We start from the raw sequence: 100,109 nt of genomic DNA on the forward strand, positions 1-100,109 counted from the left end.
GTGGCGTCAACAACTGTGGCGCCAACTCCGACTCCGACATCTCCAAGTCTCTTCCAGTTCGCCCAACCGAATTACACGGTGGCTGAAGGCGGCGTGGCGACGATTAACGTTACTCGCACCGGTGGCACGGCGGCTGCATCGATTAACTACCAGACTCTTGACGGTTCGGCAAGTTCAGCAGGCACAGCAGCAGATTACACTTCGGCGACGGGGCTGTTGAATTTTGCAGCGGGGCAAACAACCGCTAGTTTCACCGTGCCGACTTTGACTGATGCGATTTCGGAATCGGCGGAAACGCTGAATTTGGTGCTTTTCGGTGGCAATGTCAGTAATCCGTCAATTTTGACGATTAATGATGTGGTGTCAACTGGGACAACGGTAACTCCGACGCCAACTGGGACAACGGTAACTCCGACGCCAACTGGGACAACGGTAACTCCGACGCCAACTGGGACGACGCCTACGGCGGCAACGACCGTTCCAAACTATTTCTTCGGTGCGGCTAATTACAGCGTCACCGAGGGCAGCAGTGCGCCGATTACCATCTTTCGCGGTGGCAACGTTTCGGCACCGAGTGCGATTACGTTCAGCACGGGTGGCGGTAGTGCTAAGTCTACGGGTTCTCAAGTGGATTACTCCAGTGTGTTTCTAACGGTCAATTTTGCAGCCGGACAAACTAGCGCACAAGTTCCGGTTCTAACTGCAAATGACCCTCTCACGGAGCCTACTGAAACGGTGGGTTTGTTCTTGAGTGGTGGCAGTGTGGCTAGTCCGTCAGTGGCAGTTTTGAGCATTATTGATAATACTCCTGTGCCTCCGCCTTCCTTCTCTTACGGTCAGTCTACTGTTTCTATTCTTGATAATACTTCGGGAACTGTGACAATTAATCGGACTGGCAATACTTCGGTTTCGGCTTCGGTCGACTATTTCATTCTTCCTGATCCTATTGGACCTGCATACAGCACAGACTACACCATTATCAGTCCAGTTGGTGGGACTCCTAGTGGAGGGACGGTTAGCTTTATTCCCGGTCAAACTAGCGTTAGTCTGACGATTAACAATAATCTAGGTTTGATGGGTGGAAACGTGAGTTTTGGCTTTGGCCCAGGTGCGAATATCGGCACTCAGCCAGGTGTTGACATTACTCTGATTTAAGGCTGTTAGTAGGGCGAGGAATCCTTGCTCTACTAATATCTCCCGCAAGTAGTTAAATGCTTTTTATCAGTCTGATTCCTCACTACAGCTTTTTTCAAGAAAGCGAGGTACGCGGGTAAAATCTTCCCTAGCTTAACAGCAGCGAGCATTGTCACCCAATTACTGACTTTCGTTCGGGTAGTGCGCGAGACAACAACAAAGTTAGCAATGTCAGGCAAGACAGGATTCCCTTGCAAGGAGGCCATACCAATTTAATGTGAAGTTGCACATATCTCGATCCCCCTAAATCCCCCTTAATACGGGGGACGAAAGATCGGAATCTTGTCCCCCCCGGACGCCGGGGGCTAGGGGGGATCGGATTGTACGGGGCCTCATAAAAAATTGGTATTAATCCTTAATTTGTTGATAAGCTTGCTGACACTGTTCAAAGGTTGAGGCGTCAGCTTCCGCATTCCCAAAATATAGTTGCTCGTGTATTCTTATCAAAGTTTCGTAAGGCACCGGCTGGGGTAATTGCTGGATTAATTGCAAATATTCGCCATCAGTGCGGCTGGGTTGGTCAACCGCGGTTCCCGCATTATTTAACCGCTGCAACATCGCCATGTAAAGACAGCGGCAAGCTTGGCGGTATTTGCCTTGTTGCTGCAATTTTTGCGATCGCAACAACCACTCTGCTACGGACAAATCTTTAATTGTTTGTTTCGCACTTCCATCAGTTGTTTGATTCTTCTTTTTGAAATTATGAATATAAAAACGTAACAGTTGCTAAATCTGCCAACTCGCCCAGACGGCGAGCAATGCTAAAATTAACCAAAAGGTGGCTTTAGCGATCGCCCCCAAGATGGGGGAATCAAACCAAGATGGCAATTTCACATTCGGTATATTTGGGGCAGTTTTTAGTTGCCGCCACTCCTGCAATCGCTGTTGCCCGTGTCCTAATTGCCAACCCAAATTAGTTTTATCAAAGGAACTTTCAGACATAACTTTACATCAATTCGTAGATTTTTGACTACGGAGTGGAATTTTTTTATTATATCATTATCCCCAAATCTCCGACTTCTTAAAGAAATCTGGGATAATAGAGCGCGATCGCATTTTACGTTTGATTCGGTTGACTTAAATGCCGAGTTATTGTCCCTAATCCAAATCGTCGCGCGATCGAAAATCGCATTTGAGTGATATTCTTCTAAAGCAGCGATCGTCCAACCGCTTGAACTCAGTTTTATTACCACAGAGATAAGTTTATTGTCAACTGTTTATAGATCCCAAATTGATTTTATTGAATTTTCCTTATTCCTCAAATCCGTTAAATCCCGATTCAGTGCGCGTTGCCGAACTGCCTTATGCCATAACTTTTGGGATACTTAACAGCCTCATAAGAAAATTTATAAAGATTTACAAAAAAAACGTGTCAGAATGAAGACAATAAGGTAATGGGTAACAGACAAGGAGGCACTGATGGTAGCGCTGACTGAACGAGTCCAACGCAGATTGACGGTGGAAAAAGTCGAAATTGCCTCTGATACAACGGCAATTCGATGCCTGGACTGGGATAGAGACCGCTTTGACATCGAATTCGGACTCAAAAACGGTACAACTTACAACTCATTCATCATTCGCGGTGAAAAAACAGCCCTCGTCGATACCTCGCACGAGAAGTTTCGCCAGCAATACATGGAAATTCTGACGGGGGAAATTGACCCGAAAGAGATTGACTATCTAATTATCAGCCACACCGAACCAGACCACAGCGGTTTAGTCAAAGACGTGCTGGCGCTGGCACCCCAAGCAATTGTCGTGGGGGCGAAAGTAGCAATTCAATTTTTAGAAAACCTTGTACACCAACCATTTGAGCGATTGGTGGTCAAAAACGGGGACAAACTAGATTTAGGAAACGGTCACATTATCGAATTTGTATCGGCCCCAAACTTGCACTGGCCCGATACTATTTTCAGCTACGACAGCAAAACTCAAGTGCTGTTCACCTGCGACGCTTTCGGGATGCACTACTGTACCGACAGCACCTTCGATGACGATTTAGCAGCAGTTGAGGAAGATTACCACTTTTATTATGAGTGTTTGATGGCTCCCAATGCTCGATCGGTACTCGCTGCGATGAAGCGGATGGCAGAGTTGGGAGAAATCGGTACAATTGCGACCGGTCACGGCCCGCTGCTGCGGCACAATGTGGTGGAACTTACCGGACGCTACAAAAAGTGGAGCCAAGCGCAAGCTAAGGCAGAAACCACTGTAGCGGTATTTTACACTTCCGACTACGGATTTAGCGATCGACTCAGCCAAGCGATCGCCCACGGTATCACCAAAACTGGTGTTGCTGTGGAAATGATGGATTTGAGAATCGCCGACTTGCAAGAAGCCCGCGAACTTGTCGGTAATGCTGCCGGCATCGTAATTTGTTCGCCGCCGAGTAGTGGTACTGCTGCTGCGAATGCCGAAGCTGCCATTAACACAATTTTAGTTGCGGCTAACAACAAACAATCTTTCGGTTTGTGCGAATCCGGCGGTGGCGATGACGTATCTATTTACCCGCTGCGAAACAAGTTCAAAGAGTTGGGTTTAAAAGAAGCATTTCCCAACATTTTAATTAAAGAAACGCCGACAGAAGCGAGTTATCAACTTTGCGACGAAGCCGGCACCGACTTGGGACAGTGGCTGACGCGGGACAAAGCTGTCAAACAGATGAAATCCCTCGACAGCGACCTCGATAAAGCCTTGGGACGAATCAGCGGCGGACTGTACATCATCACCGCCCAAAAAGGCGATGTTAGCGGTGCGATGCTGGCTTCTTGGGTAACTCAAGCTAGCTTTAAACCGCTGGGTTTAACAATAGCAGTTGCGAAGGATCGGGCGATTGAATCGATGATGCACGCGGGAGATAAATTTGTTCTCAACGTGCTCGAAGAAGGCAATTATCAAACTTTGATGAGGCACTTCTTAAAGCGTTTTGCTCCTGGTGCCGATCGATTTGCGGGAGTTAAAACTCAACCAGCAACGAACGGTTCTCCCATTCTGACAGATGCTTTGGCTTACATGGAATGCGAAGTAGTGAGCCGGATGGAACTTTCGGATCATCATATCGTATATGCGATCGTCGATAGCGGCCGCGTATCCAATCCCGATGCACTGCCGGCAGTTCACCACCGCAAAGTGGGAAATCACTATTAGGAAGTCAGTTGACGGTTGACCCTTCGACTACGCTCAGGGTGACGCAGTTGACGGTTGACTGTTGACTGTTGGCAGTTGTCAGGTGCAAAGGGGAAATTCAACGATATATTGATTGACTGTCTGAGTCAACACACCCCAAACGTATTAGTAAGGTGCGTCAGCCGATGTTTTATTCGACTTCATCATCGACTATCTACTGACGCACCCTACAATTACAGTCCAAGACACAATTGGCTACGCAAAAACTCTCAACTTTGGGTGCTTGTGGCGCACCTTACCCGGTTCTGGGTGTTGGGTGCGCCACAAGCAGCAAACCGGGCAAACAGTTGTCATTTAGACTCCATTTTAACTAGGGGAATTGCCAATGCCTGCCAATCTTTTAGAAGACCGAGATTACACAATTATTATTGCCAGAAGTGATGCCAGCAGAAACCCTCAACATCCTTGGTACGAGGAGTGGGTAGAAGCACAGGCATCTCTGATCGACTTAGCAAAAAAATGTCAGGAATTTGACAGCGACGGCATCACCCTTTACGAAGCTTCTACTCCTATGTGGAAGTATAAAAATTCAAATGTTGCCCGGTTAGCTGAAATTTTGCAGCGACAAAATACGGAACCGGATTCAGAAAACCCGACTGCCAATAATTTGGAAGAAGCTCTGAAAGCAACTTTTAACGATTATTTCGCAAGCAAACCAAATCCCACAGGGAAGAACGGAGCAATAATTGTTGCAGTCCTAGATCAAAAACCAGAAAATACCGCTGCTGTCGCTGAAATTATTGTAAGTGCGGCCAATAAAATAGAGCAAGATGAAGAAATTGGAGTGAGCTTTATCCAAATTGGGGATGATTTGAAAACCAGGGAATTTCTGACTGACCTGGATACCAATTTACAGGGTCGAGGCGCAAGGTTTGACATTGTAGATACCAAGTTTTGGCACGAAATCAAAAGAAGTTCAGTAGTTCAGTTTCTCATAGGTGCAATAAATGACTAACACTTTGACTCCTAGACTCGCATCTGATGCCAAACCCCGCGACGTGCAGTTTATCCCGATCGCACTCGATACTTTTATTCTGCGATCGCGCACTTGGGACAGACTCAAATTTGAAGTCGAGTATTCCCTGCAAAAGGGTACGACAGCCAATAGCTATATTATTCAAGCCGACAAAACTGCTTTGTTCGACCCGCCCGGGGAATCTTTTACTCAAAACTACCTGGAATTTTTGCAGCAACGGGTGGACTTGACCAAGCTGGATTACGTGATTTTGGGGCATTTCAACGCTAACAGGTCAGTAACAATTAAAGCTCTGTTAGAACTAGCTCCAGAAGTAGCTTTTGTTTGCACTAATCCCGCCGCAATTAGTTTACGAGCCGCTTTTCCCGATCAAGAATTAAACATTATGATCGTTCGGGGAGAAGAAACTCTCAACTTAGGAAAAGGTCACGCCTTAAAATTCATCGCGACTCCAACTCCTCGCTGGCCAGATCAACTTTGCACCTACGATCCGCACACTCGAATCGTGTTCACGGACAAACTATTTGGAGCTCACGTTTGCGGCGACCAAGTATTCGATGAAGGGTGGAGCGTTTACAGCGAAGACCGGCGCTATTATTACGATTCCCTGCACGCATCTCAGGCAAAACAAGTGCTGACCGCAATGGATAAATTCGCCGATTTACCAGCAGCATTTTATGCTCCCGGTCACGGCCCGATCGTCCGTTACGGTCTTAATGAACTCAGCAATTTGTATCGCGAATGGAGCCAGCAACAAAATTCCAAAGACTTGACAGTTGCTTTGATTTATGCTTCTGCTTACGGAAATACGGCTACTTTAGCGCAGGCGATCGCCAAAGGAATTACGAAAGCCGGCGTTGGGGTGGAAAGTATCAACTGCGAATTTGCCGAACCGGGAGAAATTAAAGAGGCGATAGAGAAATGCGCGGGATTTATCATCGGAACTCCCACGCTAGCAGGACACGCTCCGACGCAAATTCAAACAGCTTTGGGAATTGTTTTATCTACAGCAACTAAGAGCAAATTAGCGGGGGTTTTCGGTTCTTTTGGCTGGAGTGGAGAGGCGATCGACTTAGTGGAAAACAAACTGAAAGATGCTGGCTATCGAATTGGATTTGAGCCGATTCGAGCAAAATTTACGCCGACGGCGGCGACGATTCACGAGTGCAAAGAAGCGGGAACGGATTTTGCTCAAGCTTTGATTCGATCGCAAAAATTGCGGGCACCGAAACCGCAGTTAGCAGCGGGTAGCGATCGCACTGAACAAGCCGTAGGGAGACTCGTTGGTTCGCTGTGCGTACTCTCGGCGAAGCGGGGGGACGTTAGCAGTGCGATGCTGGCTTCCTGGGTGTCGCAAGCAACGTTTAATCCGCCCGGTGTGACGATTGCGGTGGCCAAAGATCGATCGATCGAAGCTTTGATGTATGCCGGAGATAAGTTTGTGCTCAACATCTTAGCCGAAGGGCGACAGTTGCGGAAGTATTTCATGAAAAACTTTGCTCCCGGAGAAGACAGATTTGCGGGAGTCGAAACAATGGAAGCTAGCAACGGCTGTCCGGTTTTGACTGATGCTTTAGCTTATCTGGAATGCGAAGTGATAAGTCGGATGGAATGTGGCGATCACTGGATAGTTTATGCAGCGGTTGAAAACGGTCATTTGCTGAAAAATGACGGGGTGACAGCGGTGCATTACCGGAAATCTGGGAGTCATTATTAAGGCAGAAGGCATTCGTCAGAAGGCAGAACTTTTCAATCTGACTTCTGACTGCTAACTGCTGAGTAAAGTTTGCTCTCCAGCTCAGAAATATGCAATCATAAAATAACTGATAACTTGGATAGAGCGTGAGTCAACCAGACAAACTGCTAGCTAAAATCTTACTTGGTAATACCGACGCCAATATACCCTTTGCTCAACTTTGCCAACTTTTACGCAGACTCGGCTTTGAGGAACGGATTCGCGGCAGTCACCACATATTTATTTGCTAAAGATGGTGTTGAAGAAATCCTAAATCTTCAACCCAAAGGCTCGCAAGCCAAAGCCTATCAAGTCAGGCAAATTCGTGAGGTAATTCTCAAACACCAACGAGGAGGTGAAAACGATGCTTCGCTATGAAATTATCCTCTACTGGAGTCAAGAAGACCAAGCATTTATTGCCGAAGTGCCGGAATTACCCAGATGCGCTGCGGATGGCGAAACTTATCAAGAAGCACTACAAAATATCCAGATTGTTATGCAGGAGTGGATTGAAACGGCTGAGGAATTGGGGCCTTATATTCCTCAACCGAAAGCTCGCTTAATTTCGGCTTAGTTTAATAGGAATTTAACTCGTTACCAGGAATAGCTTGGGGACGAGTAATCAAGAAGGTAGCTTACTTTTCGTCACCAGTCTTTTCCGGCCACAAATAAATAGCGCCAGAAATCAAAGTTAAAGCCACAGAAATCCAAAAAGCAATTAATGCGGGAAAATTCCACGCTTCAGACAGAGGAGCAATTAAAAGTGCGATCGCCACAATCTGACTCACCGTCTTCAATTTGCCCCAAATATTAGCTCCCGAAATCGTAGTTTTATTAACACGCCACCCCGCAATCGTCAACTCCCTGCCCAAAATCAAAAATACTCCCCAAGCCGGGACTCGACCCAACTCAATCAACACTAAAAGTGGCGCGAGAACCAACAATTTATCCACCAAAGGATCGAGAAACTTACCCAAATCGGTAATTTGATTCAGCTTCCTAGCCAAATAGCCGTCCAGCCAATCAGTAGCCGCAGCTACTACAAAAATTGCGGTGCAAATCCAGCGGCTTTGCGCGCTTGGGTCGTACAAACCGTAGAGCAGGAAAGGTACTCCCAGCAAGCGAGAAAAAGTAATCAAATTAGGCAAATTCATAATAGATAGGACTAAGGCCAACTGGAAAATTACACAAAGGTATGTAGCTGCGCTTTAGCGCTCTTAGCTTAGGAAAGAGCGCCCAAGTGCAACTACATACCTAAAATTTAACCCTATTTGTGACAGTTGGCCTTAGTCCTAATAGAAAGAAGTTCGGCAACGAAACAGTTTAAGGGATTTAATGAATTTAACCTATCTCAGGAAGAAGTCAGAAGTCGATCTCGCAATTCATTAACTGTCGATCCAGTTCTATGATATAATCTCGACCGTAAGATTGATTTTCTAATCCTTGTACCAGATTTTCTGGCAGGTCTTGGGCAATTTCACTGCTACAGGAACCAGCAGCTAAAGCAATAGTTGCTACTGTATCCACATCTCCCGAAAATGCAATGCAATCTTGAAGCAGTTTGCTCATAGTATCATTTCGCATGACAGCAGTAATAGCTGCTCTGACACAGACCAAACCTTTAGCGCTGACTTCTCCTTGCCAAGGTATCGACCATTCACCAGCGACGTGCCTTTCTAGAAAATTCCCCAAATTTTTCTTTAAACCTAGCTGATAAATAAAGTAATGGGACATCAAAGCTGCGGCTATAGCTGCTTTAATGCCATCGGGAGTGTTGTGAGTAATTGCAGCTTGAATGGTAGCATTTTCGATGACTTTTTCAACAGTCGGAAAAATGCCAATTGGGCCGGCTCGCATCGCCGATCCGCTTTTATCGCTAGCGGAGTGAATTTTTTCTAAAAATTCTTTTCCGTCTTGAACTTGCAGCAAAAAAGTGTAAAATTTGCCAGCATAACCAAATCGCCGATCGCGGTGAAAAGCTGCAACAAACTTGGTGGCTAAAAGTTCCGGTGTCCAAGGTTCTCGGCTGACGATAGCTTCTGCGACGGCTAAACTCATCTGCGTATCGTCGGTATAACATCCAGGCTGGATGTCGTGACGGGGATGCTTGATGTACCCGTTGAGATTGTTGTACAATGCGATCGTCTGCTGGTCAACAAATTCAAAACCAGCACCATAAGCGTCACCAATCGCTAATTCTATTAACATATATTTAATCCGTTTCCTACTATTTCATCCCCTGTTTTTTCCTCAAATTTAAAATCCCAAAACACCCCAAAACAGCAAGTCTATTAACACGCGCCGTTTTTCCTCAACACCACCCAAATTGTTTTGCAAATCAGAGTGATGTCGTAGACAACAGACCATTTGCGCTGATAGTCGAGATCCATGAGTACAATCTCGTCAAAGTCTTTAACTCCAGACCGTCCGTTGACTTGCCACTCCCCAGTCATACCGGGTTTGACATTCAAACGCTGCCAGTGGAACTCGTCATAGGCAGCAACTTCATCAGGAGTTGGCGGCCGAGTTCCCACCAAACTCATGTCGCCGACTAACACGTTCCAGAATTGAGGCAACTCGTCCAAACTCGTGCACCGCAAGAAGCGGCCGACGCGCGTAATTCGCGGGTCATTTTCATTCTTAAAAATGTGACCCTTGGCTTGGTTCCTAACTAAATGTTTGAGGTTTTCTGCACCGACAACCATCGATCGAAATTTCCACATTCTGAAAAGCCGCCCTTTGCAGCCGCAGCGGACTTGACTGTAGAGCAGCGGGCCCGGATTGTCCCACAGCATCGCCACGGCCACCGGCACCGCCACCACTGCAGCAATTGCCAGTCCCAGCAGCGAGCCCAAAATATCGATCGCCCGCTTGACCTTGCTCCTTACGGATCGGTGAACCGAATTTTTTGATACACAATCTTTGTAAGTAGATTCTTGAAAAAATAAGAATCGCATTTCGGATAATACTGATGATTTCGACGAGGCACCCATGGGAAATTTCATTTGATTTGTCTCAACTTTAACGAGATCCCACGTCCATCTTATTAGCCATCCCAAATCTGCAGAACCTGAAATGCTGAGCTTTGCACAATCTTTAAAAAGCAACAACACTTTTATAAAGTTTCTGTGTATTTTTTATAAAAACGTATAAACTTTAGGTAAACTTAAGTACATTTACATAAAAAACTAAGTCCTAGACGCAAAAAAATCGGTTTCTGCTAGGAATCTTCTGGGAAGATAGGAAGGATTCAACTGAGAAACCGATTTTTTGCCGTTTAGCGATAAATATCGGTGCGAACATCCCAAGCCAGTGTTAGCGGCTCTAACAATTTTTGCTGGCTGCTAGAAGCGAGTTTGCCTAAATATTCGCGAACAACAGAGGCCTGTTCGAGATTCAAACGATAACCCCGTGAGACATCTTCAAAGAAAAGCGGCTCGGCCAAAATTGCTTCCCAATCGGGATTTTGTCTCGACTCCTCGGCCAACAGCATGAAATCCTCCTCCGTAGGCACAACTCCCGCCGGCAAATTTCCTTCCAAAATCCGCAAAATGCGGGGTTCGCAGGTGCGGGTATTCACGCCCTGGCGTTCCAACAACTGCAAAATTTCCTGAAAGCTCAGAGTTTCCTCACCCAAAACCTGCATTAATTCCCACAGCAGAAAAAAGTCGCTGTACTGCTGCTGCGACACACCCAAAATTTGAGGGTAGAGAGCCAAACTCGCCAACCCGCAGGCAACGCGACCAATTTTTTGGGAAAAATTGGTACTTTGAGATACAGAATTTAATGTAGAATTTTGAATCTCAAAAATATCTCGATCAACCTGCAATTCCTGGTCTTGAACGACGATCGCATTGGGCAGCTTCTGCCGCAACCAGCGGGTGATCGCAGGCCAAGCACCCATACCTCCTGCACAAATCGCCTGATTAATCCCCACCGGCGACATTCCGGCGCGGCTGAGCAAAGCATTCAATTCGCGGTTCAACTGCTGCACAAAAGGCACTAAAACTAGACTTTCAAAATCTTTGCGCTTCACATCCCAATGGTGCTCGTCAATATCCAAAACAAAACTTTTTTGATGTTGCAAAATAACTTTTATTTGCCTTGCCGCCTCTAACAATTGCAGGCCAAAAGCAGAACCTTGTAACCGCTGCTGCAATTGATAGCGGCTCGGCAAATCTGGATGCCCCGGACGTGGCAAATCGATCGACATTCCCCAAGTTTCATTTTTAGCCAACAACTGACAGATAATATCCTGATCAAAAGCATCGCCAGCAAAAGCAAAACTGTGGCAAGTAAAATTAGCACGAGTTAAATCTTGAAGATTGGATGGCAACTCAACTAAAGCTAATTCCACCGTCGCCGCCCCCGCATTCAAAATCAAAGTTCCCCCGCTAAAAGATGAAGCATTCACACTCAGCGGTGCAGCTTCTTCAGCGTCCTTAGCAGAATCCGCGGCTGAGGACTCGACTTCCATACCATTTTTCACAGGAGTTACAGCAGCAAGCAAAGTGGCGATCGCATCTTCCACCACAAAAATTTGCGAACTCGAAGCCACCAGAGACGCGCCCAAAACAGCCTCCCGCAGATTAAACCGATAAACATCCGACCAACCGGCCGGAGTCCCCAAAATTACACCCCGCAAGTCTAAAAGCGCCGCATCGAGAGTTTCTGGCGTCAGTCCCAAAGCCCTACAGATTAAATTAGAAACTGGCAATCCTGCAACATTCGCCCTTGGTGCAGAATCCAAACTTTCCCCTGATTCGGCAAATTTTTGCCCCTGCTTCCTCGGATTCAAAGTTGCCAGCAGTGCCCGCACACCTTGCAGGGGCAAGGCGATCGAAAAAGCCTGCAAGGGCGACCACTGCAACAGCGGTTCGTACATCCCAGCAGCCTCCCGCTGATAAGGAATGCCCACCTTTAAAGGCAATTTAAAATTTTCCAATAAAAATTCTCCTGCAGCCAAAGCCTGGGGTCGGAGTCCCACCGACTTGACTGTCACCTCTGATTCTCGGCTTCCTGGGGCTGTTTCCGTCAGCACCGCAGCCGAGGGAATCCGAAAGCTGGCGTCTGCTGGCCAAGGCCAAGCCTCAGCCTGCGATGCTTCCCAGTAAATCGGGTGCAACTGGCCGCTGGTGCGATCGAGCAAAGCAGCAGACAGGCCGCTGGAACCGAAATCAATGCCCAAATACCAGCTATAATTCCGGCGTTCTGGGGATGGGGCGATCGCACCTGCTGCAGAATGCCCAGCCCAGTCTTGCTGCTGTGTCCCGGCAAACTCGCTAAACTCGGTTTTTCCCTCAACAATTCCTGCTTTACTCTCTGTCGAAATTAGGTTTTTTTTTTACTTTCTGGAGGACTCGATCGCAGTTCGTTAGTTTCGACAGTTTCTGGAGGGGGAGAATCAGTCAAAGATCGATCGGTCTCGGTCAAACTAGCCAAAATCTCGTCTAGCGTCAAATTCGAGCCGTCTTCCTCCGCAAACAAATCATCCTCAAGTTCGTTTTCCAAAACAAAGGGTTCATCATCAGACGAGAGTTCCAACACATCGGAGAACAAATCCTCCAGCGTGCCGAGTTCTTCCTCTGCCACCTCCGCAAAGGGATTTTTTGCACCGCCCTCATCGGGGGAACTCGCGGATAAATCGAAGCTGTTAGCGGCTGAGAAATTCGATCGCCGGGAGCTAGTATTTTCCAATCCCTCCAGATTGTAGAGGTCTGCCTCCAACAGTTCCAGAGTATTGTTGTCCAAATTAAGAGCTCGATCGAGGTCATCTTCTAATGCCTCAACCGGCAGCAAATCCTCGTCCGGCGAAGCTTGGATATACCCATCATCAAGGCGCTGCGAGGATGAGTCGAACTCACCAGTTTGAACATCGCCGACACTTGGCACATGGGGCGTGGCAGTGGGGCGGTGAGGGCTAATTTCTACAGGCGTTCTCAACGGCAAAGCTGCTGATTGAGGCACTGTAGCGCCGAACTGCTCGCTGAGGTTTTGACCCGTTTCTAGATTTTCTCGATCGTCCGCGTCAATTTGCACCTCAGCAGTTGAGGGTGATGCTTCTGAAACTTGAGGTCCTGTTACCACTGGCGGTTCAAATAAATCGGCCATATCTAAAGTGAGAGAGTCTACAGAATTACCCATTACAAATTCTGAATCTTCATCTACTAAAATCTCTTCCCGAGATTCGCCTTCATCCAGCAGATTTACAAACAAACTTTCGGTCATTTTTAGCGATTCGGCAGTTCCCTTATCCGTCGCTGCTGGATATTCTACACCTTCACTTTTTTTCTCAACAGTATCGTCTACCGGAAAACTTTCGGCTTGTAATTCTACTTCAGGAACCGATTCTCCGGCGAACAAACTTGCATACAAATCCTCAATTTCTTCGTCTGTTTCTGTTAACCTATTGTCCGACTCGCCGCCCGTAAACCGAGTTGCATTTCGAGATATTTCTGGGGTAGAACCCAACAAATTATCTTCCAACTTTGGGAGCAAAATTGGGGCTTGAATGCGGTCGCGGTCGCGCCTCAACTGTCTGAATTGTGGAGAAATTTCTGTACCCGCGTAGGGCAATCTGTCTTGTTCTCCGAATTCGCCCGTGCGAATTTCCTGCACCGAGTCTCCCGTCAGAGTCTCAGCAGTATTTGAAAGGGCGGGAGCGACAGGAGATTGATCGGCTGCTGTTGGGGTGACGGTTTCGAGATTATTTGCTAAATCGATCGGCTGTTGAACGTAGGAAGACGCTTCTCGCCCCAACTGTGAGGCCAAGTGGTTGACCAAAGCGGCGAACATCGCCTCGCTCTGCTGGCTCAAACCGTACATATTTTCGAGTTCTTGTCTCAAGGAAGCTTGATAGCTTTGCACATTTGCTTGCAAAGCCTCGAACACGATAGCCATCCTAGAATCGAGACTCATCAGCAGACTGTCAGCATGAGATTGGAACAGTTGCATTTGCTCCAACCTTTGAGCCGGCGTCAGCAGCGGGTGTTCTTCTGAGGTTTGTCGGTTAAGTGTTACGTCCATAGCCGATTGTTCATCAGGCGCACTGCCCAAAGAGTATGGTGCTGCGCTGCTTTGCAATAACTGATTTTCTAGCGAACTTAGAATTTGGGAGAAATCGCTAGTCAAGGTTTCTTCCAAGCGGGCAGTCAGTACCTGCAAGAATTCAGCAATGATTTGCTGTTGGTTGGCTTGTTGCTGAGCTAGGGATTGTTGCTGCTGCCGTTTTGCTTCTAGCTGTTTGATTTCTTGAACTAGAGCTTGCTGCTCTTGCCGCAGAGCTTCTATGTCCTCTTGGAGCGGCCCTGTCAGGCTTGAACGCAGGTGGCTGATTTCTCCGGTTACGGCAAGCATGATTTGCTCTGCGGCTGAGGGGCGAGAGGCGGGCAGAGGCACTTTGGGAACTGGAACTGGTTGCGGGGGCACATTTGGGCGGGCGGGGGCCTTTGCGACCGTTAGCTTTGAGTCTGAGGAAACCAGATAAGCGCGAACTCGCTCTAAAAGTTGGCGCTGGTGGACAGTATCAAGAGAACCCGTCCAAGGCAAGCGGGGTGCGGGCTTGCTGAGTACCTCGTCTATCTCAGCAATCAGTGCTTGAATTTTGTACTTCTGAGAATTCAAGGGCGGAACCTCTGGGAATGCGGCTTGGGAGAAACTTTACCGAAAAAAGATTGAAGTCAGGTGGCAGCGATGCCAATAGATAGAATAATCTGAATGCGAGTCCGTCAATCGATTTTAGATTTTAGATTTTAGATTAAAAAATTGAAGCATTGACCCCACGGATAAATTCGGGGGGCAAGTTTCTCGGATACAGGTTTTTTATTTCTCCGTCCTGAGTCTGCGAAGGAATGAATCCGGGGGCTTGTATCCTGAATGCGAGTCAGTCAATAATTTACTAATATTTTGTGACAACTGTTAATTAACGTTTTGTCTTCGGATAACTTCTATTGCCTTTGACATCCACCCCGGCGTAAACCCACGGGGATTCCTAAGACTCACGACTTAGGTTTCTGCTTCCGTCCCCTAGGGGATTTCGCACCAGCCTTAACAGATTTACTCTGTTCTGGTCTTACGGTCGCTCCACAGACTGACACGGCAAGCCCTGCCGCCCAAATGTTCTTTGCCGCGTTGATGTCTCGGTTATGGTGCGTCCCGCAATTAAGGCAATCCCATTCCCGGATATTCAACGGCATCTTGTCAACGATATGTCCGCAATTACCACACCGTTTTGAACTCGGAAACCATCGGTCAATCTTAATTAAAGTACGACCGTACCAATCGCACTTGTAGTCAAGTTGTCTGACTAATTCCCCCCAACTTGCATCACTTATAGAAGCGGCAAGTTTGGGGTTTTTGACCATATTCTTCACAGCTAGGTCTTCTACGGCGATGGTTTGGTTTTCACGCACCAACCGCGTTGTTAGCTTATGAAGATTATCTTTCCTTGCATCAGTGATTTCTTGATGCACTTTCGCTACTTTAAGCCGTGCTTTGTGACGGTTTTTTGACCCTTTTTGCTTGCGAATTAAAGCTTTCTGCGCTCTTCTAAGCTGGCGATATTTTGCCTTGAATCCTTTGGGATTGGCAATCTTTTCGCCAGTGCTTAGAGTGAGCAAGCTTGTAACTCCCAGGTCGATACCGACTTGATTATCTGTTTTGGGTAATGCTTCAATTTCAACATCCACCAGCAGAGAAACTGACCACCTACCTGATGGTGCAAGCTTTACGCTTAAGCTTGATGGTGTTGCACCATCAGGTAGTGTCCGACTCCAGCGAATTGGTAACGCTTCTGTGCTTTTTGCTAGGTAGACTTGTCCATCTTTGAACTTGAATGCTGACTTGGTAAATTCTGCACTACCACCATTGCGTTTCTTTTTGAAGTTAGGATATTGTGCCCGCCCATCAAAAAAGTTGGTATAAGCCGTTTGTAAATGTCTCAAGCATTGCTGCAATGGCACGCAGCTAACTTTGTTCAGAAAATCTAGTTCTTCGGTTTTCTTCCATTCGGTTAACATGGAAGAAGTCTCAGCATAGCCTACCCGTTTGTGTTCTGCGTACCAAGCTTCGGTTCTTGTGGCTAAAGCACGGTTGTAGACCAAACGAACACAACCCAAAGTACGTCGCAACAAACTTTCTTGTTCCGGCGTTGGGTAGAATCGATAGCTGAAGGCTTTGAGTGTCATGCTGACCTTAAGTAAGCTATTTCACATACTAGCATGTCTTGTGTGAAATGGTAGAGCTTAACAATAATTCATGTAAAGCCTTCCTAAAAGGACGGGGTTTGGGCCCTCCGCTTCCCTCCGCCCATTTTTTTGATGATAGGTTAGCCGGTACTTCCCCACCAAATGCCCGCTTCTATCAATTGCAAGTGCTGTCAAATTTTGCGGCTCAGGGGCGAGCGAGTTTCCCGACCCGGAGGCTGATTCCTGCTCGTAAGAGGTGCGATCCCGACGAACTTTTGCCTTCACCGGCTGGAACGGCGGGCCGCACATTGTCACCGCAAGTTTCCTTAGCATGGTGGCGCGCCACTGTCTCTTGATCTTTCACCGACTTGGAAAAAACCTCAAACAAGTTGCGATTTGGGATGCCAAGATTCGGGATTGTCCCCGTATACTAGGTTTGAGTAACCCTTTATTATAGCCTTTTATCTGTCTTCATGGCTAGATACTAATGGTACAATAATCTTGGGGTAGCAGAAAAGTTGGCTGGGAAGTAGGTGGGTTTCGCTCGCGAAGAGCGCCAGTCTTTAGGCTCGCAATGGCTGTGGATTTTGCCGATCGTGCTGACTTTTGCCAGGTTTCAGGCTTGCAGTCGGATTTGGGATCTGTCTACCGTGCTTGCAGGCTTGTGCTCGTCGATTCTGCTTTCTCGACAGCAGGGCCTAGTGACAACAAATCTCTCAGCAGTGTTAAGCTTGTCTTCGCGAAGTGTTTTCAAAGGTAATTCGATCGGCTCAGTCGTTTGCCACATTGCTAAAATTTTGTTAATAAAATTTGCTCAGTGGTATATATCTAAAAAATTATGGTATATTCTTAAGTTTCTAGCTCCCAATCAGAGCTTGAGGCTATTAATTCCCATATTGAGCCTTTGACCGCCAAACTTTAGAGGTAAAATTGCCGATTTTAGATCCTTGTTTCTCAAATCTTGAATCTCAAATCGAATGACTCGGCTGCAAGCTATTTCTAACTGCCCAGCGCAGCTCAAGCGCGTAAATTAAAATGATGGCCTCATGGAAGACCGCTTTAACACCCGAGATCCGAATTCTAATATAAATCAATTGATAGTTTCTACTCCGTTTTTTGCAGGATTACCCGATCCTGTAATCGAGAGAGCAACTCTCCACATCGTTACCCGCAGTCATCCGTCGAATCAAGTGATTTTACTCGAAAATGACTGGGGAACATCAGTGTATTTTATATTGGATGGTTGGGTGAAAATTCGCACCTACAACCTAGACGGAAAAGAAGTAACACTGAATATTTTAGGGAAAGGAGAATTATTCGGGGAAATGGCCGCGATCGAAGAAGCACCGCGATCGACAGATGTGATCACCCTAGCCCCGACACTGATCGGCAATATGCCATCTCAGGATTTTGTGCAGCTCATTCATACCGAGCCGCTAGCAGGCATTCGCCTAGCTCAACTGATGGCCCGTCGCCTGCGACAAGTCAACCGCCGCCTGCGTTTGCGAGAGTCCGACAGTACCTCGCGAGTAGCAGATATTCTCTTATTTTTGGCCGAGGGGCAAGGCAAAAAAATCCTGGAAACAGGAGGTACTGAAATACCGAACCTGCCACACAGAGAACTGAGCAGCCTCAGCGGGCTGGCTCGCGAAACAGTAACGCGAGTGCTCAGCAAGCTGGAAAAAAAAGGAACTATTCAGCGCGAACGTGACGTTTTGTGCATTCCCGACCTCCACGCCTTAGAGCGTCTGTTAGTCTAGAAGTATCAGAGTTTGCTTTTATTGAATCTAATTCAAAAGCACTCTCTGTTAACTAACTGATATTGATGATTTCCCGCAGGAGGTAAAGCTGTGAGTTTTAAGAAAATTTTCGCCGCCTTAGATGATTCTGAACTGGGCCACCGCGTCTTCACTCAAGCTTTAGAATTAGCTCTGAGCGATCGCGCCCAGGTGATGCTATTTAACTGCGTTACTATCAACACGGTGGGTCAGACGGCAGTGCCAATTCCGGTAGATTTGGGCATGAATGTCGAGTTAATGGATCAAGCTTATCAAGCTCAACGTTTGCGGCTAGAAAGGGAGGTAAAACACGCTTCGGGTTTGCTGCAAAATTACTGCGACGCCGCAGCACAAAAAGGATTGCAGGTGGAATTTGACTGCAAAATGGACGGAGATCCGGGGCATTGTATCTGTGAATCCGCCGAAAATTGGGGCGCAGATTTAATAGTGTTGGGGAGGCGTGGCCGCACGGGGTTCGCAGAAGCTTTTCTCGGCAGCGTCAGCAATTATGTCGTTCACCACGCATCTTGTTCGGTTTTCGTAATCCAGGAAGTCAAAATCGAAAAATAATGCTGCTGAAAATTTTTGCTGAGAAAATCCATCTAAAATAAGACTTGCGTTCCTACCTAAACCCGGTTTCTGCGAGCAATATTAAATTGGGCGGCGAGGCATCCAAACAGTGAAACCGGGAATCAGCCGTATCGGGCGCAAGTCACGTAAAATCTAAAATCTAAAATGTAAAATCGGGAATCAGCCGTATCGGGCGCAAGTCCCGTAAAATCTAAAATCTAAAATCTAAAATCTAAAATCGGATGAGTGATTTTTTGTCAGCAGATGCTGCGTCTAATTCGGGTAGTTCACCCAGTACAAATAACGAGCCGCCAACCGCCGATATTTCAGCAATGGCTGGCGATCGCACCAATCCCGCTCCGGGGACGCGCGCCTCGGGGGAAGCGCCTTTAAGGCTCGTAGAAACAGCATTTTTGGCAAGTACCGCTAGCTTGATTTGGCTAGTAAATTATTACTTTCCGCTGGGGCCTTTGCTGCGGGTTTTTTTCCCGATACCCATCGCCTTAGTTTACTTGCGTTGGGGCAACCGAGCAGCTTGGATGGCAGCTTTGGTATCGGGTTTGCTGCTGTCGGTACTGATGGGCCCGACGCGGAGCATTTTATACGTGATGCCTTTTGGAATTATGGGAGTGGCGCTGGGAGGACTTTGGAGGCGTAAAGCGAGTTGGTCACTCTCTATTAGTGTGGGTGCAGTAATTGGTACTGTCGGCTTCTTTTTTCGGTTTTGGCTGCTGTCCGCGTTGGTGGGTCAAGACCTCTGGGTTTACGTAACCGCCCAGGTAACAGAGATGGTGGAATGGGTTTTTGTGAAGCTGGGCTGGCTTAATGTACCGAGTTTGGACACAATTGGGGCGATCGCCGCCGGGATGATTTTGGTTAACAATATTGTCTATTTATTTGTAGTGCATTTAGTAGCTTTGCTGCTATTAGATCGTTTAGGAAATCCAATCCCGCGGCCGCCAAGCTGGGTGCAAGTTTTGATCGATTATGAAGAGTAGTTATTGGGAATTGTTGACTGTTGACTGTTGACTGTTGACGGATAAATGATGACTAATAACTAATGACTAACTATGATTGGTATTTATACAGAAATCGAACAGGGTCAGCGGTGGCTCGATCGCTATCGGGGACGAAAACCGATATTTGCCTGCGTGTTAGGATTTACCGCTACTGGGTTAATTCCGGGGATTTCAGCAGCAGGAGCAACGCCGCACGATCGACAATTTACTTGTTTAGCCGATGCAGAATTTTTGTATAACGGCCCCCAAGCGTCCCCCCAATATCCTTTGCCACCCCTAGAAGCGGGTGCCTCGCCGGTACTAATATCTCGCGCTGTAGTCGAAGCTTTGGAAATTCCCCTTTACCTATTTAATGCTGGTTTGCCCCTCCCACCTCCGGTACCTGCTATTGATTTGGGCGGCACTCCGGCAAAGTGTCTGATTTCTGGGAATGCTTTAGAACTCGAAACAGTCAAACATTTGCTCGAACAAGGATTAATTTGGGGAGCTAAATTGGCTGCTGAAACTAATGGCAGCTATTTAATTTTAGGGGAGTGCGTAGTTGGGGGAACGACTACGGCTTTGGGCGTGTTAATGGGTTTGGGTATTGCAGCGGCGGGCAAAGTTAACAGTTCTCATCCTCGCTGCAATCACGCTCAAAAATTGGCTGCAGTGACAGCGGGACTCAATAATGCTGAGTGGGAAATTGGCGGACAAAACAGCACTCCCCTGGAATTGGTAGCTGCGGTGGGCGATCCGATGCAAATAGTGGTGGCGGCAATGGCGATCGCCGCGAGTCGGACTTGCGGGGTGCTTCTGGCCGGGGGCACGCAAATGTTGGCAGTGTATGCTTTGATGCAAGCCTTAGCCCGGGAATATGCTCTAGTATGGCGTCCCGAACAAGTTGCGGTGGGAACTACGCGCTGGGTGGCCGAAGACCCTACAGGAGACACTGTAGGACTTGCGTCGGATATCGGCGGTGTGCCTCTGTTAGCCGCGCAGCTAAGTTTTGCTGGATCTCGCTACGGGCAACTGCAAGCTTACGATCGCGGCTATGTTAAAGAAGGTGTCGGTGCGGGAGCCTGTGCGATCGCCACTGGCCTGACTGCAAATTGGACTCCTCCTCAACTCCTTCAAGCTGTGGAAGCTTTAGCCTCGCGGTGTGAAATTAAACATTAGAGGGTCCTGGAGGCAAAAAACCGGGTTTTTACTGAAAATATTGGGGTTTTGCAGCGAGGAATACACTTAAAAACGGGGTTTGTAGTTTTCTGTGCGTCCAGGAATCTTAGGAATTAAACATTAAAAATTCAGAGGCGGCGATCGAGCTGCGAACATGATTTTGCTGCTCACTCAGCTTCGTTTTGGCTGAATAATTATATCACTTTATGTAGCATTTCTACTCTCAGATTTACAGAATTTTCTACACAATATCTGACTTTGATGCAGTATTCCCCCTGCTACTTGCGGGAGATAAAAAACTCTATGCAATGAATCTATAAGTAGACGAGCATAAATCAACGCAACTTGTATTTTTTTTGATTATTACCCGATCCCCGCTAGCAATATTTAATTAGGCCCGCCTAGATGTTGCGAGTGCATTCTTTTCGAGAGCAACTGTTCTTCTAAGGCGGCAATTCGATTGTAAGCTGCTGTTAGCTGAGCTGTTAAGCGCTGGATTTGAATCTCTGCGCTCAGCTCTTTTTCCAGACTTTGAGAATTCTTGTCGAAGTAGCTGTCATCTAACAGTATGTCTTTGTGTTCGAGGAGCCCGTCGAGACTGCTATAGCTTTGATAGGGGGAGGTTTGGTCATTTCCTACCGTTCCAGAGCGATCGTTTCTCTGTTGCTGGGTCAGCTTCGTGTCCTTGGCAGACTCCAAGAGCTTTTCATTGAGGTTTTCTATGAGTTTGTAGAGGGCATCGACTTGTTGGCTCAATACTGTAACTTGCTGGCGGAGCGCTTCCATACAATCATCCTTTTGCTCGTAACTTATATCTTTACATTTTAGGTAAATCTTTACATAACTTGGATTTATCACTAAATTATTTAATTTTTGACGTAATTGTTGTGTTCCCAATCCTGACGGTAGATTTAGGGAGCCAGCTTGAAGATAATCGATCCCCTTTCGTGAGTCGATTTTAGATTTTAGATTTTAGGTTTTAGATAGTCTTAGACGCAGGAACCGGGTTTTTTAACCCCCATACTTCGTTCAAACCTTCAATCCGATTTAAAACATCCGGTTCCTGAGAGTCGGAGTGCGGAGCGTCCTATTAGATTGACTCCGCTCTCGCCAGGGCTTTCAGAATTCAGATGAGTGGATGTTTAGTTATTAAGCTGTCGCGGGTTTAAAAAGGATTTTTCACTTCGGTTGTGTAAAAAAGCATCCTCCCGTGGCAGAGGGCAACGCTCTCCTTATTTCGTTATATTAAAAAATGTAACACAGATGCAGTCGATCGCCCCCGCTGACGAGCAAAATTGGCTCAAAGGAACTTGGAGCAGAGAAATTAGGCGTTAAGTTGACGGAGTTTTCGGCATCGGAAAACTCGATCGACAAACTAGAAGGTAAAATCAGGCAAGAGCAAAACAGACTCAGAAGGCAGCAGGCTTAAAAGGGAGCAGAACCGAGTACAATGGCTCTGTGTTTGAGGAAGAAATAATACAAATCGGCGTCAACTAGCGGACTCGACAAACAATTATTTCGCTGGCTGCAGAACACAAAACGATCGGTCAATATTTATAAAAGCGGATTCACAGGTGAAACGAAGGTCTTTGCTATTGGGGGCCGCCACCCTAACTTTAAGTCAATTGGCGGCAGGGTGCGACTCGAAGCCCATTCTCAAAATTCGATCGCTCAAAAACGGTATTCCGGCCCAACTGGTAAGCAAATTTAGCCGCGATGTACAACCGTCTCCGCTTTTGCAGGTAACCCAAGAAGGACAATTAAAAGAATTATTCGCCCTGTTGCAGGAGTGGAAACAAATTCCCAAATCAAAAAATCAAGCTAACTTGGTGATGTTGGGAGATTACTGGCTGACTTTGGCAATTAGGCAAAAATTGATTAAGCCGATCGATCCTGCTAAGTTTGCTAATTGGCCACAATTGCCTGAAAGATGGCAAAAACTCGTCAGGCGCAACGATGAGGGTAAATTAGATCCTCAAGGTAAAGTGTGGGCTGCACCTTACCGCTGGGGAAGTACGGTAATTGCCTATCGAACCGACAAATTTAAGGCTTTGGGGTGGACTCCAACAGATTGGAAAGACTTGTGGCGATCAGAATTGCGCGATCGAATTTCTCTGCCGGACAGTGCTAGAGAAGTTATCGGTTTAACATTAAAAAAACTCGGAAAATCTTACAATACCCAGCAATTAGATAAAGTTCCCAATCTCAAAAAAGAACTCGCAAATTTGCACCGACAAGTTAAATTTTATAGTTCTGACGCTTACCTGCAACCATTAATTTTAGGCGATACTTGGTTGGCAGTAGGTTCCTCTGGAGACTTGCTGCCGCTGCTGCAAACTCAAAAGGATATTGCTTTAGTAGTTCCGGTTTCTGGAACTGCACTTTGGACAGATTTGTGGGTAGAACCAGCATCAGGGAATTCAGTTTCTTTAGTGGAAAAATGGATTGATTTTTGCTTGCAGCCTCGGATTGCTCCTCAATTATCTTTGCTGGCTAAGGCTAGTTCGCCGATAATTGTCGGCATGAAACCCGAAGATTTGCCGGAAGCTATTCGCACTAATTCTGTGTTGTTGCCGGATGCTAAGATTCTTGCTGCTAGCGACTTTCTGCTGCCTTTCGGGGATGCGGGGATTCAGCAATATCGATCGCTCTGGCAAGAAACTAGGCAAATAGTGAGAAGTTAAAATGTAGAGTGCGTCAGTCACCAGCCCAAAAGCGCCGAGAAAATCATCAAAACTGACGCACCTTAAACCGTAGGGTTCGTCAGTCACCAGCCTTGTGTGTAGCAAAGCAACAAACGGCAGTGAAATAACAAACACAACAGCAGGGGCGGAAAGTGTTAGTATTTTAATTTTAAGAACAATCGTAATTATAAATCACCTGAGAAAAATCTAAATTTTCTAAGTCCTCAGCACGAATCAAAAAGTTACCTACTCCACAATCACCCCAACAAATCTCATCATCACTAATCATGTGTAAGAGTACAAATTTATGGTCTTTGTATTGCGGACTATACTCACGAGGGTCAGTTTGCGTAAAGTAGCCGTATCCCCCTATTTTATGGTGAATTTCGTATAAATTAGCATAATACCAATCAAATATTTTGTAATTATCTGTACTGATTACCTCAAAGAATTGTTCAAGTTTTTGTTTTTCAAAAATGTTATTAATTTGATAGTCTTCTGGGCAAACCCACTCATTGTCAGGACTAAACTGTAAAGCCAAACATTCTTGAGAATTATTCACATATTTGTGCTTTAAAGGTAAAAAATAATCATGTTCACAAATATGCTCACTAAAAGGATTATCAATCGGACAATTATTTTAGTCAAAAAATTGCAAGGAACTAAATTTTTGATTGTTTAAAGTTGAATAGATCTCATTGATATCCAACAAAAAAGCAAAATCTGTTTGACAATTATTTCTGTCAACTTCTAAAAAGTACAATACTTTGAAATCTTTTTGATTGTCCAAGTTGTCTGTATCCATTCCATAACAACCTAGATTGTTACTAATATAAAATTGCAAAATTCCTTGTTTGGGAAAAGGGGCTAAATATGGCACTTGGGCAAAAATTTCCTCAAAATTGAGTTGTGCCAAAAGGTGCATATATTTTCCATCACTATCTTTGGGAAAATCGTAACCTTTCGGCAAGTAAGGCACTCCGCCAAATTTGCTTGACCAGAAATCAGTCGCCTTTCGTTCGTAAGTGATTTTGATAACAGGCTTTTCTGAACTTTCAATTTCTTCGCGAAAAGGTTCTAATTCAGCAGGAAGCTCAAGGTTGGTTTTCATTTTTTTCTACGTATTATAAACCGCATTTATCAGCTCAAAGGCACGGTGCGTCAGCTCTTGATTTATCGATTATCCAGAAAATAACTCGCTTCCGGGCACCCTACTAAAATCCTTTCACCCTTCCTCGAAGACGGGGATTTGAGAGAGATTCTAAATCAATGCGACAGCTAAGCCGATCGCCCTTGCACGAATAAACTGCCAAAGCAGTGCCTTGACGGTTGCAAACTCGCACATTGTAACCGTAGTCCCTGGCGACAGTGCCAAAGCGGTTAACAAACTGATAGCGTTCCATATAATCGAGCAAACTCCAAAGTTGGCGGTTGACTATGAGAATTACCCAAGTATTGCCGGGATCGACAAACCAGCGATCGAGCAATTTCCCGCCAAACTGTTTTTGAGCTAACCACAGACTCGGCACGCTTTTTTCGGTTTGCGAAAGCGGAGGCGAGGGGAAATTAGCAGCGTTGCCAGTCGGGCAGACCGGCTGCTGGGAAAAGGCAGCAGATTGCTCCTGCAGCAATGCTCCGAGGCACGCACAACCCGCCATCAGGAACAAAAATAAACTTTTTGTCAAAATGCCATGTCTGTGGCGGAAAACTTGATTTTTGTGGCTAAATGTGTGGTAATTCATATAATTGGCAAGGACCGGTTGTGTACAAAAGTTATCTGTTAAGATCGAGTCCTGTAAAATCGGTTTGTAGTGAGTAATTTAGTGCTCAAGAAATTTTGATGACTGAAGTTATTACGGCGAATCGGCACAATTGTTGTTAAAATTCCGATCGCCTAAACAATGAAGCAGGCAGACAAGCAGTAAAAGTAGAACCGCAATCTAACTCGCTAGTAACTTCAATATCGCCGCCCATCATCTGACAAAAACGCTGACTGATAGTCAGTCCCAAACCCGTACCGCCGTACTTGCGAGTAGTTGAATTGTCGGCTTGGGTAAAAGGTTGGAACAGTCGCTCTTGCTGCTCTTTTGTCATGCCGATGCCCGTGTCCGTCACTCGGAAAATTAAAAATTCTGCATCCAAAATTAACAGTTGAGGAACTCTCGGTTGATATTTATTTTTTAATTCTTCACTGGTAATTCTTTCGACAGTAAGCACGATCGTCCCATTAGCAGAAAATTTAGCAGCATTGCTGAGCAAATTCAGCATTACCTGCCGCACTTTCATCAAATCGCCGTGCATCGCGCCGATATTGTCAGAACTCAATACTTGCAAAGTATTGCCGTTTTTATCCATTAGCGGTTTGATAGTTGTTACTACCTCCTCGATTAAGCCTCCAACATCGAAGCTTTCGAGGTAAATCTCCATCTTGTCAGCTTCAATTTTGGAGATGTCGAGAATGTCCTCTATCAGCCGCAGCAAGTGTTTGCCAGCAGTGCGAATTTTGTCTAAATCCGAGACTACCTCTAAGTTGCCTACCTCTTGGGCATCTTCCACCAGCATATCGCTGTAGCCGATAATCGCATTGAGGGGAGTACGTAACTCGTGGCTCATGTTTGCCAGAAAAGCACTCTTGGCGCGGTTGGCTAGTTCTGCGGCTTCTTTGGCCAACTGCCACGCTTCCTCAGCGTCTTTACGTTCGGTGATATCCCGCAGCGTCGCTACTACGGATTCGACGCTGCCGTCTGTCGCACAAACCGGGCTGAGAATGTACTCGTAGTCGCGGGTTCCCCAGATTGCGGTGGGGACAATTACTTCGCCTTTCTTGGGCTCGGCTGTGGCAAATACGGCGCTGCAATCGTCCTCAACCTGCTGTAAAATTTGTGGCGACCAGCCTAATTCTCGCCAGGTTTTGCTAATCATATCTCTGGGATTGAGGCCGACTGCTTGAGCGGCGGTGCGGCTGACATAAGTGTATTTTCCAGATCGATCTACTAGAAAAATTAGGTCAAGGGAAGCGCCGAGAATGCCGTCAACTGTTCTGGCGTGTCGGGCTACCTGAGCCGTCATTTGTCTGACGGTGATGGCGCCGCGGACTCTGGCGGCGAGTTCAAACCGCAATAGTTCGTTGGCTTGTTTGAGGAATAGCGTGCGCTGTTCGACTTCTATTTCTAGTTCTGCCTTGGCTTTTTCTAGGGTGAGTTCGGCCTGTTTGCGATCGCTCACGTCTGTAGAAATTGTACCGACTGCATAAGCTTTGCCTTCAGAATTACAGAGGGGAAATTTAAGAGAAATATAAGTGTGCGGGCCGTCGTCTTGAGGGATGATTTCTTCGATGGTTAGGGGCGAGGAGGATTCGAGAACTTTCAAGTCATTTTCTCGCAAGGCTGCTGCTTTGTCTTCGGGAAAAATATCGCTGTCGGTTTTGCCTGTTATTTGCTCTTTTGCGATGTCGAACAAATTGTCAAAATGGCGGTTGGTGAGCAGGTATTTTCCGTCAACATCTTTGATGTAAATTACTGCTGTTGAGTTGTCTAAAATCGCTTGCAGCAGTGCTTCGCTCTTTCGCAGGGCTTTTTGAGTGTTTTGGCGATCGAGTATTTCTGGCTGCAATTCCCAGTTGAGGCGATTTAAGTCTTGCCAAGCTTCCTGGACTAGATTTAAGGCGATCGCGCTTTTTTCTAGTTCTGTATTTACCGGCCGCGACTCGTTTGAGACGGAGGTTGCGGGCAATTCTAGGGGTGGGAAAGCGAGGGGGATGTGGGGATTTGCGATCGGGCGTTGGCGAAGCCCCCGAAGAGGAGCGCCCGCAAATTTTTTATATCGAAAAGTGATCGCTAATTGACCATCTAAACTCGATTTTTTTGGGAATAAAGCGGGGAATTCGCCTAAATTTAAATTGTCAGAAATTAGAGCGGACTTCCGGGCTCGCGGCTGCGGTTCGGCGCTGGAGTTAGATGCCCCATTCCCCTCTGCTGTTGATAAATCTGAGTTAGCGGGTTTGGCAATCCGGCGGGCGACTGCAACTGCCAAGGCGAGGGGGGCGGCGGCAGACAGTGCCAGCAGCAGCCAATTGTTGCCCCACCCAGTTTCGATTGAGGTTTTGGGGATGAATCGCACTAAAATGGCTGCGGGTTTTCCCGCTAAATTGCGGAGGGGTTTGGCAGCTACTGCATGAGTTTGACGGCCTATGTGTACGTTCCCGGTGACTAATTTGCCGTCGGCGAGTGCAGATTTTAGGAGAGATTTGTCGATCGAATTTAAGTCTGGCAACTGTTGGTTTTTTGTAACTGCTTGCGAACTTGCCAAGACAAATTTGCCGTCAGCCAGCGGTGCGTAGATAGCGTGATATCCGCCGCCCTGTAAATTCAGGGTTTCGCTGTTAGCGACTGCCGACGTTTGGGTGATAATTTTTCTTAAGACTAAGGCAGCAATCACTGTCTGATTTTTTGGATGTTTTACGGGAATTGCTGCGTAGCGGACGAGCACAGGGCGATCGCCATTTCCCGCAGGTAAAGATCCCAATTGTTTCTGAACTTCTGATTTGGCAATGATTTCGGTGGCGGTAATTTGCTCTTTTGCAGCGAATACTCGATCTACTATTTTTTGCTCTTTAAAACTTTTCCCCTCCGGGTTGGCGTTAACGCTAACAACTATCTGCCGATTTTTTCCAACTAAGGTCGCGCTGTCTACTTCCCCTATTTTGAGTTGATTTTCCAAAATTTGCTTGACAGATTTTCGCAAATCTGATGTTTGTTTACCGCTGTTATAAGCTAAGGCCGTTTGGGCGATCGTTTTGCTGTCAGAGGAGTTTTGCAAACGGTCGGCGGCGCGATCGAGTTTGAGATTATAATTAATTTCACTAAGGCTCAGTTCTGATGTTGCTTGATTTTGCAGTTGATTGCTTGCAACTTCCGATGTTAGCCAAAGTGCTGCTCCCGTTAGTGCGACTGGCAAGATTGTTTGTAAAGCCAGCAGTCTAATTAGCTGTTTTCTGGTAACAGATAAGTTATAGGTACACGGCTTGAAAGCTGCTTTCAATCTTCTTTCATAAGTCGCAACTTTAGTTGGCTGCGAACAATTTGGCTTGCTGTCGTTTAACTGAGTTGGAGCCATAGTAGTAGATGATGAATCGGTTGTAAATGACAGGGAAGCAATTAATGGGGAACCATCTCTTTTAGAGTTGAGATCGAGTTCGGTTAATCAATTATCATAAAATTGTTCGCTCTCGCCGGACATAAAAAAGCCAAAAAATGACTGGGGTATTTTCCCAAAAATCCGTTTCTCGCTTTTCTATCAGATTGTGTTATTTAGTTTTTTTTACATCTACTGTCCGCTCCTATTTAAAGTTTGTTGGGAGCCTCCCAATAAGTCCTTTCACAAGAGAGCGAGCCGGAGAGTTCCCACTTAGATGTAGGCTTGGCTGTGCAAGATACTCGCACTCCTCAAAAAGGCTTTTTGCCACATCGGGAGGCTGTCGCATAGACTTGCCAAACTAAGTAGTTGTTCGATCGACTCTATCGTAAATTCACTTAAACCAAAGTTTAACGTAATTATTCCAACACTTAGATACGCTCGATCGCCTTTTCCCGGCTTCACCTTTTTTTCAATCCCACAACCGCCTGCCTGCTTTACCACCCAGTCGCTGGTGAGTATCTTTGAGCAAGGTTGGGATGTCTAACTTTTCGGGACACCTGGGCAAACATTCGCCGCAATCGGTGCAGCGGTTGCCTTTGCTGCCAGGAAACCAGTGTCCAGCATTTTCAAACATGGCGTAGCGGTATTTGCCAAAGTCAGTCATGTCGCACCCGACGGCGAGATTGCGAAGTCGCAATACTTCGGGAATGTTTATGTTTTCCGGGCAAGGCAAACAGGCATAGCACTGGCTGCATTTGTCGGTTTTCAAAGTGGCTGCAATCACCGATTCTAGCCGATCGAAGGCAGTGATTTCGGCGTTGATGAGGGGAAAGTCGCGATCGCAATATTTCAGGGGTTGCTCTAATTCTGTCGCATTTGCAGCCCCCACACTTAAAGTCCCAATCCTAGTATCGCTAAGTAAAAACCGATAGTTTAACTCTAAGGGCGAGAAAGGCGAGCACAATTGTGCGAGAGTTTCCGGGGGCGTGTATAGTTGCCCTCCTTTGTCTGCCGGGGAAATGATGAAAACGCCCATATCTTTGTGATTGGCGAGTTCAATTGCCGGGGCGTTGCGCTGAAAAAAATAGTAGTAATGCAGATTGACAAATTCAAACAAATCTGTATTGATTGCAGACAAAATCAGATCCAGAGGCCCGTGAGTCGAAAAGCCGACGTGCCGAATGCGACCATCGGCGAGGGCTTTGCGTACCGCTTGCATACAGCCTGTGGGCGATCGCACAATCGCCAAATGTTCCCAAGTATTCAAACCGTGAATTGCCAGACAATCGATATAGTCTAAATTCAGGCGTTTGAGGGATGCGTCGATGCAGCGTTCCATTGCTGCTGCATCCTCCGTCGGGGAAATTTTCGTAGTGACGTGGAGGCGCGATCGATCGACAGACAAACCAGCCGAGAGGGCCGCGCCAAGATATTCTTCGCTGCAACCGTAACCAGCCGCAGTTTCCAGGTGATTGATTCCCAGAGACACCGCCTGTTTTACAGTCTGACAGGCAATTTCCTCAGAAGCCAAATAGCGCATGGTTCCCAAGGAAAATACCGACAAGTGCAACTCCGTTTTGCCAAACCGTCGATAGCGCATAAAGGTTAGGAAGTTTCGCCCGGGCTGAAGCCGCTTCTCTTAATCAAATCCTCTGGACGGAGGTTTGAGATAAATTCCCGGAATGCCCGGCGTTCTGCCTCATCAGCATCTCGATCGACCGGTATCGAAGCATCGGCGACGACTTCTTCCATCACCCAGATGGGGCAGTTCGTTCGCAGGGCTAGGGCGATCGCGTCGCTAGGTCGGGCATCGATCTCTTTTTTAACTTCTCCCTGACGGACGATCAGCACGGCATAAAAGGTGTTATCTTGCAGCGAGTGAATAACTATGCGCTCCAAGGTAAGACTCCATGCCTCTAAGAAATTGACCATCAGATCGTGAGTTAAGGGTCGAGGAGGCTTGTGGCCTTCGATCGCGCTAATAATAGCCTTTGCTTGCTCCTGACCGATATAAATAGGCAAAGCCCGTCGCTCAGTAGCGTCTCTCAATAGGACAATAGGACTGCGCGTGGCTGCATCTAAGGCAATTCCAGCGACTTTCATTTCAATCATTCGATCGGCCTCATAGAATTAAGAAACTGTAAGGCAGTGGAGAACTTGGACATACAGATCACCTAAATCCAGTATGACTTGATCTTCGCCTGAATCTGCAACAGATCGGGCAGTGTCGATTTTAGATTTTAGATTGACTCGGGGGGAGAGGGGGACGACCAAACCTCCTGTCTCTGGTTTGTCCCTGTGATTTGATGTAAATAAGCGATCAACTAAGGAAAAATACTTATGTTTACAGGACTAATTCAATCTCTCGGAAAACTGAAGTCGCTAGGCAACGATTATTTCCAAATTTCCTGCACATCAAACAACTCCTACCAGATTTTACAAGATTTAGCCATTGGGGACAGCGTAGCCGTAGATGGAGTCTGTTTAACGGTAGTGGAAGTTCTCCCTGCGACGGGTTTTGTCGCCGTCGCTTCCCCAGAAACCCTCCGCCGCACAACTCTGGGATCATTCCCCGATGCTTTGGTGAACCTAGAAACCTCCCTGCGCGCCGGCAGCAAATTGGGGGGACATTTCGTGACGGGGCACGTAGATGCGATCGGCACTTTAGCCACATCAACCCAAACCGCCAACGCTTGGGAGATGCGGTTTACTGCCCCACCAGCAGCAAATTCGGGATGGCAACGTCAAATCGCACCTTACATCGTTTCCAAGGGCAGTATCGCCGTCAACGGCATCAGCTTAACAGTGGCAGATTGCGATGCTGACGGTAATTGGTTTGAAATTGCTGTCATTCCCCACAGTTTTGGTGAGACAAACCTCAGTTATTTGCAACCAGGAAGTTTAGTTAATTTAGAAGCAGATATTCTGGGCAAATATGTCGCCAAATTTCTCCGTAGCGGCGGCTCAAAAGCGCAGCCCAAACCTTGGGAAGAAACCCCCGCCCTCAACCATTTAGGAGGCATTACCCCAGAATTTTTAGCAGAACACGGATTTATTTAATCTTCGGGTGTGCACCGCGCACCTTGCTCATATAGAACCCATTTGATATCTTTTCGGAAAAAATCAGGCGGACAAACAAGCCGTCTGACATAACTCAATAGCTACAAGACGAGAAATCATGGGGCGATGGCAGCAAGAAAGCTGAAATCCATCTGGTACAACGCTTACGGTAACAGTAATAGATATCAAATGGGTTCTATATAGGACAATACGGTTTAGTTAGTGCTAAAAAAACCGATCGTGCGTAGGTTGGCTTGAGGAACGAACTCTCCGTTTCACTCCGCCCAACATTTTCGCTACAATTTTCCTTAACAGAACCGTATTGCTATATAGGATTATTATACCTAAATATCAACATTGATGACAACTTATCCGACTTGTGGTTACAAACAAATTGTTTAAACTCTTAGTTTTTTTACTCTCATCCATTTTATGGAGTGACATATTTTTAAGTCTAAAAATATGACTTTTAGTTTTAGGCTATTACCATTATTTTGATGAAAAAAACTCATTTATATATGCTATCTACCATTGACATTGAACTGAGAAAGGCGTAGAATTATTGTCAGCGGAGCTTGGCTGTCTCTTCCTCCAACTGTGTAAGTCCTGAGTGCGAGGAGTGTAAGGTAGATATGCCTATCTAGAAAGCAACAAAAATTTTGAAAAATCTTGTTAAAAACCAATGCAGCCAGATTCTCAAAAATCCCCCCATTTTCCTCTCGTCTCAGTCATTATCCCTGCATACAACGCTGAACCATTTATTGAAGAAACTCTGAAATCTGTTCTCGCTCAAACTTATCCAGCAATTGAAGTTTTAGTTGTCGATGACGGTTCCCAGGATCGAACCCCTGAAATTGTAGAAAAAATTGGCAAAAAAGATTCTCGCGTCCAGCTTCTGAAACAGCAAAATGCTGGAGTTGCTGCTGCTCGAAACTTAGGAATTCAGAAGTCTAGAGGAGAATATATTGCCCCCATTGATGCCGATGATATTTGGTATCCTGAAAACATAGAAAAACAAGTTGAATGTATGTTGGAGGGAGGGGAAGAAGTAGGGGTGGTCTATTCGTGGACAGTGGACTTGGATGAAAAAGGATTGCTAACAGGAGGATTCCGGTCTTTTAGAATTGAAGGTGACGTGTACGCCACCCTAATCTGCCACAACTTTATAGGAAACGCGAGTGCTTCTATGATGCGTCGCAGTTGTTTGGAAAAGGTGGGGGTTTATGACAAGACATTGAAGGAAAGGAATGCTCAAGGCTGTGAAGACTGGGACTTGTACCTGCGGATAGCAGAGTTTTATCAATTTCGAGCGGTGCCGGAATTTTCCATTGGCTATCGCAGGATGTATAACACTATGTCTACCAACTATACGACAATGGCGAATTCTCAATCTTTGATGCTGCAAGCTGCCAAGGAACGGCATCCCGAAATTCCCGATTTCCTGCACCGATTATCTACCAGTAATTTTTTGCTGTACTTAGCGAACCAAAGCAGCCGCAACGGCCGCGATCGCACCGCGCTCTTTTGGTTATTCCAAGCTTTAAAAACTGAGTGCATCTCACCCTTATTGCGTTCTGGCTTTTACATAGTATTGGGAAAGAGCCTTTTAAACCTATTATCCCAGTCTGGGAAACATCAGGATGCTCTAGATGCACCTGTGAGAGTAGAAGATACGCCATCCTCTGAGAACCCACCGATCTGCCGGGAGGTGTTGGTAGAGAACCGGCGCAAAAAGATCGAATTAATGGTAACGATAGGGAACATTTTTCACCGCTCAATTTCCCTCCTTGTCAAGCGAAATCAACCAAATATTGACACGCTCCCTCAAGTGAACGTTAGCGCCACACCCTCGGCAAAGGCAGAGTTGTCTTAATGAAAAAAGACATTCAGGCTATTAAAACGTAATTACGCACCGCCACTGCGTTGCGGTGAGCAGTTACCAATTTTTCAAACGATACAATACCGACTCAGTATTAAAATTTTTTCCAAAAACTGGTTGCAGCGGGCCCTCGGCACTTGTCAGCCAAGATAGAGCTTTTCTGGTAGCTGCGTCTGTCCCAGTCAGGGGCCCGAATCCCACCGTCCTAATTTTATTTCGCCGGAGGTTGTCAATCCATGCCGAAAGTCGATCGGCTCTAAACGGCACATATAAAACTTGTCTGTCCAAATTTCTGCCGTAAAACAGGTAGCTGCGCGAACTTAAAAAGAATCCTATTCTTTCATCTGGTACTGTATTTTTGTCAATATATTCGTAAATACCGCGATACAGTTCGGTGCGTGCAAAATCTCGCTTTTCCCTCCAATGACCAATTACTATCAATCCTATACAGACACCAATTATCACTATGTAAATCGATTTTTTTCGGGTGGGAAATAGATGATTCAACCATCCTAAGCCAGGATTGATTTTCCACAATATCGCAGCCAGCGTCACTGACACAAGATAAAATATCGGATATGGTAATATATATTGCCAACTCGGAGCTAAGATTTTCCAGATACTATGAATAGCTTCTACTGGGTTAGACTTAAAATTGTCAATCAACAAACTCCCCCAAACAATACTATCTCCGGTGAAAGAAGCATTTTTAATATAATCAAAACTTGTGTTGCTAATAATTCCCAACAAACCACTAACCAAAACCACTACCAGAACAACTAGATTTGGAGTTGTCAAGAGAGTTGCTGTAGCTGCTGCGGCGATGGCGAGTACGCTTAAAAAGGGAAAGCCGTATCTGAGATTAAAACCCAGTAAAGGGCTGAGTTTACCGATCGACTCTCCCGCAGTACCCGACGTGTAAGGTGTAATTAAATACAAAATTCCGGTGCTGGCGAGAACTACAATTAAAATGATATTATTTTGATCGATTATTCGGGTTTTTCCTCTGATAAAAGCCATAGGTGCTGCCAATACCTGAAGTGCGATCGCCAGAAATGGCAGTTGCAATCTAATGATAATTTGTAAGCCGACAGTTTGCCAGTGGGAAATATTGCTGGGATTAAATTGAGCTGCTAAAGTGCTTTGCCAAATTTTTAAAAGTGGCGAAGCGGGTGGCTGCTGTACCGGAGGTGTTTGCCCAGGTATGGGAGACGGTAAGGGAACAGGCTCTAAGGGAATTTTAATATCGCCGACTTCGCCGACAGGATAATTGATTTGCAGCAAGTTTCTCGCATACCAAAAACCTCCTAAAAGCAAGCAACAAGCTATGCCGCACAGTAACACTGGTTTGATAAAGTGGCGAATTCTAAATTTAGCGGGTGTAGATTTTTTATTAACCGCGAATCTTTTAAGTTCTAATATTGCTAATCCTCCTAAAAGTGAGGCAGCATAGACTATTCCCGTAATTTTTATTCCGGCTAGCATTCCTGTGGCTGCCAAAAATAGGGAGAGTTCCGATTGCGATCGGCTGCTATGATATGATAAACCTACATACAAACCGACTGTAAATATTGCAGCTAGCGGTAAGTCGGGGTGAATGGTGTTAACTTGGTTGAGCACCATCGGTACTGTCAATACTAAAGATGCTGCTGCCATACCGTGAATTCGGGTTGCTCCGAATTTTACGCTTAATAGATAGACTGCAATTCCCTCAAGTACCCACGCAATTAGCAGGGGGAAAGCTGCTAGAAAATCTTCTCCAAAGGGAAGCACACACAAAGCAGATAAAACGTGCCAATTGTAGGGATAGACTTTGGCTTGTTCTTGTTCAAAAATCCAATTTCCCGCAGCATCTAATAATGTAAATGAATGGGTTTGATACCATCGGGCGATCGCAGGTAGGTGAAACCACAATGAATCATAATTGGTTGTGGGTTTGGTTGCGAGAGTTTCCAACAGCACAAATCCTGCAACAGCGGTGGCAACAATAATTAGATATTCTGATTTGCTCAGAGGTTGCTTGAGTTGGGGAATCTGCCACTGCGAAAAGGTAAAATTTCTGTGGTTTTTGGTATAAATCAGGATTACGCCGATCGCACAAATCAGCATTTCTGCTATAATCACCGCAGCAATATTTAGGCGATCGGCGCTTCCTAAAATCAAGCCGATACAAACTTGTGCAATGCTCCATCCCGTCAGGAGTACGAGGAGAAAATGGGGAAATGAATAGTTCTTGTTTTCGTTCTGATTCTCGAAGGCAAGAGACAAGCTTAGGGGAACCGGGCCGACTACAATAATCAGAAATAAAATTAATTCCCACAAATGCTGCGCTATTAGCATAAGCTGCAAGTTACCCTTTTTTATAAGTTTTTCCTCGTTACCCGAAACAGCCTGGTAACGAGGAAAAGCAACGAGTTCGCGTGCTGGTTGTACAAAACATTAATTTTCTTGTGGGGTGCGCTTTTCGAGCGTTCCACAAGAAAATTCATCTAGGCAATCCCCAACTTTTACCTGTTAGCTTGCTTCTGAATTTTTGGTTTGACGGCTTCGGCATCTTTGGGCTTAGAAGTATCAGCTTTTAACAGTTCCGGGAATGGCGGCTGGAGGTTGTGAACTTCGATGTCCATTCCCAGCGGCAGAGGTGGAAGCTGAGGCAGATCGTTTTCCAAATCCTTGAGTCCGCTAGCGGTTTGTATTTCGACCATTTTTGGCATTTGCGGTACTTTGGCGGTTTCCAAAGTGCCGATCATTTTTGCCAGAGCGAATTCTAGCTGAGAGCCCGGGTCGATCGCCACCCAACCCTGGTCAGTCATTTGCCGAACCTCGAAGTGGAGGTGGGGCCCTGTAGACATTCCTGTACTACCGACGCGGCCGATCGTCTCTCCCTGTTTCACCCACTCTCCCGGTTTCACAAACAGTTCGGAAAGGTGGCCGTAGAGAGTTTCTTGAGACTTTTTGTTGTGGTCGAGAACCACAGTCAAACCGTAGCCGCCCAACCAATCGGCGATCGCCACTTGACCCGCATAGGCTGCCAGTACGGGCGTTCCCATCGGGGCCCCCAAGTCCGTTCCGGTGTGAAACCTGCCGTAGCCCATAACCGGATGAGTTCGCCACCCAAACGGCGAAGTAATTTCCGCAGCAATAGATAGCGGAAACAGCAGGCTGCTGTTGCCATTTCCGGGCAAGCCTGCGGGACGCGGCGTGAGATTGTAGTAAGCAAAACCGGTATTGCTGCCACTGCTGACACTAACCCCACCGACTTGAACCGGCCCGAGTCCCATGCTGGGCGCTGGAGGACCGCCACCGTAAGATGCAGATCCGGCATAATACCCAGCGTCTGCGGAGTAGCCGACGTTAGCGGAGTATCCAGTGTCTGCTGAGTATCCAGTGTCTGCCGAGTAGCGCGGGGGTACGTAACCCGATTCCGGTGGGTTTGAACCCCCCCAAACCTTGCTGCCTATTTGTTGAACGGCTTGACCTATTTTACTGACAGGATTCCCGCTACTATTTCCGGCTACAGTTTCCCGAACATTGTCTGGAATGCTTTCTGGCCGATTTCGAGGAGGAGGGGCTGCAATATAGCCGTCGTCTGCCCTCGGAGTTTCCTGTCTGTAGTTTGGTTCTCCGGCATCTGCCGTCACTGGCTCGGAAACACGAGGAGGCGCGCACACACCGCCTTCTCCTTGGCAGCCGGTCGATCTTTCTGCAAACTCTATTCTGGTTGGCGCTTCGTAGTCGCTGGTAGCGCCAACACTGTAGTCTGTTTTGTCGATTTCAGCGTGGGCTGGGTTAACTGGCGCTTCAAAAGGCGGCTCCTGGGCCGTCGCTTCGGGCAGCGGAATCAGCGCGGGTTCCGGCAGATAATATTGGGTGGGAGGTTGTTCGGTGGCGTACTCCGGCTCCCTGGCCGGTGCGGCATAGGCAGGCTCGGGCGGCGGCACTTCTGCCTGCGGTGCAGGGTCTGTTTGTGGCGACCCTTGGCTGTATGAGGGTTCCGGGGGCGGGAGAGGAGCTTCAAATAAGGGCTGGAGGTCTGCTGCGCCGGGGACGGCTTGTTCTGCTGGCGGAGTTTCGGCTTGAGCCCAAACTAGGCCTTTGCTGAGCAGTCCCAGACTGGCAAGGCAACCCAGTCCCACCAGCAGTGAGCGTTCGGACAAAAGGCGCGATCGAGTCCGGGCGCCTGTAGGGTTCTTTTTTTGCTGTTTGGTGTTCAAATGGGCTGTTATTTGCTTGTCTGGAACTGGTTTCACGATTTTTTTTCCCAACTCAACAGGGGGCACAAGGATCTCGAAGTCAGGATCGAATGTATGGCAATCCTTGTCTTTATATACAGGCCTAACTGATTTTACCGGGCTTGAGGCAATTTTTTTTGCACATAGAACAAGCTCGAAGGCCTTACACATGCAGTCGCGATCGATATCCGGTTTTGTTGATCCCGATGGCACTTGCCTAGAAGTCTGTGACGGCCACACTGATGATAGCGCTTTGGCGTTCCTCTATGTTAATTAGTTGCCTATATTTCTCAGATTCTGCAAAATTTCGGCGCAGTGGGTCGTCCTGAAATATTGCACCATTCTCAATAATCTTTTCAGGGCGGGCTCTCCTGCCCAACCCCTACTCCCCACAAGAAAATCTACTCTTTGTGGAACAGGTCGTCGGGCCTGTTAAGCGAGAAGGGTGCAAGATGTGAGTTGTTCTAAAACCGCCAACTCATCGCGATTTTTTCCTGCAACCTGGCCCGGTCTTTAAACTTCGCGGACAAAATTTTTGATTGTTTAGAATACAAGCTAAATGATTCGCTTGGGTAAGGATAGGTTTCATGACTGTAGCTGGCGATCGCTTGACAAATTTTCCTGACTCTGAATGCGCCGGACAACCTGACGGTATCAGTTGGGACTGGCAGAGCTGGCAAGGCTTGCCTTATCTGACTTGTAGCTTGCTTTCTCAATGGTCTCACGGCTTTTTTACTCGCGATTTCTCGCCCCAGGGGCCGATCGATCTGACGGCAGTTCTCGAACCTGGAGCTAAGGTTTACCGACTCCAACAGGTACACGGCAATGGGGTACTCAAAACGAGTGAGTTGTCCCCGGTTGTGGCTCTGGGCCCGGAAACTGCTGCCCCAAGCTATGCTGAGGCTGATGGCTTGGTTGCCGAGCGAGAATTGGAGGCGCTGTGGGTTTGCTCGGCTGACTGTGTGCCGGTGCTGATTGCTGACGATCGCACGGGACTGGTTGCCGCAGTTCACGCGGGTTGGCGCGGGACTGCTGCTAAGATATTACCAGAGGCGATCGCTCAACTTGTGGCACAAGGCAGTCAACTAGAAAATCTGAAGATTGCTATGGGGCCGGCGATCGCTGGAAAGGTTTACCAGGTATCTGTGGAAGTAGCAGCGGAACTGGGAGCCACTATAGCTCCTAAGAGTGCCGTTAGTGCGACAGCCGACGGCATCTGCGAGTTTTTGCACCAACTGCCGGAAACGCCTGTCTTGGCCGATCCAGAACCGGGAAAAGTACGCTTGGATGTTCGCCTCTGCAATGCTCTGCAATTGCAGCAGTTGGGAATAGATGTTTCTCAAGTGGCGATCGCTCCTTTCTGTACTTATTCTGACTCGGCTCGCTTTTTTTCGTACCGCCGCGATCAACTTAAAAAAGTCCAGTGGTCGGGAATTGTGAGTGCCTGCGGGACAAGTTCCTTCTGAGGGCATTTGGCAGAAGGTAAAATTTTAGACGGCAAAGATAAAAATAAAAATCTTTGGATTCATTATTTTTTATTTACGAATGCCAAATGCCTTCTAGTTTCTATTTTCGTAAGGTTTGCTGGTTCCTGTTTTAAAGCACCAAAAACTAGCAGCAAAACTTTTGGGAAAGCGGCGATCGCCCCCGCCCCGCTTTCCTCTCTTGTTAAGATTACTCTATAACGAGAGTCTTCAGCGGGTTATTACAATGAGTGAGCCAACTCCCTATCAACTGCTTGAAGTCGATGAAGATGCTTCCTTTGATGAAGTGCAAGAGGCCCGCACGCGCCTAGGTGAGCAGTACAGCGGTGACAAGAAACGTTTGGAATTGATCGAAGCAGCTTACGACGCGATCCTTATGGATCGCCTGCGGCAGCGACAGGAAGGCAAAATAAAAGTACCAGAACGCATCCGCTTTCCCGAACGGCTGACTCCCGCACCCCCAAGCTTTACTCCGTCTCCTCCTAGTGGCAGCCCAGCTTGGTTGCAGCGGCTAATCGATACTCCTACTCGATCGGACATTTTGTGGCCGGCTGGGGTGTATGTGGGGTTAGGTGGACTGAGTATTTATCCGGCGGCTAATGATGGTTTACTACAGTTGACTCTGGCTCTTGGGGTCGGGTCTTGTCTTTATTTTGTTAATCGCAAGGAACAAAAATTTGGTCGGGCTGTGCTGCTTACTGTGGCTGGCTTGGTTATAGGCTTGTTGCTGGGAGGCTTTTTGGGTTCTTTGGTCAGTCCGGCATTTATAACAACAGAGAAATTTATCGCTTTGTTTACGTTTTTAATTCTCTGGCTGGTAAGCGGTTTTCTGCGATAGTCAGTTGACTGTTGACAGTTGACTGTTGTCAGTTGTCAACAGTCATCAATCATTAGTCAACCATCAACAGTCATTAGTTATTGGTAATTGTTAAATGGTAATTAGTAATTGGTAATTGGTAACAATCAACTAACTACTAACACCTAAAACTTACGAACCAACCAATAACAATAATTAACCACTGCCAACTGTCAACTGTCAACTGTCAACTGACAACTGACTATCTAAAATAATCTCAACTGCTTCGCTCAAATTGTTGGCAATTAAATCCGGTTGCTGCATTTCTAGTTGGGTGCGATCGCGAATTCCGCACAACACACCAATTACCTTGACACCGTGGGTTTTTGCGGCAACAATGTCCGCCTCCGTATCCCCAACCATCCAAAGGTCAGAAGCCGGCGGCAGTTCGGCGAGAGCTCTCGCCATCAGCAGGGGCTTATCTTTGACATCCCCGGTTTTAACGTAATCGTTGGGGAGGCAATAGCGGCGGTTTTCTGGGAAAAATTGCCCTAAATTACAGCGGTTGAAGGCTTCATCTAGTTCCCTAACCCGGCGCATGGTCATCACCGCTAAGTCTACTCCAGCGCGCTGCACCTTTTCGAGAGTTTCGACAGCAGTGGGAACTGGTTGATCGTAAATCATGTAGGGTAGGGTGTGGACGGTTTGACGGCGTTTCTGGGCAAAATCGCGGGCTTGGGCAGCGTCTAATCCTGAGAGGATGGCGATTTCGGTTTCGGGAACCCGCGCACGCTTCAGGTCCCAAAACTCGGCTTTCGGGAGTTCGCGCACTGGTTGGCCCGAACGCTTAGTCTCGGCGAGACACTCCTGGTAAACTCGGTAGTAGCGATCGGACACGTCCATGATCGGGCCGTCAAAGTCGGTAATAAGTCTCAGCATTTAGCAGAGTGTTTTTAAGTTTTTATACAAATTCTTCGATACTATATCATTTAAAGGTAACACTTTCTTTACAAAAATTGACACAAATACCTAGGGGAGGTAAGGTCTATAGGAATGGTGCTAATTAAAGGAAACTTTTGAATTAAACTGTGCTGTTCCTTAACTTTAGCGGTTGTAACCCATATCGGGGAATTTAAAATTAAAATGTGTCGCACAAATAGTGTAAACCGCTACATATTCTTCATAAATCTCAACCTCAATCGAGGCTGATTTTGACTGCGCTTTCTCCAAAAAAGTTGATCCTATTAATATTTGGTCCCATTTTTAAAATAAGCAAAAAACTGCTTGGAGAATCCAAAGTGTACTGTTTGCATAAATTAGCCAGCGGTAACAGGTGAAGACATATGCCAGTATAAAAATTCCCATGATAAATCGCAGCCAAACAACAACTAACTTTACCGGCTAACCTTTGAGAGAGATGCTCTACAATAACGAGATGCTTCCCACATTAACTGTAGAGAGCAGCCCAAGAAGTATTAATATTCTTCTTTATAAGCTGTTATCCTTACGCAGGATTGAATACCTCACAGTCGATCGCGAACTTAAGATTAAAGAAATATCTTTGAAAGTGCAAGATTTTGCCTTTCATGAGGAAGTAGGCGCAGGAAAAGACGTGCGCGATAGTTTTCCCGAACTGATTGGGATTGAAGGACTCCTTGAAGATATTATTGAAGAACGACAGCAAGATTGTCAGTTAAAATCAATTAGCCGAGTTCTCAAAGACGGATCTTATTTGTATCTAAACTTGTACATTTTTGGTTATAAGGGGCAAGCCAATGCTGACAGATTGATTATTTTATGCGAAGATGTGACAGATAGCATTGGCTCTCAGCCAACCATCGTTCTGACTGCCAAGAAAACAAGTATTAAAGGCGATAACTTAGCTGCGGCTGGCGATTATATTGACAAAATTATTAATTCCCTAGGGGATGTTTTGTTCGTAACAGGAACATCGGGCCAAATCAAAAAAGTGAATCAAGCTGCACAGCAATTATTTGGATATACCGAATCGGAATTAATCGGCCAATCCATATCAATGATTACGGCTGAGGAGGAATTGTTACGCAAAGTCAGCCAGCTACCTCCTGCACTTAAAAGCGAATATTGGCCTCAAGTAAAAGTAGCTTGCCAAACTAAAATAGGTTTAAAGGTGATTGTTGCGTTTTCATGCTCTAATTTTGAGACAAGCACAGGAAGCAAGGATGCAGATAGGGAAGTTATACAAGATTTTGTTTATATCGGCAAAGACATTACCAAGCAACAACGCATAAAAAAGTGTCAAGAAGCACAGTATGCTGTGACTCATATCCTGTCAGAATCAACTTCTCTAGATAGCGCAACTCCGAAAATTTTGCAAGCTATTTGCCAAAGTTTTGGGTGGGATTTTGGCGAGCTTTGGACGCCTGCAGAGGGGGAGAAAGAAACTCGATTGGGTGAGGAAATAAAATCTGAAAAAGATCCGCTTTGGTGCCTGCCGCTTTGCTGTCCGATCGAGGAAAATCCTTGTTGGCGGCGGGTGGCAGTTTGGCAGGCAGCGGATGAAGTTAGGGAGTTTGCCGAAAACGATCAGCAGATTATTTTGGCTGCGGGTGAGGGTTTGCCGGGAGCGGTTTCCAGAAGCGGTTCTACGCAGTGGATTACTGATCTTGTGGGCGATCGCAATTTCGTGCGATCGCGCTTGGCCGAGGAAGCGGGACTGCGATCGGGATTCGGTTTCCCCATTCACGCTAGGAACCAAGTTGTAGGAGTAATGACTTTTTTTTGCCGGGAAGAACTGCCACCGGATCAAGATTTACTTCAGATCATAGCTGTGGTAAGTTCTCAATTAGGGGAATTTGTCAAGCGCAAATATGCAGAGAAAGAATTGCAAGAAGCTGAAGCTTCAATCCGATTTTTGTACGAACAAGAAAAACGCCAAAGTGAAGAATTAGCTCGGCAAAATTTAGCTTTAGAACAAGCCAAATTAGAATTACAAGCAGCTAACATGGAATTGCAGCGCCTCGCTTCGGTGGATGGATTGACTCAAATTCCCAACCGCCGCTGTTTTGACAAAAAATTGGAGTTAGAATGGCAGTTGATGGAGCGAGAAAAAGAGTCGCTGTCTTTAATTTTGTGCGATATCGATTTTTTCAAACTTTACAACGATCATTACGGGCATCAAGGAGGCGACGAATGTTTAAAACAAGTAGCCGAAATTTTAGCTAGCAACGCTCAGCGGGCAGGAGATTTAGCCGCCCGCTACGGTGGCGAAGAATTTGCGGTAATTTTGTCGCGAACTGATGTACAAGGAGCAAAGCAGATAGCTGAAGCAATTCGCAGGGATTTGAAGACAGCGGCAATTTTTCATGCTGCTTCCAAGGTAAGTAAGTTTATAACTCTTAGTATGGGTATCGCTACTACGGTACCTGCTGCTGGTTTATCGATTGAGGAGTTAATTGGACAGGCTGATCGAGCGCTGTACCGAGCTAAACTAGAAGGGCGCGATCGTATACTTGGCCTAGACTTGAAAATAGAATTTCAGGACGGGAAAGGAGTATTTTCTGATGATTGTGAGAGAAGCTAAAATCGCTGACGCACCTGCAATCGCACGGGTTAATGTAGATACTTGGCGGACAGCTTACCGAAACATTGTACCGACAGATTACCTCGCGCAACTGTCCTATGAAAAGGGACAAAGCAATTGGCAAGAAATCCTCGTAAACGCAGAAAAAAGTAAAAATTTTGTGTGCGTTGCTGAGAATGACTTGGGAGAAATTGTGGGTTTTGCTGCGGGTGGTTGCGAGCGAACTGGCAAATATGTTTATCAAGGAGAATTATTTGCCATCTATATTTTGGAGGAATATCAGCGTCAAGGAATCGGACGGCAACTCGTGAGAACAGTTGCCACAAAATTGGCAGAATTAAGTTTGAACTCGATGCTAGTTTGGGTACTAGGAGACAATTCAGCCTATAGGTTTTATGAATTATTAGGAGGTGAAAAAGTAGACGAACAGCAGACAAGTAGAGCAGGAGTTGCACTCAAAGAAATTGCCTACGGGTGGAAAGATATCGCAGTGCTGATTAACACGGCTGTATGACTTAAAAACGGGAACTTTTGTCAATCATCGATCAAACTTCCCCTCTTCATTTGTTCCCGTTCTATCGCCTCAAACAAAGCTCGAAAATTCCCCGCCCCAAAACCTCCAGCTTGCACCTGTTTGCCGTTAACTAAACTAACTCGGCGCTCAATAATCTCGAAAAAGAAAGTTGGTTCTGCAAAAATTGGCTGAGTAAAGATTTGCAGCAGCATCGCTGCGGGAGTATCTTCTTGCCAATCTGCCAAAACTTGACAAGCTGCAATTGCTTGCCAATCTGCGGGCAAATAGTTTTGCCGCTCCTGCAATTCGGAGTAGTATGTTGAAGGAACCGGTAGAAAAGGCAAACCGCACGATCGCAAATCGGCAACAACCCCCACGATATTATTAGTTTGCAAAGCCATGTGCTGAATTCCCGGCCCTCGATTTGCGCTCAAAAACTCTTGAATTTGAGAATTAGCTGATGCCGGTTCATTAATTGGGAATTGCACCCCACCTTCAGCGTGCACCATAACTTGGCTCCGCAAAGCCGATTTCTGAGTCTGAATGTCAAAATTTTGCTGCGGTTGAAAACCTAATATTTTTTGATACCAACTAACAGCACTCGACAAGTCCCCAGATTCAACATTTAACACTACGTGGTCAATCCGGGTAAACAACGGCAGCTTATCCGAAGCCGATAGCAGTGAATGGCTGCCAATTCGCTCCACGAGAGTATGGCTTAAATCTCCCCAGCCCGCGATTTTTGCCCGCTTAAAATAGCCTCCTGCGTTTAGGTCTTCTTGAATCGGTTCCAGGATTTTAGCGCCTTCAGCAGCCGCTCTAGCTACCGCTAATTCAATATTTTTTATCCGAAAACCCACATCGGCAATCCCTGGAGGATGAAACTTCAACCAGCTAGCAACCGGACTAGCGGGTGTCAGGGGCGAAGATAAAACAAAACATACATTGCCACTGCTGACCACTTCAATGTGAGTGTGGCTGTTGGCATAACCTGCTATTGATTGAAAGCCTAACTGGCTGACAAACCAGTCGCGGGATACTTTAGCGTTTTCAACGTAAAATTGAATGCGATCGAACTCCATAATCAATAATGGAAAATGGAAACTAAAAAATGGAAAATAGTCTTATTTTCACTGCGAAACAGCAAGGGAGGGATTGAGTAATGGATATTTTTCATGTTTTTTATTGTGCGTTGACTTAATAATAACCTAAAGATTGAATATCCTAGATCCCTCTGAAGGCAGAAATAAGTTGGCACTTAAAAGAAACCCGGTCTCTGCGATAACTTAGATTTCACCGCTAGGCCTTCGCCAATAGGACTAAGGCGAAAAAATAGTTTGACGTGCTACTTGTAGGGGTAAGGTGCGCCAGCTCGTGCACCTACATAATTAAGTGCTGTATAAGTTCTCAAACCTAAAAATATCATAATTTTTTTGGGCTTCAGCTTCCGCTGCCTTCTGCATTCAAATCACCCTTCAATCGCTAAAAGAACAAATGACTTTCCGGCTGAATATTAATCTCCATCGGCACAGCTTGCGGGTCAGCCGAAAGAGCAAACATAATCGCATTGGCGGCAGTTTCGGTACTCAGCATTTTTGACCTGTCTACCTTCAAACTCACATTATCCCAAAACGGAGAATCCACCCCGCCAAAATAGAATAGCGTAAACTTAATGCCGTAGCGTCGCAGCTCATCTGCCATGCACTTGCTGAAACCAACTACCCCAAACTTTGAAGCGCAATAAGCCGTTCCCATCGCCATCGAATGCTTGCCCAAAATCCCGATGACATTGCAAATGTGGCCGGATTTGCGCTCTTTCATCACATTCGCCGCTGCTTGAGATGTGTAAAAACTGCCTTTTAAGTTCAAGTCAAGCATTGCATCTAAATCAGCGGGTTCTAACTTGTTCCACTGCTTGAGAATTCCGGCACCAGCGGCGTTTATGAGGGCATCCATTTGTCCGAAATGTTCCACAGCTTTGTGCATCAGCGTTTCGACTTGCGGCAAATCGGTTATATCTGTGGGCACGCACAGTACCTCTGTTGCTGAAAGTTCGCCAGCTAAAGCGTCTAACTTGCTGCTGTCTCTGGCGGCGAGCACTAGCCTCGCACCCGCATCAGCGAGTTTGCGGGCCACTGCTGAACCGATGCCGCCAGTCGCACCCACCACAACCACAACTTTGTCCTGCATATCCCTTTACATTTCTTTACGTCCAGATTGTATGATAACTCAACTTGCTTGTAATGGGACGTTTATATATTTTAATTTTTTATTAATTGAGGGAAACTTGCCAGCCTTTTTCAGCTTTTTTTAGCTGGAGAGCAGTGCAGGATTGCAAAAATTTAGGAAACTTTCTACCGAGATTAAAATCCTTAATTATTTGGGTAATTTGTTTGCCGTATTGTCGGTGAAATTCGCTGCCTACATTGGAGAGAAATACAGAATTTTCCGGAGAGTTGCCGGTTAAGTCGCCAACGATTTTGACAAGAGCTCTTTCCAAGTCTTCCAGAGAATTAATATCGGTCAATTTGCCAGGTGCTGCCTGGGAATTATTGAGATTTTCTTTGCTAAGTATTGGGGGCGGGGGGGATAATCTTACTTCAAAAAGAGTGACATAAGTTTGAGAAGTCTCGGAGGGTTTGTGGAGTACAAAATCGGTCGGATATTTGAGAAATATATCCCTGGTTTTTGTGCCTAGCAAATGAGTTGCAACCAGTTGATTGAGGACTAAACCGTAATTTTCCCTAAATAAAGCTGAAATCGTAGAAAGTTTGATCCACTGAGTTGAGGTACGTTGTTGCTCTTTTTTGATTAATTCTTTTAGCTGAATAACTAATTGTTCTAGGGGTGTAATTTCCGGTATGCTTACGAGGGAATGGGTTTCAACTTGTCCGGTTTTGCTGTTTAAAACTATGATTTTATCTATTTGTTTGCGGACTTGAAATACGGTTAATCCGTGGGCTTGCAGTGTATTGCTGAGGTGAGTGAGGGCGCGATCGGACGAACAGACAAAAATCTCTTTGGCTGTGGGATAATGTACGAAAATCGATGCGCCAACTGTAGCCATTTTTAAGTCGGCGCTGTCTTTGCCGGGGGGGACGTGAATTAGTTGATAGCCGCGCTGGTGAAATTCGGCATCTTTCTTGCCCATGCTGCGCCAGTTGGCAAAGGCAACTTTGATTTGGATGGGATAGTGGCAAATTCCCTCTAGGAATTTTTCGGTTTCGATGGTGAGTTGCAAGTTTTCGACATCTAGCAGCAAGATAGCAATGCCGAGAGGAAGCGGGACTGGTTGATTGGCTGTTGGAGTTGGAGGTTCTGACGCAACTGAGTTTTGTGATTTAGGTGGTGCTGTTTGAGATTGGGCTAGCTGCTGAATTTTGGCACATAATTTGCTGAATTGAGGTGAATTAACGAATTCTGGAACCAGCAGAATTTGTAGGTATTTTTTCGCAGTCAGCAGCAGGGAATCTGTATCGCTGGCTACTGTGAAACTTTTTGTCAATTTTCCAATCAAAACTGACTGAAAATCAGGTTTGGCCCAGGGGGTGTTCCTGTATTTTTCAGTTATCCATTCGGGATGCTTTTCCTGAATGGTAATTAGGGTTTGAGCTATATAGCGACTGATGGCGCTGAATGCGAGAGATTCTTGAGTCGCCAGCAAGGGAGTTCGATCGGGCATGACCCTCTACAATGCGGGATGCTGTTTCAATTTATCACACTTCTAGTTTCTCGCCGGGAGTCGGACGATCGCCCGCCAAATTAAACCGGCGACAATTAAGGCCAATCCTGTCAGCCAAATTTGCCTCTCCACCCAGAAAGCCAGACACAGACAACTCCCCAAACCCACCCAAGCCAACCACTGTGGATAAAGCCTTTCGGCGGGGGAAAGTTGCAGCGCGGCGAGGTTGGTGATAGCGTAGTAAATCAAAACGCTAAAAGCGCTAAATGACCAAGTGGTTTTGACATCGCCGACGAGGATTAAAAGTGCGATCGTAACTTCGACAACCACCACAGCGACGTAGGGATTTGTCCCCTCTGGATTCAGCCGCGCCAAGACTCTCGGCATATCCAAACGCCGCCCCATCGCCAGCCAGATGCGCGAGAGCCCTAAAATTAAGTTCAGCAAGACTCCCAACATGGCAGTAATTGCGCCGGCGGCTAGCAGTTGAGAAACTCCTGGAATTGGGAAACTGCGGGCGATGACTTCTAAAGGTGCAGCCGTGCCGCCTGGTTGTAAAGACAATTTATCGGCTCCCCCCGCGCCGGCGACAACTACTGCTACCCCCACGTAAAGCAGCATTGTCAGCACCAAAGTGAAAATTATGGCTTTGGGAATCGTTTCCCTCGGTTCCCGCACTTCCTCGCTCATGGTGGTGATGCGGGCGTAACCGCTATAAGCGACAAACATCAGGGCGGTGGCCTGGAAGATGGAGCCGATCGAGCTATCATTCTGTAGGGCGGGCATTTCCCACCTTACCTCTGGTAAACCGATAGCAACAAACACCGCTAAGGATAGAAGTGTAACTGAGACTATGGCAGTATTGGCAATATTCGATCGCCTAATTCCCGTCAATACAATTAAAGTGAGGGTGGCGAGGGCGACTAAAGCTGTTAGGATTACGTAAGTGCGATCGGCTACACCAACTGCATTTAAAAAATACCCCGCAAAACCTAAAGCAGCAGTAGCCGCAGAAGCCGTTTTCGCCAACAAAAACATCCAGCCTGCTGTAAAACCCAGCCAAGGATTGAGATATTTGTAGCCATATTCATAAGTACCGCCGCTAACAGGATGATTTGCCGCTAATTGAGCGCTGCTAAGGCCATTGCAAACAGCCACTAAAGCCGCAATACCGACAGCCAAAATCACCCCCGGCCCAGCAACTTCCGCAGCAATGCCGATACTCACAAATACTCCGGTACCGAGGATTGATCCCAGGCCCATGAGAGTTGCGCCGAAAACACCTAACTCTCGCTTCAGAAGTGGTGAAGACATAAATATAGCAGGCAAAAGGCCAGCTTCACAAAAATGTTGATCTGTTGTGGAACAGGCATCTTGCCTATTCTGAAGACATAACTATAGCAGGCAAGATGCCTGCTTCACAAAAATATTTGTCTGTTGTGGAACAAACATCTTGCCTGTTCTGAAAGAGGCTCAAGATGTAAGTATTAACCGAAACGCCCTTGAATGTAATCTCTCGTACTCGAATTGCCCGCAGAAGTAAAAATCTTACTTGTCGGCCCAAATTCCACCAGGCGACCGATGCGACTTTCATCAGTATTAAAAAATGCCGTGTAATCAGAAACACGAGCTGCCTGCTGCATATTGTGCGTCACAATCACAATCGTTAACTGCTGCCGCAGAGTCTGAAATAACTCCTCAATCTTCATCGTTGAAATCGGATCGAGAGCAGAACAAGGTTCATCCATTAACAAAATTTTCGGCTTCACCGCCAAAGCGCGAGCAATACAAAGTCGCTGCTGCTGTCCGCCCGAAATCCCCTGCGCCGATTTATTCAAATCGTCTTTCACCTCATCCCAAAGCGCCGCACTTTTGAGTGCAGATTCCACAATTTCATCTAATTCTGCTTTGCTTTTGCGACCAAAAATTCTCACCCCGTAAGCAATATTATCGTAGATGCTCAGCGGAAAAGGATTTGGTCTTTGAAACACCATCCCTATTTGGCGGCGCAAACTATTAATGTTTACTTTCGGGCTGTAAATATCTTGTCCAAAAAACTCTACTCTTCCTTTAATTTGAACCTTTCCCTCCAATTCACCAATCCGGTTGAGAGCTTTGAGAAAAGTGGATTTCCCGCAACCTGAAGGGCCAATAATAGCCGTAACTTGCGGGTGAGGGATATTCATCGATAAGTTTTCTAATACTTTGTGAGTTCCGTAATAAAAACTTAAGTCCTGAACCCGCAGTGCTGGCATTGCATTGGGGTCAATTTCCGGCGTAGCCTCGTCTAGGAATTGATGTGTAGAGTCTTCGGATTTCAAGTTAGCTTTAGGTTTCATTATTTGCCTCGTTATATTGTTAATATTTGACTTAGAGATGCACTTGAGTTATTGGTTTATCGATTTTGCAAGCGTTTCCGAGTTACTGTACGGGATGCGACGCTAGCAATCAAAACCATGCCCAAAAGGACACAGGCAGCAGTCCACGCCAATTCGTTCTGCTCCTTGTAAGGAGAGCTAGCGTAGCTATATATTAATACCGACATAGAAGGAGTCGGAGTCAGCAATGTTTCGGGAATTTCTTTTAGTGTTGAGATAGTTTCTGCACCTATCTGGGACTGCATTATCTCCCCTAGTTTATCAACTAAAGGAGGCCAAAATTGACTCGACAAGGCAGTTACAATCAGCGGGGCGGTTTCGCCGGCTGCCCGGGAAGCAGCGAGTAAAATACCTGTGGTAATAGTTGGAAGTGCTGAGGGAATAATAATCCGAAAAATAGTTTGAAAACGTCCGCCTCCCAAACCAGCAGAAGCGAGACGGTAAGAAGTAGGCACTAATTTTAATGCTTGTTCTGTTGTCAGAGCAACCACTGGAAGCATGATGATGCCGAGGGCAAAACCACCGGCTAAGGATGAAAATGCTTTGGTGGTAACGACAATTAGGGCGTAGGAAAAGACGCCAACTACGATCGACGGAACACTGCTGAGAATAACCGTAATAAAGCGAATACTATTAGCAATCGCTTTGTTTTCTCTACCAAACTCAGACAAAAATATTCCCGTCATTACACCGATAGGCACGCTGATTAATGTCGCAATTCCCACCATTAAAGCAGTGCCGATAATCGCATTGGCAAAGCCGTTGGGCTGGTCTTCAACTCCGACGGGTGCAGGCAGAGATACTAGCACTTCCCAGCTCAAATGTGTAAGTCCTTCCCCCAAGATTTTGTACAAAATCGCGAACAAAGGTAGCACGGCAAGAGCTGTGAAAATGAAGGCAATAAGTGTCATTCCCCGACTGAACAAATTTCTGCTCAGTGACAGGGGTTGGTAAATTTCTGCATCCAGAATACTGTTTGATTTTTGTGCTTGAGTCATGCGATTTTAGATTTTAGACCTTAGATTGATTCGACGGATTTCTCAAGCTTGTTCTCAGGATGTTACACTTTTCTCTTTCTCCGTCCTGAGCGTGGGAAAGAATACATAAAAAAGCTTGTTACCAATTACTTTCGAGGGTATTAATTCTTAGATCCCTTAACGCTCATTAGCTTAACCAGCAATACTGCCACTGCATTCACCAACAGAGTGATGACAAATAGAATCAAGGCTAAATACATCAAAGCGCCGATGTGCAGCGGTTCGAGAGCTTCCCGAAATTGACTGGCCAAAACAGCAGGAATTGAGTAGCTGGGAGCTAGGAGAGATTGGTTAATTTGAATCGAGTTGCCAATCACCATTGTGACGGCCATTGTTTCTCCTAAAGCGCGTCCCAAGGCCAAGATTGTAGCGCCGATAATTCCTGAACTAGCTGCTGGTAATAACAGCTTAAATATTGTTTCCCAGCGGGTGGCACCGAGAGACATCGAAGCACTTCGCAAATCGACTGGAACTGACAGCAAGACATCGCGGCTGATGGCGGCTACTGTGGGCAAAATCATAATCGATAAAAGTATCCCAGCGGGCAGCATTCCGGGGCCTAAAGGTTCGCTGCTGAACAGGGGAAACCAACTGAAATTATCAAACAATGACTGCTGCAATGGCAACAAAAAGGGAATCAAAACAAAGATTCCCCAAAGGCCAACTATTACGCTGGGAATAGCCGAGATTAATTCAACCATGAATCCCAAGGGCGATCGCACCCAAGCGGGTAAGAAGTTCTCGCTAGTAACTATAGCTACTGACAGCCCTAAAGGAAGTGCGATGATTACGGCGATCGCAGAACTAATCACAGTACCGTAAATAAACGGCAAAGCCCCAAACTCCAACTCGCCGATATCCCACTTGGGATTCCACAAGAAAGAGAGTCCAAATTGGCTAATAGCTGGCCAAGCATCTTTAAAAATTACCGCGCTTATCCAGAACAGCGTGCCCGCTGTCGCGAAGGCAAAAGCCCATACAAACAGTGTAAATCCTGACTCGATCCATAAACCTTCACCAGAAGTATCTGTCAAGTCTAATGCTGTGTTTATTTCGGGCGATTTTCCAGTCACTTTTTTACGTTTTTTGGAAGGATTGGTCATACCGGAATAATTGCGTAAAAAGCGAAATATTTGCTTGAGAAACCAGTAATTATAATTAGCTGGCAGGGTGGGCTGCACCTTAAATCAGTAAATGTAAGGCACATTGGCTTGATAATTTATGAGTTTTGAGTCCTACAGCAGATTCCACGTTTATCAAGTACAACCAAGAGTGATAGCTCTCCGTAGGGAAAAAGGCTAAAGCCTTTTTCCCTACACTTAATAAACCTGGAATAGGCTATATATTTAACTCTTAACTCCTAACTCCCTGCGATCGCCCCAATTAACCTTTGGCAACTACACTCTGATTAACTGTTTGAATCACCTTTTGAGCTGTAGCTGAAGGAATTTGAGTAAACTCTAACTGTTTGTTGAGACCTTGACCTGTAGTCATCACCCAATTAACCATCTTTTTAATAGCATCTGCTTTGGCAGCAGGATACTCTTTGTAGATTAATAGCCAAGTCAAACCAACAATCGGATAACCGTCGTTAGGATTGCCTTCTACTAAGCGGAAATCTGCGGGGAATGTTTCCCCCGCTAAAGCTTTCTCTGCTTCAGCCAAGCTAGGATCTACAAACCTACCAGCTTTATTTTGAATAAACGCTGTTTGAAGATTGTTTTGCCGAGCATAAGTATCTTGAACGTAGCCGATCGCACCCGCTGTATTTTTCACCAAAGCAGCTATGCCGGGGTTTCCTTGACCGCTGACAGGGCTTCCGGGCCAACTCGGCTGAGCGGCTGCTTTGATGCTGCTGCCGATCGCCTGCAAGTGATTAGAAAAAATAAAGGTAGTACCGCTGCTTTCTGCCCGCACAGCTACTCGAATAGGAGTATTGGGCAAGTTTTTAGCTTGTCCAGAAATTCCCGCTATTTTAGCATCGTTCCAGCGAGTAATCTTCCCTTCAAAGATGCCTTTCATGGCATCGTTATTTAGCCTCAGATTGGTCACTCCCGGCAAGTTGTAGACAACTGCAACAGCGCCGCCAGCAGTCGGAACCGCCATGACACCGCGCTTTACTTCGGCTATTTGTGCCGCCGTCATCAGCGCGTCGCTGCCTGCGAAGTCAACAGTGCCTGAAATTAATGCTTTGATACCAGCACCGCTGCCAGTTCCTTCGTAGTTTACAGTAATTTGATTTGCACTTCTCATCTGAGAGAAGTAGCGATCGTAAAGAGGTTTGGGGAAAGTGGCTCCCGAACCATTTAGTGTTACCGCAGCTACAGCAGAACTAATCAAAGTCAGCGAAAATGCTGCTGCTGCTAGTGTCACTATAAAACTACGTCGCCAACGTCCCGTGAAAAAATTCATACTCCTCCTCTTCCTTAATACCCGTCTTTGCAAATATCCTCCATAGGATAGACTGAAATTCCCAAGGAAAGGGAGTATATAGAATAAGCTTTGTTTAAATTTTGGTTAAGAGCATTTTAAATAAAAATTAGCTAAAGTCAGTTTTTGATGAATCAGAGAAATACCAAATCATAGAGTAACGATAACAAGAGAAATTTATTTAGCGATCGCCCGATCGCCCCCACCGCTCACTCCATCCCCCGATCGCCGCATAATAGTAGGGACACTTAACATTTCTTTAACAACAATGGCAAGAGACTTGCGGGGATTCCTAAAACTGCTAGAAGAACGGGGACAACTGCGCCGGATTAGCGCTTTAGTCGATTCCGACCTCGAAATTGCCGAAATTTCCAACCAAATGCTGCAAAAAGGCGGCCCCGGATTGCTGTTTGAAAACGTCAAAGGGGCAGATTTCCCCGTCGCGATTAACCTATTGGGTACGGAAGAGCGCGTTTGCTGGGCGATGAACATGGAAAAGCCGATCGAACTAGAAGAGCTCGGCAAAAAACTGGGAATGCTGCAACAGCCAAAACCGCCGAAAAAGATTTCCCAAGCGATAGAATTCGGCAAAGTGTTGTTCGACGTAGTGAAAGCCAAACCCGGCCGCGACTTTTTCCCAGCTTGTCAGCAAGTGGTATTTGAGGGAGAAGGGGTGGATTTGAACAAAATCCCGATGATTCGCCCTTATTCGGGAGATGCGGGTAAAATTATCACCCTGGGTTTGGTAATTACCAAAGATTGCGAAACGGGTACGCCGAATGTGGGGGTTTATCGGTTGCAGTTGCAGTCAAAAAACACGATGACTGTACACTGGTTATCGGTGCGGGGCGGCGCGCGACACTTGCGGAAAGCGGCGCAGGCTGGTAAAAAGTTGGAAGTTGCGATCGCCCTGGGAGTCGATCCCCTGATTATTCTCGCCGCTGCAACGCCAATTCCTGTAGATTTATCGGAATGGTTATTTGCCGGACTTTATGGCGGTTCCGGCGTGCAATTGGCGAAGTGCAAAACCGTTGATTTGGAAGTACCGGCGGACTCGGAAATCGTGTTAGAAGGAACGATTACGCCGGGGGAAGTTTTGCCCGACGGGCCCTTCGGGGATCACATGGGTTATTACGGCGGCGTGGAAGATTCGCCGTTGGTGCGGTTCCACTGCATGACGCACCGCAAAGACCCGATTTATCTGACCACATTTAGCGGGCGGCCGCCGAAAGAAGAAGCAATGATGGCGATCGCGCTTAACCGTATTTATACGCCTATTTTGCGGCAGCAAGTATCGGAAATTGTCGATTTCTTCTTACCGATGGAAGCCCTGAGTTATAAAGCCGCAATTATCTCGATTGATAAAGCATATCCCGGTCAAGCGCGCCGGGCTGCTTTAGCATTTTGGAGTGCATTACCGCAGTTTACTTACACTAAGTTTGTGATTGTTGTCGATAAAAGTATCAACATTCGCGACCCGCGTCAAGTAGTTTGGGCAATTAGTTCTAAAGTCGATCCAGTTCGGGATGTATTTATTCTGCCGAATACGCCTTTTGATACGTTAGATTTTGCCAGTGAAAAGATTGGTTTGGGAGGCAGAATGGGGATTGATGCTACTACGAAGATGCCCCCGGAAACCGATCACGAATGGGGGGAAGTTTTGGAGTCCGATCCTGATGTGGCGGCGATGGTAGAAAGGCGTTGGGCTGAGTACGGTTTGGCTGATTTGAATTTGGGTGAAGTCGATCCGAATTTGTTTGGATATGAGATGAGGTAGGGAATCGCCACAATGTTGTGTCCTGGATTTTTTGAGTAAAATACGATTTTTCAATTGCCGAAAATACAGTAGGGGCACAACAATGTTGTGTCCTGGTTTTTTTGAGTAAAATACTAGAAACACAACATTGTTATCTCCTTAGACAATCAACTCTCTTTGAATCTTCGCGAGCATTATTTTTTCTTTACTGTTCCAAAATCTCAACTAAATCTTCGATCGCAATATCGAACGCACGGGCCATCTTGTCCAAAGCTGTGTAGTCAACGGTAGCCATGCCTGGAGAACTGGCATAGGTGGCGATCGTAGTGTATGGAATACCCGTTCTGTTGGAGACTTCCCTGAGAGTCCAACCCTTCTCTTGAGCAAGTTCTCGAACTCGCAGTCTAATTCGTCCCATTCCGCCCTTGACAATTACGACTACTCGTAATTTAATGAATATACAATTAATAGCGATCGCCCTCGGACCTGAGAAATCTAGAGCGATCGCCTTTCATTCACCACCCACAAAAGTGGGAAGGATTTTCCTATGATACCAAAACAATCGACATATCGCGATCGACTTCAACCTTGGTGCATAATTCGCCACCTCCCCAACTGTCAGCGGTTAACAGTCGCCCGTTTCGCCCGCCGCCCCGATGCCGAATCTTACCTCAAAGCACTGCGCCGCTTAATGCCCGCAGTCCCGCATACAATTGTTTTCGTAAATGCGCTGTCTGTCTTAGATGAAAACAGGGTTCCAATTCCGATGCAATTGTCGATCGAAAGTTAATGCGATCGAACTGATATCTTGCATTTGTTGCCATATTCCGGCAGCGGTTTAAACCCCCGACGGAATATGGCAATAAGTGCAATATGTGCGATAGAACCTATTATTGCAAAAGCTCGATTGACCTTTCAGCCTTCATTAGTCACAAGCGAAGCTATGCCCTAAAAGCTATTCCAAAAAGCCAGTTGCGCCAAAAAAATGTTGCTAAACTATAAATAGACTTGAGTCAAGGAGCCAAATCAATGCCATCTCCCTTTCCCGGTGTCGATCCCTATTTAGAACATCCTAACCTATGGCCTGAATTGCATCACTGGTTGATTAGTGAAATTGCCAGATTTTTATCTCCCCAACTGCGTCCTAAATATCGAGTTGCCGTAGAGTTGCGAATGTATGAAACCAGCGGCGAAAATTCATTGCTTGTCGGTATTCCCGATGTGACTATACAGCGTTCTCAAACATCAAATAACCCCGCAGCGAATGTGGCTCTTTTGGCACCTCCAGCACAACCGGTGACGGTGACACTTCCTATGCCTGAAATTATCAAGGAAGGTTATTTAGAGATAAGAGGAGTGGAAACCAAAGAAGTAGTCACAACGATAGAAATACTTTCACCTACTAATAAACGACCAGGAAAAGGTCGGCAAATGTATGAGAAAAAACGCGAAAAAATCCTGGGCAGTCGCACTCATTTGATTGAGATTGATTTGCTGCGACACGGTGAACCAATGCCAGTGTTTGGGAATAATCTTGACAGTCAATATCGGATTTTGGTTTGTAGGGGAAATCGCCTCCCTTCAGGCGATATGTATGCTTTTAATCTTCAAAATTCAATTCCTGTTTTCCCCGTGCCTTTGCGTCCCGAAGACTCGGAACCTATTGTTGATTTGCAAATGCTTTTTAATCAAGTATACGATATTGCGGGTTACGACATGGAAATAGATTATTCCCGGGAGCCAATACCGCCCTTGTCTGAAACAGATACAATTTGGGCAGATGCTTGGTTGCGCGATCGAGGATTGCGACATTGATTTGGCGTGCAGCCATCCTCTTAGTCTGCGGAGGCAGACTTCGTTTTTGTAGAAGCGATTTCAATCGCAGAATGACTTAATTCTCAAATTGCTTGACAGCTAAACATCTTGACTTTGCATCAACCGCTGCTTCAAACGCGCCGGATCTCCCCGATCGACAACTTGGCCCTTTTCCAACAAAAAAGCCCCATCGCAGTAATTCAACTCATCCAAACGGTGAGTCACCCACAAAGCCGTAATCCCGCGATTTTTTACCAACCGCTGCACCGCCGCCACCAAATCCAACTGAGAATCAGGATCTAACAAAGCCGTCGGTTCATCCAACAGGAGAATTTCGCAGTGACGGGCGATCGCCCCAGCAAGAGCAATTCGCTGCTTCTGGCCCCCGCTCAAAGCATAAATCGGCCGCCGCTGCAAATCCAGCAAATTCACAGCCTCCAAAGCCTCCGCCACCCTCTCCCGCACCTGAACGTTAGAAAGCTTTTCCTCCACCAAACCAAAAGCCACATCCGCACCCACTGTCGGCATCACCAATTGGTGATCGGGGTTTTGAAACACAAAACCCACCCGTCCACTCAGGTCAATTTCCCCCGACTGGGGGTGCAGCAGCCCAGCCATTAGCCTCAACAGCGTAGACTTGCCGCTGCCGTTAGTGCCCAAAAGCATCCAAAACTCGCCCTTGGGTACATCCAGAGAGCAACCTTGCAACACTCGATCGCCCGACGGCCAGCAAAAACCCAAATCCCGCACAGCAACCGCTGACTGGCTCATATCGGCACCAACACCCCCAGCCCTCATTCTGCTGTCATCGAGACAAAACCAGGGGATCTGCCTGTAGATGACGCCCCCGATTTCTGAGAAACCACCACCCCAGAAATCTCGCTGCTGAGTACAGCCACCTTTTTCTCAGGATTTTTCTCGCAGGTGAGTTCCAAAATTTGCGGTTGGGAGTTGCGAATCGCCGCCAGTACCTGCTGGTAAACAGTCTCAGCGTCCTCCTCCAACTTCCGCTGCACCGACAGCGAGACGGGCGTATTTTTCACAATGATGTCAATGCTGAACATATAGTCTTAAAAACCTAAGTTTGGAGCTCTATCCTCAGTATATATATAGGACTTACCCACGGAAACCCAGTTTCTTATAAAAATCAGAGGTTGAGGGCGATATATCTACCAAGCCACCGGGCTTCTGACCCAAAGCGCAGAGACTCCTATATATTAGAAGTTCCCAAATGCAGGGCAAAGACTTCGGGGACTTCGAGGGCTTCAGGGACTTCGCAAAAGTCAAAAGTCAAAAGTCGGAAGTTTTTTAAGAAAAACTTGCTCTTGTAAAGAATTACCTCTATAATCGTCAATACGGTAAAGAAAAGTAAACTCTGTTCATAATCCAACTTGTTTTCTGCTAAGCAGAGGCAACGGTTGGATACTAAGGACTAGAGGCAGATCCGTTGTAATTATATCCATTTGGAGATTTGCGTAAATGACAATCGCAGTCGGACGCGCCCAGACCGAAAGAGGCATCTTTGATGTCCTCGACGACTGGCTCAAACGCGATCGCTTCGTCTTCGTAGGCTGGTCTGGCATCCTGCTATTCCCCTGCGCCTACCTAGCCATCGGTGGCTGGTTAACAGGCACCACCTTCGTCACATCCTGGTACACCCACGGTTTGGCAAGCTCCTACCTCGAAGGAGCCAACTTCCTCACGGTAGCCGTCTCCACCCCAGCCAACAGCCTCGGACACTCCCTGTTGTTCCTGTGGGGCCCCGAAGCACAGTGGGACTTCACCCGCTGGTTCCAACTCGGTGGGCTGTGGACATTCGTAGCCCTCCACGGTGCATTCGCACTGATCGGCTTTTGCCTGCGTCAGATTGAAATCGCCCGTTTAGTCGGCATCCGTCCCTACAACGCCCTAGCATTCACCGGCCCCATCGCCGTGTTTGTGTCGGTGTTCCTGCTTTACCCCTTGGGTCAATCAGGCTGGTTCTTCGCCCCCAGTTTCGGCGTCGCAGCAATTTTCCGCTTTTTGTTATTCCTGCAAGGCTTCCACAACTGGACGCTCAACCCCTTCCACATGATGGGCGTTGCAGGCATCTTGGGCGGTGCGCTGTTGTGCGCCATCCACGGTGCAACCGTAGAAAACACCTTGTTTGAAGACGGCGAAGGCTCAAACACCTTCCGCGCCTTCAACCCAACTCAGTCAGAAGAAACCTACTCGATGGTGACAGCCAACCGTTTTTGGTCGCAAATCTTCGGAATTGCCTTCTCCAACAAGCGCTGGTTGCACTTCTTCATGTTGTTCGTACCTGTCACAGGCTTGTGGATGAGCTCCATTGGCATCGTCGGTTTAGCATTAAACCTGCGCGCCTATGACTTCGTATCACAAGAATTACGCGCTGCTGAAGATCCTGAGTTTGAAACGTTCTACACTAAGAACATTCTGCTTAACGAAGGCATTCGTGCTTGGATGGCTCCGACAGACCAACCTCACGAAAACTACATCTTCCCTGAAGAAGTTCTGCCTCGCGGTAACGCTCTGTAATCAGCACGAAATATCAAAATCTCCAGCATTTTAAAAGGGTAAGATAAAGCAGTTTAGGCTTTACCCTTAATGCTTAAAAAGCTCCCGCCACCAGGCAGGAGCTTTTTGTTTCTAGGATTCGATCGAATTAGCGCCCTAAAAAAGTTGATTTCGTACAGAAACAAACTCTGCCTGTGGCTAGAACAACTTGTGTCTTTATATCTGGTTAACTCTGCTATTAGGCAAGAAATCGAGCTGCCTTTCCCCGCCGCCAGAGTTGCCTTGCGCCTGATAACCACACAGCCCGCCCGGATATGGCTGAAACTGCGATCGCCCGATTGCTGTAAAGATCGATCAAAGACCTTGCAGCAGCAGTAATTTCACCCTATTTTGCAAAAATCTCAATTTGCATCCCCCCACTTCTAATTCCTTGTGTTATTCTAATAATTGTGAATACTAGAACGATACTCAGAACGCAGGTTCTTCTGGTAACGCTAGCAATTGCTAGCGCACAAATCATCACCTTAAATCTTGTATTTAGGTGATGTGCGTTCCAATATTAAGCCATTTAGCTAAACCTGGAGGTGATGCCCATGATAGAAAGTAGTAAACGCATGGGTCATCAGATTGGAAACTACCGGCTGTGCGCCGGGGCCGCTCACTAGCAGTCAGCCGTCGTCTCCAACGGGAAACGACTTCCACGGGGAACCAGGCTGAGCTAGGGATTCTCCCGGCAGTCAGGTTCTAATCTGAAGACCCGCTAGACCGCTCTCACCTCAAATAGTGTTAAATCTTGAGTATTAAAACTTGAGAATAAACGCTATTGGTGAGAGCGGATAGTTTTTGGTAAGGGTTTCTACAGGTGGGCAGTTAATCTGCCATTGCTAATCAAAAAAAAATTATGGCTGACCTACTTAAAAATACTGAAATTCAAGAGCGCGCCAGTCAATGGTCAGGCTGGACGGTTGAAGGCAAACAACTGCGCTGTACCCGTTTATTCAAAGATTTTACCCTTAGCGATCGCCTTTGTGAATAAGTTGGTCGGCCCCTCAGAAGCCGCAGCACATCACCCAGACCTAAAAATCTCCTACAACAAAGTTACAGTTAACTTGACAACCAACGATGCCGGAGGCTTAACTGACCAAGACTTTGCCCTAGCCCAAGAGATTTCTACGCTAGATTAAAAGAGTGCCAGTTGGCCCAACAAGAGCCACTGCATCTAGCGACAGCCGCCGATCAGGGAAAGCTCGCAAATAAAAAATCGACTTGGGGTTAAAATCAGGTGTGAAAAAGTCGAGAAGCCAAACGTTCAATGTATAAAAGGCTATTCCCCATCATCCGAACATGATCGTATTTGAAAAGCCAGAGTTCAAGAACGAGTCTGCTGCAGAAAAAACCGATCTGATAGAAAAGCTTTTAGATATTGGCGCAGCTTTGTCGAGCGCCCAAGATTTGGGCGAGTTGTTAAACTTAATTTTATCCAAAAGTAGGGAAATTACCTACAGCGATGCTGGCAGCGTTTACTTAGTAGATCACAGCGACGAAACATCTAAGCTGCTGTTCAAGGTAGCCCAAAACGCTTCTAAACCGAGCCTGTCGTTTAAAGAGTTTGCTCTGCCGCTGACAGACAAAAGTTTGGCAGGATACGTGGCAATTACAGGTCAAAGTTTGAACCTGTCTGATGCGTACGACTTACCATCGGGCGTACCCTACCGGCTAGATACCAGTTTTGACAGGGATATTAATTACCGGACTTGCTCGGTAATGGTACTGCCCATGCAAAACCGACAGGGGGAGACAATAGGTGTACTGCAATTGATCAACCGCAAAACAAAGGCAGATACGGTGCTGACAGCAGATAATGCCTGGGAATCAACGCAGCAGTATTCGGAGTGGGAAGAAAGGATAGTTCGATCGCTCGCTTCTCAAGCAGCCATCTCGATCGAGCGCAATCAACTCCAAGACAGCATAGAACATTTGTTCGAGGGCTTCGTGAAAGCCTCGGTGCAAGTCATAGAAGCCAGAGACCCCTGTACCTACGGCCATTCAGAACGAGTAGCAGCCCTCACAGTACGCCTTTCCGAAGAAGTAAACACCGTCAGCAGCGGAGAACTGCGCTCTATTTACTTTAACAACCGCCAAATTCAAGAACTTCGCTACGCAGCCCTGCTGCACGATTTTGGCAAAATCGGAGTCTCCGAAGCAGTTTTGACGAAACAGAAAAAGCTCTACCCCGCACAGCTAGAAATTATTCGCCACCGCTTTGGCTTAGCTCAGCGGACGATGGAAATGGAATGCGTCCAGTCTAAATATAAATACTTGCTGGAGCATTCAGCCTACCGAAAACACCCGATCCAGGAACTAGAGTGCGCTCAATGCCAGGAAATTGAACAGCTAGACACTAAGCTAGCAGAGGCGAAAACCAGATTAGCCGAATACTGGGAAGTGCTGCTAGAGGCAAACGAGCCTCACATTTTGGCAGCAGAACCCCTAGCTCAACTGCGAGAGATTTCTCGACAAACTTACAGAGATATAGATGGGGCAAAGAAACCCCTGCTGAACCCAGACGAGATCGTGCAATTGATGGTATCGAGGGGCAACCTGACGCCGGAAGAACGATCTGCAATAGAATTTCATGTAACTCACACTTACGAGTTTCTCAAGCAAATTCCTTGGACAAAGGATTTAAAAAATGTTCCAAATATTGCCTACGGACATCACGAAAAACTGGACGGCACAGGCTATCCGCGAGGTTTAAACAAGTCAGAAATTCCAATTCAAGCGCAATTGATGACGATCGCCGATATTTACGACGCGCTGACAGCAGGCGATCGCCCCTACAAGCGAGCTCTGCGAACAGAGGCAGCGATGAAAATTTTGTGGCAAGAAGCAGCTCACAACAAAATCAACGCTGATTTGTTAGAATTGTTCGATCATCGCCAAGTATTTAGTGTTCTCGGACACAGCTTGGAGGTTAAAGTCGAATCAGCCTAGACGAGTCGAGCGTGCTGTGCTAAAAAGTAAATAGGCGATCGGGCGCTATCAAGTGTCACCCGTCAAATCAATCCACAACCCAAGCGGGGTCGGATTTGGACGCAGTTGAGTACAGGTTAAAAAACAGGCTCTCTGCAGGCGTCAGTCACATCTATATACTCGGTCAGCCCGAAAGAATCAAAAGAAAAAGTGAATTTTAGGTTTCTTTTTAGAGTATGCTAGTGGAGCAACGACTGACCACATAGAAGACTAGAAAAGTTTCTCTGTAATCGGTGTGAGGATGAGAGTGAATATGTCGAAATTTTTGTGGAGTTACTTACTAATCAGCCCAGCAGTCTTAGGAGCTACCCTAGTAGTTTCTTCGAGCGCGATGGCAGCAGACGCTCAGCAGGCTGCTGATGCGCTCAATCCCGCTGTCGCAAAAGCTGAAACCGCTGAAACCTCCGAAGCGAAACTAAATGCTTTAGCTGCTATTTCCGAAACAACAGCAGCCTCCGAGCCAGTAGAAGAAATTTCCCAAGGCGCTGGCAGCGAAACCCACGCAGCGATTGCCGATTCGGCCACGGCTGCAACTGAAAGTGCGATCGTCGGAGCCAACATAGCCCCCCCCGACGCAAATCCCCAAGCGGCATCACAACCTACAAGTGAATCTTTAGCTGCCGCCCGGCCAACAGTCGCTCAACCAGTAGAAAATTCTGCCCCGGCAGCCCAACTAGAAACTCCAGCCCCGGCAGCTACCGCTCTCCCAGAGCAAATCGGTGCCGTTCAATTAGAAACTCCAGCCCCGGCAGTGGCAGAGTCGGCAGAACAAAGTTTGCCAAAACCGGCTGAATCTGTAGCCCAAACTGCAGCGCCACAACAGCAAAACCCAGCCACCACATTAGAACAGCTCAACCAGTACAGCACCGAAGGTGCTGCAGGCAGCGAAACTGAAGGTCAAGTTACCTCAGTATCTCAACTTTCCGACGTGCGGCCCACAGACTGGGCATTCCAAGCACTGCAATCCCTAGTCGAGCGCTACGGCTGTATTGCCGGTTATCCCGACGGCACCTTCCGCGGCAACCGCGCAATGACTCGCTACGAATTCGCAGCCGGTTTAAATGCTTGCTTAGACAAGGTGAGCGAGCTAATTAGAGGCGGCACTGGCAACTTCGCTACCAGAGATGACTTGGCAGCCCTCCAACGGCTCCAAGAAGAATTTGCAGCGGAACTGGCAACCCTGCGCGGTCGCGTAGATGCTCTGGAAGCTCGGACATCCGAACTCGAAGCCAACCAATTCTCGACCACTACTAAGCTGACTGGGGAAGCAATTTTCGCTCTCAGCGATGACTTTGGTGGCAACGTTGGCTTGTTTGGCAGAGACCAAAAAAGAGTAGGCAGCGACAACAACGAAGCTGTCTTCCAACAACGGGTGCGCCTGAATTTAAATACGAGCTTTACCGGCAGAGACTTACTGCTGACACGGCTTCAAGTCGGCAACGGTCGCAACTTCAACCTTGGTGCTACCAGCGAAGGCACTCAAACTTGGAACGTAGTCGGCAGAACCGACAACGTTGTTTCCCTCGACACCTTGCTGTACAAGTTCCCCGTCGGTCAGCGACTGAACGTTACCCTTGCAGCCAACGCTGTCATCTGGGACGACATTCTGCCGACTGTCAACCCTTACTTTGAAGACTTTGACGGCGGCAACGGAGCACTGAGCACCTTTGGACAGCGGAACCCGATTTATCGCTTGGGCGGTGGCTCAGGTATCGGCTTTGACTATGCCTTCGGTGGCAGGGGCTTGCTGGGCGGCGTGTTCGGCCCGACTTCTCTGTCCTTCGGTTATTTGGCGTCAAATGCAGCCAGTCCGGCTAAAGGTGCAGGCTTGACGAACGGCGACTACGCGGCGATGGGTCAGTTGACTTTTACCCCCGGACGTAACTTGCAAGTTGCTTTCAACTACAACCACGGTTACTTTAGCAGAGGTAACTTTGGGTTTGACAATGGTTTATCGAATGGACCAGGTAGTCTCGGCGGTTTCACAGGTACCGGCGTGGCTAATTCTCTCAACGGTTTGAGCGAAGGCTTTGACGGCTTCCGCGCTCGCAAAGTTGTCAGCGACTCCTACGGTGCTGAGGCTTCGTTGCGGCTAAACCGGAGGTTTATCCTTGGTGGCTGGGCTGGTTTAACCAATGCCCGCATTCTCGGCATCGGCGATGCGAGAATCTGGAACTACGCTGTCACCTTGGCTTTGCCCGATTTAGGGAAAGAAGGCAACTTGCTAGGGTTCGTGGTAGGTCGTGAGCCTTACTTGGATAAACTTGAAGCTCCGAGAAGTTTGCGGAGCTTCCGCAACGATAATTCGTATCACGTTGAAGGGTTCTACAAGTTTCAGCTCTCGGACAACATTTCTGTTACTCCGGGCGTGATTTGGGTGACAAATCCTAATCAAGATGACCGTAATGATGACATCATCATTGGTACTCTGAGAACTACTTTCACCTTCTAAGAGCGGGTTAGATGAGGCAGGGCGGGTCATACCCTCTCTGCTGGCAACTCTAGATGCCATGTTTAGCCCTGCCGGCGGCAGGGCTTTTTTGTGGGCGGGACGAATGGGGCGCCCAGCATCTATTAAAAATTAAAAATTATTAGTCATAGACGCAGAAACCCAGTTTCTTGAGGTAAGGCCGTCGTGGAGGCGGAGAGAGTCGAAACTAGCAACTGGGTTTCCAACCAGCGAGAGTGCCGATCGTCCTAATGATGAAGTGATGAAGTGATGAAAGTCGATTAAGTTCAGTGGAAAACCGGGGTATAATAAAAGGTAAAGCGAGGAGTTAGAATTGGGAACTCAACATTGAGGAGAATTTTAACATCTGACTTCGGAGTTGATAATTTTGGTATGGGAAGCAATTATGGTAGAACTCTCCTGTAAAAGCGAATACGCAATCTTAGCTTTGCTGGAGCTTGCCGATTGCTACGAAGAAGGCGAGCCTCTGCAAATTCGACAGATAGCGGCTCAGCAAAATATTCCCGATCGATATTTAGAACAGTTGCTAGCTACAATGAGACGCTGCGGGTTGATTCGCAGCCAGCGAGGAGCTAAGGGAGGTTATATATTGGCGAGGGAACCCTGGAAAATTACACTCCTAGAAATTATCAACTGCCTCGAAGGCTCAGAGTTCGATCGAGCTGAAAAAGACTCGCCTGCTCAAACTGTAGAAAGTGCTGTGATTTGGGAAGTTTGGCAAGAAGCCCGATCGATTGCCAACTCAGTGTTGCAAAAATACACGCTACAGGATCTGTGCGAAAAACGCAATGGCAGACGGCAGCTCGATATCATGTATTACATCTAGTTAATATTGCCAACTAGGAATTAACATTTACTTAATTACAAACTGACAAAGATTATGCGTATTGCTGGCGACATTACAGAATTGGTAGGGCGGACGCCTCTGGTTCAACTCAACCGCATTCCCCAAGCTGAAGGCTGCGTGGCTCGGATTGTGGTAAAACTTGAAGGCATGAATCCGGCAGCATCGGTGAAAGACCGCATCGGTGTCAGTATGGTCAATCAAGCCGAGGCCGAAGGGCTGATTAGTCCAGGCAAAACGGTTTTAGTGGAACCGACTTCTGGCAATACCGGAATTGCTCTGGCGATGGTGGCCGCGGCTAAGGGCTACCAGTTGATTTTGACGATGCCGGATACGATGAGCACGGAACGCCGATCGATGCTGCGAGCTTACGGAGCGCAACTAGAACTGACTCCCGGAATTGAGGGCATGAGCGGCTGCATCCGCCGCGCTCAAGAGATTGTGGACAAAACTCCCAATGCGTATATGTTGCAGCAGTTTCGGAATCCAGCGAACCCCCAGGTTCACCGTTCGACAACGGCTGAGGAAATTTGGGAAGATACCGACGGTGAGGTGGATTTCCTGATTTCGGGAGTCGGCACGGGCGGTACGATTACGGGTGTCGCAGAGGTGATTAAGTCGCGGAAACCCGAGTTTAAGGCGATCGCCGTTGAGCCGGCCAACAGTCAGGTACTCTCGGGCGGAAAGCCAGGGCCTCACAAAATTCAAGGTATCGGTGCTGGTTTTGTGCCGCCGGTGCTGAATGTGAAATCAATCGACGAAATTATAGTTGTTACGGATGACGAGTCGATCGCCTACAGCCGCCGCTTGGCCAGAGAAGAAGGACTTTTGTCCGGTATTTCCAGCGGTGCGGCACTATGTGCGGCGGTGAAAGTCGGCAAGCGTCCCGAAAATGCCGGAAAATTGATTGTGATGATTCAGCCTAGCTTCGGCGAACGCTATCTGAGCACTCCCTTGTTCCAAGATCCAGAACTGAATTTGGCGATGGCCCTCAACTAGGTCAGCCTCCCGCCAAGTCGCAGAAACAGAGAGCAGGGCGTACAGTGTACGCCCTGCTTGGCTTTTTAGATTAAAGAATGGCGAGAGATTATAGCTTCCTCGATCGCGGGCGAGACCGAATTTCTGAAGGCGCTTTTTTTGAACTGCTTTCGGCACGTTAGCGAAGCCACCAGTAAGCGCTCTTGTCACGAAGGAAAAGAAGAGAAAGAGCTAACTGTTGCCGGGAGGACCGCTATAGAAGTCCCCAATGTCGATCGGTTTGCCCCTTCAAAAGCCTCAATGTTTTTCTAAAATAGATTTATGATAAGTTGAAAACTGAGGTTTTTTACTTACAATTTTTGACATTTATATCATATAAATACTTAAAAAATTAGCAAAAAATGATATTTTTGTCAAGCACTTTTTCACAGATTATCCAGATTTCAAGGAAATAAGAGCGTGTCTTCCGTTACCAATCACTACAAAACCCTAAAGATTAGCCCAACCGCCACACAAGCCGAGATTAAACAAGCATACCGCCGTTTAGTCAAATTATTTCATCCAGACAGCCGCAGCGACACAGCGGGTCACGAAGAGATTGTCCGCCTCAATGCAGCCTATGAAATATTAGGAGACGCCCAGCGCAGACAATCTTACGATCGCCTAATGGACGAGCAAACCAAACAGCAACCACCAGTCGCACCAAACGTCACCCGCCAGCAAAAACAAACAGCCAGGGAAGCCGATGAACAAATGGAACAGTGGCTGATTAAAGTATACAAACCAGTCAATAAAATGCTCAACAGCATCTTGAAGCCGCTTAAAAAAGAAATAGACGAATTGTCAGCAGATCCGTTTGATGACGAACTGATAGAAAAGTTTCAACTTTATATCGAAACCAGCCGCGACTTTCTCAAAAAAGCTCATAACTTTCTGACATCAATGCCCAATCCATCTAATGTAGCCGGAGTTGCAGCCCATCTTTACTACTGTATCAATCAAGTCGGAGACGGCATAGAAGAATTGTATTTATTTACCCTCAATTATGACGATCGCCATTTGCACACCGGTCAAGAACTATTTAGAATTGCCGCTAGACTGCGGCGGGAAGCGCAGGATGAATTAAAAATTAAAATTTAAAAAAGCAGATTGTTCTCTCTTCCCTCTCCCCTCTTCCTTCTTCCCTCTTCCCTCTTCCTTCTTTCAAATTCCAAAAAGAACTTGAATTCGCTTGCGAATTTTAATAAAAGGAGTTTGTTCCAGAGAGTCGTCATCTAACAATCCCAAATCTCTCAAAGCTTGCTGGCGTTCCGACAATTTTTGAGCAATCTGATCTGCTAAATTGGGTTGTTCTCTTAAAAGTTTTTGCAAATCGTGACGTTCCACTACAAACAAAATTGCATCTTCGCTAGTTTTAACAGTTGCGGTTCTCGGAGTTCCCAATAGCAAAGATATTTCCCCAAAAAACTCGCCCTCGTGAAGCGTAGCAATATACTGACCAGCTTTTTGAGAAAGAACTTCTACAGTACCTGAAAGAATAATATAAAAAGAATCGCCAGGGTCATCTTCTTTACATACAACCTGTCCCGCTGGAAACAGTTGTCGGTAGCCGTATTCAATTAACTGTCGCAGTTCTAAATCCGTACACTGTTCAAAATAAGTTACTCGTCGCAACAAATCTCGCAGCGTCCAATTATTAGGCGATTTAGGCGCTGAATTTTTATGTTCAGAAACGGGGGGATTAGATTTGATGTCGGCTGAATGTTTGGCATTCTGCGGAAAAACTTTGCCGTTGGAATTATCATCTTTGTGCTCGTGAAAAAGTTTAGTTATCTCGTGCGGGTTTCGCAGCCACAAATCTCGCTGGGGAAAGGGAATTTCGATATGGCGGTGGCGCAATTCGTAATCTATTAAAAAATTTACCGCACTTTTAATAGCATCGCTTTCCTGCGGCTGGTCAATCCAAACTAAAAGTTCAAAATTTAAAGCGTTATCTCCAAAACCGCGAAACCATACTTTAGGAGAAGGATGGGACAAGACATTCGATTCCATCCGCGCCGCAATTAACAGCGCTTCCGTAACTATTACTGGGTCTGATCCGTAAGCAACGCCGATGGGGAGGTGGAGGCGGCATCTGGGGTCTCTGTAACTCCAGTTAATAATGTTAGTTTCTACAAACTTAATATTTGGTATAATTACAAACATTCCGTCAATGGTTTTAATAATAGTCGAGCGAATAGAAATTGTTTCTACTGTTCCTAATAAATTGTCTATTTCAATAAAGTCTCCGACTCGAATTTGGTGCTCGAATAACAGGGTGAGACCGCTGATAAAATTGCTGGCGAGATTTTGTAATCCGAAGCCGAAGCCAATGCCGACAACCCCTGCTAAGACGGCGAGAGAAGTGAGGTTGATTCCGGCACCTTGTATGACGAATATACAGCCAAGAGTGGCTAAGATATAGCTAATGATGGTGGAAATTGCTTCTCTACTGCCACGATCTAATCCCATCCGAACTAGCAGGCTGCGCTTGATTCCTTCACTGATAATCTTAGCTATAATCAAGGCAAATATAGCTAAGATTATCAGTTTGACGATCGCACTGATGGACAGATGAGTTTCCCCGACATAAAATAGCGGGGTTGTCATCGCACCTGACAAATTTTCCCAAAGATGTTCGGCTCGTGTAGTAATCCAATTCATTAATATTTGGTAATGGGTAATTGGTGATTGATCATGGGTGATGAGTTTTGAGCGCAACTGAACCGCCTACTGCTAACTATTGCAGAGCTTAGGCGAAAAACTCGAACTGTGGAGTGTCTTGTGTGGCAAAAAAGGTGGATTCCCTTCGGGATAAATCCGCACGCGCGTACTTTCTCAAAGGCTGGTAACTGATGGGTTAGTAACAGATGGCGAAAAACTATTTTGTAGCGGTATTTTCTGCCGGATATCTGTATCGTGGCCTAAAATGGGTCCTGCGGCTCGATCGAGCGACGACGTGTTGCCAATATTTGGAAAATTGGTAGAAATTCATTTACAGCACCCTCAAATAATCGAAAAATTCCAGCAAAAATTAGTTTATCCTTAAGAAGCGAGTCCTTTACAGAACTTAACAAGCTTACCCTACTTGACTTTTATGCAGTGCATCATCAATCGTCGGGCACAGTTTTCGGCGAGTCACCGGTACTGGCTGCCGGAGTTAAGCGAAGCCGAGAACTTTGAGCGGTTTGGCCCAACTGCCCGCGCACCGGGACACGGACACAATTACGTCCTTTACGTTTCCATGATAGGCGAACTCGACGAGTACGGCATGGTGCTCAACCTGTCTGATGTCAAGCACGTCATCAAGCGGGAAGTAACCAAGGATCTCGATTTTTCCTTTCTCAACGAAGCGTGGCCCGAATTTGAGCAGACTCTGCCAACTACTGAAAACATAGCACGGCAAATTTGGCTGCGGCTAGCCCCTCATTTGCCTGTGAGCAAAATTCAATTGTTTGAACATCCCGAACTTTGGGCTGAATATTTAGGAAACGGAATGGAAGCTTATCTAACTTTGTCCACTCATTTTAGTGCGGCCCATCGCTTGGCTCGTCCCGATTTGAGTTTTGAAGAAAACTCGGAAATTTACGGCAAATGTGCTCGGCCTAACGGTCACGGCCACAACTATCATTTAGAGGTGACTGTTAAAGGGGAAATTGATGCGCGGACTGGCATGATTGCTGATTTGGGAGCTTTGCAAAAAGCCGTTGACGATTATGTTGTTGAACCTTTCGATCACACTTTTTTAAATAAGGATATTGCTTATTTTGAGAAGGTTGTGCCGACTGCGGAGAATATTGCAGTTCGGATCGGGCAATTGTTGCGATCGCCCGTTCGGGAATTGGGCGCAGAGTTGCACAAGATTAAGCTGATTGAAAGTCCGAATAATAGCTGTGAAATTTTCGGCGCTGATTTAGAGGAAGTGGCGGTTGAACATAAGCAGCCGGGAGCGGTTTTAGCTGGGGTTTAGAGCTGAATATCTGCTGGTAGATTCACCAGTCTTCTCTGTAGATCCGAGAGTCCGGCAGTCCGACAGTCCGACAGGGGTGTTCAACCCCTGTCTCATAGCTAAAGTCCTCTGAAATAAAACTACAATTAATCATATTTTCCTTGAGAAGTTGGCTCATTTTTAGCTTCTTCCAGAGCATTATACTTTTGTGAGAACTTCAGAGCGATCGCCTGGAGAATCCTCAAAGATTGCGCCTTTTTTAATCAGGTCTTGCTTCATCGATTCAGAAACGCCTAACTTCGAGCTGAATCGGGCTTCCTCAACCTTAGTCTTACTCAGGTCGGCACCTCTGAGGTCGGCACCTCTGAGGTCGGCACTTCTGAGGTCGGCACTTCTGAGGTCGGCACTTCTGAGGTTGGCACTTCTGAGGTTGGCACTTCTGAAGTCGGCATCACTCAGGTCGGCACTTCTGAGGTCGGCACCACTCAGGTTGGCACTTCTGAGGTGGGCAATTCTGAGGTCGGCACCACTCAGGTTGGTACTCATCAGGTAGGCCCACCTGAGGTCGGCACCACTCAGGTTGGCACCACTCAGGTTGGCACCACTCAGGTGGGCATGACTCAGGTCGGCACCACTCAGGTTGGCACCACTCAGGTCGGCATCACTCAGGTAGGTATTACTCAGGTCGGCACCGCTCAGGTCGGCACCGCTCAGGTCGGCATCACTCAGGTCGGCATCACTCAGGTCGGCATCACTCAGGTCGGCACCGCTCAGGTCGGCACCGCTCAGGTCGGCACCACTTAAGTCAACCTCCCTCAGGTCGGCATCACTTAAGTCAACCTCACTCAAGTCTCGATGTCTAATTCCCTGAGTAACAATCTCTGGTACTAAACACCACTTATTATTGAGTTCGTTACTTTCGTCCTCCTCTGAGCTTTCACTCAAAATTTGAACATCTTCAACAGGAAAACCGCTTACTTCCTTTAATTCTCCTGATTTTATGAGAGATACAAGCCGATCGATATCCTCTTGAGAGCCCTCTACAGTTAATCGGATGCTGCCCTCTTTAATATCAATGATTTTTATAGTGTCTCCTGCAAATTCTCGTAAAATAAATTCAACCCTACTTGAATCTCCAAAGGAATTTATATCACCTATTAATTTAATTTCAGCTTTAATTGTATTAGTTTTTTTATCTATTACAGTCACTTGACGGTAAAATGTTGGTGTTAGCATTTTCTCCACTCCTTCATTAATATCAGGGTTTATGCAATCAGTTATTCCTGGTGTTTGAGATGGTTTTTCTTCTGAGAGTTCCGCTATTTTAGTCCAATCTAATTTCAGTTCTTGACATATCTTTTTAAAGGAATCAGGCTGAATGGGCTGGCACTGAAAAAACTTGGTAACTGTACTGCGTGCTAAAAGCTGAGATTTGGCAAAGTTAATTTTTGAATCAAATCCTAGCCTTTTCAGAGCGTTTTCTGCTATCTTTACACCTTCTGAAGATGCGGTGATAGGTATCTTCTTCTTTTTTCTGATGCTTAGGTCAGTCATAATGTGGAGAGTCTTTTGAGACGATCGCTGACAAAAGCGAAACTAGAGCATAGGACAATCATAGAGCAATCACAAGATAGGGACAAGTAAATCATTGTGTAGTCAGGGTTTCAAGCATTTTGCTTCACACTAGAAGTATAAAGTTTAGGCTCAACGAAACCCATGAATAACCAGCCAATCACCCACTCTGACTCCACAATAGAAACGATTATTGCCAAAGAACGATTGCGCCAAGCCCACCATAGTTTTAACTTGGCCTTTGTTACGACCGCAGCCTGTGCCCTCATCGGTTTTGCGGGAGTTGGGCTTGTACTTCTGGGCAAAGCCTCAGAGGGCACTATCACGGCAACTGGAGGTCTGGCATCGACTGCTTATTGTCTCAAGCTGTCCAAAGATGCCAATGACAGACTTGATAAGGTTGCTGAGGATCTCAACGACGATCGATAGCGGGTGGATCGCAGATAATTAGAGCAATACGACTGACGCAACAATCATCTGGATCGATCGGGGCAACCACGGCGGGATTGCCCCTACAAAACGCGCTTATTCAGAGAAAAATACCTTCGATCGCACTTTTTTAAATAAGGAGATTTCCTCTTTTGAGAAGGTTGTGCCGACTGCGGAGAATATTGCAGTTCGGATCGGGCAATTGTTGCGATCGCCCGTTCGGGAATTGGGCGCAGAGTTGCACAAGATTAAGCTGATTGAAAGTCCGAATAATAGCTGTGAAATTTTCGGCGCTGATTTAGAAGAAGTGGCGGTTGAACATCAGCAGCCGGAAGCGGTTTTAGCTGGGGTTTAGAGTTAAAAATCGGGTCGGCTGGGGCGGGTTCACCGGGATAGTTGGCTAATTGTGCAGATTGGTGAAGCCACCCCTACCAGCCTAATGATAGATTCCGAGAGTTATCCAACCGCATGAGGCGCGAGAATATATTCTTTCACCAAAGTTACACAGCCAGAATTACTGGCAGTTTTCCTGAAAAGTCAGACTCCCCGCGTATTTTGGAGATAGTAAGTCAGCATTCCTCATGTCAGCTATTTTTACTGCTGAGACTATGAGGTCGATCGTCCGATCGCTGACAACCAAGCACCAATTTCTCCTAAATGACTTGACGTTTATGCGCGTCTCAAATGTAGCTCTCTTGACTCTGGCTGCCCTCGCATCCCACAATTTAACTGCTAATACTAGCGCCAATCCTGCTGCACATCCTGTTTCTCCTGAGACACCGCAGGCTAGCAACTTTGTTGATGCCGTAAATAATACTGAATCGCGTCGGGCTGAGTCAATTAGCGAGCCTGAGACGATCGCCTACGAAAAATTTTCCCCAAATAGTACCGTATCCCGTCGGGCTGAGTCAATTAGCGAGCCTGAGACGATCGCCCACGAAAAATTTTCCCCAAATAGTACCGCATCCCGTCCGGCTGAGTCAATTAGCGAGCCTGAGACGATCGCTCACGAACAATTTTCCCCACGAATTGCTGTAAAATCGCCGACAGCTTTGCTGGTAGCAGCCGCTCAACCCGATTTATCTGCTACTGCAAAAACCAAGGCGAATACTCCTGCTCGATCCGGCGATGAACTAACAAAATCTTTACAAGAAACCTGGCTGTCTAAATTAATCGAAACTGGGGTTGAAAGCAATCCTCAAGTTCGCGATGTTTTCGCTTTTATATCCCCGTCTAGTGGCAGTTCTGAATCTGGGTACGGTTTTAATAGTACCCTAACTTTGCTCAATATTTTACTAATTCTTGGGACTGTATTTCCACCAGTGACAATTGCCTTTTTTTGGATGATGCGACGGCTGATCATCAAACACTTGGTGGCTGATGCCAATAAACGATTGCAAGGCATTGGTGTATTGGAATCTGAACTCATAAATTCTAGCCAAGTGACTCAAAAGTTGAGGAAGGAATTAGAAGCGCAAATGGGTGCAGCTAAACAATCTATTGATTTTTTAACTAGAGAAACTGAACTTTCCAAATCTTCCGTCGAGCAAATTGAGACTCTCAAATCTCAATTTATCATGCACCTGCAAGTTTTGCGGACAGAAGTTGACGAGAAAAAATCTCAAATTGTTCAAGAAATTTCCCAAGTTCCTGCCGTTGTTGCCAAAGAAGCTCTCAAAGTCGCACCTCAATCGGCCTTAAACAATTCCCAAAATTCGCAAACCGCACCTGCTAGCAACGAAAAGTTGATTGCTGACGATTATATCAAGCAAGCCGAAGGGCTTTATTTTCAAGGCAGTTATGATGAGGCATTAGGCTGCTTGGAAAAAGCTATTTTAGCGAATAAGAATTTGGATGAGGCGTGGTATTGGCGCGGAAACGTGTTAATAAGATTGCAGCGCCCGGAAGAGGCACTAGCCTGTTATGACCAAGCAATATCGATTAAACCGGATAACTACGAATTGTGGTATAATAAAGCGTATTTGCTGGGAAAATTGCAGAGGTACGAAGAGGCGATCGCCTGTTACGAGCGAGCAAGTTTGAGCGAATCTAGAAAATACGGTTGTTGGCACAGTATAGCGGCTTTGTTGGGTCAATTGCAGCATTACGAAGAAGCGATCGCCAGTTACGATCGCGCCCTCGCTATCAAAGCAACCGACAGCGAAATTTGGCACAACCGAGGCGCGATGCTGGGCAAAATACAGCAGCACGCAGCAGCAGTCGATTCTTACGATCGCGCTCTCGATCTCAATCCCAAGAGATATGAAACTTGGTACAATCGAGGCAATATGCTGTGGAGACTGCTCCGGTACAGCGATGCTATTGATTCTTACGATCGGGCGATCGGCATCCGGGCCGACAAATACGAAGTTTGGTACAATAGAGCCGCTGTGCTCGGAAAAATGCAGCGATATCAAGAATCGATCGAATCCTACGACAAAGCAATCGCCCTTAAACCGCAGGATTTTGAAGTGTGGCACAACCGAGGCGCAGCTTTCGACAAACTTTCGCAGCACGAAGCAGCAATTGCCTCTTACGAATCAGCAATTACCCTTAATTCGGAGTGTTACGAAGCTTGGTTTGGTAAAGGCGAATCTTTGGCCAAATTGCAGCGCAATGAAGAAGCGATCACAGCTTATGAGAAAGCGATTGCTATTAAGCCCGATTCTTACGATGCTTGGCACCACTTGGGTACCGCTTTGTCAGCATTAAAGCGCTATGAGGAAGCAATGGCAGCTTACGATCGAGCGATCGCCATTAAGCCTGAGAATGCGGAAGCTTGGCGCGATCGAGGCGCAATTGTATCAGAATTAAAACAGGATACAGACAAAATTGACTCCGCCGAAAAAGAGACTGAAGCTAAGCCCAATTCCGGCGAATCGTCTGCTATTTCAAAGGCCTCTGATAGCAAGGTCGATCGACCTACTTCAACAGCTTCGATGTAAGGATTGATTATTACATAGCAGTTTTGAGTAAAATGAGGTACGCCTGGCCTGGGAATCGGAATTCAATCGGGGCGTACCTCATTTATTGGAGAATCGCTATAGTGGCTTAGGGGAAAATCGGGTGAGTGCGATCGCGATCGCGATCGGGTGACTCTGGCGAGACTAAATTGTGGGTAGGAACGCCCAGCAGCTTCACTTGTTACAGCTATTAACCATCGCGAACAGTTTTGTATTTGTTCAAAGTCCAATACCTTAGCTATATATGTACTCTAGTTAGAAAGCCTTTCGTGCAAATACCTGAAGCGGCTCTACTGCAAGATGTGGAGAATTCTTTGTGTCGCTAAGATTACATTTGTACTTATCCCTAAAAGCGGCTCTAAGCCCTCGAATCCTTATCTTACCGTGACACAGTTGCTGCTTATTATTGGCAATTTTTGATGGAGCTTCTGCGCCAATCTCACCGTACTTAACTTGGCTTCCATTTCCTTGTTGGCGTTCGACCTGAATACGCCCCTCTATATAAGCTGCAACAAGTTCTTTATGATGCGTTTGTGTGACTTCTTCAATCATTGCTTCAAACTCTTCTTCAGAAACATCCTTATTAAGGGCTGCTAGATGCTTAGGATTTAGTAAGTATGACTCAACATTTGTACCAGCAGTTAAAAATGGTTCTACCCGTAACTGCCTCACTTGCTGCTGCCAATCTACGGCGTCTGAATCGTTAAGGTAATCTCTATCTCGATGAAGAAGAATCTTTGCTGATGCGTTTGAAGATCTGACTATATTAACAAGGGGGCGCAGATTCTTGATGACTGTAACACCGTAGTAAGGCAAAATGAGAGTAGTATTCATGTAAAAGCCGGAAGACTCAAGAATAGATTCGAGAATACGTGTATTTTCGTCTTCAGTCAATACTACAACTTTTGCAGTTTTGTCGCGTGAAATTCTTTCTCGGATGTCTAGCGCACCAATATCTAAAAGCACACCAAGCTCATCATCTTGCGTAGCTGTTTCAACTGTTGCATTTCGTACCCAAAGCAATTTAACCGATGCTCCAAGAGCATCTACAACGTGACGCGAGTGGGTTGTGAGAACGACTTGTGTATCCCTTTCTTCCGCAATTTTCCGCAACAATTTGCATAGAAGTCGTTGGTTGTTGGGATGCAGATGTGAGTCAGGTTCGTCTAAGACAATTAGGCGCGGAGAGAACCTATGAATGTAGGACAAAATTTGAGCCGCTTGCAGAACCCCAGTCCCTGCGAGTTCAATAGGTACTTCCCCTGAATCAGTTGAGATCAAGACTTGAATGTGCTCATCTGTTTCAGGAAGAAAACTAACTTTGATATTAGTTTCTGGGAACACTTCATGTAAATCTTGTAGGAAATTATCCCATTCAGGCTTTTCCCAAAGCCTAAGTAAAATATTTCTCAGAACAAGGTTTGCATCACCTCTGGCTAATGTTCGGAGCAAAACGCCATCTGATAAATAAGTTTCATTTTTTGCAATACCTGCAAGTCCTGGTGAGAAAATACTAAATGGGGCTTTAATATCCGATAGCATTTTCGCAGTTTCTACCGAATCAACTTCTACAGAGATATTTTTATTTTTTCCCTTTCTAATTTTGATTTCGCAGGATTCGCCACTCCTAAGTGTGAAGTTGACAGCAATCGCTTGTGCTTCATCCTGTACCAGTTCTCCTCCCTTACCCAAACAATATACAGATTCTGATGGTGAGTATATGAGCTGCGTAGGACTCAACGTTGATACAGTTCGGCGGATATCGCCATTAATCAGCTTAAGAGACTGGAGAACACCAATAGCAAAATGTAAGCCTTGAATAATACTACTCTTACCTGAGTTATTCGCACCGACAAGAACATTGATGGCATCAAGGTCAAATAACGCATCTTCGATCCTTTTAAAGCGTTGTATTCTTACTGACTGAAGTGAACTCATGCAAGATTGTACCTATAAATATATATTGCGCTGATAGATGAATACACTAAAATTTTATGTTTTTTGTCGGGCGAAGAAAGTAATTTTTCAGCCTAACACCCCTTTCAAGGTGAACCAGCCGATTAATTAGCACAGTCGAGTAACTGGCATAGTCACATTTTAATATATACGGGTTTTATTTTCAATAGAAAAAGCTATAATTTTTGGGCAATGGGGCGATTAGAACCGCTCAGATATCTTAGCTAATAAGGCGATACCATAGCCTGCGATCGCACTCCTTATCGCCATCCTACGATTCCATCAACGATCGCACCCACTAAAAATCACCCTCACTCATCGCTGGTATAGACTACACTGAATAATCGATCGCCAAATCTAGAGTAGCCTCCAGGTAAACTTGTCTCAAAATCTCAGATAAATTAACAACAGATTCTTCATCTCCTGACATATCTTTAACTTTATCGTCTTGAAAAAGATTCAAAAGAAAAACAACGCACCGATCGCCTAGCAGCAAAATTGCGCGAAATGGGGATTAAGCCTGATGAGGTGTGATTGTTTTTTAGATTGTTAAATGGGGTACAATCGCACTTTTTAAACAGCAGAAATATCAGAAGCCCCAAAAGGGCGATCGCTCCCCTCATCTATATCTCAATATTAAGATTTCCTTAGTTGCTGGCGTCGCGCACAGAAATCGGTGATACAATCAACAGCTTAGCTAGGGGTGCCCGAATATCCGGGCTGAGAAAACACCCTTAGAACCTGAGTCTGGGTAATACCAGCGGAGGGAAGCTGTTTATCAAGGAAATTAAATATGCGTACCGAATGGATCGCTAAGCGTCAGGGGCAAAGCAATGTATCTCAAATGCACTACGCCCGCCAAGGTGTAATTACTGAGGAAATGCACTTTGTTGCTAAGCGAGAGAATCTCCCGCCAGAACTGATCCGCGCCGAAGTAGCGCGGGGACGGATGATTATTCCCGCTAATATCAATCACCCGAATTTGGAACCGATGGCGATCGGCATTGCGTCTAAATGCAAAGTCAATGCTAATATCGGTGCATCTCCCAACTCTTCCAATATGGAAGAAGAAGTTGACAAGCTTAAATTAGCAGTGAAATACGGCGCTGATACCGTGATGGACTTGTCCACCGGCGGCGGGAATTTGGATGAAATTCGCACTACAATTATCAAAGCTTCACCGGTGCCGATCGGTACTGTACCAATTTACCAAGCACTAGAAAGCGTTCATGGTAATATGGAAAGTCTGACCCCCAATGACTTTCTTCACATCATTGAGAAACACGCTCAACAAGGCGTTGATTACCAAACAATTCACGCCGGAATTTTGATTGAGCATTTGCCGTTGGTAAAAAATAGACTAACTGGAATCGTCTCTCGCGGCGGCGGCATTTTGGCGCGGTGGATGCTGCATCACCACAAACAAAATCCCCTCTACACTCACTTTAACGACATCATTGAAATCTTCAAAAAATACGATGTTTCGTTTAGTTTGGGAGATTCCCTCCGCCCCGGTTGCACTCACGATGCGTCGGATGAGGCTCAATTAGCTGAACTCAAAACTTTGGGACAATTAACTCGCAAAGCTTGGGAACATGACGTGCAGGTAATGGTGGAAGGCCCGGGCCACGTTCCGATGGACCAAATTGAGTTTAATGTCAAAAAACAAATGGAGGAATGTTCGGAAGCACCCTTCTATGTTTTGGGGCCGTTGGTGACAGATATTGCACCTGGATACGACCACATTACCTCAGCAATTGGGGCTGCGATGGCTGGTTGGTACGGTACTGCAATGCTGTGTTACGTGACACCGAAGGAACACTTAGGATTGCCGAATGCTGAGGATGTCCGAAACGGGCTGATTGCTTACAAAATTGCGGCTCACGCTGCGGATATTGCACGGGGTCGTCCGGGTGCGCGCGATCGCGATGATGAACTCTCGAAAGCGCGTTACAATTTCGATTGGAACCGTCAATTTGAGCTGTCATTAGATCCTGAACGGGCAAAGGAATATCACGACGAAACTTTGCCGGCGGATATCTACAAAACTGCTGAATTCTGTTCGATGTGCGGGCCTAAGTTCTGTCCGATGCAGACTAAGGTTGATGCCGATGCTTTGACGGAATTAGAGAAGTTTTTGGCTAAGGAACCTGTAGCCCAAAGCTAATTGGATTAATTCGTAGGGTGCTGATAGCGCACCTTACTTAATCCTAAAGCTGTTTCGTTTGTGGTGGGGCGGGCATCCTGCTCGCCCAAAAGTTGGGTGCTGATGGCGCACCTTACTTAATGTTAGATTCAAAGCAGTTTCCGAAAAGGAGAATTGCCATGTTCCCTTGCAGGTACTTTTTTGTTACCAAGGAATCGAGAATTTTATCGAGATTGGGATGAGCAAAAAAGTAGCTATTTGCTCTTTAGTTAATAGCTTGCCATGTGAGTCATGCCCAAATTCTTTATTTCGCCTTTTCAATATAAAACTCTTCATAAACTCAATTTCGTCTAAAGTGAACTCGCCTCGCAAACCCAGTTCCCAAGAATGAAGAGAATTGCCACCGCGATAGTCAATTAGCCGCCTACCTTGTACTGGTAAACTAACTGAGGGTCGGGATTGATTTCGCTGCTTAAGAGCCATTCCTTTTCCAGATTCAAGGAACCAGCGGCGGATTCAAACGCTCATTTCATGCCGCCTATTCCTGAAAATAAGTCAATAAAACGGATTTTTTTAGTGCCATTAAGCCGGCGGTAAAAACTCATATTTTGTACTATTTTTCAATCGAGGCATACCCTCTAGATATTTATTACCCGGCAAATCCTGGTAAGCAGAAATTTTCAATTCGTAGAGTGCGTTAACGCAGTGTAACGCTGTGTAACGCACCGCCAGCCTAATGGAGCACTTGAGCTAAGTAAAAGATTTACCTGGATATGTTAGCTCGCGCTGTCTGTTGGCACGTTGAAAGAATCCGCCGATCGTTTGAGCTAATTGTGCGAATAGAATGCAGATTTGTTAGCTGAGTATTGACTTCAACTGTTTGAATTTTTCCGGCCGAGATTGCCTTCCCGGACAGTGTATTTCCCTGAATTTTACCAGTGAAGCACGCAAAGTCCGATCGCGGCGCGTAGATTGCACCAACTACGCGATCGTTCTGGCGTTGAAACACAATATAGTTTTGAAGAACTTGGTTGGGCTGTGGCGAATCTCCGTACAGGTAAATACCATCTGGCAAAGCAGCAACATTCGTCTTAGATGGATTTTGTTGTGCTTGAAGCGGTTGTTGCTGAATGCCAACACCAATTAGTGTCAGAGGAAAAATAAAGGCTGTTGCCAGTAGTTTCCATTTCCCTTTAATAGATGCAGGTAAAATCATTACTGCTTCTCCTTGCGCCAGGTCATCTCACATCTTAAAACAGTCTTCTCTAGTTAATATATCACTCAGGTTATAAGTTCCCTCTGCTAAAATCAGCCGATTGGTATAGATTCTGAACCTGAAAGCTTGCGCTTGCTTAGCACCAAAAACTTGATTTTCCATTGTGCTGCAAGTACCTGAGCTGATTTTGATAAAATTAGAGCGGGCCTAGTTTCTAATCCCACCCAATAAAACACCGATTTCCTCACTTCAAATGGAGGAAGAGCCTCTAGATATTCATTACCAGGCTCTGCCTGGTAACGAGAAAAAAACATCTTGAAAACTCTTGTGGAAGAGGCCCGAAAGCCTGTTCATGAAAAAGGTGATCTTCGGTCAGTTCGATCGCACTTTTGCCTATTTTTTGCTAGCCATCCACTTTTGAAGATCCTTAATCGTAAAAACTGTTTCAAAGTCCAATCCAACAGAACGATAAAACTCCGCACCACCTTGCTCTCTGTCAATCAGGGACAACACGCGATCGACTTTATAACCCGCACCTCGCAACCGTTCCACCGCCTGCATCGCCGACTTACCCGTCGTCACCACATCCTCCAAAACCGCCACATTCGTCCCCTCTGGCAACAGTGGCCCCTCAATATACGCCATTGTCCCGTGTCCCTTCGTCTCCTTTCTGACAATTAGCGCCGGAATCGATCGACCTTCCAGAGCCGAAACCACACTCACCGCAGTTACAATCGGATCAGCACCCAAAGTCAAACCGCCCACAGCTTGCACATCCGACGACAGCATGGACAACAGCACACGTCCCGTTGCCAAAGCACCTTCAGCGTGCAGCGTCACAGGTTTGCAGTTAATGTAATAAGAACTTTTCTGCCCCGAAGACAGCACAAAATCGCCTTCGCGATAGGCAAACTCGCACAACAAATCTAGAAGTCGATCGCGCAACACCTTTAAATCCGCAGCATTCATAATTCACACCGTGTAAAAAACACAAATAATCCGCCGATAATCAGTTTATAGTGGAATCGGAATTAATTAAGGAGGCTGAAATATTATGAGTCAAAAGTTAAAAAGCCTGAGCGGCGCGTTGATTCTCGCTGTCGCCTCTGCCGCCACGGCATACGTCAAGCCAGCTCAAGCACAAACAGAGCGATTTCACCCAATTGCCGACGACTTCAACCGACAATTTTTTCAAGCTTCAGGAGACTTTTACCACAACGTCAGTTTGCAAGGTTACTTGGGCGACTATTTAGGCATCGGTTCCCCCAGCGGCGTCGTTGCCTTTCCCGAAAAAGAAATTGAGCGGGATGCCAGTCGCGTCAACGGCTTCTACCGACGAGTAATGCAGCGGCAAGTTTCCAGCGATCCGATTCTCCGCGTCCCAGATGCGGTCAATCCCTTCGATTCCTCAGTCATGGCACTGCCTCCAGCTTGTCAGCTAGCACCTCAGCCCAGTGGCTGTTTCGCCACTCCCGCCGGACTCCAAGATCAGTTTACACTTCCAGCACAGCAGGAAAATTCACAGCCCGATCAAGGTCCCGTCAGAGGACTTTATCAAGTATCGCCAACCCGCAAAAATTAATCGATCGACAGTTGCGAGTTTTGAGCCGAGACGGGTTTACTCTCATCTCGGATTTGTATTAGAGAGAAAGTCTGAACCCGTCCCAAAAACTCATGTTTTGGCAATCCTTTCGGAAAACGCGCAACTGGCTTTTTTTAAACTATCGCGGTTATTTTACAGGACTAAATATTATCCAATATTTATGAAACCATGCTGCCGTCAGGCATGATTGTTCCTTTCAAAATAGCTTCGCCCAGATTAGCTCCCGCCAAGTTCGCTCCCCTGAGATTTGCCCCGGTCAAATTAGCCCCTGTCAAATCAGCTTTGCCAAGGTTTGCCCACCGGAAATCGGCAGCGCTCAACTCCGCAAAACAGAGAGTTGCCCTGAAAAGATATGCTCCAGTGAAGTGAGCTTCCCCGAGGTTAGCCTTAGAGAAATTGGCTCCATAGCAATGTGCTTCAATCAATTCGGCTTGACTGAGATTGGCTTGACTGAGATTGGCAAAGTTGAGGTTGGCACCCATCGCATTAACTTGCGACATCACCGCACCGATTAAATTCGCATCTCCGAAATCGGTTTGTTGGAGATTGGCAGCGGTGAGGTCAGCCCCAATTAAATTAGCACCGCTCAAATCAGCTCCCTTCATGTCGGCCGCTCGGAGGTTTGTACCCGTTAAATTAGCTTTAATTAAATTAGCTTCGAGCAGTTGCGCTCCGGCAAGATTTGCTAAACTAAGGTTGGATTCAGCGAGGTTTGCCGCAATTAATTTAGCCTTAAACAAATCGGTTTTAAAAAGGTTCGATCGCCCAAGATCAGCACCTCTGAAATTTGCTTCGGCCAGGTTAGCTTCGCCCAGATCCGGTTCTAGATTTGGGTTGAGACTTCTCCATTCAATCCAAGTAACTGCACCTTTTTTTAACAGCGCTAAATGCTGTGCGTTTGCCATAATTACATCTCCTTTAACGGCTATTCCTTGCGGCCAAAAATTGCTGGATTTTCTCGACCCGTCACGCTTTCCACCGCCGCAATTGCTGCCTGGGAACCTGCTATAATATCTCGTTCTGCGCCGCCGAGGTAAAGCCGTCCGAAACTACCGACAGCCTGAACCTCTAAGATGTTAATAGATGCGCCTTTTTCTGCTTCATTGGCGGCCAGCGCTGCATAGGCGGCCGGTTCTACTTCTAAGACGTAAAGCGTTTGTCCCGCCAGCAGCAACTGTCCGCGGCGGGTGCGGTTGATTAATTGTGTTTGGTGGGGGTCAATGTTGCGAATAATTTGACTGGAAATCACTCGCGGTTTGATACCTTCTTCTCTGCGGACTCCGAGGAATTCTAGAATTGCTTTTCCTGCGGCCCGGGTTTCCCCCTGCTGACTTGAGTGTACTTCCAGAAGGCCGTACAAGCGTTCGACTATCTGCACTCCTGGGCGCACGGAGGCTGATTTGAGGGCGACATCGGTAATTCGGTTAATTTCGATACCGGGCGAGATTTCTATCCACAGCGACGCATCCCCCGGCAGCGGCAAGAATCCGGCGGCGATTGTGCCGATGTATGCTGCGTGCTGCGGCTGCAAGTTGTCTAGAAATACGTAGCTGCGTAGCTCTATACCCAAAAGTTTTTATCCCCGTCGATCGAGTTCCAACACTTATCTGTGCAATATCTGAGTTTACCTTTTTTTGTCCGCAGTACATTGTCTGTATGATTGTTGACTGTTGACTGTTGACTGTTGACTGTTTGAACAATACCGATGGGGCCGGAAACTATATGAGACACCCCAGAGTGCCGTTCTGGTCACAGCGAGCCATGTTTAATTTCGTCTGGTTGCTAAAAAAGATATCAATCTCTAGTAATAGGTGGAACATAGCAAAGTTTACTGCTACAGGTGGATTTAACTTTAATAGCCACTCGATATAGTTTTGATAGTTAAAGATTTTAGCCAACAGAGAGCATTTGAATTATGAAACGTTCTGATTTATCCAAAGCAATCGGTGCAGGTATTATAGCTGCTGGTTTAGCCCTAGCACCAGCTCATCTCCCTGCTTCCGCTCAGACAGATACAACTGGCGGTACAACTGGCGGTACTAACAGCACTACAACCACCACAACTCCTCGCTCCGATGTGTACAGTGCTGACAACGATCGCGACTTTGATTGGGGATGGTTGGGCTTGCTCGGCTTGTCCGGTTTGTTAGGTTTGATTCCCAAAAAACGCGAAGAAAATGTGCGCTATACCACTACCACCGCCGATCGTGACCGTGACCCCGCCGTTCGCACTGACTACCGCTAAGAATAGAGTCTTAGGGCTGTGGGCATGATGCAGGGACAGGATGTTTTAACCTGTCCGATCAGCACCAATAATGATCAAAAAACCTCCCTTGGCGGGGTTTTTTTGTTTGAGAAGATGCGCGCTCGAACCACGATAAAAGTGGTTACATCTGACATATTGCACCATTTTCATAAACAGGCTTTCCGCCTTGTGCCACAACAGATGAATTTTCTTGTGGGCCGTTGCTCCTAGCGAGTCAATAAAATCCTTATTGAGAATGGTGCAATATTTTAGATATAACCGGACTTGACATTATTAACATCTTCCTTTCTTCTTCCCTTCTTCCTTCGGGTTCTTTGCGTTTTCGCGGTTCATTAAATAAAGACTTTTGAGACACAAAAAGACCTTAAACAATGTTTGGGCCCGATCGATCGAGCAAATCCCAAATCGCCTGCACCAACTTCTCGGGGTCTAAAGGCTTAGAAAGATGCCGCTGGAACCCTGCAGCCAGCGCCTGTTGATAGTCCATTTCTCCAGCATAAGCGGTGAGGGCGATCGCCGGAACCAGTCCCCCTTTCTCTGGCGCCCGAGCCCGAACCTGCCGCAGCAACATATAACCGTCGGTGTCGGGCATTCCAATATCGCTCAACAGCAAATCAGGAACAGACTGGGTTAAAACCGCTAAGGCATCGGCGGCGTTAGCAACTGCTGTAACACTTGCCCCACAATCCTCAAGCAGAAAAACCACCAAATCTCGCGCATCGGCATCATCATCCACCGCTAACACCCTGATACCACTCAAATCGAAGGATTCCTCCGGTGGCGTAGTTCCCGCAGAACTTGTCTGAGGTTGCACGGGCATCAGGGGTATCCAGACGGTCAAGGTTGCGCCTTTTCCTTCGCCGGCACTGTCGCATTTCACCGTGCCGCCGTGGAGTTCGACGAGATGGCGGACGATCGCCAATCCTAAACCCAATCCGCCAAACTTGCGCGTCATCGTGCTGTCAGCTTGCCGGAAGTAGTCGAAGACATAGGGCAGAAAATCTGGTTCGATACCTTTTCCAGTATCACTTACAGTAATTTGGGCGTTCGTGTCAACCCGATCGAGAACGACATCAATTTTGCCTCCCGGCGGGGTGAACTTGACGGCATTGGATAGCAAATTCCAGACTACCTGCTGAAGTCGGCCCGCATCGCCCAAAACCGAGCCGAGATTCAGTGCAAATTGAGTGCTGATTGGAATCGACTTGACTTCCGCCGCCAGACGCACCGTTTCAATAGCAGCGCCGATGACCCAGGCTAAATCCACAGGTGCAATATTCAAGCTGACCTTGCCTTGCAGAATCCCCGACACGTCGAGCAAATCTTCGATAAGCTGGGTTTGCAGTTTGGCGTTGCGCTCGATCGTCTCTAAGGCATAACGTTGCTTTTGGGGTGTCAGAAGGTTCGATTGAAGCAGCTTCGCCCAGCCCAAAATCGGGTTTAAGGGAGTCCGCAATTCGTGGGACAAAACAGCCAAAAATTCGTCTTTGACGCGGTTAGCCTGTTCTGCTTCTTGCCGCGCTGCCTTTTCCCGCGCTAGAAGGCGTTCCCGTTCCGCTTCTGCAAGTTTTCGATCGGTAATGTCAGTGTTGGTGCCACACCAGCGCAGCAGCTTGTTTTGCTCGTCGCGAATCGGCACAGCGCGGGAGAGAAACCAGCGGTACGATCCGTCTTTGCCGCGCAAGGGGAAAGTATCTTCCCAGAGTTCGCCTGTTTCAATGCAGCGCCTAAATTTTGCGACAACGCGATCGACGTGTTCCGGGTGGTGTACCTGCTGCCAGCCCCAGCCTTGCATTTCCTCTAGGGTGGTGCCGGTGTAGTCAAACCAGCGCTGGTTGTACCAGAAAATCCAGCCGGTTTCATCTGTCATCCAGGCCAACTGAGCGATGTTGTCAGCTAGAGCGCGGAACCGAGCCTCGCTTTCGTGCAGATCCTGCAGGGCTCGCGCGTGCAGAATTACCGTCCAGAGGCGAGCCACCACTTCTTGCATCAGCGAAACTTCATCGGCCCGCCAGTGTCGCACTGCCTTTGATGCCACCACCAAAAGAGCCACCCAGCGCCCTTCCTGAAGGCAGGGAACATCGACCAAAGCGCGAATCGACACGGCACCGTAGTTATCGACCAAATTCGCTGTATGGGGGTGATTAGCGATATCTGAGATGACAACTGTTTGACCTGCGATAGAGAGAGCTTTAAGTTCTGGCATCTTAAAGTCTGAGATTTTATAGATGCCGACGGTGCTGGCAAGGTCGGACTGGTGCCAGTCTTGCTCGACAATTGCCCGATCGGCTTCTAAATCGATTTCGTGCCAAATGCAGCGATCGGCCTTTAAATACTCTCCCAGACTGTGCATGGCTTCCCACAACATTTCTGCTGGGTTGGAGCACTGGCGCAAGCGGAGTTCGAGATCGGAGAGAAACTGCTCGTTAAGTTGGGCTTGTTTGCGATCGTGAATATCGGTGTTAGTGCCGATCCACTCGACAACCTGGCCCCGGGCGTCGCGAATTGGCACGGCGCGGGACAAATGCCAGCGTTCCATTTTGTCTGCTGCCCGCCGCAGGCGCACCTCAAGTTGATAAACTTCTCCAGTGATTTGACATTCTTGCCAGCGGGCCCAAGCTTCTGCCAAATCCGACGGCGGCACCAGGGACTCCCAATTGTTGTGAGCGGCTTCCTCGTAAGACATTCCCAGATATTCCGACCATTTTTGTTGATTGGTAAAACGAATTTCCCCGGCGGAGTCTACGTTCCAAATCAGGTGGGGCAGCGACTCAGCCAGGAAGCGGAAGCGGCGATCGCTTTCTGCTAAGCTTTCTTCTGCTCGTTTGCGATCGTCAATATCAATGCCGATCCCGGCCCATTGCACCACCTGTCCCCTCCTGTCTTTGATGGGAACAAGCCGCGCTAGATGCCAACGGTAGGTGCTGTCAAACCTGCGTACCCGACACTCAAATTCGTAGGATTCCCCTGTTTCTATCGCCTTGGTGCGCGTGGCGACAACTGTTGGCAGATCCTCATGATGAAATAATTGCAGCACCGGTGCAGCTAGCGGAAATTCTGCTGGCCTCATGCCCGTGTAGCTTTTCCAGTGCTCGTTGCAAAACTCTAACCTGCCGTCGGCGGTGTTGATCCACATTAATTGCGGGACGGCATCGGCGAGGGTGCGGTAGCGATTTTCGCTTTGTCGCAGTGCTTCTTCTATTTGCTGGCGCTCGGTTTTGTCCTGCATGATTTTCAGGAAACCGTGTACCTCGCCGGCTGCGTCGCGCAGGGGCATCACCAGCCCGCTGCCCCAAAAGCGGCTGCCATCTTTGCGGAGGTGCCAGCGTTCGTTTTTTCCTTTTCCCTGAGTCAGGGCGCTGTGCATTTCTGCTTCGGGCATTCGGGAAGCAGAGTCTTCTGGGGTGAAGATGATTCGTCCGTGCTGCCCGACGATTTCAGCTTCGGTATAGCCCAGCACTCTCTCCGCGCCTGCGTTCCAACTGGTAAAGTGTCCGTCGGTGTCGAGGGTGAAGATGGCGTAGTCTTTGGCGCTGTCGAGAATCAACTGCAGGTGGGTTTCACGATCGCGCAGTGCTTCTTCTGTTTGTTTGCGCTTGGTAATGTCGCTGGTGAAGCCGACTATTTTGGTCAGTTCACCTTGCTGGTTGCGGATCAAACAGCCGCGTTCCCAAACGTCGATCCAGCGCCCCTCTTGGTGCCGGACTCGGTACTCGACTTGGTAGCGATCGCCAGTAGTCAAGATTGATTCCCGCGTGGGCTGGATGCGCGCCAAATCTAGGGGATGGATGCGTTCTCTCCACCACTCTGGTGTTGCTGGTGCATCCTCTGGGCGGACACCGACGATCGAGGACAGTCCCTCGGAACGGTAAACTGAGTTCGATGCCAAATCCCACTCAAAAACCATGCCGTCGATCGCCCTTGTAGCTAACTCAAAGCGGTTGTTGCTTTCTTGCAAGGCGAGTTCGGCCATTTTGCGATCGGTAATTTCCTGTACCACGACATTAATTCCGACAATCTCCCCGCCCGTGTCTTTGAGCGGCAACCAATTCAGCAGCCAAGTGCGAACAACACCGGGTTGAGCTTTTGTTTCACCGCTGATTTCAAAATTTCGCTTTGGTTCTCCGGTTTCGAGAATGCGGCCCAACACAGGTTCGGCTGTGTCTGCCAAGTCGGGGACAATTTCGCGTAGGGTGCGGCCGATGTGCATTTCGACGGGCAAGCCGTTGATTTGGGCCAACCCCTGGTTGAGTCGCACGTACCGCAAATCTGTGTCTAAAACTGCCAAACCCACGGGCGTTGTTTGGTAGAGCCACTCTATCTCTAGAAGTTGACGGCGCACGGTTTGCTCGCTCTTTTGCAAGGCGTGTTCGGCATTTTTGCGATCGGTAGCATCAAATAATACTCCGATAAACCGCACTGCTTCGCCTGCGGTGTCGTAGAGATAGCGTCCGAACGCGCTCAACCAGCGGATTTCTCCGTTGTCTGCCCTGATGATCCGGTATTCGGGGGAGTAGAGCGATCGTGTTTGCCGAGCTGTTTTAGCTGCTTGCATGACTTGCTCTAAGTCTTCGGGATGCACGCGGTTTTGCCACACAGCCGCGCTTGCTTCGCCGCCTGGTAGCGGTTCGCAGCCCAAAATGCTGAAATGGGTCGCCGACCAAATTACTCGATTTGTTCGCACGTCAAAATCCCAGGTTGCCATGCCTGAGCCTTCGATGGCGACGCTCAAACGTTCTTCGCTTTGTTTTAAGGCAATTTCAGTTTGTTTGCGATCGGTGATATCTGTGAGGGAGCCCACGGCCCGCAAGGGATTGCCTGACTCGTCCCAAATTGCTCGCCCTCTGGCTAAAATCCATTTTTCGCGCCCGTCGGAACAGCGAATGCGGTACTCGCAGCAGTAATGTGAGGTTTCTCGATCCAAGTGCTGCTGCCAATTGCTTTGCATTCTCTCCAAATCATCGGGATGAATGTAGCTCAAAAATTGGCTGAATTCCTTGACTTCTTCGGGCCGACGTTCCAAAATCTCTAAACCGCGATCGCTCACGAAATGGCAATTTGTTTGCAGGTTCTGATCCCAAATGCCGTCATTGTTTCCCTGCAAGGCTAGCTGCCAGCGTTCTTCGTGATCGAACAAAGCTTCTTTGGTTCGATGGGCGCGATCGATTTGTACGGCGGCAACGGCAAAGTCTGCTAGGGCGATCGCGATCCGCAAGTCTTCGGCATCGAATTGGCGATCGTCCTCGTGAGATACAATCCATATTGCCCCCAGGGATTGATTTTCTGCTTGTAGTGGCACGACTAACGCTTCGGCGATCGGCAATTCTAGTTGCTGCAAGTCGGTTAAATATTTTTCTGGAGCGAAGTAAAGCTGTGGAGTTTGGCGATCGAGACCTGCTCCCGACAAACACAATGTGCCGGGTATATTTCTGTGTTCTGTGGCTTCCCACGCGCCAGCCAATGCCGCCCACCGACAGATTTGTTTTGATGTGGCATTTTCTTCTAGCAAGCAGACTCCGACGCTGCCTGCGCCGCACAAATCTTGAGCGATCGCAACCAGTGTTTTGAGCAGCGTGCGGGGGGAGGCTGCCAGTTGTCTCGCCAGCGCTTGCAGCGCTCGGTTTTCAGCGTTGAGATCGTGCGATCGAGGGGTGCGGCGCGACAGTTCCTCGGCGATCGGAATGTCGGTTAAATTAGTTTGTGGGGTTTGCCAAGCTTCCATCAATTAGTCGTCTCTACGTCTTTCGGTATGAGCTGGCGAGCGTATATCAGCGCGCTTCTGAAGCATCTGTTATATTATATTATCTACCGACAGACAGAAGATGTGATATGTCGGGGAAATTACTTTTTAGTTTTTAGGCTAGTTGATGGTCTTGGTTGCCTATGCTCTTGCCACCACAATATGCACAACTTTATTCCAGAATCACGCTTTTTTCCCTATCTAACTTGGACAGAAATTCAGTCTATGCCGGATAAGGAAAATACAGTTATAATTCAGCCGCTAGGTGCGATCGAACAACACGGCCCTCATTTACCTTTAATTGTAGATGCGGCAATTAGTGCGGCGGTGACAGGCAAAGCGCTGGCAAAGTTAGAGGCAAATATTCCCGCCTACGCTTTGCCGCCTTTGTACTACGGCAAGTCAAACGAACACTGCCATTTTCCCGGTACAATTATGCTCAGTGCTCAGACACTTTTAGCAGTAATCGGCGAAATTGCTGACAGTATTTACCGGGCAGGATTTCGGAAATTAGTGTTAATGAATGGTCACGGCGGACAGCCGCAGGTGATGGAAATTGCGGCGCGGGATATTCATCAAAAATATCAGGATTTTTCGGTTTTTCCCCTGTTTGTGTGGCGGGTTCCGAATGTAGCTGCTGAATTATTAACTGCGAAGGAGTTGCAGTTTGGGATTCACGCGGGTGATGCAGAAACGAGTTTGATGTTGTCAATTTTGCCGTCGCAGGTGAAAATGGAACTGGCTGTTACTGAATATCCGAAAAATTTGCCGATTGACAGTTTGCTGAGTATGGAAGGAAATTTGCCTTTTGCTTGGCTGACGCGAGAGTTGACTGAAAGTGGTGTGTTGGGCGATGCGACGGCGGCGACGAAAGAAAAGGGATCTCGGATTCTGGAATCTCTCTCTGACGGCTGGGCACAAGTTATCAAAGATGTACACAAATTTCGCCAGCCGGGAAGTTCGGCAACGGATTGTGTAACGGATGTCAGGAAGAGGGAAGAATGAAGAGGGAAGAAGATCGATGTGGAAATGCAGTCACAACAATAGTTGCACCAATTAAGAACGTTCTAACTGTCTTGGCGGTTGCTATAAAAATCAAAAATATAGTCCTGGAGGCATAATCGACCTATTTAGGGTGCTTAGGTTGCACATTACCGCTATTAAGAATTAAAAATTAAAATTTGTTCTAAATTTGTGTCAAAATGAGTCTAAGAAATTTTTTGAATTGGAAAACTAACGATGAGTGTAAATTCTAAATTGCAGCGCGCATTTGAGCAAGGTCGCGCCCTGAAAATTATCAGCGGTTTAAATAATTTTGATGCCGCGAACGTTGCGGCTGTCGTCAAAGCAGCGGATCTTGGCGGTGCTTCGTTTGTCGATATTGCTGCCGATCGAGATTTGGTATTGATGGCAAAACAGTTGACAAGTTTGCCAATTTGTGTATCGGCTGTGGAACCGGAAAAGTTTGTGCCTGCGGTAGAAGCTGGCGCTGATTTGATTGAAATTGGCAACTTTGATGCTTTCTACGCAGTAGGCCGCCGCTTTGAAGCTGAGGAAGTTTTGCAGTTGACTCGCGAAACTCGATCGCTATTTCCAAACATCACCCTTTCTGTAACAGTTCCCCACATTTTGGCACTCGACAAACAAGTGCAATTAGCAATTGAATTAGTCAAAGCTGGGGCTAATATCATTCAAACCGAAGGTGGCACCAGCGCCCAACCAATTCACGCCGGCACATTGGGATTAATTGAAAAAGCAGCGCCTACTTTGGCAGCAGCCTTTGAAATTTCCCGCGCCGTATCAGTCCCCGTACTCTGCGCTTCCGGCATCTCCAGCGTCACCGCACCCCTCGCTATTGGAGCAGGTGCTGCGGGTGTTGGTGTCGGTTCTGCTGTTAGCCAACTTAATAGCGAAGTGGCGATGATTGCGGCTGTTCGCAGTTTGGTTGAAGCTTTGGCTTTGGTTTCGCGATCGCACTTTGCAGCTTCCATTTAATTAAGAAGGAAGAAGGAAGAAGGAAGAAGGAAGAAGGAAGAAGGAAGAAGGAAGAGGGAAGAAGGAAGAGGGAAGAGGGAAGGTTTTTCTCATCCCCCACTCTCCCTTTCTCCCATTCTTCCCCTCCCCCACTTTTCCACTTTTCCACTGTTCCTTAATAATTGAGAAACCACACGGCATAATCATCTAACAACTGATTGTTCCGGGAGATTACATCAACTGATTCTAACTCGAATAAAGGCAACATAAACTTTTGGCTATCGCCGACGCGCTGCACTTCCACAAATATGCCTTCTTCCTGAATCACAAAATCATCTAACCAATTAATTGTGAATCTATCAGTGTAAGAAGGTTGAGTTTTTTTGAGTCTTGCATATTCTTTTTTGCTGCCAGAACCCATTGTATATTCTTCTTCCCATTCAAACTCTTCTATGCCGGTAACGTGGCAGGGGAGTTGAATATTTTCCTTGAGGTAATCTAGATATTTGAGTGAATTTTTCAGAGTACAATCAATATTTTTAGAACCCAAAATTTTGCTGAGTTTAGTTTCAAATTGCTTGGTATTAAAGGGGAGATTTTTGTCGATATGCGCTAACATTTCTGGATGGAACCCCGATCTCAATTCGGATAATTCCTCCAGCAGGTGCTGGAAGTCGTTGACCGGTTTCGGTCTTCTGCCTGCTACAATGGTTTCATCAAGCTGAACTGGAGGAAGTTCGGATTGCGAAGGAAGGGATTTGCTTTGATCGGGGCGATCGTCCACTTTAGATTTGTTAACTTTAGATTGGTTAACTTTAGGCTGGTTAAGTTTAGGCTTGTTAAATTTAGGCATCGCTCGGTCTCGCTGGATCGGTTTATCAATAAAGTATATCTTGGCAGAAGTACATTCGTGTCTAATAGGAGGAAGGTGTAATGCAACTACTGAAATCGCCTGATGAATCGCCAGTCTATCAAGGACAATTCGGCGAGTTTACGATTACTCAAAACGATCGCACGGGAGTGTTGATTTACCGCGCCGGATTGGGGGTGGCGGCGCTGTGTTTTGCGATCGGCACTACTCTGGTGTTGCAACAGGGCGACAACCCGATTGCAATCCAAGCTGTAACGCCTGTTTTTGCTTGTTTCTGGATAGCTTTAGGCGTCAGCTTGGCAACTATTCACATTTACATGATTGCGCTACACCGAACACTACAGGTGTTTTGGGCGATCGGCGGCGCGGCAGCATTGTTTGTCGCCCTACAAAGCAGCCAACCTCTAGCTTTAGCAGTGTACGAACATCCCGCCACGTTGTGGGGAATTGGCTTTACTTTTGCCGCCTTAAATGGGATTTATTTTAAAGAAGCTTTCTGCTTCAACCGCCTAGAAACAAAGTTTTTGACTCCTGGAGTTCCTCTCTTAATTTTAGGACATATTTTCGGCTTTTTGTCAGCCGAAAATGAGCAATTTTTGCTGGCTATTTGGGCCGCTTTGTTTATCATATTTGCTGTGCGTAAGTTTTTTCAACCGATGCCGCAGGATATTGGGGATAAAAGCGTTTTTGAGTACCTGAAACACCAATAGTATAGAAGACGAAAAGACGAAAGAAGAGCTTTCTTCCTTCTTCCTTCTTGCTTAAATATCTGCTATAGCAATCCTTGCAGGAGTCGTAAAATTTTTACCCCACCCCAGCCCTCCCCGAACCCGCGGGGAAGGAGTAAGAAATTCACAAATGATGCGAGGATTGCTATATATGAATTTTGTCAGACTGCGAAAACTTAAAATCAAAATTAGTCTAATTCACCGCCGAGAAATGTGGGCAGTTACCAGGGAAGGCTGGGTAATTGCTCTGATGGGATTAATAATTGCAATGCTCTTAATTATCACAAATATCCATCCATTTTTGGCGGTAAATGCGCCGATTAAAGCAGATATATTGGTTGTCGAAGGCTGGTTGCCCGATTATGCGATCGAAAGTGCGATCGCGGAATTTAAAAAAGGTGAATACAGCCAATTAATTACCACAGGAATTCCTTTAAGTAAAGGCTACTATCTCGCTGAATATAAAAATTATGCGGAACTGACTGCCGCGACTTTTATTGTGCTAGGATTTGATAAAAACAAATTAGTAGCCGTACCAGCGGCGAATGTTTTGAAACACCGCACTGCTGCTTCTGCGATCGCACTTCGGGATTGGTTTTCTACTTCAGGTTTAAAAGTTAACTCAATTAATCTTTATTCCTTTGGCCCTCACGCCCGCAGAAGTTGGCTTGTATTTAAAGAAGTGCTGAATCCTGAGATTAAAGTCGGGATTATTGCGGCGGAAACCGAAGATTACAACCCACAAGAATGGTGGAAATCGAGCGAAGGTTTTCGGACAGTAATCGGAGAAATTATTGCTTATATTTATGCCCGTTTCGTTGATTGGAAAGCTTAGCCAGTAATTGTCAACCTCCCTCTTAATTCCCTTCGCGGTTCGTAAAACAACATTTATATAGCCCTTTTAAATCTGTGGAAATAGAGGACACGGCAGTGCCATTTCCCTACTCGGACACCTGTGGAAATACAGGACACGGCAGGGGCATTTCGCTACCATAATTCCACCAAAAATGATAAAATAATTCTCAGATAAGTTGAGGGCAACTCGTTGTTAGAAGAACGCGCTTACTGGTTAGCATGGTCGCAAATTAACGGTATCGGGCCGATTTTGTTGCAAAGATTGCACCAACATTTCAATAGTTTGGCAGAAGCTTGGACGGCAAAATCAGTAGATTTTATGCGAATCGAAGGGTTCGGCAAGCAGATAATTGAAACCGTTGTGCAAGAACGCACTAAACTCAATCCTGAAGAATTTATCGAAAAACATCTTATAAAAAATCCCTGTTTTTGGACGCCCGCAGATCCAGATTATCCCCGCTTATTATTGGAAATTCCCAATCCGCCGCCAGTGTTGTATTATCGTGGTTTAGTTGATGTAAAAGAGAATCAAGGAATTACGCCAACGGTGGCAATTGTTGGCACTCGCAGCCCTTCGGAATACGGCAGAAGGTGGACTCGTAAAATTAGTACGGCTTTGGCTAGAAACGGTTTTACTGTGGTTTCGGGATTGGCTGCGGGCATTGATACAGAGGCTCATACAGGCTGTTTGGAGGCGGGAGGAAGGACTTTTGCAGTAGTGGGGACGGGAGTAGATATTGTATATCCTAAACAAAATGAGAGGTTGTGCGATCGCATTTTGCAGCAGGGATTGGTAATTAGCGAATATCCAGCGGGTACTCAACCGAATAAAACTAATTTTCCGCGCAGAAATCGCATAATTGCTGGCTTAAGTCGCGCTACTATCGTGATAGAAGCTCCGCATAAATCGGGTGCTTTAATTACTGCTTATCAAGCGAATGATTTTTGCCGAGATGTGTATGTTTTGACGGGCAGATTGGATGATGAGCGTTCTTTTGGATGTTTGGAGTTGCTGAGTAAAGGTGCTCATCCGATTCTGCCGAGTAGCGATCGACTCTTAAGCGAAGACAGGTTATTGGAAATGCTCGGAGCTATGCCAAAATTGGATAGATCCGAGCAGTTATCGCTATTTCCTCCAAATCCGACGGTTGAGAAGCAAGGGCCACCGTTGGAGCCGGAATTGGCTAAGGTATTAAGTGCGATCGTATCTGGGCCGATTTCTTTTGATACAATTGTGGAAGCAGCGGGATTAGAAGCGGGAATAGTTTCTAGTATACTTTTGCAGTTGGAATTGTTGGGATTAGTTTCGCAGTTACCGGGAATGCGATATCAGCGATGCTGAGTTGTAAGTAATACGGTTTAGGCTATTGGTTTCAACTTAAGTCTAAAACCCTCTTTATCTCTCGTTTACCCCCGAGGCCAGATCCCCCTAAATCCCCCTTAAGAAGGGGGACTTTGAGAAGATTCTTGTCCCCCCCTTTTTTAAGGGGAGCTAGGGGGGAGCTAGGCCTTGATAGTCAGCGGTTGAAACCGCATATATACAAACGAAGTCCGTCTCTAAGAGACGGAAAAATAATAAGGGCTAAAGTCCTCATTATGAACCTTTAAAGCAATCCGAAATTAGCAGCGCTGATACGGATAGCAGAAACACCGCCCAGAGAAGCTAAAATCTCCCCTGTTTGTGCCAACCGGATTAAAGTCGAACCGCTATCTTGAGCAATAGCCAATTGCGAGAAACTCAACCCGTTACCCAATACTAACAAGTCCTTACCCACTTCAAAATCAGTAATCGTATCAGTACCGGAATTGGTAGAGAGTAAGAACTTATCTACTCCCATTCCTCCTGTCAAAGTATCAAGTCCCAAACCGCCCCTCAGCAAATCATCGCCCTTACCTCCGTAAAGAATATCATTACTATCATCGCCATTCAAAATGTCAGCACCACGGTTGCCAAATAAGACATCATCACCGCTACTTCCCAGGATTGTATCGCTACCTTTGCCACCGAAAACAGTGTCATTTCCCAGACTTCCATCGAGGGAATCATTGCCCCTCATCCCTATCAACACATTATTCGCGCTGTCGCCAGTCAGGATATCGTCGCCATTTGTACCGAGAATTGCATTGGGAGAATTGCTGCCCAAATCTGCATCGCCGCTGACAACAGGAGTTGCAATCCCAGTCGGCAATATTACAGATTCAATTCTGCTATCTAAAGCAGTACCAGTATTGTCAGCAACCACCTGGGAAATTGGTTTATTTCCTGAACCAACTTCTTTAAATTCTTGAGTTGTTGGGCCCAAGGCTACTTGTTGGAGGCGGGCAAGTGATTCAGGAATTGATGTTGCTGTTGGGTTGGAGACAGCGCTATCAATGCGCTGATTGGCTGTTGCCATTACTGTGGCAGCTTGCGATGTAATTTGGGTGACTTGTTGAGTGTTGAAACTGGGGTCTATTTGCTCGATTTTAGCGGCTGCTTGCTGAATGATTGGTTCTAAGGCTGCTGAAGAGCTGAGGTTTAAGACTGTACCCGATTGAATTTGAGCCGTAATTGAACTGACAACAGCCTTGACAATATCGGTATTGACTGCACTGGAAGCACCGTCAATCAAAGCGGCAGTTTGAGTGATGAAGTTTTGGACTTTCACCATGGCGGCTAAGACTTGGACTCCGCCCGGTATGTTGTTGTTGGTAGCTTCTATTGGATCGAAGCTAGTTAGGTCAACATCGGCGGGGAGAGAAAGGGCTGCTTTGACTAAAGATTGGGCTTCTTCTGGTGCAATTCCTTTGTCGGTTAAGTCGGCGATTAAACTGGTTAGGAGTGTGACAACACTAGAATCTGGTGGTGCAGTGAGTGGTGTTTCTAGGGGTAATCCGGTGGCGGTGTCAATGCCTCCTGTGACAACTAAATTGCCTTCTGATGGGTCAATTTCTCCGTTTTTGTTGGTGTCGAAAGTCTCGAAGGGGATATCGAGATTAAATTTACCGCCTGAATCAGTTGTGGTGGATGGTTCGCCACCATCGAGGACGCCGTTTTTGTTGGCATCTAGGAAGAGAGTTGCACCCGATATGTAGCCGTCAATTGCGATGCCAGAAAAGCTGGGGCTGCGGTACAGGTGGAAGAAGTCGCTGACACTGGCACCCGCATTGTCCGTTGCTGTCACCTTAATTGGCACATAGAAAAATGAGGGAACATTGCCAGCATTCAAATTCACGCTAAAGGTCAGGGTATTGGGGTCGAAGGTCAGCCAATCGGGTGGAATGAAAGTGCCGGTATTTGGGTCGAAGGTCAGCCAATCGAGAGGGTTGGGGCTGAAGGGTCCGTTGGGGTCCGGCTCTGGAATTATTGAGTAGGAATAAGTGAGGCTGTCACCTGGATCGTAATCGGTAAAGGTGTCGGGAGCAAGAGTCACACTGAAGTCGCGGCGGGGATTGGGACCACGTTGCTTATCGAGGCTATTAGTCACCACCGGCGGGTGGTTGTTTAGTGTAGATTCAGCATCGATAATTTTCAGACTGGCAGTGTTTTGGGTGCCAATAATGGAATTATCCCGATTGGTGATCCGAAACGCAATTTCTTCTGTTCCCTCAACTTGACTATCCGGAAAAACGTCAATTGTGAAAGTTTTGGTATTTTCGCCTGGGTTAAAGGTAATTTCAGGAGAGAAATTGGGGATATTCCAATCTGTTCCGAAAGTCGCTGAACCAGTAGGAGGTTCTAGGTACACCCTGGAAAAGCTGTCTATATTCCCCCCTGTGCGAGTGAGGGTAATTTGTTTCTGAACGATTCCTGTGCGACTTTCATTGACTTGGTAAGTAGCTGGGGAGAAATTAATTGTAGGAGGCCCCTCAGCATCGAAAATTTTCAGACTGGCAGTGTTTTGGGTGCCAATAATGGCATTATCCCGATTGGTGATCCGAAATGCAATTTCTTCTGTTCCCTCAAATTGACCATCCGGAAAAATGTCAATTGTGAAAGTTTTGGTATTTTCGCCTGGGTTAAAGGTAATTTCAGGAGAGAAATTGGGGATATTCCAATCTGTTCCGAAAGTCGCTGAACCAGTAGGAGGTTCTAGGTACACCCTGGAAAAGCTGTCTATATTCCCCCCTGTGCGAGTGAGGGTAATTTGTTTCTGAACGATTCCTGTGCGACTTTCATTGACTTGGTAAGTAGCTGGGGAGAAATTTACCGTGGGAATACTAAGAATCTGATCGTTGCTAGAACCACCAGCAATCAGATCGTTAGATGGCGGTATGGTGTTACCCCTGTTAACAACAGTGGCATCCGGTGCATTGAGACCGTTGTAGTTACTATCCGCACTGACAGCAGGGGCAGTCACAATCTGATAAGTCTTATCGAGGTCAAATACTCGATCGTTCACACCCGTTACCGTAACAGTCTGCCACTGATTCCAATTAGCAGAATTGAAGGTAACAGTTTGCGGGGAATTTACTCCCTCTGCCTCATTGCTGCTACGCAAATCAATTCTCACATCAGCAGTAGGTTGGCTGTTTAGTCTGATGGTGAATTGGTCTGTGCCACCAGTTTCTGTAGTTACTAATCCCGATGCCGGACTAATAACAATGCCTGGACTCCCAAGTATTGGTGTTGTTGGCGTCGGAGGGACGGATATCGTCGGCGTTGGCGTCGGAGGGACGGATATCGTCGGCGTTGGAGTAGGAGGGACGGATATCGTCGGCGTTGGCGTCGGAG

At 46.8% G+C, this 100,109-nt stretch carries 79 protein-coding genes, 1 pseudogene and 1 riboswitch; of the genes and pseudogenes, 40 read left to right on the forward strand and 40 right to left on the reverse strand.

Features of this window, described 5'->3' with window-relative positions; genetic code table 11:
- Positions 1-1,155, forward strand: a 1,155-nt coding sequence (locus QT994_RS02015; protein ID WP_333171383.1) for a Calx-beta domain-containing protein, incomplete at its 5' end; no start/stop codon positions are given.
- A 387-nt stretch (positions 1,156-1,542) separates the two neighbouring features.
- Here QT994_RS02015 and QT994_RS02020 read toward each other — a convergent pair.
- Positions 1,543-1,839 (reverse strand): DUF4129 domain-containing protein, encoded by a 297-nt coding sequence (locus QT994_RS02020; protein ID WP_333171385.1) that lies wholly within the window; start codon positions 1,837-1,839, stop codon positions 1,543-1,545.
- 81 nt (positions 1,840-1,920) lie between these two features.
- Positions 1,921-2,136, reverse strand: a complete 216-nt coding sequence (locus QT994_RS02025; protein ID WP_333171387.1) for a hypothetical protein — start codon at positions 2,134-2,136, stop codon at positions 1,921-1,923.
- Positions 2,137-2,613: 477 nt separating this feature from the next.
- Here QT994_RS02025 and QT994_RS02030 point away from each other — a divergent pair, with 477 nt between their 5' ends.
- From QT994_RS02030 to QT994_RS02050, 5 genes are all read left to right on the forward strand, one after another.
- Complete coding sequence (locus QT994_RS02030; RefSeq protein WP_333171389.1) at positions 2,614-4,341, forward strand: diflavin flavoprotein; 1,728 nt, start codon at positions 2,614-2,616, stop codon at positions 4,339-4,341.
- A 364-nt stretch (positions 4,342-4,705) separates the two neighbouring features.
- Entirely contained in the window at positions 4,706-5,335 is a 630-nt protein-coding gene (locus tag QT994_RS02035) for a hypothetical protein (RefSeq protein ID WP_333171391.1), read from the forward strand.
- Positions 5,328-7,073, forward strand: a complete 1,746-nt coding sequence (locus QT994_RS02040) for a diflavin flavoprotein (RefSeq protein ID WP_333171393.1) — start codon at positions 5,328-5,330, stop codon at positions 7,071-7,073. The genes QT994_RS02035 and QT994_RS02040 overlap by 8 nt, the downstream gene beginning before the upstream one ends.
- A 225-nt stretch (positions 7,074-7,298) precedes the next feature.
- Complete coding sequence (locus QT994_RS02045) at positions 7,299-7,469, forward strand: hypothetical protein (protein ID WP_333044433.1); 171 nt, start codon at positions 7,299-7,301, stop codon at positions 7,467-7,469.
- The gene (locus QT994_RS02050) at positions 7,456-7,665 is read left to right on the forward strand and encodes a type II toxin-antitoxin system HicB family antitoxin (RefSeq protein ID WP_333044434.1); all 210 of its coding nucleotides are present in this window, start codon (positions 7,456-7,458) and stop codon (positions 7,663-7,665) included. The genes QT994_RS02045 and QT994_RS02050 overlap by 14 nt, the downstream gene beginning before the upstream one ends.
- A gap of 61 nt (positions 7,666-7,726) precedes the next feature.
- Here QT994_RS02050 and pgsA read toward each other — a convergent pair whose 3' ends face one another.
- The 6 genes from pgsA to QT994_RS02080 form a co-directional block, all read right to left on the reverse strand.
- Positions 7,727-8,245 carry a CDP-diacylglycerol--glycerol-3-phosphate 3-phosphatidyltransferase gene (gene pgsA / locus QT994_RS02055; protein WP_333171396.1) on the reverse strand — a complete coding sequence of 173 codons (519 nt, stop codon included), beginning with the start codon at positions 8,243-8,245 and terminating at the stop codon, positions 7,727-7,729.
- A gap of 208 nt (positions 8,246-8,453) precedes the next feature.
- Positions 8,454-9,299 carry an ADP-ribosylglycohydrolase family protein gene (locus tag QT994_RS02060; protein ID WP_333171398.1) on the reverse strand — a complete coding sequence of 282 codons (846 nt, stop codon included), beginning with the start codon at positions 9,297-9,299 and terminating at the stop codon, positions 8,454-8,456.
- A gap of 83 nt (positions 9,300-9,382) precedes the next feature.
- The gene (locus QT994_RS02065; RefSeq protein ID WP_333044437.1) at positions 9,383-10,048 is read right to left on the reverse strand and encodes a sugar transferase; all 666 of its coding nucleotides are present in this window, start codon (positions 10,046-10,048) and stop codon (positions 9,383-9,385) included.
- A 320-nt stretch (positions 10,049-10,368) separates the two neighbouring features.
- The gene (locus QT994_RS02070; protein WP_333171400.1) at positions 10,369-12,279 is read right to left on the reverse strand and encodes a hypothetical protein; all 1,911 of its coding nucleotides are present in this window, start codon (positions 12,277-12,279) and stop codon (positions 10,369-10,371) included.
- Between the two features lie 143 nt (positions 12,280-12,422).
- On the reverse strand, positions 12,423-14,714 hold the full coding sequence (locus tag QT994_RS02075; protein WP_333171402.1) for a hypothetical protein: 2,292 nt from the start codon (positions 14,712-14,714) through the stop codon (positions 12,423-12,425).
- A gap of 374 nt (positions 14,715-15,088) precedes the next feature.
- Entirely contained in the window at positions 15,089-16,276 is a 1,188-nt protein-coding gene (locus QT994_RS02080) for an RNA-guided endonuclease TnpB family protein (RefSeq protein WP_333171404.1), read from the reverse strand.
- A 47-nt stretch (positions 16,277-16,323) separates the two neighbouring features.
- Here QT994_RS02080 and QT994_RS02085 point away from each other — a divergent pair, with 47 nt between their 5' ends.
- From QT994_RS02085 to cobT, 5 genes are all read left to right on the forward strand, one after another.
- Positions 16,324-16,632 (forward strand): hypothetical protein, encoded by a 309-nt coding sequence (locus QT994_RS02085; protein ID WP_333171406.1) that lies wholly within the window; start codon positions 16,324-16,326, stop codon positions 16,630-16,632.
- A gap of 690 nt (positions 16,633-17,322) precedes the next feature.
- Positions 17,323-18,036: a Crp/Fnr family transcriptional regulator gene (locus tag QT994_RS02090; RefSeq protein ID WP_333050047.1), complete on the forward strand. Its 714-nt coding sequence runs from the start codon at positions 17,323-17,325 to the stop codon at positions 18,034-18,036.
- A gap of 90 nt (positions 18,037-18,126) precedes the next feature.
- Entirely contained in the window at positions 18,127-18,624 is a 498-nt protein-coding gene (locus tag QT994_RS02095) for a universal stress protein (RefSeq protein ID WP_333171408.1), read from the forward strand.
- A 242-nt stretch (positions 18,625-18,866) separates the two neighbouring features.
- Positions 18,867-19,622, forward strand: coding sequence for a DUF2232 domain-containing protein (locus tag QT994_RS02100; RefSeq protein ID WP_333171410.1), 756 nt, complete (start codon positions 18,867-18,869; stop codon positions 19,620-19,622).
- A 72-nt stretch (positions 19,623-19,694) separates the two neighbouring features.
- Positions 19,695-20,801, forward strand: a complete 1,107-nt coding sequence (gene cobT / locus QT994_RS02105; RefSeq protein ID WP_333171412.1) for a nicotinate mononucleotide-dependent phosphoribosyltransferase CobT — start codon at positions 19,695-19,697, stop codon at positions 20,799-20,801.
- A 387-nt stretch (positions 20,802-21,188) separates the two neighbouring features.
- Here cobT and QT994_RS02110 read toward each other — a convergent pair whose 3' ends face one another.
- Positions 21,189-21,587 carry a hypothetical protein gene (locus tag QT994_RS02110; RefSeq protein ID WP_333171414.1) on the reverse strand — a complete coding sequence of 133 codons (399 nt, stop codon included), beginning with the start codon at positions 21,585-21,587 and terminating at the stop codon, positions 21,189-21,191.
- Between the two features lie 788 nt (positions 21,588-22,375).
- On the opposite strand from QT994_RS02110, the gene QT994_RS02115 reads away from it, so the two are divergent.
- On the forward strand, positions 22,376-23,485 hold the full coding sequence (locus QT994_RS02115; RefSeq protein WP_333171416.1) for an extracellular solute-binding protein: 1,110 nt from the start codon (positions 22,376-22,378) through the stop codon (positions 23,483-23,485).
- A gap of 169 nt (positions 23,486-23,654) precedes the next feature.
- On the opposite strand, the gene QT994_RS02120 is transcribed toward QT994_RS02115, so the two are convergent.
- From QT994_RS02120 to QT994_RS02145, 6 genes are all read right to left on the reverse strand, one after another.
- A complete protein-coding gene (locus QT994_RS02120; protein WP_333171418.1) occupies positions 23,655-24,047 on the reverse strand; it encodes a YwqG family protein in 393 nt (130 codons plus the stop codon).
- Positions 24,048-24,125: 78 nt separating this feature from the next.
- Entirely contained in the window at positions 24,126-24,596 is a 471-nt protein-coding gene (locus QT994_RS02125; RefSeq protein ID WP_333171420.1) for a YwqG family protein, read from the reverse strand.
- A gap of 103 nt (positions 24,597-24,699) precedes the next feature.
- On the reverse strand, positions 24,700-25,227 hold the full coding sequence (locus QT994_RS02130) for a hypothetical protein (RefSeq protein ID WP_333171422.1): 528 nt from the start codon (positions 25,225-25,227) through the stop codon (positions 24,700-24,702).
- Positions 25,228-25,363: 136 nt separating this feature from the next.
- Positions 25,364-28,600, reverse strand: a complete 3,237-nt coding sequence (locus tag QT994_RS02135; protein WP_333171424.1) for a PAS domain-containing protein — start codon at positions 28,598-28,600, stop codon at positions 25,364-25,366.
- Between the two features lie 490 nt (positions 28,601-29,090).
- Entirely contained in the window at positions 29,091-30,221 is a 1,131-nt protein-coding gene (locus QT994_RS02140) for an aldo/keto reductase (RefSeq protein ID WP_333171426.1), read from the reverse strand.
- Between the two features lie 5 nt (positions 30,222-30,226).
- Positions 30,227-30,733 (reverse strand): bifunctional nuclease family protein, encoded by a 507-nt coding sequence (locus QT994_RS02145; RefSeq protein WP_006635481.1) that lies wholly within the window; start codon positions 30,731-30,733, stop codon positions 30,227-30,229.
- 228 nt (positions 30,734-30,961) lie between these two features.
- Here QT994_RS02145 and ribE point away from each other — a divergent pair, with 228 nt between their 5' ends.
- A complete protein-coding gene (gene ribE / locus QT994_RS02150; protein ID WP_333171428.1) occupies positions 30,962-31,681 on the forward strand; it encodes a riboflavin synthase in 720 nt (239 codons plus the stop codon).
- Between the two features lie 682 nt (positions 31,682-32,363).
- Positions 32,364-33,554, forward strand: a complete 1,191-nt coding sequence (locus QT994_RS02155; protein WP_333171431.1) for a glycosyltransferase family A protein — start codon at positions 32,364-32,366, stop codon at positions 33,552-33,554.
- A 63-nt stretch (positions 33,555-33,617) separates the two neighbouring features.
- On the opposite strand, the gene QT994_RS02160 is transcribed toward QT994_RS02155, so the two are convergent.
- Positions 33,618-35,900: a hypothetical protein gene (locus tag QT994_RS02160; RefSeq protein WP_333171434.1), complete on the reverse strand. Its 2,283-nt coding sequence runs from the start codon at positions 35,898-35,900 to the stop codon at positions 33,618-33,620.
- Positions 35,901-36,067: 167 nt separating this feature from the next.
- A complete protein-coding gene (locus QT994_RS02165; RefSeq protein ID WP_333171437.1) occupies positions 36,068-37,810 on the reverse strand; it encodes a peptidoglycan DD-metalloendopeptidase family protein in 1,743 nt (580 codons plus the stop codon).
- A 569-nt stretch (positions 37,811-38,379) separates the two neighbouring features.
- Here QT994_RS02165 and pgeF point away from each other — a divergent pair.
- Together pgeF and QT994_RS02175 are read left to right on the forward strand one after the other, a co-directional pair.
- Positions 38,380-39,258 carry a peptidoglycan editing factor PgeF gene (pgeF, locus tag QT994_RS02170; protein ID WP_333171440.1) on the forward strand — a complete coding sequence of 293 codons (879 nt, stop codon included), beginning with the start codon at positions 38,380-38,382 and terminating at the stop codon, positions 39,256-39,258.
- Positions 39,259-39,502: 244 nt separating this feature from the next.
- Positions 39,503-40,114, forward strand: coding sequence for a CPP1-like family protein (locus QT994_RS02175; protein ID WP_333044107.1), 612 nt, complete (start codon positions 39,503-39,505; stop codon positions 40,112-40,114).
- A 198-nt stretch (positions 40,115-40,312) separates the two neighbouring features.
- Here the strand turns inward: QT994_RS02175 and QT994_RS02180 are convergent, their stop codons facing one another.
- Positions 40,313-41,011, reverse strand: coding sequence for an HAD family hydrolase (locus QT994_RS02180; protein WP_333171443.1), 699 nt, complete (start codon positions 41,009-41,011; stop codon positions 40,313-40,315).
- Between the two features lie 496 nt (positions 41,012-41,507).
- Between QT994_RS02180 and QT994_RS02185 the strand changes: the two genes are divergently transcribed.
- Positions 41,508-43,634, forward strand: coding sequence for a diguanylate cyclase domain-containing protein (locus QT994_RS02185; protein ID WP_333171445.1), 2,127 nt, complete (start codon positions 41,508-41,510; stop codon positions 43,632-43,634).
- Complete coding sequence (locus tag QT994_RS02190) at positions 43,615-44,148, forward strand: GNAT family N-acetyltransferase (protein WP_333171449.1); 534 nt, start codon at positions 43,615-43,617, stop codon at positions 44,146-44,148. Before QT994_RS02185 ends, QT994_RS02190 begins: the two co-directional genes overlap by 20 nt.
- A gap of 20 nt (positions 44,149-44,168) precedes the next feature.
- On the opposite strand, the gene hppD is transcribed toward QT994_RS02190, so the two are convergent.
- The 8 genes from hppD to pstS all read right to left on the reverse strand — a co-directional run bounded on the left by hppD (position 44,169) and on the right by pstS (position 53,657).
- On the reverse strand, positions 44,169-45,236 hold the full coding sequence (gene hppD, locus QT994_RS02195; RefSeq protein WP_445243858.1) for a 4-hydroxyphenylpyruvate dioxygenase: 1,068 nt from the start codon (positions 45,234-45,236) through the stop codon (positions 44,169-44,171).
- A 394-nt stretch (positions 45,237-45,630) separates the two neighbouring features.
- Positions 45,631-46,338 carry an SDR family oxidoreductase gene (locus QT994_RS02200; RefSeq protein WP_333171452.1) on the reverse strand — a complete coding sequence of 236 codons (708 nt, stop codon included), beginning with the start codon at positions 46,336-46,338 and terminating at the stop codon, positions 45,631-45,633.
- A gap of 82 nt (positions 46,339-46,420) precedes the next feature.
- Positions 46,421-47,830: an NYN domain-containing protein gene (locus tag QT994_RS02205; RefSeq protein WP_333171454.1), complete on the reverse strand. Its 1,410-nt coding sequence runs from the start codon at positions 47,828-47,830 to the stop codon at positions 46,421-46,423.
- A 42-nt stretch (positions 47,831-47,872) separates the two neighbouring features.
- Positions 47,873-49,144 (reverse strand): APC family permease, encoded by a 1,272-nt coding sequence (locus QT994_RS02210; protein ID WP_333171456.1) that lies wholly within the window; start codon positions 49,142-49,144, stop codon positions 47,873-47,875.
- A 173-nt stretch (positions 49,145-49,317) separates the two neighbouring features.
- Positions 49,318-50,169, reverse strand: a complete 852-nt coding sequence (pstB, locus tag QT994_RS02215) for a phosphate ABC transporter ATP-binding protein PstB (RefSeq protein WP_333171459.1) — start codon at positions 50,167-50,169, stop codon at positions 49,318-49,320.
- Between the two features lie 56 nt (positions 50,170-50,225).
- Positions 50,226-51,206 (reverse strand): phosphate ABC transporter permease PstA, encoded by a 981-nt coding sequence (pstA, locus tag QT994_RS02220; RefSeq protein ID WP_333171461.1) that lies wholly within the window; start codon positions 51,204-51,206, stop codon positions 50,226-50,228.
- Positions 51,207-51,346: 140 nt separating this feature from the next.
- Positions 51,347-52,348 carry a phosphate ABC transporter permease subunit PstC gene (gene pstC, locus QT994_RS02225; protein WP_333171463.1) on the reverse strand — a complete coding sequence of 334 codons (1,002 nt, stop codon included), beginning with the start codon at positions 52,346-52,348 and terminating at the stop codon, positions 51,347-51,349.
- 280 nt (positions 52,349-52,628) lie between these two features.
- On the reverse strand, positions 52,629-53,657 hold the full coding sequence (gene pstS, locus QT994_RS02230) for a phosphate ABC transporter substrate-binding protein PstS (RefSeq protein ID WP_333171465.1): 1,029 nt from the start codon (positions 53,655-53,657) through the stop codon (positions 52,629-52,631).
- A 286-nt stretch (positions 53,658-53,943) separates the two neighbouring features.
- On the opposite strand from pstS, the gene QT994_RS02235 reads away from it, so the two are divergent.
- On the forward strand, positions 53,944-55,452 hold the full coding sequence (locus tag QT994_RS02235) for a UbiD family decarboxylase (protein ID WP_333171468.1): 1,509 nt from the start codon (positions 53,944-53,946) through the stop codon (positions 55,450-55,452).
- 184 nt (positions 55,453-55,636) lie between these two features.
- Here the strand turns inward: QT994_RS02235 and QT994_RS02240 are convergent, their stop codons facing one another.
- On the reverse strand, positions 55,637-55,849 hold the full coding sequence (locus QT994_RS02240) for a helix-turn-helix domain-containing protein (RefSeq protein ID WP_172192515.1): 213 nt from the start codon (positions 55,847-55,849) through the stop codon (positions 55,637-55,639).
- A 129-nt stretch (positions 55,850-55,978) separates the two neighbouring features.
- On the opposite strand from QT994_RS02240, the gene QT994_RS02245 reads away from it, so the two are divergent.
- Positions 55,979-56,221, forward strand: coding sequence for a hypothetical protein (locus QT994_RS02245; protein WP_333171470.1), 243 nt, complete (start codon positions 55,979-55,981; stop codon positions 56,219-56,221).
- 239 nt (positions 56,222-56,460) lie between these two features.
- Complete coding sequence (locus QT994_RS02250; RefSeq protein ID WP_333171473.1) at positions 56,461-57,246, forward strand: DUF4058 family protein; 786 nt, start codon at positions 56,461-56,463, stop codon at positions 57,244-57,246.
- 99 nt (positions 57,247-57,345) lie between these two features.
- Here the strand turns inward: QT994_RS02250 and QT994_RS02255 are convergent, their stop codons facing one another.
- Positions 57,346-58,017 (reverse strand): ABC transporter ATP-binding protein, encoded by a 672-nt coding sequence (locus QT994_RS02255; protein ID WP_333171476.1) that lies wholly within the window; start codon positions 58,015-58,017, stop codon positions 57,346-57,348.
- Positions 58,018-58,040: 23 nt separating this feature from the next.
- Positions 58,041-58,310: a hypothetical protein gene (locus QT994_RS02260; protein ID WP_190663726.1), complete on the reverse strand. Its 270-nt coding sequence runs from the start codon at positions 58,308-58,310 to the stop codon at positions 58,041-58,043.
- 415 nt (positions 58,311-58,725) lie between these two features.
- Between QT994_RS02260 and psbD the strand changes: the two genes are divergently transcribed.
- The 7 genes and pseudogenes from psbD (at position 58,726) to QT994_RS02295 (ending at position 68,228) form a co-directional block, all read left to right on the forward strand.
- Positions 58,726-59,784: a photosystem II D2 protein (photosystem q(a) protein) gene (gene psbD / locus QT994_RS02265; protein ID WP_006635450.1), complete on the forward strand. Its 1,059-nt coding sequence runs from the start codon at positions 58,726-58,728 to the stop codon at positions 59,782-59,784.
- 880 nt (positions 59,785-60,664) lie between these two features.
- A pseudogene (locus QT994_RS02270) lies at positions 60,665-60,947 on the forward strand (4a-hydroxytetrahydrobiopterin dehydratase).
- A gap of 160 nt (positions 60,948-61,107) precedes the next feature.
- On the forward strand, positions 61,108-62,757 hold the full coding sequence (locus QT994_RS02275; RefSeq protein ID WP_333171479.1) for an HD domain-containing phosphohydrolase: 1,650 nt from the start codon (positions 61,108-61,110) through the stop codon (positions 62,755-62,757).
- Between the two features lie 292 nt (positions 62,758-63,049).
- The gene (locus QT994_RS02280) at positions 63,050-65,248 is read left to right on the forward strand and encodes an iron uptake porin (protein ID WP_333171482.1); all 2,199 of its coding nucleotides are present in this window, start codon (positions 63,050-63,052) and stop codon (positions 65,246-65,248) included.
- 403 nt (positions 65,249-65,651) lie between these two features.
- Positions 65,652-66,092: an Rrf2 family transcriptional regulator gene (locus QT994_RS02285; RefSeq protein ID WP_333044126.1), complete on the forward strand. Its 441-nt coding sequence runs from the start codon at positions 65,652-65,654 to the stop codon at positions 66,090-66,092.
- 54 nt (positions 66,093-66,146) lie between these two features.
- Positions 66,147-67,109, forward strand: a complete 963-nt coding sequence (gene cysK, locus QT994_RS02290; protein WP_333171486.1) for a cysteine synthase A — start codon at positions 66,147-66,149, stop codon at positions 67,107-67,109.
- Positions 67,110-67,547: 438 nt separating this feature from the next.
- The gene (locus tag QT994_RS02295; RefSeq protein WP_333171489.1) at positions 67,548-68,228 is read left to right on the forward strand and encodes a J domain-containing protein; all 681 of its coding nucleotides are present in this window, start codon (positions 67,548-67,550) and stop codon (positions 68,226-68,228) included.
- Positions 68,229-68,291: 63 nt separating this feature from the next.
- Here the strand turns inward: QT994_RS02295 and QT994_RS02300 are convergent, their stop codons facing one another.
- Positions 68,292-69,791 carry a cyclic nucleotide-binding domain-containing protein gene (locus QT994_RS02300; RefSeq protein ID WP_333171490.1) on the reverse strand — a complete coding sequence of 500 codons (1,500 nt, stop codon included), beginning with the start codon at positions 69,789-69,791 and terminating at the stop codon, positions 68,292-68,294.
- Positions 69,792-70,224: 433 nt separating this feature from the next.
- Here QT994_RS02300 and QT994_RS02305 point away from each other — a divergent pair, with 433 nt between their 5' ends.
- Positions 70,225-71,097: a 6-carboxytetrahydropterin synthase gene (locus QT994_RS02305; protein WP_333171492.1), complete on the forward strand. Its 873-nt coding sequence runs from the start codon at positions 70,225-70,227 to the stop codon at positions 71,095-71,097.
- A gap of 177 nt (positions 71,098-71,274) precedes the next feature.
- On the opposite strand, the gene QT994_RS02310 is transcribed toward QT994_RS02305, so the two are convergent.
- On the reverse strand, positions 71,275-72,630 hold the full coding sequence (locus QT994_RS02310; protein WP_333171494.1) for a pentapeptide repeat-containing protein: 1,356 nt from the start codon (positions 72,628-72,630) through the stop codon (positions 71,275-71,277).
- Positions 72,631-72,792: 162 nt separating this feature from the next.
- Here QT994_RS02310 and QT994_RS02315 point away from each other — a divergent pair, with 162 nt between their 5' ends.
- From QT994_RS02315 to QT994_RS02325, 3 genes are all read left to right on the forward strand, one after another.
- Positions 72,793-73,077, forward strand: coding sequence for a TRADD-N-associated membrane domain-containing protein (locus tag QT994_RS02315; protein WP_333171496.1), 285 nt, complete (start codon positions 72,793-72,795; stop codon positions 73,075-73,077).
- Between the two features lie 76 nt (positions 73,078-73,153).
- Positions 73,154-73,432, forward strand: a complete 279-nt coding sequence (locus tag QT994_RS02320) for a 6-pyruvoyl trahydropterin synthase family protein (RefSeq protein WP_445243859.1) — start codon at positions 73,154-73,156, stop codon at positions 73,430-73,432.
- A 226-nt stretch (positions 73,433-73,658) separates the two neighbouring features.
- Positions 73,659-76,022 (forward strand): tetratricopeptide repeat protein, encoded by a 2,364-nt coding sequence (locus QT994_RS02325; RefSeq protein ID WP_333171498.1) that lies wholly within the window; start codon positions 73,659-73,661, stop codon positions 76,020-76,022.
- 273 nt (positions 76,023-76,295) lie between these two features.
- On the opposite strand, the gene QT994_RS02330 is transcribed toward QT994_RS02325, so the two are convergent.
- On the reverse strand, positions 76,296-77,978 hold the full coding sequence (locus tag QT994_RS02330; protein ID WP_333171500.1) for an AAA family ATPase: 1,683 nt from the start codon (positions 77,976-77,978) through the stop codon (positions 76,296-76,298).
- Between the two features lie 349 nt (positions 77,979-78,327).
- Complete coding sequence (locus tag QT994_RS02335; protein ID WP_333171502.1) at positions 78,328-78,459, reverse strand: hypothetical protein; 132 nt, start codon at positions 78,457-78,459, stop codon at positions 78,328-78,330.
- Between the two features lie 226 nt (positions 78,460-78,685).
- Positions 78,686-78,782, forward strand: a riboswitch (TPP riboswitch).
- A gap of 7 nt (positions 78,783-78,789) precedes the next feature.
- On the opposite strand from QT994_RS02335, the gene thiC reads away from it, so the two are divergent.
- Positions 78,790-80,163, forward strand: coding sequence for a phosphomethylpyrimidine synthase ThiC (thiC, locus tag QT994_RS02340; RefSeq protein ID WP_333171504.1), 1,374 nt, complete (start codon positions 78,790-78,792; stop codon positions 80,161-80,163).
- Between the two features lie 742 nt (positions 80,164-80,905).
- Here thiC and QT994_RS02345 read toward each other — a convergent pair.
- Together QT994_RS02345 and pyrE are read right to left on the reverse strand one after the other, a co-directional pair.
- Positions 80,906-81,358, reverse strand: coding sequence for a hypothetical protein (locus QT994_RS02345; RefSeq protein WP_333171506.1), 453 nt, complete (start codon positions 81,356-81,358; stop codon positions 80,906-80,908).
- A 393-nt stretch (positions 81,359-81,751) separates the two neighbouring features.
- Positions 81,752-82,327, reverse strand: a complete 576-nt coding sequence (gene pyrE, locus QT994_RS02350) for an orotate phosphoribosyltransferase (protein WP_333171508.1) — start codon at positions 82,325-82,327, stop codon at positions 81,752-81,754.
- Between the two features lie 85 nt (positions 82,328-82,412).
- Between pyrE and QT994_RS02355 the strand changes: the two genes are divergently transcribed.
- A complete protein-coding gene (locus QT994_RS02355; RefSeq protein ID WP_333171510.1) occupies positions 82,413-82,940 on the forward strand; it encodes a hypothetical protein in 528 nt (175 codons plus the stop codon).
- A 179-nt stretch (positions 82,941-83,119) separates the two neighbouring features.
- Here QT994_RS02355 and QT994_RS02360 read toward each other — a convergent pair whose 3' ends face one another.
- Positions 83,120-83,866 (reverse strand): pentapeptide repeat-containing protein, encoded by a 747-nt coding sequence (locus QT994_RS02360; protein WP_333171512.1) that lies wholly within the window; start codon positions 83,864-83,866, stop codon positions 83,120-83,122.
- 20 nt (positions 83,867-83,886) lie between these two features.
- Entirely contained in the window at positions 83,887-84,531 is a 645-nt protein-coding gene (locus tag QT994_RS02365) for a hypothetical protein (RefSeq protein ID WP_333171514.1), read from the reverse strand.
- A 345-nt stretch (positions 84,532-84,876) separates the two neighbouring features.
- Here QT994_RS02365 and QT994_RS02370 point away from each other — a divergent pair, with 345 nt between their 5' ends.
- Entirely contained in the window at positions 84,877-85,206 is a 330-nt protein-coding gene (locus QT994_RS02370; RefSeq protein WP_333171516.1) for a WGxxGxxG family protein, read from the forward strand.
- 385 nt (positions 85,207-85,591) lie between these two features.
- On the opposite strand, the gene QT994_RS02375 is transcribed toward QT994_RS02370, so the two are convergent.
- Positions 85,592-90,949 carry a PAS domain S-box protein gene (locus QT994_RS02375; protein WP_333171518.1) on the reverse strand — a complete coding sequence of 1,786 codons (5,358 nt, stop codon included), beginning with the start codon at positions 90,947-90,949 and terminating at the stop codon, positions 85,592-85,594.
- A 180-nt stretch (positions 90,950-91,129) separates the two neighbouring features.
- On the opposite strand from QT994_RS02375, the gene QT994_RS02380 reads away from it, so the two are divergent.
- Positions 91,130-91,972, forward strand: a complete 843-nt coding sequence (locus tag QT994_RS02380; protein WP_333171520.1) for a creatininase family protein — start codon at positions 91,130-91,132, stop codon at positions 91,970-91,972.
- A 234-nt stretch (positions 91,973-92,206) separates the two neighbouring features.
- The gene (locus QT994_RS02385; protein ID WP_333171522.1) at positions 92,207-92,962 is read left to right on the forward strand and encodes a DUF561 domain-containing protein; all 756 of its coding nucleotides are present in this window, start codon (positions 92,207-92,209) and stop codon (positions 92,960-92,962) included.
- A 154-nt stretch (positions 92,963-93,116) separates the two neighbouring features.
- On the opposite strand, the gene QT994_RS02390 is transcribed toward QT994_RS02385, so the two are convergent.
- A complete protein-coding gene (locus QT994_RS02390; RefSeq protein WP_333171524.1) occupies positions 93,117-93,794 on the reverse strand; it encodes a hypothetical protein in 678 nt (225 codons plus the stop codon).
- A gap of 80 nt (positions 93,795-93,874) precedes the next feature.
- Here QT994_RS02390 and QT994_RS02395 point away from each other — a divergent pair, with 80 nt between their 5' ends.
- The 3 genes from QT994_RS02395 to dprA all read left to right on the forward strand — a co-directional run bounded on the left by QT994_RS02395 (position 93,875) and on the right by dprA (position 96,737).
- On the forward strand, positions 93,875-94,522 hold the full coding sequence (locus QT994_RS02395; protein ID WP_333149089.1) for a DUF2301 domain-containing membrane protein: 648 nt from the start codon (positions 93,875-93,877) through the stop codon (positions 94,520-94,522).
- A 169-nt stretch (positions 94,523-94,691) separates the two neighbouring features.
- Positions 94,692-95,375, forward strand: a complete 684-nt coding sequence (locus tag QT994_RS02400) for a YdcF family protein (RefSeq protein ID WP_333171525.1) — start codon at positions 94,692-94,694, stop codon at positions 95,373-95,375.
- 210 nt (positions 95,376-95,585) lie between these two features.
- Positions 95,586-96,737 carry a DNA-processing protein DprA gene (gene dprA, locus QT994_RS02405; RefSeq protein WP_333171527.1) on the forward strand — a complete coding sequence of 384 codons (1,152 nt, stop codon included), beginning with the start codon at positions 95,586-95,588 and terminating at the stop codon, positions 96,735-96,737.
- A gap of 262 nt (positions 96,738-96,999) precedes the next feature.
- Here dprA and QT994_RS02410 read toward each other — a convergent pair whose 3' ends face one another.
- The gene (locus QT994_RS02410; RefSeq protein WP_333171529.1) at positions 97,000-99,876 is read right to left on the reverse strand and encodes a Calx-beta domain-containing protein; all 2,877 of its coding nucleotides are present in this window, start codon (positions 99,874-99,876) and stop codon (positions 97,000-97,002) included.
- Positions 99,877-100,109 lie beyond the last annotated feature (233 nt).

The organism is Microcoleus sp. S13_B4 (genome assembly GCF_036700885.1).
GTDB lineage: Bacteria > Cyanobacteriota > Cyanobacteriia > Cyanobacteriales > Microcoleaceae > Microcoleus.

Excerpts from the sequence above, each read along its gene's own strand:
- QT994_RS02160 (WP_333171434.1), bottom strand. The coding sequence starts at position 35,900 with ATGCTAATAGCGCAGCATTTGTGGGAATTAATTTTATTTCTGATTATT.
- pgsA (WP_333171396.1), bottom strand. The coding sequence starts at position 8,245 with ATGAATTTGCCTAATTTGATTACTTTTTCTCGCTTGCTGGGAGTACCT.
- QT994_RS02025 (WP_333171387.1), bottom strand. The coding sequence starts at position 2,136 with ATGTCTGAAAGTTCCTTTGATAAAACTAATTTGGGTTGGCAATTAGGA.
- QT994_RS02395 (WP_333149089.1), top strand. The coding sequence starts at position 93,875 with ATGCAACTACTGAAATCGCCTGATGAATCGCCAGTCTATCAAGGACAA.
- QT994_RS02080 (WP_333171404.1), bottom strand. The coding sequence starts at position 16,276 with ATGACACTCAAAGCCTTCAGCTATCGATTCTACCCAACGCCGGAACAA.
- QT994_RS02315 (WP_333171496.1), top strand. The coding sequence starts at position 72,793 with ATGAATAACCAGCCAATCACCCACTCTGACTCCACAATAGAAACGATT.
- QT994_RS02205 (WP_333171454.1), bottom strand. The coding sequence starts at position 47,830 with ATGCCCGATCGAACTCCCTTGCTGGCGACTCAAGAATCTCTCGCATTC.
- QT994_RS02180 (WP_333171443.1), bottom strand. The coding sequence starts at position 41,011 with ATGCTGAGACTTATTACCGACTTTGACGGCCCGATCATGGACGTGTCC.
- QT994_RS02200 (WP_333171452.1), bottom strand. The coding sequence starts at position 46,338 with ATGCAGGACAAAGTTGTGGTTGTGGTGGGTGCGACTGGCGGCATCGGT.
- QT994_RS02390 (WP_333171524.1), bottom strand. The coding sequence starts at position 93,794 with ATGCCTAAATTTAACAAGCCTAAACTTAACCAGCCTAAAGTTAACCAA.
- pstB (WP_333171459.1), bottom strand. The coding sequence starts at position 50,169 with ATGAAACCTAAAGCTAACTTGAAATCCGAAGACTCTACACATCAATTC.
- QT994_RS02330 (WP_333171500.1), bottom strand. The coding sequence starts at position 77,978 with ATGAGTTCACTTCAGTCAGTAAGAATACAACGCTTTAAAAGGATCGAA.
- QT994_RS02375 (WP_333171518.1), bottom strand. The coding sequence starts at position 90,949 with ATGGAAGCTTGGCAAACCCCACAAACTAATTTAACCGACATTCCGATC.
- QT994_RS02245 (WP_333171470.1), top strand. The coding sequence starts at position 55,979 with ATGATACCAAAACAATCGACATATCGCGATCGACTTCAACCTTGGTGC.
- QT994_RS02280 (WP_333171482.1), top strand. The coding sequence starts at position 63,050 with ATGTCGAAATTTTTGTGGAGTTACTTACTAATCAGCCCAGCAGTCTTA.
- QT994_RS02400 (WP_333171525.1), top strand. The coding sequence starts at position 94,692 with ATGAATTTTGTCAGACTGCGAAAACTTAAAATCAAAATTAGTCTAATT.
- QT994_RS02065 (WP_333044437.1), bottom strand. The coding sequence starts at position 10,048 with ATGCGATTCTTATTTTTTCAAGAATCTACTTACAAAGATTGTGTATCA.
- QT994_RS02300 (WP_333171490.1), bottom strand. The coding sequence starts at position 69,791 with ATGAATTGGATTACTACACGAGCCGAACATCTTTGGGAAAATTTGTCA.
- pstS (WP_333171465.1), bottom strand. The coding sequence starts at position 53,657 with ATGAATTTTTTCACGGGACGTTGGCGACGTAGTTTTATAGTGACACTA.
- QT994_RS02145 (WP_006635481.1), bottom strand. The coding sequence starts at position 30,733 with ATGATTGAAATGAAAGTCGCTGGAATTGCCTTAGATGCAGCCACGCGC.
- QT994_RS02185 (WP_333171445.1), top strand. The coding sequence starts at position 41,508 with ATGCTTCCCACATTAACTGTAGAGAGCAGCCCAAGAAGTATTAATATT.
- QT994_RS02310 (WP_333171494.1), bottom strand. The coding sequence starts at position 72,630 with ATGACTGACCTAAGCATCAGAAAAAAGAAGAAGATACCTATCACCGCA.
- QT994_RS02030 (WP_333171389.1), top strand. The coding sequence starts at position 2,614 with ATGGTAGCGCTGACTGAACGAGTCCAACGCAGATTGACGGTGGAAAAA.
- QT994_RS02325 (WP_333171498.1), top strand. The coding sequence starts at position 73,659 with ATGTCAGCTATTTTTACTGCTGAGACTATGAGGTCGATCGTCCGATCG.
- QT994_RS02135 (WP_333171424.1), bottom strand. The coding sequence starts at position 28,600 with ATGGCTCCAACTCAGTTAAACGACAGCAAGCCAAATTGTTCGCAGCCA.
- QT994_RS02385 (WP_333171522.1), top strand. The coding sequence starts at position 92,207 with ATGAGTGTAAATTCTAAATTGCAGCGCGCATTTGAGCAAGGTCGCGCC.
- QT994_RS02040 (WP_333171393.1), top strand. The coding sequence starts at position 5,328 with ATGACTAACACTTTGACTCCTAGACTCGCATCTGATGCCAAACCCCGC.
- QT994_RS02210 (WP_333171456.1), bottom strand. The coding sequence starts at position 49,144 with ATGTCTTCACCACTTCTGAAGCGAGAGTTAGGTGTTTTCGGCGCAACT.
- cobT (WP_333171412.1), top strand. The coding sequence starts at position 19,695 with ATGATTGGTATTTATACAGAAATCGAACAGGGTCAGCGGTGGCTCGAT.
- QT994_RS02275 (WP_333171479.1), top strand. The coding sequence starts at position 61,108 with ATGATCGTATTTGAAAAGCCAGAGTTCAAGAACGAGTCTGCTGCAGAA.
- QT994_RS02175 (WP_333044107.1), top strand. The coding sequence starts at position 39,503 with ATGAGTGAGCCAACTCCCTATCAACTGCTTGAAGTCGATGAAGATGCT.
- QT994_RS02255 (WP_333171476.1), bottom strand. The coding sequence starts at position 58,017 with ATGAGCCAGTCAGCGGTTGCTGTGCGGGATTTGGGTTTTTGCTGGCCG.
- QT994_RS02130 (WP_333171422.1), bottom strand. The coding sequence starts at position 25,227 with ATGAATTACCACACATTTAGCCACAAAAATCAAGTTTTCCGCCACAGA.
- QT994_RS02035 (WP_333171391.1), top strand. The coding sequence starts at position 4,706 with ATGCCTGCCAATCTTTTAGAAGACCGAGATTACACAATTATTATTGCC.
- QT994_RS02355 (WP_333171510.1), top strand. The coding sequence starts at position 82,413 with ATGAGTCAAAAGTTAAAAAGCCTGAGCGGCGCGTTGATTCTCGCTGTC.
- ribE (WP_333171428.1), top strand. The coding sequence starts at position 30,962 with ATGTTTACAGGACTAATTCAATCTCTCGGAAAACTGAAGTCGCTAGGC.
- QT994_RS02370 (WP_333171516.1), top strand. The coding sequence starts at position 84,877 with ATGAAACGTTCTGATTTATCCAAAGCAATCGGTGCAGGTATTATAGCT.
- thiC (WP_333171504.1), top strand. The coding sequence starts at position 78,790 with ATGCGTACCGAATGGATCGCTAAGCGTCAGGGGCAAAGCAATGTATCT.
- QT994_RS02125 (WP_333171420.1), bottom strand. The coding sequence starts at position 24,596 with ATGAAAACCAACCTTGAGCTTCCTGCTGAATTAGAACCTTTTCGCGAA.
- QT994_RS02285 (WP_333044126.1), top strand. The coding sequence starts at position 65,652 with ATGGTAGAACTCTCCTGTAAAAGCGAATACGCAATCTTAGCTTTGCTG.
- cysK (WP_333171486.1), top strand. The coding sequence starts at position 66,147 with ATGCGTATTGCTGGCGACATTACAGAATTGGTAGGGCGGACGCCTCTG.
- QT994_RS02060 (WP_333171398.1), bottom strand. The coding sequence starts at position 9,299 with ATGTTAATAGAATTAGCGATTGGTGACGCTTATGGTGCTGGTTTTGAA.
- pstA (WP_333171461.1), bottom strand. The coding sequence starts at position 51,206 with ATGACTCAAGCACAAAAATCAAACAGTATTCTGGATGCAGAAATTTAC.
- QT994_RS02360 (WP_333171512.1), bottom strand. The coding sequence starts at position 83,866 with ATGGCAAACGCACAGCATTTAGCGCTGTTAAAAAAAGGTGCAGTTACT.
- pgeF (WP_333171440.1), top strand. The coding sequence starts at position 38,380 with ATGACTGTAGCTGGCGATCGCTTGACAAATTTTCCTGACTCTGAATGC.
- QT994_RS02380 (WP_333171520.1), top strand. The coding sequence starts at position 91,130 with ATGCACAACTTTATTCCAGAATCACGCTTTTTTCCCTATCTAACTTGG.
- QT994_RS02260 (WP_190663726.1), bottom strand. The coding sequence starts at position 58,310 with ATGTTCAGCATTGACATCATTGTGAAAAATACGCCCGTCTCGCTGTCG.
- QT994_RS02345 (WP_333171506.1), bottom strand. The coding sequence starts at position 81,358 with ATGATTTTACCTGCATCTATTAAAGGGAAATGGAAACTACTGGCAACA.
- QT994_RS02140 (WP_333171426.1), bottom strand. The coding sequence starts at position 30,221 with ATGCGCTATCGACGGTTTGGCAAAACGGAGTTGCACTTGTCGGTATTT.
- QT994_RS02240 (WP_172192515.1), bottom strand. The coding sequence starts at position 55,849 with ATGGGACGAATTAGACTGCGAGTTCGAGAACTTGCTCAAGAGAAGGGT.
- QT994_RS02090 (WP_333050047.1), top strand. The coding sequence starts at position 17,323 with ATGGAAGACCGCTTTAACACCCGAGATCCGAATTCTAATATAAATCAA.
- QT994_RS02305 (WP_333171492.1), top strand. The coding sequence starts at position 70,225 with ATGCAGTGCATCATCAATCGTCGGGCACAGTTTTCGGCGAGTCACCGG.
- QT994_RS02250 (WP_333171473.1), top strand. The coding sequence starts at position 56,461 with ATGCCATCTCCCTTTCCCGGTGTCGATCCCTATTTAGAACATCCTAAC.
- pyrE (WP_333171508.1), bottom strand. The coding sequence starts at position 82,327 with ATGAATGCTGCGGATTTAAAGGTGTTGCGCGATCGACTTCTAGATTTG.
- psbD (WP_006635450.1), top strand. The coding sequence starts at position 58,726 with ATGACAATCGCAGTCGGACGCGCCCAGACCGAAAGAGGCATCTTTGAT.
- QT994_RS02235 (WP_333171468.1), top strand. The coding sequence starts at position 53,944 with ATGGCAAGAGACTTGCGGGGATTCCTAAAACTGCTAGAAGAACGGGGA.
- QT994_RS02155 (WP_333171431.1), top strand. The coding sequence starts at position 32,364 with ATGCAGCCAGATTCTCAAAAATCCCCCCATTTTCCTCTCGTCTCAGTC.
- pstC (WP_333171463.1), bottom strand. The coding sequence starts at position 52,348 with ATGACCAATCCTTCCAAAAAACGTAAAAAAGTGACTGGAAAATCGCCC.
- QT994_RS02190 (WP_333171449.1), top strand. The coding sequence starts at position 43,615 with ATGATTGTGAGAGAAGCTAAAATCGCTGACGCACCTGCAATCGCACGG.
- QT994_RS02100 (WP_333171410.1), top strand. The coding sequence starts at position 18,867 with ATGAGTGATTTTTTGTCAGCAGATGCTGCGTCTAATTCGGGTAGTTCA.
- QT994_RS02050 (WP_333044434.1), top strand. The coding sequence starts at position 7,456 with ATGCTTCGCTATGAAATTATCCTCTACTGGAGTCAAGAAGACCAAGCA.
- QT994_RS02085 (WP_333171406.1), top strand. The coding sequence starts at position 16,324 with ATGGTAGAGCTTAACAATAATTCATGTAAAGCCTTCCTAAAAGGACGG.
- QT994_RS02110 (WP_333171414.1), bottom strand. The coding sequence starts at position 21,587 with ATGGAAGCGCTCCGCCAGCAAGTTACAGTATTGAGCCAACAAGTCGAT.